The 111286-nt window shown below is 71.2% G+C and carries 117 protein-coding genes and 3 tRNA genes (2 of these 120 only partly in view); 42 read left to right on the top strand and 78 right to left on the bottom strand.

The window, feature by feature from the left end; translation table 11 throughout:
• Both ACO03V_RS14435 and ACO03V_RS14440 read left to right on the top strand, forming a co-directional pair.
• Positions 1–267: the 3' end of an IclR family transcriptional regulator gene (locus tag ACO03V_RS14435; protein WP_423138061.1), read on the top strand. Its footprint begins 486 nt before the window's first position; 267 of the gene's 753 nt are visible here — the last part of the coding sequence; the start codon falls outside the window, past its left edge; it ends in the stop codon at positions 265–267.
• A 92-nt stretch (positions 268–359) separates the two neighbouring features.
• Positions 360–599 carry a zf-TFIIB domain-containing protein gene (locus tag ACO03V_RS14440; RefSeq protein WP_423138062.1) on the top strand — a complete coding sequence of 80 codons (240 nt, stop codon included), beginning with the start codon at positions 360–362 and terminating at the stop codon, positions 597–599.
• Between the two features lie 92 nt (positions 600–691).
• On the opposite strand, the gene ACO03V_RS14445 is transcribed toward ACO03V_RS14440, so the two are convergent.
• Entirely contained in the window at positions 692–1378 is a 687-nt protein-coding gene (locus tag ACO03V_RS14445) for a hypothetical protein (protein WP_423138063.1), read from the bottom strand.
• A 470-nt stretch (positions 1379–1848) separates the two neighbouring features.
• Between ACO03V_RS14445 and ACO03V_RS14450 the strand changes: the two genes are divergently transcribed.
• The gene (locus tag ACO03V_RS14450; RefSeq protein ID WP_423138064.1) at positions 1849–2463 is read left to right on the top strand and encodes a hypothetical protein; all 615 of its coding nucleotides are present in this window, start codon (positions 1849–1851) and stop codon (positions 2461–2463) included.
• Between the two features lie 571 nt (positions 2464–3034).
• On the opposite strand, the gene ACO03V_RS14455 is transcribed toward ACO03V_RS14450, so the two are convergent.
• The gene (locus ACO03V_RS14455; RefSeq protein ID WP_423138065.1) at positions 3035–3637 is read right to left on the bottom strand and encodes a sigma-70 family RNA polymerase sigma factor; all 603 of its coding nucleotides are present in this window, start codon (positions 3635–3637) and stop codon (positions 3035–3037) included.
• A 655-nt stretch (positions 3638–4292) separates the two neighbouring features.
• Complete coding sequence (locus tag ACO03V_RS14460; RefSeq protein ID WP_423138066.1) at positions 4293–4466, bottom strand: hypothetical protein; 174 nt, start codon at positions 4464–4466, stop codon at positions 4293–4295.
• A 530-nt stretch (positions 4467–4996) separates the two neighbouring features.
• Here ACO03V_RS14460 and ACO03V_RS14465 point away from each other — a divergent pair.
• Entirely contained in the window at positions 4997–5161 is a 165-nt protein-coding gene (locus tag ACO03V_RS14465) for a hypothetical protein (protein WP_423138067.1), read from the top strand.
• 236 nt (positions 5162–5397) lie between these two features.
• Positions 5398–5700, top strand: coding sequence for a hypothetical protein (locus tag ACO03V_RS14470; protein ID WP_423138068.1), 303 nt, complete (start codon positions 5398–5400; stop codon positions 5698–5700).
• Between the two features lie 272 nt (positions 5701–5972).
• Here the strand turns inward: ACO03V_RS14470 and ACO03V_RS14475 are convergent, their stop codons facing one another.
• The 11 genes from ACO03V_RS14475 to ACO03V_RS14525 all read right to left on the bottom strand — a co-directional run bounded on the left by ACO03V_RS14475 (position 5973) and on the right by ACO03V_RS14525 (position 14234).
• On the bottom strand, positions 5973–7217 hold the full coding sequence (locus ACO03V_RS14475; RefSeq protein WP_423138069.1) for an SGNH/GDSL hydrolase family protein: 1245 nt from the start codon (positions 7215–7217) through the stop codon (positions 5973–5975).
• Positions 7214–7792 carry a hypothetical protein gene (locus ACO03V_RS14480; RefSeq protein WP_423138070.1) on the bottom strand — a complete coding sequence of 193 codons (579 nt, stop codon included), beginning with the start codon at positions 7790–7792 and terminating at the stop codon, positions 7214–7216. The genes ACO03V_RS14475 and ACO03V_RS14480 overlap by 4 nt, the downstream gene beginning before the upstream one ends.
• Before the next feature lie 11 nt (positions 7793–7803).
• Positions 7804–10557 (bottom strand): phage tail tape measure protein, encoded by a 2754-nt coding sequence (locus ACO03V_RS14485; RefSeq protein WP_423138071.1) that lies wholly within the window; start codon positions 10555–10557, stop codon positions 7804–7806.
• Positions 10558–10653: 96 nt separating this feature from the next.
• Positions 10654–11013, bottom strand: a complete 360-nt coding sequence (locus ACO03V_RS14490) for a hypothetical protein (protein ID WP_423138072.1) — start codon at positions 11011–11013, stop codon at positions 10654–10656.
• Between the two features lie 114 nt (positions 11014–11127).
• Positions 11128–11388, bottom strand: a complete 261-nt coding sequence (locus tag ACO03V_RS14495) for a hypothetical protein (RefSeq protein WP_423138073.1) — start codon at positions 11386–11388, stop codon at positions 11128–11130.
• The gene (locus tag ACO03V_RS14500) at positions 11385–11924 is read right to left on the bottom strand and encodes a hypothetical protein (RefSeq protein WP_423138074.1); all 540 of its coding nucleotides are present in this window, start codon (positions 11922–11924) and stop codon (positions 11385–11387) included. The genes ACO03V_RS14495 and ACO03V_RS14500 overlap by 4 nt, the downstream gene beginning before the upstream one ends.
• Positions 11925–11932: 8 nt before the next feature.
• Positions 11933–12316 (bottom strand): helix-turn-helix domain-containing protein, encoded by a 384-nt coding sequence (locus ACO03V_RS14505; RefSeq protein ID WP_423138075.1) that lies wholly within the window; start codon positions 12314–12316, stop codon positions 11933–11935.
• Positions 12313–12585 carry a hypothetical protein gene (locus ACO03V_RS14510; RefSeq protein WP_423138076.1) on the bottom strand — a complete coding sequence of 91 codons (273 nt, stop codon included), beginning with the start codon at positions 12583–12585 and terminating at the stop codon, positions 12313–12315. Before ACO03V_RS14510 ends, ACO03V_RS14505 begins: the two co-directional genes overlap by 4 nt.
• A gap of 151 nt (positions 12586–12736) precedes the next feature.
• The gene (locus ACO03V_RS14515) at positions 12737–13351 is read right to left on the bottom strand and encodes a hypothetical protein (RefSeq protein WP_423138077.1); all 615 of its coding nucleotides are present in this window, start codon (positions 13349–13351) and stop codon (positions 12737–12739) included.
• Positions 13352–13430: 79 nt separating this feature from the next.
• Complete coding sequence (locus tag ACO03V_RS14520; RefSeq protein ID WP_423138078.1) at positions 13431–13922, bottom strand: hypothetical protein; 492 nt, start codon at positions 13920–13922, stop codon at positions 13431–13433.
• A gap of 87 nt (positions 13923–14009) precedes the next feature.
• The gene (locus ACO03V_RS14525) at positions 14010–14234 is read right to left on the bottom strand and encodes a helix-turn-helix transcriptional regulator (RefSeq protein WP_423138079.1); all 225 of its coding nucleotides are present in this window, start codon (positions 14232–14234) and stop codon (positions 14010–14012) included.
• Positions 14235–14332: 98 nt separating this feature from the next.
• Between ACO03V_RS14525 and ACO03V_RS14530 the strand changes: the two genes are divergently transcribed.
• Positions 14333–15019 (top strand): helix-turn-helix domain-containing protein, encoded by a 687-nt coding sequence (locus ACO03V_RS14530; protein ID WP_423138080.1) that lies wholly within the window; start codon positions 14333–14335, stop codon positions 15017–15019.
• Positions 14991–16127, top strand: coding sequence for a site-specific integrase (locus ACO03V_RS14535; RefSeq protein ID WP_423138081.1), 1137 nt, complete (start codon positions 14991–14993; stop codon positions 16125–16127). The genes ACO03V_RS14530 and ACO03V_RS14535 overlap by 29 nt, the downstream gene beginning before the upstream one ends.
• A 55-nt stretch (positions 16128–16182) precedes the next feature.
• Here ACO03V_RS14535 and ACO03V_RS14540 read toward each other — a convergent pair whose 3' ends face one another.
• The 6 genes from ACO03V_RS14540 to ACO03V_RS14565 form a co-directional block, all read right to left on the bottom strand.
• On the bottom strand, positions 16183–16614 hold the full coding sequence (locus ACO03V_RS14540; protein WP_423138082.1) for a hypothetical protein: 432 nt from the start codon (positions 16612–16614) through the stop codon (positions 16183–16185).
• A complete protein-coding gene (locus tag ACO03V_RS14545; protein WP_423138083.1) occupies positions 16611–17045 on the bottom strand; it encodes a hypothetical protein in 435 nt (144 codons plus the stop codon). The genes ACO03V_RS14540 and ACO03V_RS14545 overlap by 4 nt, the downstream gene beginning before the upstream one ends.
• A gap of 137 nt (positions 17046–17182) precedes the next feature.
• Positions 17183–17256: transfer RNA gene (locus ACO03V_RS14550), tRNA-Met, on the bottom strand.
• Between the two features lie 27 nt (positions 17257–17283).
• Positions 17284–17355 (bottom strand) — tRNA-Thr (locus ACO03V_RS14555).
• Positions 17356–17419: 64 nt separating this feature from the next.
• Complete coding sequence (locus ACO03V_RS14560) at positions 17420–18973, bottom strand: M23 family metallopeptidase (protein ID WP_423138084.1); 1554 nt, start codon at positions 18971–18973, stop codon at positions 17420–17422.
• 279 nt (positions 18974–19252) lie between these two features.
• Entirely contained in the window at positions 19253–20044 is a 792-nt protein-coding gene (locus ACO03V_RS14565; RefSeq protein WP_423138085.1) for an inositol monophosphatase family protein, read from the bottom strand.
• A gap of 146 nt (positions 20045–20190) precedes the next feature.
• Between ACO03V_RS14565 and ACO03V_RS14570 the strand changes: the two genes are divergently transcribed.
• Both ACO03V_RS14570 and ACO03V_RS14575 read left to right on the top strand, forming a co-directional pair.
• Positions 20191–21765 (top strand): phytoene desaturase family protein, encoded by a 1575-nt coding sequence (locus ACO03V_RS14570; protein WP_423138086.1) that lies wholly within the window; start codon positions 20191–20193, stop codon positions 21763–21765.
• Positions 21766–21955: 190 nt separating this feature from the next.
• Positions 21956–23464: a DUF222 domain-containing protein gene (locus ACO03V_RS14575; protein WP_423138087.1), complete on the top strand. Its 1509-nt coding sequence runs from the start codon at positions 21956–21958 to the stop codon at positions 23462–23464.
• Between the two features lie 182 nt (positions 23465–23646).
• Here ACO03V_RS14575 and ACO03V_RS14580 read toward each other — a convergent pair whose 3' ends face one another.
• Complete coding sequence (locus tag ACO03V_RS14580; RefSeq protein WP_423138088.1) at positions 23647–25101, bottom strand: PLP-dependent aminotransferase family protein; 1455 nt, start codon at positions 25099–25101, stop codon at positions 23647–23649.
• An 82-nt stretch (positions 25102–25183) separates the two neighbouring features.
• Between ACO03V_RS14580 and ACO03V_RS14585 the strand changes: the two genes are divergently transcribed.
• Positions 25184–25858 (top strand): pyridoxamine 5'-phosphate oxidase family protein, encoded by a 675-nt coding sequence (locus ACO03V_RS14585; RefSeq protein WP_423138089.1) that lies wholly within the window; start codon positions 25184–25186, stop codon positions 25856–25858.
• Between the two features lie 109 nt (positions 25859–25967).
• Here the strand turns inward: ACO03V_RS14585 and ACO03V_RS14590 are convergent, their stop codons facing one another.
• Positions 25968–29447 (bottom strand): bifunctional proline dehydrogenase/L-glutamate gamma-semialdehyde dehydrogenase, encoded by a 3480-nt coding sequence (locus tag ACO03V_RS14590; RefSeq protein WP_423138090.1) that lies wholly within the window; start codon positions 29445–29447, stop codon positions 25968–25970.
• A 99-nt stretch (positions 29448–29546) separates the two neighbouring features.
• On the opposite strand from ACO03V_RS14590, the gene ACO03V_RS14595 reads away from it, so the two are divergent.
• Entirely contained in the window at positions 29547–30440 is an 894-nt protein-coding gene (locus tag ACO03V_RS14595) for a LysR family transcriptional regulator (RefSeq protein ID WP_423138091.1), read from the top strand.
• Between the two features lie 4 nt (positions 30441–30444).
• Here ACO03V_RS14595 and aztD read toward each other — a convergent pair whose 3' ends face one another.
• The 4 genes from aztD to aztB are packed head-to-tail and all read right to left on the bottom strand — an operon-like array spanning position 30445 to position 34822.
• Entirely contained in the window at positions 30445–31659 is a 1215-nt protein-coding gene (gene aztD, locus ACO03V_RS14600; RefSeq protein ID WP_423138092.1) for a zinc metallochaperone AztD, read from the bottom strand.
• A gap of 50 nt (positions 31660–31709) precedes the next feature.
• Positions 31710–32642 carry a zinc ABC transporter substrate-binding protein AztC gene (aztC, locus tag ACO03V_RS14605; RefSeq protein ID WP_423138093.1) on the bottom strand — a complete coding sequence of 311 codons (933 nt, stop codon included), beginning with the start codon at positions 32640–32642 and terminating at the stop codon, positions 31710–31712.
• A 1-nt stretch (position 32643) separates the two neighbouring features.
• Entirely contained in the window at positions 32644–33939 is a 1296-nt protein-coding gene (locus ACO03V_RS14610; protein WP_423138094.1) for an ABC transporter, read from the bottom strand.
• 13 nt (positions 33940–33952) lie between these two features.
• Positions 33953–34822 carry a zinc ABC transporter permease AztB gene (gene aztB / locus ACO03V_RS14615; protein ID WP_423138095.1) on the bottom strand — a complete coding sequence of 290 codons (870 nt, stop codon included), beginning with the start codon at positions 34820–34822 and terminating at the stop codon, positions 33953–33955.
• Positions 34823–34885: 63 nt separating this feature from the next.
• On the opposite strand from aztB, the gene aztA reads away from it, so the two are divergent.
• Positions 34886–35548, top strand: coding sequence for a zinc ABC transporter ATP-binding protein AztA (gene aztA, locus ACO03V_RS14620; RefSeq protein WP_423138096.1), 663 nt, complete (start codon positions 34886–34888; stop codon positions 35546–35548).
• A gap of 83 nt (positions 35549–35631) precedes the next feature.
• Here aztA and ACO03V_RS14625 read toward each other — a convergent pair whose 3' ends face one another.
• Entirely contained in the window at positions 35632–36066 is a 435-nt protein-coding gene (locus ACO03V_RS14625) for a MarR family winged helix-turn-helix transcriptional regulator (protein WP_423138097.1), read from the bottom strand.
• A 145-nt stretch (positions 36067–36211) separates the two neighbouring features.
• Here ACO03V_RS14625 and ACO03V_RS14630 point away from each other — a divergent pair, with 145 nt between their 5' ends.
• Positions 36212–36559, top strand: coding sequence for a hypothetical protein (locus tag ACO03V_RS14630; RefSeq protein WP_423138098.1), 348 nt, complete (start codon positions 36212–36214; stop codon positions 36557–36559).
• A gap of 121 nt (positions 36560–36680) precedes the next feature.
• Positions 36681–37013: a hypothetical protein gene (locus ACO03V_RS14635; protein ID WP_423138099.1), complete on the top strand. Its 333-nt coding sequence runs from the start codon at positions 36681–36683 to the stop codon at positions 37011–37013.
• A gap of 22 nt (positions 37014–37035) precedes the next feature.
• On the opposite strand, the gene ACO03V_RS14640 is transcribed toward ACO03V_RS14635, so the two are convergent.
• The 4 genes from ACO03V_RS14640 to ACO03V_RS14655 all read right to left on the bottom strand — a co-directional run bounded on the left by ACO03V_RS14640 (position 37036) and on the right by ACO03V_RS14655 (position 40627).
• The gene (locus ACO03V_RS14640) at positions 37036–38532 is read right to left on the bottom strand and encodes a helix-turn-helix transcriptional regulator (protein ID WP_423138100.1); all 1497 of its coding nucleotides are present in this window, start codon (positions 38530–38532) and stop codon (positions 37036–37038) included.
• A 522-nt stretch (positions 38533–39054) separates the two neighbouring features.
• Positions 39055–39139: transfer RNA gene (locus tag ACO03V_RS14645), tRNA-Tyr, on the bottom strand.
• Positions 39140–39248: 109 nt separating this feature from the next.
• Complete coding sequence (locus tag ACO03V_RS14650) at positions 39249–40130, bottom strand: PfkB family carbohydrate kinase (protein WP_423138101.1); 882 nt, start codon at positions 40128–40130, stop codon at positions 39249–39251.
• Positions 40127–40627: an FBP domain-containing protein gene (locus tag ACO03V_RS14655; protein WP_367733318.1), complete on the bottom strand. Its 501-nt coding sequence runs from the start codon at positions 40625–40627 to the stop codon at positions 40127–40129. The genes ACO03V_RS14650 and ACO03V_RS14655 overlap by 4 nt, the downstream gene beginning before the upstream one ends.
• Before the next feature lie 114 nt (positions 40628–40741).
• Here ACO03V_RS14655 and ACO03V_RS14660 point away from each other — a divergent pair, with 114 nt between their 5' ends.
• Genes ACO03V_RS14660 through ACO03V_RS14670 form a run of 3 tightly spaced genes read left to right on the top strand, consistent with a single transcriptional unit; the run spans position 40742 to position 42027 of the window.
• Positions 40742–41230, top strand: coding sequence for a YajQ family cyclic di-GMP-binding protein (locus ACO03V_RS14660; protein ID WP_387052527.1), 489 nt, complete (start codon positions 40742–40744; stop codon positions 41228–41230).
• A gap of 21 nt (positions 41231–41251) precedes the next feature.
• A complete protein-coding gene (locus ACO03V_RS14665) occupies positions 41252–41893 on the top strand; it encodes a dihydrofolate reductase family protein (RefSeq protein ID WP_423138102.1) in 642 nt (213 codons plus the stop codon).
• Complete coding sequence (locus ACO03V_RS14670; protein WP_167494239.1) at positions 41890–42027, top strand: hypothetical protein; 138 nt, start codon at positions 41890–41892, stop codon at positions 42025–42027. The genes ACO03V_RS14665 and ACO03V_RS14670 overlap by 4 nt, the downstream gene beginning before the upstream one ends.
• Positions 42028–42129: 102 nt before the next feature.
• On the opposite strand, the gene ACO03V_RS14675 is transcribed toward ACO03V_RS14670, so the two are convergent.
• Positions 42130–42507 (bottom strand): PH domain-containing protein, encoded by a 378-nt coding sequence (locus ACO03V_RS14675; protein WP_423138103.1) that lies wholly within the window; start codon positions 42505–42507, stop codon positions 42130–42132.
• A gap of 138 nt (positions 42508–42645) precedes the next feature.
• Between ACO03V_RS14675 and ACO03V_RS14680 the strand changes: the two genes are divergently transcribed.
• Entirely contained in the window at positions 42646–42897 is a 252-nt protein-coding gene (locus tag ACO03V_RS14680; RefSeq protein ID WP_367733313.1) for a type II toxin-antitoxin system Phd/YefM family antitoxin, read from the top strand.
• Positions 42894–43154 (top strand): Txe/YoeB family addiction module toxin, encoded by a 261-nt coding sequence (locus tag ACO03V_RS14685; protein WP_423138104.1) that lies wholly within the window; start codon positions 42894–42896, stop codon positions 43152–43154. Before ACO03V_RS14680 ends, ACO03V_RS14685 begins: the two co-directional genes overlap by 4 nt.
• A gap of 12 nt (positions 43155–43166) precedes the next feature.
• Here the strand turns inward: ACO03V_RS14685 and ACO03V_RS14690 are convergent, their stop codons facing one another.
• Complete coding sequence (locus ACO03V_RS14690) at positions 43167–43871, bottom strand: FadR/GntR family transcriptional regulator (RefSeq protein ID WP_423138105.1); 705 nt, start codon at positions 43869–43871, stop codon at positions 43167–43169.
• A 154-nt stretch (positions 43872–44025) separates the two neighbouring features.
• Here ACO03V_RS14690 and ACO03V_RS14695 point away from each other — a divergent pair, with 154 nt between their 5' ends.
• Positions 44026–45372, top strand: coding sequence for a dicarboxylate/amino acid:cation symporter (locus ACO03V_RS14695; RefSeq protein ID WP_367733305.1), 1347 nt, complete (start codon positions 44026–44028; stop codon positions 45370–45372).
• A 17-nt stretch (positions 45373–45389) separates the two neighbouring features.
• Here ACO03V_RS14695 and ACO03V_RS14700 read toward each other — a convergent pair whose 3' ends face one another.
• The 10 genes from ACO03V_RS14700 to ACO03V_RS14745 all read right to left on the bottom strand — a co-directional run bounded on the left by ACO03V_RS14700 (position 45390) and on the right by ACO03V_RS14745 (position 57333).
• Complete coding sequence (locus ACO03V_RS14700; RefSeq protein WP_423138106.1) at positions 45390–47087, bottom strand: AMP-binding protein; 1698 nt, start codon at positions 47085–47087, stop codon at positions 45390–45392.
• A gap of 44 nt (positions 47088–47131) precedes the next feature.
• Positions 47132–48085 (bottom strand): alpha/beta hydrolase, encoded by a 954-nt coding sequence (locus ACO03V_RS14705; RefSeq protein WP_423138107.1) that lies wholly within the window; start codon positions 48083–48085, stop codon positions 47132–47134.
• Positions 48086–48105: 20 nt separating this feature from the next.
• Entirely contained in the window at positions 48106–49380 is a 1275-nt protein-coding gene (locus ACO03V_RS14710; protein WP_423138108.1) for an ABC transporter ATP-binding protein, read from the bottom strand.
• 43 nt (positions 49381–49423) lie between these two features.
• Positions 49424–50272: a carbohydrate ABC transporter permease gene (locus tag ACO03V_RS14715; RefSeq protein ID WP_423138109.1), complete on the bottom strand. Its 849-nt coding sequence runs from the start codon at positions 50270–50272 to the stop codon at positions 49424–49426.
• Positions 50272–51222 carry a carbohydrate ABC transporter permease gene (locus ACO03V_RS14720; RefSeq protein WP_367733692.1) on the bottom strand — a complete coding sequence of 317 codons (951 nt, stop codon included), beginning with the start codon at positions 51220–51222 and terminating at the stop codon, positions 50272–50274. Before ACO03V_RS14720 ends, ACO03V_RS14715 begins: the two co-directional genes overlap by 1 nt.
• 26 nt (positions 51223–51248) lie before the next feature.
• Positions 51249–52514 carry a sugar ABC transporter substrate-binding protein gene (locus ACO03V_RS14725; protein ID WP_423138110.1) on the bottom strand — a complete coding sequence of 422 codons (1266 nt, stop codon included), beginning with the start codon at positions 52512–52514 and terminating at the stop codon, positions 51249–51251.
• A 953-nt stretch (positions 52515–53467) separates the two neighbouring features.
• Positions 53468–54841, bottom strand: coding sequence for an FAD-dependent oxidoreductase (locus ACO03V_RS14730; protein WP_367733293.1), 1374 nt, complete (start codon positions 54839–54841; stop codon positions 53468–53470).
• A 46-nt stretch (positions 54842–54887) separates the two neighbouring features.
• On the bottom strand, positions 54888–55949 hold the full coding sequence (locus tag ACO03V_RS14735; protein WP_367733291.1) for a polyprenyl synthetase family protein: 1062 nt from the start codon (positions 55947–55949) through the stop codon (positions 54888–54890).
• Between the two features lie 97 nt (positions 55950–56046).
• Complete coding sequence (locus tag ACO03V_RS14740) at positions 56047–56760, bottom strand: demethylmenaquinone methyltransferase (protein WP_423138111.1); 714 nt, start codon at positions 56758–56760, stop codon at positions 56047–56049.
• Positions 56761–56769: 9 nt separating this feature from the next.
• Positions 56770–57333, bottom strand: coding sequence for a DUF402 domain-containing protein (locus ACO03V_RS14745; protein WP_367733287.1), 564 nt, complete (start codon positions 57331–57333; stop codon positions 56770–56772).
• Positions 57334–57369: 36 nt separating this feature from the next.
• On the opposite strand from ACO03V_RS14745, the gene ACO03V_RS14750 reads away from it, so the two are divergent.
• Positions 57370–58647 carry an isochorismate synthase gene (locus tag ACO03V_RS14750; protein ID WP_423138112.1) on the top strand — a complete coding sequence of 426 codons (1278 nt, stop codon included), beginning with the start codon at positions 57370–57372 and terminating at the stop codon, positions 58645–58647.
• 19 nt (positions 58648–58666) lie between these two features.
• Here ACO03V_RS14750 and ACO03V_RS14755 read toward each other — a convergent pair whose 3' ends face one another.
• The 3 genes from ACO03V_RS14755 to ACO03V_RS14765 form a co-directional block, all read right to left on the bottom strand.
• The gene (locus tag ACO03V_RS14755) at positions 58667–59521 is read right to left on the bottom strand and encodes a PPK2 family polyphosphate kinase (RefSeq protein ID WP_423138113.1); all 855 of its coding nucleotides are present in this window, start codon (positions 59519–59521) and stop codon (positions 58667–58669) included.
• Positions 59522–59609: 88 nt separating this feature from the next.
• On the bottom strand, positions 59610–61400 hold the full coding sequence (gene menD / locus ACO03V_RS14760) for a 2-succinyl-5-enolpyruvyl-6-hydroxy-3-cyclohexene-1-carboxylic-acid synthase (RefSeq protein WP_423138114.1): 1791 nt from the start codon (positions 61398–61400) through the stop codon (positions 59610–59612).
• A gap of 3 nt (positions 61401–61403) precedes the next feature.
• Positions 61404–61844, bottom strand: coding sequence for a PLD nuclease N-terminal domain-containing protein (locus tag ACO03V_RS14765; protein ID WP_423138115.1), 441 nt, complete (start codon positions 61842–61844; stop codon positions 61404–61406).
• A 74-nt stretch (positions 61845–61918) separates the two neighbouring features.
• Between ACO03V_RS14765 and ACO03V_RS14770 the strand changes: the two genes are divergently transcribed.
• Positions 61919–62227 carry a DUF4229 domain-containing protein gene (locus ACO03V_RS14770; protein WP_423138116.1) on the top strand — a complete coding sequence of 103 codons (309 nt, stop codon included), beginning with the start codon at positions 61919–61921 and terminating at the stop codon, positions 62225–62227.
• A gap of 38 nt (positions 62228–62265) precedes the next feature.
• Here the strand turns inward: ACO03V_RS14770 and ACO03V_RS14775 are convergent, their stop codons facing one another.
• From ACO03V_RS14775 to ACO03V_RS14790, 4 genes are all read right to left on the bottom strand, one after another.
• Positions 62266–63240 (bottom strand): 1,4-dihydroxy-2-naphthoate polyprenyltransferase, encoded by a 975-nt coding sequence (locus tag ACO03V_RS14775; RefSeq protein WP_367733274.1) that lies wholly within the window; start codon positions 63238–63240, stop codon positions 62266–62268.
• A gap of 11 nt (positions 63241–63251) precedes the next feature.
• Complete coding sequence (locus tag ACO03V_RS14780) at positions 63252–64394, bottom strand: AMP-binding protein (RefSeq protein ID WP_423138117.1); 1143 nt, start codon at positions 64392–64394, stop codon at positions 63252–63254.
• Positions 64395–64458: 64 nt separating this feature from the next.
• The gene (locus ACO03V_RS14785; protein WP_423138118.1) at positions 64459–65361 is read right to left on the bottom strand and encodes a 1,4-dihydroxy-2-naphthoyl-CoA synthase; all 903 of its coding nucleotides are present in this window, start codon (positions 65359–65361) and stop codon (positions 64459–64461) included.
• Between the two features lie 4 nt (positions 65362–65365).
• Positions 65366–66163, bottom strand: a complete 798-nt coding sequence (locus ACO03V_RS14790) for an LLM class F420-dependent oxidoreductase (protein ID WP_423138119.1) — start codon at positions 66161–66163, stop codon at positions 65366–65368.
• Positions 66164–66236: 73 nt separating this feature from the next.
• On the opposite strand from ACO03V_RS14790, the gene ACO03V_RS14795 reads away from it, so the two are divergent.
• On the top strand, positions 66237–67235 hold the full coding sequence (locus tag ACO03V_RS14795) for an o-succinylbenzoate synthase (protein ID WP_423138120.1): 999 nt from the start codon (positions 66237–66239) through the stop codon (positions 67233–67235).
• Here the strand turns inward: ACO03V_RS14795 and ACO03V_RS14800 are convergent.
• Complete coding sequence (locus tag ACO03V_RS14800; protein WP_423138121.1) at positions 67232–67861, bottom strand: TetR family transcriptional regulator; 630 nt, start codon at positions 67859–67861, stop codon at positions 67232–67234. The two genes, ACO03V_RS14795 and ACO03V_RS14800, sit on opposite strands and share 4 nt — an antisense overlap.
• Before the next feature lie 116 nt (positions 67862–67977).
• On the opposite strand from ACO03V_RS14800, the gene ACO03V_RS14805 reads away from it, so the two are divergent.
• Both ACO03V_RS14805 and ACO03V_RS14810 read left to right on the top strand, forming a co-directional pair.
• Complete coding sequence (locus tag ACO03V_RS14805) at positions 67978–70803, top strand: MMPL family transporter (protein WP_423138122.1); 2826 nt, start codon at positions 67978–67980, stop codon at positions 70801–70803.
• Positions 70800–72890 carry a YhgE/Pip domain-containing protein gene (locus tag ACO03V_RS14810; protein ID WP_423138123.1) on the top strand — a complete coding sequence of 697 codons (2091 nt, stop codon included), beginning with the start codon at positions 70800–70802 and terminating at the stop codon, positions 72888–72890. Before ACO03V_RS14805 ends, ACO03V_RS14810 begins: the two co-directional genes overlap by 4 nt.
• 140 nt (positions 72891–73030) lie before the next feature.
• Here ACO03V_RS14810 and ccsB read toward each other — a convergent pair whose 3' ends face one another.
• The 7 genes from ccsB to ACO03V_RS14845 all read right to left on the bottom strand — a co-directional run bounded on the left by ccsB (position 73031) and on the right by ACO03V_RS14845 (position 79027).
• A complete protein-coding gene (ccsB, locus tag ACO03V_RS14815; protein ID WP_367733253.1) occupies positions 73031–74041 on the bottom strand; it encodes a c-type cytochrome biogenesis protein CcsB in 1011 nt (336 codons plus the stop codon).
• Between the two features lie 4 nt (positions 74042–74045).
• Positions 74046–75755, bottom strand: coding sequence for a cytochrome c biogenesis protein ResB (resB, locus tag ACO03V_RS14820; RefSeq protein WP_423138124.1), 1710 nt, complete (start codon positions 75753–75755; stop codon positions 74046–74048).
• Positions 75756–75768: 13 nt separating this feature from the next.
• On the bottom strand, positions 75769–76518 hold the full coding sequence (locus ACO03V_RS14825) for a cytochrome c biogenesis CcdA family protein (protein ID WP_423138125.1): 750 nt from the start codon (positions 76516–76518) through the stop codon (positions 75769–75771).
• Positions 76515–77120, bottom strand: a complete 606-nt coding sequence (locus ACO03V_RS14830) for a TlpA family protein disulfide reductase (protein WP_387052583.1) — start codon at positions 77118–77120, stop codon at positions 76515–76517. Before ACO03V_RS14830 ends, ACO03V_RS14825 begins: the two co-directional genes overlap by 4 nt.
• Positions 77120–77764, bottom strand: a complete 645-nt coding sequence (locus tag ACO03V_RS14835) for a histidine phosphatase family protein (protein ID WP_423138126.1) — start codon at positions 77762–77764, stop codon at positions 77120–77122. Before ACO03V_RS14835 ends, ACO03V_RS14830 begins: the two co-directional genes overlap by 1 nt.
• Before the next feature lie 83 nt (positions 77765–77847).
• Positions 77848–78531, bottom strand: coding sequence for a DedA family protein (locus tag ACO03V_RS14840; RefSeq protein ID WP_414685873.1), 684 nt, complete (start codon positions 78529–78531; stop codon positions 77848–77850).
• Positions 78532–78637: 106 nt separating this feature from the next.
• Complete coding sequence (locus ACO03V_RS14845) at positions 78638–79027, bottom strand: hypothetical protein (protein ID WP_423138127.1); 390 nt, start codon at positions 79025–79027, stop codon at positions 78638–78640.
• A 42-nt stretch (positions 79028–79069) separates the two neighbouring features.
• On the opposite strand from ACO03V_RS14845, the gene aspS reads away from it, so the two are divergent.
• The 3 genes from aspS (at position 79070) to ACO03V_RS14860 (ending at position 82869) form a co-directional block, all read left to right on the top strand.
• Positions 79070–80410: an aspartate--tRNA(Asn) ligase gene (aspS, locus tag ACO03V_RS14850; protein WP_423138128.1), complete on the top strand. Its 1341-nt coding sequence runs from the start codon at positions 79070–79072 to the stop codon at positions 80408–80410.
• A gap of 80 nt (positions 80411–80490) precedes the next feature.
• Positions 80491–81519, top strand: coding sequence for an ATP-binding cassette domain-containing protein (locus ACO03V_RS14855; RefSeq protein WP_423138129.1), 1029 nt, complete (start codon positions 80491–80493; stop codon positions 81517–81519).
• A 99-nt stretch (positions 81520–81618) separates the two neighbouring features.
• Positions 81619–82869 carry a mechanosensitive ion channel family protein gene (locus ACO03V_RS14860; RefSeq protein ID WP_423138130.1) on the top strand — a complete coding sequence of 417 codons (1251 nt, stop codon included), beginning with the start codon at positions 81619–81621 and terminating at the stop codon, positions 82867–82869.
• Positions 82870–82909: 40 nt separating this feature from the next.
• Here the strand turns inward: ACO03V_RS14860 and ACO03V_RS14865 are convergent, their stop codons facing one another.
• The 6 genes from ACO03V_RS14865 to ACO03V_RS14890 all read right to left on the bottom strand — a co-directional run bounded on the left by ACO03V_RS14865 (position 82910) and on the right by ACO03V_RS14890 (position 84769).
• Entirely contained in the window at positions 82910–83212 is a 303-nt protein-coding gene (locus ACO03V_RS14865; RefSeq protein ID WP_367733230.1) for a Dabb family protein, read from the bottom strand.
• Entirely contained in the window at positions 83209–83487 is a 279-nt protein-coding gene (locus ACO03V_RS14870; protein ID WP_367733228.1) for a glutaredoxin family protein, read from the bottom strand. Before ACO03V_RS14870 ends, ACO03V_RS14865 begins: the two co-directional genes overlap by 4 nt.
• A gap of 28 nt (positions 83488–83515) precedes the next feature.
• Complete coding sequence (locus ACO03V_RS14875) at positions 83516–83809, bottom strand: rhodanese-like domain-containing protein (RefSeq protein ID WP_367733226.1); 294 nt, start codon at positions 83807–83809, stop codon at positions 83516–83518.
• 87 nt (positions 83810–83896) lie between these two features.
• Entirely contained in the window at positions 83897–83995 is a 99-nt protein-coding gene (locus tag ACO03V_RS14880; RefSeq protein WP_003792170.1) for a 30S ribosomal protein bS22, read from the bottom strand.
• Between the two features lie 82 nt (positions 83996–84077).
• The gene (locus ACO03V_RS14885; protein ID WP_367733196.1) at positions 84078–84269 is read right to left on the bottom strand and encodes a helix-turn-helix domain-containing protein; all 192 of its coding nucleotides are present in this window, start codon (positions 84267–84269) and stop codon (positions 84078–84080) included.
• A gap of 104 nt (positions 84270–84373) precedes the next feature.
• Positions 84374–84769 (bottom strand): ArsR/SmtB family transcription factor, encoded by a 396-nt coding sequence (locus ACO03V_RS14890; protein WP_367733194.1) that lies wholly within the window; start codon positions 84767–84769, stop codon positions 84374–84376.
• Positions 84770–84835: 66 nt separating this feature from the next.
• Between ACO03V_RS14890 and ACO03V_RS14895 the strand changes: the two genes are divergently transcribed.
• On the top strand, positions 84836–86278 hold the full coding sequence (locus tag ACO03V_RS14895; protein WP_423138131.1) for a TrkH family potassium uptake protein: 1443 nt from the start codon (positions 84836–84838) through the stop codon (positions 86276–86278).
• Entirely contained in the window at positions 86271–86942 is a 672-nt protein-coding gene (locus ACO03V_RS14900) for a potassium channel family protein (RefSeq protein WP_367733190.1), read from the top strand. The genes ACO03V_RS14895 and ACO03V_RS14900 overlap by 8 nt, the downstream gene beginning before the upstream one ends.
• A 45-nt stretch (positions 86943–86987) precedes the next feature.
• On the opposite strand, the gene ACO03V_RS14905 is transcribed toward ACO03V_RS14900, so the two are convergent.
• Together ACO03V_RS14905 and proC are read right to left on the bottom strand one after the other, a co-directional pair.
• A complete protein-coding gene (locus tag ACO03V_RS14905; RefSeq protein WP_367733188.1) occupies positions 86988–87275 on the bottom strand; it encodes a DUF1905 domain-containing protein in 288 nt (95 codons plus the stop codon).
• A gap of 1 nt (position 87276) precedes the next feature.
• The gene (gene proC, locus ACO03V_RS14910; RefSeq protein WP_423138132.1) at positions 87277–88122 is read right to left on the bottom strand and encodes a pyrroline-5-carboxylate reductase; all 846 of its coding nucleotides are present in this window, start codon (positions 88120–88122) and stop codon (positions 87277–87279) included.
• A 126-nt stretch (positions 88123–88248) separates the two neighbouring features.
• On the opposite strand from proC, the gene ACO03V_RS14915 reads away from it, so the two are divergent.
• The gene (locus ACO03V_RS14915) at positions 88249–89361 is read left to right on the top strand and encodes an alpha/beta hydrolase (protein WP_423138133.1); all 1113 of its coding nucleotides are present in this window, start codon (positions 88249–88251) and stop codon (positions 89359–89361) included.
• Positions 89362–89385: 24 nt separating this feature from the next.
• Positions 89386–90315 (top strand): LLM class F420-dependent oxidoreductase, encoded by a 930-nt coding sequence (locus ACO03V_RS14920; RefSeq protein WP_423138134.1) that lies wholly within the window; start codon positions 89386–89388, stop codon positions 90313–90315.
• A gap of 19 nt (positions 90316–90334) precedes the next feature.
• Here the strand turns inward: ACO03V_RS14920 and tadA are convergent, their stop codons facing one another.
• Complete coding sequence (gene tadA, locus ACO03V_RS14925; RefSeq protein ID WP_423138167.1) at positions 90335–90772, bottom strand: tRNA adenosine(34) deaminase TadA; 438 nt, start codon at positions 90770–90772, stop codon at positions 90335–90337.
• Positions 90773–90869: 97 nt separating this feature from the next.
• Between tadA and upp the strand changes: the two genes are divergently transcribed.
• The gene (upp, locus tag ACO03V_RS14930) at positions 90870–91502 is read left to right on the top strand and encodes a uracil phosphoribosyltransferase (RefSeq protein ID WP_367733180.1); all 633 of its coding nucleotides are present in this window, start codon (positions 90870–90872) and stop codon (positions 91500–91502) included.
• Positions 91503–91580: 78 nt separating this feature from the next.
• On the opposite strand, the gene ACO03V_RS14935 is transcribed toward upp, so the two are convergent.
• Complete coding sequence (locus ACO03V_RS14935) at positions 91581–95186, bottom strand: TM0106 family RecB-like putative nuclease (RefSeq protein WP_423138135.1); 3606 nt, start codon at positions 95184–95186, stop codon at positions 91581–91583.
• A 107-nt stretch (positions 95187–95293) separates the two neighbouring features.
• Between ACO03V_RS14935 and ACO03V_RS14940 the strand changes: the two genes are divergently transcribed.
• Positions 95294–97351, top strand: coding sequence for an NAD(+) synthase (locus ACO03V_RS14940; protein ID WP_423138136.1), 2058 nt, complete (start codon positions 95294–95296; stop codon positions 97349–97351).
• A 131-nt stretch (positions 97352–97482) separates the two neighbouring features.
• Here the strand turns inward: ACO03V_RS14940 and ACO03V_RS14945 are convergent, their stop codons facing one another.
• Complete coding sequence (locus ACO03V_RS14945; protein ID WP_423138137.1) at positions 97483–97980, bottom strand: DUF427 domain-containing protein; 498 nt, start codon at positions 97978–97980, stop codon at positions 97483–97485.
• 263 nt (positions 97981–98243) lie between these two features.
• On the opposite strand from ACO03V_RS14945, the gene ACO03V_RS14950 reads away from it, so the two are divergent.
• The 4 genes from ACO03V_RS14950 (at position 98244) to ACO03V_RS14965 (ending at position 100225) form a co-directional block, all read left to right on the top strand.
• On the top strand, positions 98244–98441 hold the full coding sequence (locus tag ACO03V_RS14950; protein WP_423138138.1) for a hypothetical protein: 198 nt from the start codon (positions 98244–98246) through the stop codon (positions 98439–98441).
• The gene (locus ACO03V_RS14955) at positions 98438–98566 is read left to right on the top strand and encodes a hypothetical protein (RefSeq protein WP_367733166.1); all 129 of its coding nucleotides are present in this window, start codon (positions 98438–98440) and stop codon (positions 98564–98566) included. The genes ACO03V_RS14950 and ACO03V_RS14955 overlap by 4 nt, the downstream gene beginning before the upstream one ends.
• A gap of 115 nt (positions 98567–98681) precedes the next feature.
• Positions 98682–99626, top strand: a complete 945-nt coding sequence (locus tag ACO03V_RS14960; protein WP_423138139.1) for an aldo/keto reductase — start codon at positions 98682–98684, stop codon at positions 99624–99626.
• Between the two features lie 41 nt (positions 99627–99667).
• Positions 99668–100225, top strand: a complete 558-nt coding sequence (locus tag ACO03V_RS14965) for a nucleosidase (protein WP_423138140.1) — start codon at positions 99668–99670, stop codon at positions 100223–100225.
• 34 nt (positions 100226–100259) lie between these two features.
• Here the strand turns inward: ACO03V_RS14965 and ACO03V_RS14970 are convergent, their stop codons facing one another.
• From ACO03V_RS14970 to ACO03V_RS14985, 4 genes are all read right to left on the bottom strand, one after another.
• A complete protein-coding gene (locus tag ACO03V_RS14970; RefSeq protein WP_367733160.1) occupies positions 100260–101756 on the bottom strand; it encodes an MFS transporter in 1497 nt (498 codons plus the stop codon).
• Positions 101757–101842: 86 nt separating this feature from the next.
• Complete coding sequence (locus ACO03V_RS14975; RefSeq protein ID WP_367733158.1) at positions 101843–102025, bottom strand: hypothetical protein; 183 nt, start codon at positions 102023–102025, stop codon at positions 101843–101845.
• Between the two features lie 35 nt (positions 102026–102060).
• Positions 102061–105144 (bottom strand): AAA family ATPase, encoded by a 3084-nt coding sequence (locus tag ACO03V_RS14980; RefSeq protein ID WP_423138141.1) that lies wholly within the window; start codon positions 105142–105144, stop codon positions 102061–102063.
• Positions 105141–106295 (bottom strand): exonuclease SbcCD subunit D, encoded by a 1155-nt coding sequence (locus tag ACO03V_RS14985; protein WP_423138142.1) that lies wholly within the window; start codon positions 106293–106295, stop codon positions 105141–105143. The genes ACO03V_RS14980 and ACO03V_RS14985 overlap by 4 nt, the downstream gene beginning before the upstream one ends.
• 137 nt (positions 106296–106432) lie before the next feature.
• On the opposite strand from ACO03V_RS14985, the gene ACO03V_RS14990 reads away from it, so the two are divergent.
• Complete coding sequence (locus ACO03V_RS14990; protein ID WP_423138143.1) at positions 106433–106909, top strand: 8-oxo-dGTP diphosphatase; 477 nt, start codon at positions 106433–106435, stop codon at positions 106907–106909.
• Here the strand turns inward: ACO03V_RS14990 and ACO03V_RS14995 are convergent, their stop codons facing one another.
• The 3 genes from ACO03V_RS14995 to ACO03V_RS15005 all read right to left on the bottom strand — a co-directional run bounded on the left by ACO03V_RS14995 (position 106910) and on the right by ACO03V_RS15005 (position 107873).
• Positions 106910–107257: a hypothetical protein gene (locus ACO03V_RS14995; protein ID WP_387052629.1), complete on the bottom strand. Its 348-nt coding sequence runs from the start codon at positions 107255–107257 to the stop codon at positions 106910–106912. It lies immediately after the preceding gene.
• A gap of 2 nt (positions 107258–107259) precedes the next feature.
• On the bottom strand, positions 107260–107469 hold the full coding sequence (locus ACO03V_RS15000) for a hypothetical protein (protein ID WP_367733146.1): 210 nt from the start codon (positions 107467–107469) through the stop codon (positions 107260–107262).
• Between the two features lie 104 nt (positions 107470–107573).
• Entirely contained in the window at positions 107574–107873 is a 300-nt protein-coding gene (locus ACO03V_RS15005) for a GNAT family N-acetyltransferase (RefSeq protein ID WP_367733144.1), read from the bottom strand.
• Between the two features lie 433 nt (positions 107874–108306).
• Between ACO03V_RS15005 and ACO03V_RS15010 the strand changes: the two genes are divergently transcribed.
• The 3 genes from ACO03V_RS15010 (at position 108307) to ACO03V_RS15020 (ending at position 110448) form a co-directional block, all read left to right on the top strand.
• Positions 108307–109119 (top strand): winged helix-turn-helix domain-containing protein, encoded by an 813-nt coding sequence (locus ACO03V_RS15010; protein ID WP_423138144.1) that lies wholly within the window; start codon positions 108307–108309, stop codon positions 109117–109119.
• 66 nt (positions 109120–109185) lie between these two features.
• Positions 109186–110175: a DNA-3-methyladenine glycosylase family protein gene (locus ACO03V_RS15015; protein WP_423138145.1), complete on the top strand. Its 990-nt coding sequence runs from the start codon at positions 109186–109188 to the stop codon at positions 110173–110175.
• Positions 110176–110226: 51 nt separating this feature from the next.
• Positions 110227–110448 carry a hypothetical protein gene (locus ACO03V_RS15020; protein ID WP_423138146.1) on the top strand — a complete coding sequence of 74 codons (222 nt, stop codon included), beginning with the start codon at positions 110227–110229 and terminating at the stop codon, positions 110446–110448.
• A gap of 3 nt (positions 110449–110451) precedes the next feature.
• On the opposite strand, the gene ACO03V_RS15025 is transcribed toward ACO03V_RS15020, so the two are convergent.
• Complete coding sequence (locus tag ACO03V_RS15025; protein ID WP_367733133.1) at positions 110452–111210, bottom strand: ABC transporter ATP-binding protein; 759 nt, start codon at positions 111208–111210, stop codon at positions 110452–110454.
• Positions 111207–111286, bottom strand: partial view of an iron chelate uptake ABC transporter family permease subunit gene (locus ACO03V_RS15030; RefSeq protein WP_423138147.1) — the 3' portion only. The gene runs 931 nt beyond the window's last position; only the last 80 of its 1011 coding nucleotides appear in the window; its start codon lies beyond the right edge, outside the window; it ends in the stop codon at positions 111207–111209. Before ACO03V_RS15030 ends, ACO03V_RS15025 begins: the two co-directional genes overlap by 4 nt.

A 111286-nucleotide genomic window follows, 5' to 3' on the forward strand; every position in this document is an offset into this window, starting at 1 on the left:
CTGGTCCCCGTGACCCCGGAGACGATCGTCGACCCGACGGCGCTGCGTCGCGAGCTGGCGGAGATCCGGGCGCTGGGGCGCGCCGTCGCGCCCGGCTACGTCGACGCGGTGTCCACGGGGGTCGCCGTCCCGCTCCGCGACGAGACGGGGACCGTCATCGCGGCCCTCTCCGTCGTGCTTCCCCGCGACGCCGAGACGCAGTTCGCCCTGGTCGAGCTGCACCGTGCGGCGCGCGACACCGAGCGCGCCCTCGGCTATCGGCGGTGAGACCGGTGGCATCCCGTTCATCGAGATGGCCTCACGATCCCGCGCTGAACGGGCGGGGACCATCGAGCCCGACCACCCTCGCAGGAGGTTGAATGGAGATCTGCGATCCCGGCAGCAGAGGAGCGAACGACGACGCCATGGTCTACGGACAGTCCCCGGATGACGCCCAGCCCATCTGCCCGTCGTGCGGCATCACGATGCACCCGCTGCTCGACGAAGGCGTCGAGGCCGACGAGTGCCGGGACTGCGGCTTCCGGCTGAGCTGGTCCGAGGCGGCGGACTCCGACGAGGAGTCCGACGACGAGGAGGACATGCGCTCGCGCTGGTGGTGAGGGGTGTCGTCGTGCCCCTGCCGGCGCACACGGAATGGATCGGCGCACTCGGGCCTGATCCATCGTTGGAAGAGCGCTCCCTTCCGCCGGGGTCAGGAGAACAGCTGCCGAAGCGCGTCCGGGTCGCCGGAGTCGACAACCTCTTGGACCGCGTCGATGGTGCCCTGATTCGTGAACATGCCCTTCAGGGTGTCGTTCCAGATGGCTCGCACGGTGTCGACGTCACCAGCATCGACTGCTCTGCCTGCAGACTCGATCGCCTGCTGGTAGGGAATCTGCTCGAATCCCGCTGGCGCGTCAGAGGGGCTGAAGTACGGCACCCAGGGACTGTCGGGGTCGGGGGTGAGCCAGAGCACCTGCCCCGGCTGGATCGTGCGCACGTGATTCATCATGCCGAGGGTGGGGTACGCGCAGAGCCGTTCCGCGATCACAGCCTCGACGTCGCCCGGCTCGACGGTATAGGTCACGGGGGTGCCCTCCTCATCGAGTGCCACCTCGCCCTGTGCGAACTCCCGCGGGCCGAGATCCCGGAGTGTCCCTCGCCGTTCCATGTACAGGCCCCCGCCGGAGCCGTAGACCTCTGACATGCCGGAGCAGGTCTCCGATTCGGCCGATTGTGTCGTCGGGGTGGCACCGGTGACCGGCTCGGCGACAGCCGTGGGAGTGGATGCCTCGGACGTCTCGCCTTCCACCGTCGCTATAGCGGTGCACCCGGCCAACACTGCGGCCGTCACGGCGAGGACGGCGAGCAAAGAGGTGCGCTGGGGTCTGCCGGACATGACGCCATACTGACAGACCCGCAACTTCAGAACTGGGATCGCCCGTGCCTCCCGACGACCCGCGTCGCCAGATCGGCGGCGGCTCCGTGAGCGGGGTGCTGCGGACGTCGTGCGGGATCGCTCACCCTGGAAAGAGATCAGCCCCGGCGTGAACCGAGGCTGATCTGGGCTTCTTGTAGCGGGAGCGGGGCTTGAACCCGCGACCTCACGATTGTGTTTCGGCTCTGCTCAGGGGTTATCGCGGGGTTGCAGCAGATCTGCGTAGTCAGTCGCAGTCAGGCTTTAGGCGCCCACGTGCTATCACCTGTTTCTTCTGAATCTGCGGGGTAAATGCGGGATTTTCGCATGCACACGGCCGCCTTCCACTACCTAGGCAGCGGACTGGAGTCCGAAACACGTCACCCACGGGTTCCGGCTGACCCGTCGCGGCGTAGGTATGCTGCGGCCAAGATCCTTGGGGGGAACAAAACATGAGAAGCATGCGTGGCGCTGCCGCCGCTCTACTGGCCTCGACACTCGCGCTGTCGGCGTGTACCGGGACACCGGAACTTGAAGTGACAACTGCGACACCGCAGTCTGAGGAGAGCCCGACGTCAGCTCCGACTCCGACACCCACCCCTACCCCGGTCGTAGAAGCAGAGCGGGGCACGCGTGCAAACCCTCTCGCGGTCGGGGAGTCGAGGCAAATCGCCGAGAAGTCGATGTGGACGGTCGGCGCCACAGGCGCGACTGAGGTGCGTGAGGGGTTCCTGGTGCTGCCCGTTCGACTGCAGATGGATTGGGAGACCTCCCGCGCGAACACGGCAGAGAGCGGACAGGATCCGACTCTTGTGGACAATGAAGGTGTCGACCCGTCTGGCGCGATATTCATCAGCTTTGTATCGGCCAGCGGCCGTTCGTTCACGACATTCGACCAGTACGAGGCTGATGTGCCCGACCCTGAGTTGTGGCAGGTGGGGACGCTCTTCCCGCCAGCCGAGTTCGTGGATGTGTTTCACGTCGTCAGCGTTCCCCCGGAGGAGGTTGCCGGCGGGGTGTGGAAGGTCTCCAACATTGGAGGGGAGAGCGTTTACCTCGCACCGTGAGGACGCTGACCATAAAGGACCGTTGCTCGAGGCTGTGATTGATCAAGCCACTCGACCACGCGGCTCCAGTCATAGACCCCGTTGACGGTTGGCGGGCCGGCGCCGACCTCGGCCCAGTGTCGGAGCGTGCTGGGACGGACGCGCATTCGTCGTGCTGTGAGATGGAGTGAAACGAGCGCGCGGGCGTCGGTAATGATTCGCATGCGGTTGACCGTAGAGCGGTCACGCGGTGCCGACTGCTGCACGGGCGGAGACTTCACCCCTCTTGCCGCCAGAATTCACCCGGTGTCGGTGCTTGCCCGTATGGTGATGTTCTCTCGGCCGGAGGAAGGGTCGGGCGTACGTGGGATCGACGAAGGTCACTGACGAAAAGATGGCGCGGACCGTCGCATCCATGCCGCCAGTGACACTCCCTCAGCAGGCGTACGGGCCGCAGCCCATCGAGTGGTTTTCGAAGCGTCCGGTGTGGGCGTGGGTGCAGTGGCGCGACCAGGCGGCTACCCGGGAGGCGTGCTGGGCAGTTGGCGCGAAGGACCGCATCGTCATGCTCGAGCGGAAGGATCCGCCCGGTTTAGGCAACGAAAACCGGGTTGCGAGAAAGATGCCCTCGCAGCAGCGTCAGCGCCCTCCGCATCCGGGACTTGACCGTCCCAAGGGGTACCCCGGTGTGAGCTGCAATGTCTGCCTGACTCAGGCCGGCACCGTACGCGAGATCAAGATAGTGGCGCTGCTCATCCGTCAAGTGCGTAAGTGCCTCGGCAAGGTATCGACGTTCTTCCTGGTTGTCGACCGAGTCGTAGGAGTTGTCGGCAATGTCCTGAGCTAGGCGTGTCCCTTCGCGCCAGTCTCGCTCGCCAGACGATTGGTTTGCCCGGACTGCGTCCACTGCGCGTCGGTGGCCGATGATGCAGATCCAGGCGCCCACGGTCCCTCTTGTGGCCACATACTTTGATGCGTTTTGCCAGACGTAGAGGTAGACGTCCTGCAGCACTTCCTCTGACAGAACGCGGTTTCTCAGGACCCGGATGATGACCGCGAAAACTTGTGGGGCGGTGGAATCGTAGACCTGCGCGAAGGCGGCGGCGTCCCCCGCTGCCACTGTCAGCATCAACTCATCGAGGTGGGCGGAGCGGGCGTCGCGATACTGGTCGCCGCTTCGGGGTAATCCGCTCATGGGTTGATACTGTCAGAAGCGGCCACCTAGGACGTGCGCTCGCCCTCTGCGCTCTGAGTGTGGCCACCTGCATTCCTCACCGGTGTCGGCGCGGGTCCAATGTCGTGCGTGGAGTTATCTCGCCGTATTGACGACCCCTCCCACCCGGAACTATGGGTCAGCGGGCCAGGCTGCCTTGTCTATGGCATGACGCTGGAACGTGGCTTGATGCCCATCCGGAGGTGATACGCCCGCAGCCCACCTCTGTGTCACGGCGTGGTGCATGTGTCAGCATCTGTTCGACGTCGTCCATGACCCTCGGGCTCGCGTCACCCCCAGGTTGCCCCCTCGCCACTCCCAAAAACGAGGGGGCACCCGCCACAACGACGCGAACCCCCGGCCACCTCTCGTCGCCGCTGACCAGCCCGCAACAACGAAACGCCCCCGGCAACCCGCTCGAGGTGAGCGAGGCGCCGGGGGCGTCGTGGTGTGGTGTTTCGTCGGCCGGTCGGGGCGGCCCCCCGCCCCTATGGCCTGACACGCCGTCACGGGATGCCATCCGTCGCAGGCGTGCTGCGGGTCACTGTACGTGTCCTCCGTTCGGGGGACAACGGGGCCTGCCCCCTCGCCCCTCTTCCCTGGCAGGGGGCACCCACCTCCCGGGCCTGGTCGAAAATCAGTTCAGTCGCTTCACGGTCAGGATGATCCATTCGGGTCCCGCCTCCTGCAGCGCTGCGACCATCGCGCCGACCCGATCATCGGCGTTGACCACGACGAGATGGTCGAACTCTGCCACCGTGTCATCTGCCAACCCCAGCCCCACTGCCCATTCCATGCCGCGCAGGTTCACGTGCGGGCCCCCTCACCACCCACCCCCTTGACGCCAGCGACGATGAGTGGCGCATGCGTCCCGTCGCTGAACGACGAGAACCCCCTGCCGCCTCGATGTGAGGCAGCCGGGGGCTGTGTCGTCGACCCGCCCGAGTGCAAAGGGGGGCGCGGAACGAGCGGGTCTATCGCGAGCCTACGGTCCAGACTCGGCGGCAGGTCCGGGCTGCGTGAACCGGCTGATGCCCGGCCGCGGGGTTCAATCGGTGAAATGGCGTGGGTCGCTATGATGGCCGCGGCGGTGTTGGCCCCCTGTTTAGCCGCCACGTGCCCCACTCGCGGTCCCCCACACTGTCACCTCGAGTGGGGCGCCCTCACACCATCCCGCCCCGCGTTGCACACGTCAAACGGCGTGTCAGGAAACGCAGCCCCGATGGCCCGCGTACGCCGCCACGCAGACGTCCTCAGTTCTTGTCGAGGGCTCGCCCTCCGACTGCTCAGCGAGGAACACACCCCCTATCTATTTCGGAGGATGAGCGTAGGGTCCGGACTATGTGGACAACGCTTCTCATCCTGCTTGTCGCATGGGCGGTGCTCGCCATCGTGGGATTCGTCTTCGAGGGACTGCTTTGGCTCGCCATCGCCGGCATTGTCCTGTTTATAGCCACCCTCGTCCTCGGCCTGATCCAGAGCCGCAACGGTCGGCGAGCCTCTTAGCTTTCACCCCGCAACATCCCACGTCACCCCCGAAAGGGGTTTGAAGACTCATGGTCACCACAACCACCGCCGCTGATTCCCGATTAGGGGCCACGCCCACACCGTCGGCTTACCCAACCCCGCTCGGTCTCACGTCTGTGCTCCCCGGGTCGTTACCGCGCTCCCTCGGCACCCTCGACGCGCCCGACACCTACCAAGTCGAAGCCGTCTTCAACCGCCGCCCGCAACCTGCTGAAGTGGCTGCCATCCATTCCACCGAAACGCAGCAGGCACTCACCAACGCCGGCTACCCCGATGTCACCCTGCGCGTCTCAGACCGGCGTCTTGAAATCCGCAGCACCAGTCTCGCTGAACTTGGGGCTGGCCTCGCCACCTTCCTCGCAGACCATCTCGCCGCCATAACTGCGGAACTTCAGAAGGAACGAGCTTCCGCGCAACTGAGGCTCGCAGCCGCAGTCGAAGCCGAGAACTCCCGCGCCGAAACAATCGCGCGGGAGGCTCAGCGCATCAGCTTCACCCCGACGCCTGCGGCTTCGTAAAGCCGCGGCATGCCACCGCGGCCCCCGTCTTCAGTGACGCAGACAGGGGCCGTGTGTTTCCACCCGCTCCAGCACGTCGCGCCCCGGAACGCCGAACGCCCCCGACCGCCTCGAGGTGAGGCAGCCGGGGGCTGTGTCATGAGTGGTGCAATCTGCGCCAGGAAGATGCAGTCAGGGGCCGCGAATAAGCGCCAGCCGACGTCCTGTTCTGGTCGCCGCTCCTGGGCTGGCCCTGACGCCCATGCGGCGCCACCTCGCCACCTGGCCGAGTGTTACGACGTCAAGCTGACGCCCGCGGCATCGTAGATCTCCATCACCGCGGCGCCCACGTGAGCGCCAGCGACGAACGTCGCCGTGTACGACGAGTTGTTGACCTTGTGCGCCCAGGTGAGGCCGTACTGCTGGCCGGGCGTGAGTCCCGTGACGAGGATGTGACGACTCACCGAGAGGTACTGACCCCCCGGGCTTCCGGCCACTTCGACTTCGCCCGCGACGGCTGCGGCTGCGCTCGGGGCCATGAACCGCAGACCCCACCGCGCGGACCCGCCCGAGGTGACGAACGCGCATCCTGTCAGACGGACCAGAGTTGCCGAGGACTTCGCGGTGAAGACGACGCCGACCTTCTCAGGATTGGTGTCGTCGACGTTGACCAGGCCGGTCGAGGTCGTCGTGCGTGAGGTGACGCTGGCCGGCTTGTAGTGAGTCGCGCCGAGCAGCTCACCCATCCCTGCGGATGGTGACGACCCTCCCGCGGCGGTGGCAAAGCTGGGGAGGAGCAAGTCGTTGACGTGCTGGGCGATGATGGCGTGCCCGAGGTTGGAGGGGTGGGCGTCGTCTGCGGCGTAGAGTCCGAGCTTGTCGGGCGCACCCGGTCCCATCAGCGTCCCCAGGTCAAGGAGTGCGACGGTGGGGTCGCCGTCCGCGACCTCCCTGGCAGCCTTCACGTAGTCGGTCCAGGGGAACGCCGGGGAGGCGATGTCACCTCGCAGCCACTCGAGCAGGATGAGGAACGCCGGCACATCTGCGGACGCCGGCTGGATGGACTTCATCTTGGCGACGAGGGCGAGGAGGTTCGACTTCGTCGTGGCGGGGTCGACACCGTAGTAGTAGTCGTTCAGCAGACCCATGTAGATGGTCAGGCTCGTGAACGACGCCGAAGTCCCTGCACCCGCGACCTTCGCCAGCAACTGGGTGGAGGTGTAGCTTGAGTTGCCGTCGATGGTCACCGTGGCCGCAGCGTCTACGGCCTTGATGGCGGCGCTGACGATGTTCGCAAAGCGCCGGTCGGCGCTTCCTGCACCCGACCCGAAGACGACCGAGTGACCGAAGATGTAGGTCCGGCTGCTGCCTTCCTTCACCTTCGCGTAGAACGGCCGGAGTGCACGCGCGTTGCGAATCTGACGGGCATCCGCGACCGGGGCGGAAACATCACTAATCGTGGCGGTAAGCGCCTCTTCGGATAGACGGGTGTCCAGCACTTTGTGCGCGTCGAGGATGCCCTGATCCAGCTTGTTCATCGCCGTCTCGGACAGAGGGGTAGTGGTGGCGTTGCGCCAACCACTCGGGTAGGGACGGGTCTGGGCGCGAGTTCTTCATTCGGCGCGAGGTCTTCGGACGGTTGCAGGCGCCGCTCTCGGCGAAGCTTTTCCGCCCGCTGCTGGGGCTCGCCGATGTGGAGCCCCCACATGACGGCCTCGATGTTGGTCTGGTCTTCGGCGTCGAGCATGTCGAAGAGCTCACCCCAGGTGTCCTGGCTGATTCTCTCGTCGTTGACCCTGATGCGTTCGACGGGGAAGTCGCGAGCGACGGCGGCGCGGTCGTACTCGTAGGGGCGGTCTGCGTCAGTGCGCGCGGGCCGGTTGCCGAACAGCTCTTGCCAGGTACCACCGGGCACCTCACCGATGCTGACGTCGACCGTCTCGCCGCCAAGCGAGATGGGAAGGGTCTGCCAGTTCGCCTCCCGTCGCTCGTATTCGGCGTCCATGAGCTGGCGTAGCTCAGCAGTCGTGACCGGCTTGACGGCGGAGAAATCGTCGAGGATCGACTGGTCCATCCCGCGCTGAATCTCCATGAGGTGACTGATACTCGGCATTCGCTTCTCCTTCATCGGTTATTGCGTCCGCGACGGACTGTTTGGGTGGCCTTTTCGTCGGCTGCGTGGATCTGCTGATTGGCGATGGCTCGCGCGTGGGCGAGAATTGAACCGTCCTTATCGACGAGCGTGACGGTCTCGGGGAACGAGACCGCTGCTGCGCCCGCGTCGACACCCAGGCGACGACCCGTCTCCTGCCAGATCCCGATGTTCCGGTTCCGCTCATCCGGCTTCCCCGAGATGAACGCTTCCCACACCGTCTCCGGCTCAGCGAACTTGTGAATCGCGCCCTGACGGCCGTTATAGATGCCCGTGGCGACACCGCCGCCGTCCGCGAACGCGGCATAGTCGTAGAGGCCGCCACGAGCATTGAACGTCACGCCTGTGCCTGCGATCGTGTACTTCGCCCCACCGGTCACATCCACCCCGACATTGATGCGGCGCCCCGTCCACGCGTTGAAGAACGACTGCAGCTTGGTGCCGGCGGCGGCGGTCTCCGCGATGACGGCCCACTCAGTTTCGGAGGGGATGCGGAAGATCTGATCCGCCAGCGCGCCAGCTTCGTCGGCGTTCATTCCAAGCTGGGTCGCTCGGTCGATGAGTGCCTGGCGGCTGCCCTCGAGGGTGGCCCGGTACGCGTCCGTGTTGCCGTCGAGGTTGAACTGCTTCTCGGCCGCGTTCTGCGCCTGCTGTGCGAGGTCGACGAGCATGTCCTTGTTGTTGCGGCCCGCCTGCGTATTCGTGTCCAGAGTGGCGATGTAACCCTCAGCGCCGTCACGCGCCTTCGCGATCGTCTCGTCAACTTTCGCGAGGGCGTTCTGGTAGTCGATGTTCGCCGAGATCGCGTCCTGGCCAACCCCATTCGCCTCGTTCACCGTCTCGATCAGTCGCGACAGTTCATCTGCCACGCTCGATACTGCCTCCGCCTCCGCGTTGTACGACTCCGACAGGGTCATGGCCGCGCCGCTCGCTTCTTCGGACGACTCGGCTACCTCCTGCGTAGCGCGGGCCTTCTGCTCGTTGACGCGGATGGCGTCCTCGATCGACTGGTTCTCCCCGAGAACGGACTCCGTCAGCAGAGTCGACGCCGCGGAGACGTCGGTGAGAGACAGCCCGAGCTCGTCAGCGATGCGCTGCGCCGCCTCCTGTTCACCCGACCCTGCACGGATGACGTCTTCCAGCTCCTTCAGGGCTGCGACGTTGCCCGTTGCGGCGTCAGTGACCGTCTCGAGCGACAGACCCAGCTTCTCCGCGGCGTCATAGGCGGAACCGCGCGAGATGAACAGCCAGGACTGCTCCATCGCCAGGTTCTCCTCTGCGAGGTCGCGGCTTGCCGAGGTGACACGGTTAGTGCCCTCTTCCAACGTGTCCGCGTATGCCCGCGCGTTCGCCTGCGCCTCAGTGTGACGCCGCGCGAGCTCTCCGACGATGGCAAACAGGCCGCCGAGGGCAAGGCCAGCACCGCCCGCAGCGAGGCTCAGCCCACCCATGCTCAGGCCGGCCCCCCGAACCGTGGACTGCAGCTCCAGGAACTTCGGCACCACGTTCAGCGCTGTACCGCCAGCCAGAGCGACGGCCGCGGTGGCACCGCCGACAATCAGCGTCGCCTGCTGGACTGGCTCAGGGAGGTCGCCATAAGCCCCGACGAGACCGGTGACGGCCTGAGTGAGGTATCGAAGGCTGTCGTTTGCAGCGCTACCGGTCTGGATGAGTGCCGAGTCCATGGCGCCCTGCAGCGCCTCGATGTCGCCCTTGAGATTGTCCAGCCGCGTTCGTGCCTGCTCAGCGGCATAGCCCGAGTCATCAACCGCCTGCGTCCACTGATCCACGCCCTCAGCGCCCGCCTGGTACAGAGCAGTCGCCGCGGTGACCGTCTCTCGGCCGAAGATCGTTCCCAGCGACGCGTCACGGGAAGCGTCGTCCATATTCCGGTACGCGGTGGACAGCTGACCGGCAGCGTTCTCGAGGCCCAGGAACCGCCCCTGAGAGTCGTACAGGGTTATACCGAGACGCTCGATCTCGCCGCGAGCCTCCTTCGACGGAGACGTCAGCGACGACAGCACACCGCGTAGCGACGTACCCGCCTGCTCACCGATGATGCCCTGCTGGGCGAACAGAGCCAACGCACCGGTCGTCTCCTCAAGCGACACTCCCATCGCAGCGGCCACAGGACCCACGAACTTGAGGCCGTTCGCGAGATCGTCAACCGAACCCATGGCCTTGCCCGCGCCCGCAGCGAGAACGTCAGCCACATGACTCGCCTGGTCGCCAGACAGCCTGAACTGGTTCATCGCGGTAGACGTAATCTCCGCCGCCCGGGCCACGCCAAGCTGTCCGGCCGCAGCCAGGTCTAGCGACCCCGCCAGAGCACCGGAGAGGATGTCTGCCGTTGACACGCCGGCTTTCGACAGCTCCTCAATCGCGTTAGCAGCCTCGGTAGCCGAGAACACAGTTGAAGCGCCGGCATCGATAGCAGCCGTTCGCAACAGGTCCATGTTCGACGCGGTTTCCCCCGTCGCTGCCTGGACGTTCGACATCGCGGCATCGAACTCAGCGAACTTCGCTACCGCGACCGTCACACCCGCGCCAATCAGGCCGCCCATGACCATGGCGCCCCGACCGACCGCTTCGAATGCTTCCCGCGTCTGCTTGAGCTTGTCCCCCTCAGTGCCCACCGAGCGGGTTGCCTGAGCGGCCTCAAGCATCCCCTTCTTGTATTCCTCAACGGCCGCCGACAAGCGGACCTTCACAACTCTCTCGGCCACGCTGGGCCCTCCTCCGGATACGACAAAGGCCCCCACTCGATCTGAGTGAGGGCCTCTGTACTGGCTCTGCTGTCGGCGCAAACGCCTAACGGGTAATCACGTCGCGGGCCTCCAAGTGCGGCCTCGCGACATGGCACCCAGACGCTCCGCCTGCGCTGTCAGCGCCGCGTCATCTGCGCCCGTGAGGAACAGCACGGCATCTTCCTCGCTGATGTCGTGCCTCACCCGAAGGTTCGTGATCAGCGTTCGACGGTTCAGCTCAGCGATGCTTGCTTCCATCTCCGCTGCCTGCCGCTCCAGTCGGTCGACCTCTGCCGCCCGAATCTGCAAGTCCTCGGCATCCGCGTGCTCATAGCGCTGCTGCCGTAGCCGGTCCGCGACAACACGGTCAACCTCCCCCTGCGAGAAACGACGTGGCGCCGCAACGTCCGCCGGTGTCGCCTCAACGTCGCTCATCGGACGCCCCTTCCTGTGGAAAAAAACGCCGGGGAGAGGGCTCGGCATAACCCGGAGACCTGGGCTGGTGGGCGAGGGGCCTCCCCCTCCCACCCCTGTTGGCGCTGCGGTTGGTCATCGGAGGATCACCGCCTGCGGTTCTGGCTTTGTGTCGAGTGGTTCGGCGAGTAGTTGCGTGTACTCGTCTGCGTACTGTCCGGGTCGCGTCAGGCTGATGTTGGTGGAGGCGCTGACCCACACGCACGTGTCAGGTGAGATGGGTACGGGTCCTCCGCGTCGTGCGGTGACGACGGCTGTCCGGAAGACGGTGAGCGCGTCGGCGTACGGTAGCTCGAGGACCTGCGTTCCGATGCGGACGACGGTGTCTGCGGTCACCGGCTGAGTCCGTAGTGCATCGTGCGAGCGAAGCTGTTCTCCCGGAGCTTCTCGAGCTGGCGGAGTTCGCTGATGGTTTCCTTCATCTCGGGCCGCTTGGCGGTGAATGCGTCGACAACGTTGCGGTAGTTCTTGTCGAGGCCTACCCGGAGGATGGCGTGGGCGAGGATCTTGTCGTGCTGTCGCAGCGCTCGTTCAAGCAGTCGAACTGCTTCGTCGGCGTTCTCGATGCGTTCGGCTCGGTCCTGTGCGTCTCGGAAGGAGATGACTTCCCCGGTGGAGAGGCCGTTGGGGGATTCGATGAGGGAGAGGCGGCGTTCGATGGCCTGGTCGAGGTGCGTCTCTTCCTGGGTGCGAAGCTCTTTCAGGCGGGGCTTGTAGTCCTCGAAGAGGGCGCCGTGTGCTTCGCGCTTGCCTTCGTCGGTGAGCTTGGGGTCCTGGTCGATCTGGTCGCGGAGGGCGGTGTAGTTCTTGATTGCGGTGGTCGCTTCGGCGCGGACCATCTCGACCTGAGTCTCGAATGATTCAAGGGACATGGGGTTCCTCAGTTCTTCCGTCGTGCGGATATGTAGGTGTCCGCGTCGTCTTGGGTGATGATCCAGTGCCGGCCGCTTTTTGTTGCAGGGAGGATCTGTTGCTGTAGGTGTAGGCGCACGGTGCGTTCGGATATGCCCGCGTTGTGCGCCACTTGTACGACCGTGGTATATCCATTGTCTCGAATTGCCGTCGTTTGCCGCGGGGTTATGCCATTGTCGGCACTATTGGCGAACGTTGCCCTGCTGAGTTCGTGGATCAGCTTGTAAGCGGCGGTCCCGGTTCCTGAGTCGCGCAATTTCGCTCGTAAGTCTTTAAGGTTTGCGACCTGGTACAGCATGCGCACTTCTTCGCGGGAGAGGATGAGTCCGCCATTGGGGACTTCAACGCTCATCGGGTGTTCCTCTCAAGGTCGACGTTGCGTGCTGCGTGTGCGCCTGTGGGGTCCCTGTAGCCGCCGTGGGCATAGAGCTCGAAGCCGGCCCAGGAGCGGTCCTCGTGGGCGCGGTCGAGGTAGGTGTCGATGAGGTGTCGGGCGTTGATGGTGCTGGGCAGTGCGCGGATGATTCGTGACATGCGTCCGCCCTTGAAGGGGATGCCGGCTAGGTAGAACCGTTGTCCTGCGTATGCGATGAGATCTTCGACGGTGTGTGTCTGCGTCATTCGTTTCCCCTCTCGTGAATGGGGGCTGTGATGTCCCTGACCGGTTCGCGGAGGCTGGCGTAGTACGCGGCTCTCTCCATTGCGAAGGTCTCGGGGTCGTTCCATGCCCGAGACAGGGCTTCAAAGTTCGCGGGCTTGGGCGCCGAGGTCGTCATCGGTACATCCATTCGTCGTTCTTCGCGATCTGGCGTCGGTCGCAGGCTCGACATGTGCCGTCTGGCTGCAAGAGGTGTTTCCCTGCGCCACAGTCTGAACCCGGCTGGACGGTTTGCATTGTCTGCGCTGTCTCCGCGGTGAACTGATGTCGCTTCTTCGATCCGTTACCGGTCACGTGACCGGTTCTGTTACCGGGCATGTAGGCAGAGGATTGAGAATCAAAAGACTTAATGCCTTCGCCTACGTGACCGGTCACCGATTCGTCTTTGAGACGCTGTCTGTAGTCGGCTTGGTTCTTCCTCTTGCGCTGCCTGTAACCGTCCACAGTCGCCGCCAGGGACTGCCTGAGGCCGTGCGGGTCGTCCCATCGGAGGAACTGCAGGCCGTCAGGTGTGCGTTTGATCAGTTCGCACGTGACGAGGGTGTCAATGTCTGCGTCGCTGACGCCATCGGGGTGGACCGTGTTGACGTATCTGGTCGGCACGCGTCCGTCTGTCCCCTGTTCCACGGACCACATGAGGAGGTTCGTGAAGACCCGCCATTCGTGATCGCTGAGATCCATGAAGCGCATTTCGTTGAGCCAGTGGCCCGGGAGTCGTGCATCGGTCACCTGGCCCTCCTTTCGGGCAGGGCAGTGCCCCAGATGACGGCCGGGTCACCTGGGGCACTGGGTCTAAATTCAGCGATGCTCAAGCAGCATCTTCCGTTCCGATGAAGCTGGCGTAACCATCGGTTCCGGGAACTCCAACGAGTACCCAGGTGCCGCGATTGGTGTCCCATTCGCGATTCGGGCGTCGGCTGTAACGCTCCTGACGGGTCTCGCCGATCGACTGTTTGCACCAGGCGGTCGATGGGTGGTGGCTCTCACCGGCGGGGTGACCCTTGTAGGTCGGCTCGCCGGCTTCTTCCCCTTCCCAAACGCATTCGCCGATGTGAAACAGATCGCCGGGCTCGGCGCCACGGATGCCGCTGATCCAAGCCGCCTGGACGCGAAGGACAGGGATGTCCATGAACCGGGCGTCGGACAGGACGAGATCAGCAAGTGTTACAAGTGCCTCCTGCAGGCGCTTCACGTCGAGCTGGATTTCCTGCATGCGATCGAGACCCGGGACGCTTGCTCTGGGGCGAACGGCTTGGCAGTTGTCGCGAACGCTTCGCTTCTGTAAGCTGAGGTCAGTCATCTTGTCCTCCCTGGACATTCCGCCCTCGATCGGTTGCAGCCGATCGAGGGCATTTTTTGTTTGGATGAGGCATGAGCTACAGGAATTTCAGGCGGTGTTCGCCAGTCCCGCACTCCCGCCCATATCGAGAGATTCGAGCCAGGCGAGAACGTCTTCTCGCCGGTAGAGGACTCTTCCTCCGGCTTTTCGATATGTCGGCCCCTTGCCCTCCACGGCCCAACGAGCCAGCGTCGGCTTTGAGATTCGGGTGAAGCACGCGACCTCATCTCGCGTCGCTACCTCGGGAAGTTGCTGCACCGCTAGCTGAACCACTAGTCACCTCCATGTCACAAAACGGTTGATGCATGTACGGTATCAGACCATTGTCATAGATGGGTAGAACTATCAGTTGATTTCGTTACACTCGATGCGTGGATGCAAAGAACATGGACGAACGTTTCGCCGAGGCCTTCCGACTCGCGAGACAGGCCGTCGGTCTGAGCCAGGCAGATGTTGCGGCTCAGATGGCCACGTTCGGGTACGAGATGAGTCAGCCGGTTGTAGGGAAGATTGAGCGCGGCGAGCGGAAGGTCACCATCGGCGAAGGCGAGGCGCTAAGCGCTATCGTCAACCGCAGCACCCGGAGCCTGCTCGAGGGTGAGGGGACACTCCGCATCGAACTCGGCACTGAGCATCTCCGCGCGCGTCGCGCAGCAATAGCGGATGCCGTCGAGCGTTATCAGTCCGCACAACTAGCTCTCGCCCAGGCTCTCGACACCCTCGAGGCGACCGGCGACCACAGGTGGACGACATTCGCGCGAAACGTGGCCGAGTCGCTGCTCTCAGAGACACCGCGGGACGTCATCGAGGAATACGAGAAGGACACGCGTGCAGGCATGGCCGCGCACCGGATGCGTGACCAGCTTGACGACGGGGCGGAGGACTACGATCCCCGTGACCTTCTCACCGAGGAGAGATCTCCCCGCTTGTTCCGTTTGCAGCAGTCGCGAGGGGACACGATCGATACGAGAGTGTCTGCGCGAGGTTTGGTAGAGGCGTGGGGAGCGATGCGAGGGGAGTTGGATCAGCATGGCTCGGCCCCGCACACCACTGAGTAGCTATGGGACCATCCACGTCACGTTCATAGAGTCCGGCAAGTGGCGTGCCCGCACTCGGTACCGGTTCGACGACGGAAGGCTTCGCCAGGTGGAAAGGTTCGCTCCGAGCGAGGCGAAGGCGAAAGCGAAGTTGCGGGCGGCACTCGTGGACATACAGGCTTCGACGGCGACCGAAGTCAAGCGCGAGACACGCCTCCGCGACCTTGGAGAGCGGTTCCTCACCGCCAAAGCTGGGCGAGCTGCTCGGACAGTCGAGACTTACGAGCGCGCGGTTCGCAAGATCATCACACCCCGCATCGGCGACCTCGCGGTAAGCGAAGCAACTCCCGAACGGCTGCAGCGCTTCCTGGACACAATCACTGCAGAGGTGGGAGTGGGCACCGCAAAGACAGTTCGGTCGGTGTTGTCCGGGATGCTCGGTCTTGCGATTCGAGCCGACGCCGTTCGCACAAACCCCGTCCGGGAGCTTGCACGCCTGGAACAGAAGGCAAAGGGCGCCACGCCTATCCCGGTCGACGAACTCGCTGGGGTGCTAGCCAAGCTGCGCGGTGACAAGCGAGCTCGAGAGCTCGACCTGATCGACATGGTGGAGTTCATCGCTGGCACGGGCGTTCGCATCGGAGAAGCGTGCGCCGTTGCGTGGGAGGACGTGGACCTCGAGTCGGGAACGGTCACTATCCGCGCAACAGCCGTGCGAGCCACCGGACGAGGGCTGATTCGGCAGGCGCATACGAAGACAGACGCTGGCGCACGACGCATACGTGTGCCCGGAGGGGTGCTCGGGATACTCGGGGATCGCCGCCTGCGGGGCGGTCCGAACCGTGGACTGAATTTGGTGTTCCCGACGACGTTGGGCAATCTTCGCGATCCTAGGAACACGTCGCGGGATTGGGCCGAGGCGCGGGCGCGACTCGGCATCGGCAACTACTCGTTTCACAGCTTCCGCAAGACCGTCGCGACGGCACTCGATCAGGCGGGGCTCACGCCACGCGACATCGCCGAGTACTTGGGCCACGCTGACCCGTCGCTGACGATGGGCACGTACATGTCCAAGACCGTAGGGGGTAATCGCGCGGCGGAAGCCCTCGATCAGGTCATGAACGGATGAGGGGCCCTGAGCGCTTCCCAACGGATGCGCCCAAGGCCCCCCAGCGAGTGGTGCCTTACGCGAAGTGGACTTCTCGAGGGGCCAGGATGAACGGCCGATCCTCGATGAGACGAGCTGGCAACCGAACGCCGTTCGGCTTCAACGACAGGTACTCGATGAACATGCCGACTGTCGCGTCACTGCCGGGGCGCTGTCCATCCGATGCCAGATCTTCCGCGCTCTCGACATCGAGAGCGCCGGACGAGTCCAGGAACGCCAGCATGCAGACGCTGTCGCCGGCGTCCACGAAGACATTGGCATAGCCGCCAACATTCTCGATACGGCGCAGCAACACTGCCAGCCGCTCGCCCCCAAGGGCGGCGACGACTGGATGCCTCCCGTTGTTGTCCACCACCGGCAACTCTGTGTCGGCGAGTGAGCCAATCGCGAGGTTCGTATTGATCGAACGACGAAACTTGTCGAGTTCGGACTCGGCGTACATGTTCACGACCTCCCATCTCGAATCATAATCGCTACTGTCACTGCGATGGTGTTGGCGTGGCCGAACGCTTTCTCAACGTCGTCAATGGAGTCGAGGCGAAGGATCAACTCGTGCTCGTCCATGTCGTTGGGCGGGTGCAGATGGCATCGGCCGCCGGAGCAGTCGATCCGCGCAACTTCTTGCCAGGCATCGGCAACGGCCCAGTCTCCCGTCTCGACAAGCATGAGGAAATCGACGAGCCGGCCCTCGAAGCGCCACGTCCAGATCGAGATGCGCAGGTTCGCGCTGTCGTCGATCGACAAGTACCACTCCTTAGACGAGCAATCGTCTCGATCCGGAGGTCTGTAATCTCCCTGCTCGCGAGCAAGCTCGGCTTCCATCGCCTTGCGCGCTTCGTTCAAAGCTTTGCGGCGCTGCTTCGGCCCCTCGTGCCCCATATGCGCCACCCTAAGCCGAACGAAGCCTGAGGACGCGTTCGACCCACCGCCAACTCAATCTGCGGGGTTTGTGCGGGATACCCCGCCCCATAACGGAATCAGCCCCGGCGTGAACCGAGGCTGATCTGGGATTCTTGTAGCGGGAGCGGGGCTTGAACCCGCGACCTCACGATTATGAGTCGTGCGCTCTCACCAACTGAGCTACCCCGCCGCACGGCATCCAATACTGGATGCTTCGAGCCCCGAGTCAGGATTGAACTGACGACCCCTTCCTTACCATGGAAGTGCTCTGCCACTGAGCTATCGGGGCGTTACCGGATCGCTCCGGGCAACTAGAAGAGGCTATCAGAAACAGCCCCTTCGGACGAATCGGTTCAGCCTCCGGCGTGTGCGCGGAGCCACTCGATCGGGTCGACCGGCGTGGTGCCGTTCTGAAGGATCTCGAAGTGCGTGTGAGCGCCGAACGAGCGGCCGGTGTTGCCGGTGCGGCCGAGGAACTGGCCAACCGTGACCTTCTCGCCCGGGGAGACCTGCAGCGACCCGTAGAGCATGTGCCCGTAGCGGCTCGAGACGAGCTGCCCGTCGATCTCGTGGTCGATCAGGACGGTGACGCCGAAGGCGCCGCCCGACTCGGTCGCGATGCGCACGGTGCCGTCGGCGATCGCCTGGATCGGCGACCCCTCGCCGGGCACGAAGTCGGCTCCCTCGTGCATGCGGCCGTCGCGCATGCCGAAGCCGTAGGTGATGGGCACGCCGACCGCGAAGGGCCACTGGATGGCCGCGGTCGGGTCGTTGACGTAGAAGTTGGAGAAGTTGGTGATGCCCGACTCGGCCGCCATCTCTCGGTAGCTGGAGGCGGTGTAGCCGTCCGACCGCTCGACCGCGTCGATGTGGGCCTCGGCGGGGGCGACGTAGGCCTGGATGCCGCTGCCTCCCGCGACATCGCCGGCGGCGAGCGTCGTGGTGGCCGGGGCGACCGCGGCGACGTCGGCCACGCTCTCGGTGCCGCTCGCCGACGCGAGGGCGCTGACGGGCATCGTCATGCCGACGGTCAGGAGTCCGACGACGCCCATGACGCCGACGGAGAACGACGCGGCGGCGACGCGACGTGCGGCGCTGCGGCGACGGATGCCGTCGAAGGGAAGTCCCTCGGTGACCCGCCGCTCGGGCTCGGCCAGGGCCTGCGCGGCGACCTGGATGGGGGTCTCGCCGGTGAAGGCGAAGAGGCGGGCGGCCGCCTCGAACTCGTCCTCGACGGTCTCGTCGGCGTCGCGGGCGCTGTCGGCTGCCGCGCGAACGGGCTCGTCGGCCGACGCGATGGGCGTCGCGGCGAGGACGGGGGTCTCACGCTCCTCCCCCGCGGCGGGCGCCGCCGGAGCGATTGCGCGACGACGGCTGCGGCGCGTGACCGGCAGCGTGATCGGCGAGGTGGGGAGGGCGATCGGGGTGGTCGCGGTCGAGGCGTCCGCGCTCTGCATGATGACGGCGACGTCGCCGTCGATCGAGCGGCGCTCATCGATGACCGTCACGGCCAGGGCGTCCGCGGTGAGCTCCGGGAGGTCCGCGATCGCGGGGGTCTCGTCGTGGACCGGGCCGGCCTCGAGGGCCAGGGCCGGCGCGGCGCCGCTCTCGAGGGCGTGCGTCGTCGACGCGGCGGGCGCCGGCGTGGACGCAGCGGCCGACTTCGAGCGGCGCCGGCGGGCCGGAAGGGTCGGCTGGATCGTGGCGGCGAGGACGGTCTCGACGACCGCGGCGGCCACCTGCTCGACCATCGCGGGCTGCGCGGCGGCGTCGGCGTCGACCGGTGCCGGATCGAGGGGGGCGGCGTTGGCCGCCTCGTCCACGGCGACGGCCGAGGCCAGGACCGCGGTCGCAGCCGGGGTCTCGGAGGAGTCGGTGTCGACCGTGGGGGTCGCGCGGCGGCGCATCTCGGCCCGCGTGAGGTGCGGGTGGGACGCGGGCGCGGAAGTGGGTCGACTGGATCGCCGTGTACGGGCGGGCTCAGTCTCGGGGGCTTCTGACGGCAACGCGCGGGGGCTCTCGTGTCGTGTCGCAGCAGCGACGGCTTCGGGCTTTCGGGGCTTCTGGCCACCTTCGCCGTTCGGGCAGCGAAGATAACGATCGGGTAAACACATTACCCCGGACGGTCTGGGAAAGCCATGTGCGGCGGCGAATCCGTCCGCGGAGTCCGGGATCGGTGAGCGGTATCAGTAGTCCAGAACCGCCTCCAGCGCCGGGAAGAACTCCGCTCCTGCGGCGATCACCATGCCGCGTCCGGGCCGTCCGCCCGGCGCGCCGCCGAGGGTTCCGCCGGCCTCCGCGACCAGCAGGGCGCCCGCCGCGTGGTCCCACGGATGGGTGCCGCGCTCGTAATAGGCGTCCATCCTTCCGGCCGCGACGGAGGCGAGGTCGAGGGATGCTGCGCCGATGCGCCGGACGTCACGGGCGATCGGCATGACCCGCGACAGCTGCTCCAGGGCGGGCGCGTGGGTGGCCGGGTCGTAGCCGAAGCCGGTGGCGATGAGACCGCCGGCCGGACCGACCTCGGACACCGCGAGACGCTGGTCGCCCAGCCACGCGCCGCCGCCGCGCGACGCGCGGAAGAGCTCGCCGGTGACCGGGTTGAACACCACGCCGGCGAGGGCCGTCCACGAGGCGGTGTCCGGCGGACCCTCGACCGCCGCGATGCTCACGGCCCAGGCGGGGATGCCGTAGGCGTAGTTGACGGTGCCGTCGATCGGGTCGACGACCCACGTGATGCCGGTCTCGCCCTCCTCCGCGCCGGACTCCTCGCCGAAGAACCCGTCGCCCGGTCGCTCGCGGGCCAGCTCGGCGCGGATGTACGCCTCCACCTCGCGATCGGCGGCGGTGACGATGTCGGCCGCCGCGGACTTGGTCGCGGCGACGGTCACCCCCTCCTGCCGGCGTCGGTGGGCGAGCGCCCCGGCGTCGCGCGCGATGCGCGTGGCGATGTCGAGCAGGTCCGCAGCGAGGGTCATGGCATCCACGCTACTGCGCGCGAGCGGGACAGCCCGGGCCGGGAGAAGAACATGCAGCAGAGTCAGCCTGTGGAGGAGTGAACGTCCCGAGCGCAAGGGCGGTGGCATCCATTCGTCCGTCGACGGCGCTTCGCTAGCGTGGGCGCATGAGTCTCGCCGACACCACCCGCTACGACGTCGTCATCGTGGGAGGCGGGCACAACGCGCTCGTCGCCGCCGCCTATCTGGCCCGTGCGGGGCGGAGCGTGGTCGTCCTGGAACGCCTGGACGCCGTGGGCGGCGCGGCCGTCTCGGAACGACCCTGGCGCGGCGTCGACGCGCGCGTCTCGCGGTACTCCTACCTCGTGAGCCTCCTGCCGCCGCGGATCGTCGCCGATCTCGGGCTCCGGATCGACCTGCGCCGGCGGCGCTACTCGTCCTACACCCCCGACCCGGCGGACCCGTCGCGCGGTGTGCTCATCGACACGAGGGATGCCGCGGCGACCGAGGACTCGTTCACGCGGACGTTCGGCGACGCCGACGAGGCCGCGCGATACCGGGCCTTCAACGAACGTCTCGCGAAGCTGGCGCGGGCCGTGTTCCCCACGATGACCGAGCCGCTACCGACGGCGGACGAGCTGCGGGAGCGGGTCGGGGACGACGAGCTGTGGACGGCACTGACGGAGCGCCCGCTCGGCGATCTGCTGCGGTCGTCGCTCGAGACCGACCTCGTACGCGGCGTGGCTCTGACGGACGGGCTGATCGGCACCTTCGCGGCATCCGATGATCCGTCCCTCGCGCAGAACCGGTGCTTCCTCTATCACGTGGTCGGCGGGGACTGGAACGTTCCCGTCGGCGGCATGGGGGCCGTGACGGCCGAGCTCGAGCGCGCCGCACGGGAGGCGGGCGCGGAGATCCTCACGGGCGTCGACGTGATCTCGGTCACGCCGGACGGCGAGGTCCACGGGGTGACCGACCGGCCCGTCTCGTTCCGGGGAGCGCTGGTGCTCAGCGGCGTCGGACCGGCGGTGCTGGCCGACCTGCTCACGGCGGGCGGGACGTCGGTCGGCGCGCCCCCCGAGCCGGAGGGGTCGCAGATCAAGGTCAACATGCTCCTGTCGCGGCTGCCGCGCCTGAAGGACGCCGCGGTGTCGGCCGAGGCCGCGTTCTCGGGGACGCTGCACGTCAACGAGTCCCTCACGCAGCTGGACTCCGCCTTCATCGCCGCGACCGGCGGGATGCTGCCCGACCCGCTGCCGGTGGAGGTGTACTGCCATTCGCTGACCGACCCCTCCATCCTCGGACCGGAGCTGCGCGAGAGCGGCGCCCAGACGCTGACCCTGTTCGGGCTGCACGTGCCCCACCGGCTCATCGCGGACGAGGACCCGGTCGCGGCGGGCGCACGGCTGCTCGCGGCGGCGCAGCACTCGCTGGAGTCCGTGCTCGACGAGCCGCTGCGCGACTGCATCATGCGGACGCCCGAGGGCACTCTGTGCATCGAGGCGAAGACGACGAGCGACCTCGAGCGCGCGTTGAACCTGACCGGCGGCGACATCTTCCACGGCGGCCTGTCGTGGCCGTGGTCGGAGGGGCGGGCGACGCGTCCGGCGGCCCGGTGGGGCGTGGAGACGGCGCACGCCCGCATCCTCCTCTGCGGGTCGGGTGCGCGGCGCGGCGGCGCCGTGAGCGGCATCGGCGGGCAGAACGCCGCGATGGCGGCGCTGGAGATCCTCGGGGAGTAGGGCGCGGGATGTCCCGTTCGCGGGCTGTCGCGGGTTGTTCGGTTCGCGAGTTGTCGCGGATCGGATGCCGTCGGGGCGGGGCGCGAGGGGAGGGATGCCGATGGGGGCAGTTCCACCGCCGGGTGAATTCCTTCTCGGGGCCGGGTGAAGAGACTGTCAGACCCTCGAACATCCTTTCTACCGTTGACGCATGGCCGCATCTTCCTCTCCCCCGCCGCCGGCAGACGCCGACGCCTTCACCGACGACCGGTTCGCCGACGAGCAGGCGGAGCTGCGCGCGCTCGTCGCGGGCATCCGCGACGACACCATTGCCATCGCCCGGCTGTCCGCGTCGCTCATCCGAAGACGCGCCGCCGTCATGAGGATCGCCCTCGCCCGCATGGAGCGTTCGGGCTCACGTCTCTCTCGAGAGCGCGAGCTCCCGGTGCGGTCGGTCGCGCTCGAGATCGGCGTGGCCACGCGCACGCACGATCTCACCGTGCAGAAGGAGCTGTCCGACGCCCACACGCTGACCGAGAAGTTCGCCGCCACGGTAGGGGCTCTCGAGGACGGCCGGATCACTCCGCGACACGCCGCCGCGATCCTCGAGACCGGCATCGTGCTCGACGACCCGGCCGCACGTGCGGGGTGGGAGACGGTCGTCCTGGCCCGCGCCGAGCGCGACTCCCCCGGTCGTGTCCGGGCCTACGGCCGCGAACTGGCCGAGAGCGTGCAGCCGGAAGGCATGACGGCTCGACACCTGCGCGCCGCCGCGCAGCGCGGGGTGAGCGTGCGCGACCTCGCCGACGGGATGGCGAAGCTGAGCGTCATCCTGCCCGCGACCGTGGCCTACGGGATCCGGGATCGTCTGCGACGCCAGGCCGCGGCCATCCGGGCTGCCGTGACGGCCCCGGACACGAGCGGAGACTCGGCGACCGCCGGGGACGGCGGGTCGCCGAGTGCGGAGGACCCAGGATCGATGCCTGACGGGATCGACGGATCAGCGACCGCCGGGAACCGAGAACCGTCTCTCGCCTCGATGGGAGGGTCAGAGGCCGCCGGGACGGAAGGGACACCTGCCGGGAACGACGAGGGCAGCGTCGCGGACGAGCGGTCGCTCGCGCAGATCGGCGCGGACGTCCTCGCCGATCTGCTCCTGACCGCCGCTCCTTCCCACGACCCGACCACGGAGGACTCCTGTCCGGGCGGGCTCGGCGCCGTGCGCGCCCAGGTGCAGATCACGGTGCCCGTGCTCACGCTGCTGGGCCGCACGGACGGCGGCGCCATCGTCGACAACACCTGCCCGATCGACCCTGCGACGGCGCGACGGCTGGCGGCCGGGGCTCCCGGCTGGGACCGCGTGCTGTGCGATCCGGTGACGGGGACGGTGCTCGAGGTGGACCGATACACCCCGACCTCCGCCCAACGACGGTTCCTCGCCGCTCGCGACCGGCACTGCCGCGCGCCGGGATGCCGTGCGCCGATCGCGCGCTGCCAGCTGGACCACAACCGCGAGGCCCAGGACGGCGGCCCCACGCACCTGCGGAACCTCTGCCACCTCTGCGTCCGCCATCACGTCCTGAAGACCGAGGAGCCGTGGACGATCCAGCAGAACGCCGACGGCAGCCTGCTGTTCCACAGCCCGCTCGGCCAGCAGACCCGGGAGAGCCCTCCCCCGCGCGTCATGTTCCGTCCGACGGGCGATCCCCCGCCCTTCTGAGGCCCGAAGCCCGGGGCCCGAGGCCCGAAGCCCGGGGCCCGAAGCCCGAAGCCCGAGGCCCGAAGCCCGAAGCCCGAGGCCGCAGGCCCGATGCCCCAGGCCCGTCGCCCGAAACCCGAACCCGAACCCCCCGGCCCGAGCCCGCAGCCCGCCCCCCCCTCAACTTTCACGTCCCCGCTCGGTCAGCTGCGCGCCTGCGCCCGGCGCCGCACGACCTCGATGATCTCCGCGACACCTGCCGTCAGCTCCACCGTCGTGGGCGCCGCATAGCCGAAGACGAGACCGGCCGGAACATGCGTGGAGGAAGGCGAGACGGCGTACGACGACATCCCCGCGACCTGGATGCCGCGCTCGCCCAGCTCGGCCACGATCTCGCGTTCGTCGCGCGGCGTCGCCCAACGAAGGAGCGCGACGGCGTGGAGCCCGCCGTCCATCGCCGTGAGGCTGATCTCGGGCACATCCGCGAAAGCCTCGAGCAGCAGCGCTCGCCGGTGTCGGTAGTCCCGGCGACGGCCGGCGGTGTGCCGCGCGAGCGCGCCCGTGGCGAGGTATCGGGCCATGGCATCCATCTGCACGACGGACACGGGCAGGTCCAGATCCTCGCGCGCGGCCACCAGGCGATCACGGATGCCGCCCGACGCCACCAGCCACCCGCACCGCAGCGCCGGCGTGAGCACCTTCGACAGACTCCCGACCAGGACCACCCGGGCGGGGTCGATGAGATGCAGCGGCGGGAGGGGCGCACGTCCGTGCGGGAATTCGCTGTCGTAGTCGTCCTCGATCACGACGGCGCCCGACCGTTCCGCCCACGCCAGCAGACGGGCGCGCTCGGGGCCGCTCAGACGGCTCCCCAGCGGGTAGTGGTGCTGAGGAGTGACGACGACGGCATCCAGGTTCGCTTGTGCCTCGAGAGCGTCGAGGTCCAGGCCCGTCTCCGAACGGACCGGGATGCCGACGACCTCGGCCCCGAGACGGCGGAGAATCCTCGGCACCCTCCGATACCCGGGATCCTCCACGCCGACGCGCAGCCGAGCCCCGGCCCTCCGCGGCACGGCGGAGAACGTCAGCAGCAGCGCATCACTGGTGCCGGCGGTCACGATCACGTCGCCGGGCGCGACGTCTATTCCCCGGGTCCGCCCGAGATGCGCCGCGATCTCCTTACGGAGGTGCGGTGTCCCCAGAACCGAAGAGGGCGCAACGTCCGCGGGCACCGGAGCGGCCGCCGCCCGTCGCCACGCGGACCGCCATGACGCGTCGGGAAGACCGCGCGTGCTGGGCCGTCCCGGGCGGAGGTCGCGGGTGTCCGTCGGACCGAGGCCGTCCGCTCCCCCGTCCCCCGGCGTCGACCGCTCCCGTGGCACGCCGTCGGCGACGACCCCGCCGCCCCCGCGCGTCACATCCGCGACGACGGTGCCCCCGCCCGCTCGCGAGAGCAGATATCCCTCTCCGAGAAGGGTCTCGTAGGCGGCGACGACCGTGCCGCGCGCCACCCCCAGGTCCGCGGCGAGGGAGCGCGTCGACGGCACCGTCTCCCCACCGGCGACCCGCCCCGTGACGATGGCTGAACGAAGTCCGGCGGCGATCTGCTGGTGCAGAGGAGACGGGGAGGAGCGGTTCACCAGCCCGAGCGAGATCACGCTCCATCCTGACACAGTGGTCCATCCGAATGAGCCGAATCCGGACTACCCACTGGTCCACGCGGGCGGCTGTACTCGACGCATGACCGAACTCCCCCTCACCTCGCTCACTCGTGTCCGGCGGGGCGCCCGCCATCAGCGCACCGACCGCGCAGCGCTGTACGACGTCCTCGACGGGGCGCTCTCCGGAACGTTGGCGGTCGTCCGAGACGACCGTCCGATCGCCCTCCCGGTGGGCATCGCCCGCGACGACGACTCCGTGCTGTTCCACGGCTCGACGGGGAGCGACTTCTTCCGCCGAATCGCCGACGGGGCTCCCGTTTGCCTGACGGTCACCCACCTGCTCGGCCTCAAGTACGCCCGCTCCCTCTTCGACAGTTCCATGCGCTACCGCTGCGCCGTCGTCCACGGCACCGCCGCCGCGGTCGGAGCCGCGGAGAAGGAGGACGCCTTGTCCCGCCTGTCCGAACACCTCATGCCGGGACGCGAGGCCGACGTCCGTCCGATGACGGCTCGGGAGATCGCGGCGACGATGGTCCTCCGCCTCCCCCTGGACCAGGCGAGCGTGAAGGACAACGTCGGCTCCCTCGCCGAGGTGGACGGGGACGGCGAGGACCGGACCGTGTGGGCGGGCATGCTCCCCCTGCGGACGGTCGCCGGGGACCCCGTCACCGCGCCGCAGACGGTCTCCGGGACTCCCGTGCCGGAGTCGGTGCGCCGAGCCGCCGCCCGGATCGCAGCCCTCGGCACAGCCTGACAACCCCGCCCGAGGAGCGGGCGCCCGCCCGACACAGCGGAGCGGCCCCCCGGATCACCGAGGGGCCGCTCGCGCTCCCCCGTCGACGGGGGCAGACCGATGCCCGGGCTCAGCCGACGAGAGCCGGCACGACGTAGCGCCGCGGCGTCCCGAACCGGTGCGCGGTGACCGAGACCGCCTGCTCGTGCAGGAACGGGAGCAGCTCCACACGCCCGGCACGCGTGACATCGCCGGCGTAGACGGCGACCGACGGCGACCCGCCCGTCGCCTCGGCGAGAGCCGCGACCGACCCGCCCAGCAGACGCACACGGCCCCCGGTCCGCGCGAGACGCGCGGCGCGACGCGCCCAGCTCTCGCCGTCCTCGACCACTCCGCGGACGCCCGCGCCCTCGAGCCATGCCCGCACGGCCGCGGGGAGCTCGGTCGCCGCGCTCACGGTGACCTCCGACCCTGCGCGGACGCCCGCGGCGACGACGCGCACGACCGCGGACAGCGTCGCCTCCTCGACGCGGACCGTCACCGGCACCGCGGCGTAGCGCAGGACGTTCTGCTCCGACTCCAGACCGGTCACGTCGCGGGCGAGCGAGAACTCCGTCGTCCACGCGGCGGCGTCGGACGCGAGAGCCTGCGCCAGCCAGTCCCGCTCGTCGGCGGGCACGGCGGCCAGCGCCGGCGCGGCGAGCGCATCGGAACCGGACGCCCCGGCGGGAACGAGCGCGGGGGCGGCATCCGTCCACGAACCGAACCCGAAGAGGTAGTGCGGTCCGCCCGCCTTGGTGCCCGCGCCGACGGCGGACTTCTTCCAGCCGCCGAAGGGCTGCCGCTGCACGATGGCGCCGGTGGTCCCGCGGTTCACGTACAGGTTGCCGGCCTCGATGCGGGCGAGCCACTGCTGGATCTCGTCCTCGTCGAGCGAGTGCAGGCCGGTGGTGAGGCCGTACTCGATGGCGTTCACGATGTCGATCGCCTCGTCGAGGGTCTCCGCCGTCATGATGCCGAGCACGGGACCGAAGTACTCCGTGCGGTGGAACTCGCTGCCGGGGCGCACGCCCTCGCGGACGCCGGGACGCCACAGCCGACCCTCGTCGTCGAGCTTCTCGGGCAGGACGACCCAGCGCTGGCCGGGCTCGAGGGTGGTCAGCGCGCGCAGCAGCTTGCCCTGCGCGGGCTCGATGAGGGGTCCGATGCGGGACGCGGGCTCCCACGGCATCCCGACCTCCAGCGAAGTGACGGCGTCGACGAGCTGGTCCCGGAACCGGCGAGAGCGCCCCACCGAGCCGACGAGGACGACGAGGGATGCCGCCGAGCACTTCTGCCCCGCGTGACCGAACGCCGAGAGGGCGACGTCCTTCGCAGCGAGGTCGAGGTCGGCGGACGGCGTGACGATCACAGCGTTCTTGCCGCTGGTCTCGGCGAGCAGCGGGAGGTCGGGGCGGAAGGAACGGAACAGCTCGGCCGTCTCGTACGCACCGGTCAGCACGACCCGGTCGACGGCGTCGTGCGTGAGCAGCTGCCGGCCGAGGTCCTGCTCGGACAGCTGGACGAGCCGCAGCACGTCCCGGGGCACGCCCGCCTCCCACAGGGCCTCGACCATCACGGCGCCGGAACGCTCCGCGAGGGCCGCGGGCTTGATGACCACGGCGGAGCCCGCGGCGAGCGCGGCGAGGGTGGAGCCGGCGGGGATGGCGACGGGGAAGTTCCACGGCGGCGTGACCACCGTCAGGCCGACCGGGGCGAAGGTCGCCCCGTCCACGTCCTCCAGCGTCCGCGCCTGCTCGGCGTAGTAGTGCGCGAAGTCGATCGCCTCGGACACCTCGGGGTCGCTCTGCTCGATGACCTTGCCGCACTCGGCGCCCATGACCTCCAGCAGCTCGGCTCGTCGCGCCTCGAGCACGTCCCCGGCCCGGTGCAGGATCGCGGCCCGCTCGGCGGCACCGCGGTCGCGCCACCCGGCGGCGGCCGCCGCGGCGTCCCGCATCAGCTCGTCCAGGACGCCGGCGTCGGTGACCGTGTGCGTCCGGATGGTCTGCGCCCCCAGGCGGGAGTCCGCCATGCGCGCGACGATGCCCTCGGCCCATCCGCGGTTCGCGGCGATCGCGGGGTCCGAGTCGGGGGTGTTGCGGAACCCGGACGTCGGCGCCGGCGCGGCCGGCGCGGTGCGGTCCTGCACGCGGTTGGAGGCGGGCACTCCCGCGGGCATGTCGGCGAGGGATGCCAGGAAGCGGTCGCGCTCGCGGGCGAACAGCGCCTCCTGCGTGTCGAGGTCGAACACGGCGGACATGAAGTTCTCGCTCGAGGCGCCCTCCTCCAGCCGGCGGATGAGGTAGGCGATGGCGACGTCGAACTCGTCCGGGTGCACGACGGGGGTGTACAGCAGGATGGACCCGACCGTCCGCCGGACGACCGCCTGCTGCGCGGTCGCCATGCCGAGCAGCATCTCGACGTCGATGCCGCTGCGGCCGGTCGTGCTCGTGACGCCGCGGCGCTCGGCCAGCAGCCACGCGAGGGCGATGTCGAACAGGTTGTGACCGGCGACGCCGATCCGCACGTTCGCGGTGTGCTCGGGCCGCAGCGCGTAGTCCAGGACCGCCTTGTACGACGCGTCGGTCGCCTGCTTGCTCGGCCAGGTCGCGAGCGGCCAGTCGTGCACATCGGCATCCACGCGTTCCATGGGCAGGTTCGCCCCCTTCACGACGCGCACCTTGATGGGGGCGCCACCGGATGCCACCCGCGCGGCGGTCCACTCCTGGAGCCGCACCATGGCGGCCAGGGCGTCCGGAAGGTAGGCCTGCAGCACGATGCCGGCCTCGACGCCGTGGAATTCGGGCTCGCCCAGCAGCGTCTCGAACACGGCGAGGGTGAGGTCGAGGTCCTTGAACTCCTCCATGTCGAGGTTGAGGAACGTGCCGGTCTCCTTCGCCACGCGGTACAGCGGGCGCAGCGCGGTCACGGCGTCGTCGACGGCGGCCTCGAACGCCCACGGCGTGTGCGGCGCGACGGTGGAGGACACCTTGATGGAGACGTAGTCCACGTCGTCGCGGGCGAGGAGCTTGCGGGTCCCGGCCAGGCGGCGCGCGGCCTCCTTCTTGCCGAGGATGGCCTCGCCGAGCAGGTTGACGTTGAGCCGGATGCCGTCGCCCCGACCGCGGATCGCCGAGATCGCGTCGCCGAGCTTGCGGTCGCTGGCGTCGACGATGAGGTGCCGCACCATCGACCGCAGGGCCGTGCGCGCAGCCGGGACGACCACCTGCGGCAGCACCGGCGCCGTCAGGGCGCCCAGGCGGATCGCGGACTTCAGGTGCAGTGGGAGGAACGCCGGGACGAGCGGGGTCAGCGCGGCGAGGTTGCGCGCGGCGACCCGGAGGTCCTCGGGACGCACGACGCCGTCCACGAACCCGACGGTGAAGTCGAGCCCGTGCGGGTCGCGCAGCACGCCGGCCAGACGCTGAGCCGCAGCGTCGACGGGCTCGTCGCGGCTCTCCACCAGCCACCGGCGGACGAGCGCGATCGCCTCGTCGGCCAGCTCGGACGGCGAGACGAGCGCCGGCGCGGCGCTGGCGGTGGTGCGGGGGACGTCGGTGAGAGACATGGCGATCCTTCCTCGGTTGGGATCAGTGTGAGGCCCGGCATCCCTTCGAGAAAAGCGATCATTTACGATCGGTATTGTTCGCTGGGACGAAAGGATGCCGTGTTCGACCTGCGCCGCCTCCGCCTGCTCCACGAGCTGTCCGTGCGCGGGACGCTGTCCGCGGTCGCCGAGGCCCTCGCCTACAGCCCGTCGACCATCTCGCAGCAGCTCGCCCAGCTCGAACGCGACGCCGGCGTGCCCCTCCTCGAGCCCGACGGGCGGCGGGTCCGCCTCACCGCGCAGGGTGCGGCCCTGGCCGCCCATGCCGCCCGCATGCTCGCCGCCGACGAGGCCGCGCGCGCGGAGCTGGAGCGCATGCAGCCCTCGCTGGCCCCGGTGCGCCTCGCCGTCATGCAGTCCGCCGCCCACGGCCTGCTGCCCCGCGCACTGGACGCTCTCGCCGTCGCCGAGCCCGGACTCCGCGTGGAGGTCGCCGAGCTCGCGCCCGAGGAGGGGCTGTTCGAGGTCGCCGCCCGCGGGTTCGACCTCGTCGTCGCGGAGCAGTACCCGGGGCACACCCGCGAGCACCGCGACGGCCTGGAGCGCAGTCTGCTCGGGCGCGACGCGATCCGCCTCGCGGTGGGAGAGGCCACCTCCGCCGACGTCCGCCTCGAGGACCTGCGCGACCGCGCGTGGGTGATGGAGCCCGTCGGCACGGCCGCCCGCCAGTGGGCGACGCAGCAGTGCCGCGCGGCGGGGTTCGAGCCCGACGTCCGCTTCGAGCTCGCCGACCTCACGGCGCACGTGCGGCTGGTCGCGTCCGGGCACGCGGTGGGGATGATCCCCGACCTCGTCTTCGCCGGCGCGGAGCCTCCCGTCCGACTGATCGACCTCCCCGCCCGGCCGCGCCGCGACGTGTTCACCGCGGTGAGACGCGGAACGGCCGACCGCCCCGGTGTCCGCGCTGTGCGCCAGGCGCTGCAGATCGCGTACGACCGGGACGGCCGACCGTGAGCCCTCAGCGGGTGAGGGCGATCTCGTTGGGCGTGACCTCGAGGGTCGCGCTGGCCAGGACCTCACCGGTGGTGAGGTCCACCGAGTGGACCATGTTCTTCGCGGGCTCCGTCACGTAGGCGACGTCACCGCTGACCTTGATGGCCGGGTGGGCGTCCTGCCACTCGACGGGACCCTCCCACGCGTCGATGACCGGGAAGGAGTCCGTGAACTCCCCCGCCTCGAGGTCGAACACGTGGATCGCGCCGTCCGACGCCAGGATGTAGCCGAGGTCCTCCGGCCCGCGGGCGAGATCGCGGAACGTGTACTCCGCCCCCTCGGGCATGTCGACGACGGTCTGGGTCTTCGCGGCGGTGTCGAGGACGGCGACGCGGTGGAGGAGGTACCCCTCGGCGTCGCGGTCGTCCTTGTAGTCGCCGAGCACGAGCGGGCTCGTCTCGCTGACGAACAGGTTGCCCGTCCGGCCGTACGGCTGGTCGGGGGCGTCGAGCTTGGTGATCTCGCCGTCGGCGTACACCAGCGCGCCGTTCTCGCAGCCGAAGACGACGACCTCGTCCTGCGCGGTGCCCTCGCCGTGCACGCCCGGGCAGACCGCGTTCTCGGCGATCGTGTTCCCGGACGCGTCCGCGACGGTGATTCCGGTGCGGCCGTCGGCGTTGCCGACCGTCGTCACGAAGGACCCGTCCTCGAGCACGATCGACACCCCGTGGTGCGCCTCGACACCCGGGATGGTCTCGGTCTCGGGGAGCTCGTCGGTGGATGCCATCAGGGCATCGGTGTCGAAGACGGTGGTGTCGCTCGTCCCGTCGGCGTAGAGCACGGTCTTGCCGCCGTGGACGACGACGTGGCCGGCCTTCTCGGCCGCGAAGACCAGGTCGGTCAGCTCGGGGTCCTCCTCGGAGGTGCCCGCGTCGAGCACCTGGAAGCCGGCGCTGGTCGTCACCATGATGTGGCGGCCGTCTCCGGCCGCGTTCAGACGGGTGAACTCCTCCGAGTCGACGTCGCCGACGACCTCGAGCGTCTCGCCGTCCAGGACGACGATGCCGCCGGGGTAGGACAGGGCGACGCGCGTGCCGGTCTCGTCGCCGGTCGCGCCGGACGCGGCCGGGGCGGGAGCCGCGGATCCGCCGCCCGAGCCGCCCGAGCAGGCGGCCAGACCGACGGTCGCACCGACCGCGAGCGCGAGCAGGCCCGCGCGGCGGAGGGGGAAGGTGCGCATGTGATTCCTCTTTCTTCTCTGGGTGGGGAGCGTGGCGACGGCGACGGATGTCACCGCGGCGCCAGGCCCGTGGCGATGCGCTCCGTGTTCACGCGCATCATGGTCAGGTAGTCCGGCGCCCCGCCGGAGGGCTCGGTGAGGGACTCGGTGAACAGCTCCTCGACGGCGACGTCGACGTCGGCCTCCCGGGCGAGCGCCTGCACGAGACGGTCCGGCTGCGAGGACTCCGCGAAGATGGTGCGGACCCCCGCCTCCTCGATCGCCGACACCAGGTCGGCCAGATCGCTTGCGCTCGGCGCGGCGAGGGTCGTCCCGCCCGGGATCACCGCACCCACGACGCGGAAGTCGAAGCGGTCCGCGAGGTACCCGAACACGTGGTGGTTCGTCACCAGGGCCCGCTGCGCCGCAGGGATCGCCGCGAAGGCGTCCGACATCTCGGCGTCGAGCGCTTCGAGCTCGCCGCGGTAGGACGCGGACCGGGATGCCACCGTGGTGGCATCCACCCCGTCCATCCCCTCCAGGACCGGCACGAGCGCGTCGACCACCGCGATGGTCTGGGCGGGATCGGTCCAGAAGTGCGGATCGTCCGCCCCTCCGGCGTCGGTGGAGGTGTATGGGAGTACGTCGACCGCGTCCCCCGCGACGAAGGAGGGAACGCCCTCCTGCGCGGCCGCATCGAGGTGCTGCTGCAGCCCCTCCTCGAGGCCGATGCCGTTCGACACGATCAGGTCGGCCGATCGGAGACGGGCGGCCTCGGCCGCGGAGATCTCGAACGAATGCGGGTCGGCGCCCGGGCGCATGAGGGTCATGACCTCGACGTCGTCGCCGACGAGGTTCGTCACGACGTCGCCGAGGATGTTGGTCGAGACCGCGACGAGCGGGCGATCCTCGGACGAGCCGGCGCACCCGGTCAGGAGCGCGCCGACGACGGTCAGGGCGGCCGCGGTCGCGGCGAAACGGAAGCGGGGGCGGAAGCGGTTCATCTCAGCGTCCCGTCTGCGCGACGAACGCCGGCACGCGCTCGGGGGTGAACTCGCGGGCGATGCGCGCCGCGTCGGCGAAGTCGATCTCCCACAGCCGCTGCTCGGCCGGGCCGTTGAGGTAGGCGCGCTGCTGATCGGCGACGAGCGTCACGGCGTCGCCGGCGGTCAGGCTCGCCCCGACGAGAGGGAGGGATGCCGCCCGCGCGGCGCCGTTCTCACCGTCGATCACCAGCACCCGGCCGTCCGGCGTGAGGCCGAGCAGGTTCGCGTCGGCGTCGTCGACGGCGGTCACCTGGACCAGCGGCTCGGGGGCGGGGAGCAGCGTCCACGTCCGGTCGCGGGTGTCGAGCATCCAGATGCCGGACGTCCCGGCGAGCGCGGCGACGCGGGGCCGTCCCTCCCGGTTGGCGAACGCGGTGGCGCGGGGAGCGTCGACGCCGTCGGGGTAGGGGATGCGCTCGACCACGGGCTGCTCCTCCTCGACGTGGAGGAGGAGGGCGCCGTCCTCGCATCCGATCACGGCGCCGACGCGGGTCGTGATCGTGCCCTGGGGGGCGACGCACGCGACGCCCTCCCCCGCTTCCGCACCGTCGGCGGTGTGCACGGCGACCTCGTCGCCGTCGGCGGTGTGCACGGTGACCTCGTCGCCGGAGGCGACGGCGGCGAACGACCCGACCGGGACGACGAGACCCGCCCCGGGCGTGCGCTCCAGCCGGAACGACTCGACGAGCTCGCCCGTCGACATCGCCTCGGTGTCGAGCAGGACCGCCTCCCCGGAGGCGGGGAAGAACAGCCCGGTCCCGCCGGTGGTCGACGAGTTCGAGGTGGCGACGGTGGCCACCCCCTCCCCCGCGACGTCGCCCAGCAGCGCCGGCTGCGCCCGGTAGTAGTGGAAGTGGTCGACGTGGTCCCACGTCCAGACGCCGCTGTCGACGATGGACACTCCTGCCGCGTCGGCGGCGAAGAGGTAGCGCCCGTCGGTGTGGACGGCCGCGGGGGCGCGCACCGTGCCGAGGTCGACCGTGCTCTCGTCGAGGAGGTCGAGATGCGAGACCCGCCCGGCGGGATCGATCGACGTCAGTCCGACGGCCGGCTCCGCGAGCTCCTCGGCGCCGGCGATCTCACCGTGCGTGTCGACGGTCGGCTCGTCCGCGGCGGGAGCATCGGACACGGGTGCCGCGCACCCGGTCAGCACGGCCAGCACCGCCGCGGAGGACGGGACGAGCACCGGGAGACGGCGGCGCGCGGCGGGACGAGGCGGGCGGGAGGACTGCGAGGGGCGGGAGGGGTGGAGCATGAAGGCTTTCTTCTCAGACCGCGGCGCGCGGCGACGCCGCGGCGAGCGATCGGGACGGAGGGGAGGTGAGGCGGTCGCACAGCGACCGGAGCGCCCACGAGAGACCGGCCGCGGCGATCGCGGTGCCGGCGATGGTCGCCCCCGCGGCGGTCGCGGCGTGCCACGAGACCAGCAGCCCCACGGCCACGGCGGCCGCGCCGATGACCGCGGCGAGCGCCATGGTCGTGGGGATGCGCTCGGTCCACTGGCGCGCGGCGACGGCGGGAGCGACGAGCAGGCCGACGACGAGCAGCGACCCGACCGCCTGGTAGGAGGCGACGACGGCGAGGGTGACGAGGCCGACCAGCAGGACCTGCGCCGCGCGCGGGGCGAGGCCCGCCACACGGGCGACCCGTTCGTCGATCGCGAGGGCGACGAGGCTGCGGTGGCCGAGCGCGGCGGCCGCGACGCCGAGCACGACCGCGACGGCCAGCACGACCAGGTCGCCGACGCCGATGGCGAGGATCTCACCGAAGAGGATGGCCGTGGCATCGGTGGCGAAGCTCCCGGCGTGCGAGATGACGATGACGCCGAGCGCGAGCATCCCCACGAAGAGCAGTCCGATGCTCGTGTCGTACGACAGCTTCGCGCGTCGCTGCAGCACGCCGATCCCGGCGCTCATCGCGATCGCGCTGACGGCGGCGCCCAGGAGCACCGGCAGCCCGAGCACCGTCGCGACGGCCACGCCGGGCAGCATGCCGTGTGCCAGCGCTTCGCCGAGGAAGGCCATCCCGCGGACGATGACCCAGGTCCCCGCGACGGCGCACAGCACCGCCACGAGCACGCCGCCGAGCAGAGCCCGCTGGACGAACTCGAAGGCGAAGGGATCGGAGAACCAGGACACGATGCTCGACCGTAGCGATAACGAGAATGATTCTCAAACTCGCTTCTCGGGTACGCTGAGGCCGTGCCCCTCCGCTCCGCCCTCTCGACCGCCGCGGCACTCCGCGGCATCCGCGTCGACCACCCCGGCTGCACCGCCGTGGACGGCGTCGACCTCGACATCACCGCTGGCGCGCTGACCGTCATCGTCGGCCCCAACGGCGCCGGCAAGACGACGCTTCTGGAGGTGCTCGCGGGGGCGCGCACGCCGACGGCGGGCACGGTGGACGCCTCCCTCGCCACCCGCGCCTTCGTCCCGCAGCGCTCAGCGGTGTCCGACCGCCTGCCGCTCACGGTGCGCGACGTCGTGACCGTCGGCGCCTGGGGCCGCGTCGGACCGTTCCGCCGGCTGTCCGCCGATGCGCGCACCGCCGTCGACCGGTCCCTCGAGCGGCTCGACATCGCGGACCTGGCGCGGCGCCCGTTCGCGGCGCTCTCCGGCGGACAACGCCAGCGCGCCCTCCTCGCCCAGGGCCTCGCGCGTGAGGCGGACCTCCTCCTGCTCGACGAGCCGACGACCGGATTGGATGCCGCCAGCGCCGAGCTCATCCGGGCGGCGGTCACCGCGGAGCTGAGGCGCGACGCCACGGTGGTCTGCGTCAGTCACGACGATCGGCTCATCGCCGACGCGGACCGGGTGGTGGAGATGGCGGAAGGTCGCATCGTCGACCGGGCTCGCGCCGACTGAAGGGGAGGGTATTCAGCCGCGGTCGCGCGTGGCTGCCGTGATGCGGCGGAGCACCTTGGCGAAGGCGTCGGCGCAGGGACCGTTCAGCTGCGGTCGCGCGTGGCTGCCGTGATGCGGCGGAGCACTTTGGCGAAGGCGTCGGCGTCCGCGCGGGGCTCTTCACGGACGGCCGTCTCGACGTCGGACCCGAACCCCGTGAGGGCGGACCACGGCGCGGCGTCCAGGTCGATCTCGAGGTAGATGTGGTTGACGCGCCGGTCGTCGACGTCGAGCTCCCGGCGAAGCAGGCCACGCTCGACCAGACGATCGACGAGCGTCGTCACACCGGCGGACGTCACGTCGAGGTGCTCCCGCAGGCGGCTCGGACGGATCCCGGGCTCGGCGCCGATCGCCGCGAGCGCTCGAGCCTCGAGCTCGCTCACGCGCAGCTCCTTCCGCGCCGTGGCGACGGCGCGAGTGCGCGCCTGCACGAATTCCTCGAGAGCGAGGGAGAGGGCTGACAGAGTGCGCTGCGGCATCCACGTTCCTTTCTCTCGTTCGACGCGTATCCGCCCATCGTAGTCTTTATCGCGAACATTTCGTCTTGTTAATTAACTTCGTGAAATACGTGATACCTTAGTATTTCGTCGGGAGCCCGCCCGACGGATGACCGAAGGAGATCGCATGGCAAAGCTCTACTACGGCTCCGACACCACCCCCGTCGTCCTCCCCGATCGTCTGCTGAGCTACATCAAGGTCATCGCGGCCACCAAGCTGCGTCGCAATGAGTCCTTCACGCTGACCTGGACCGGCGACGACACCGGGGACGGCCGCCAGACCATCTGGCTGCAGCCCTCCATCGCCCTGCGCTTCGTGTTCGAGACGCCCGAGCCGGAACAGCTGGTGGGCGAGTATCTCCGCCAGCTCGCCGACCAGTCCAACTCGTCGGCCGGACTCATGATCGACGTCCGCACGTGGGAGCAGGCCGAGGCCGCTGCACGCCCCGCGTCGCGTCCCGTTCACGCCGCCTGATCGGCACCTCTTTAGCACATTCGCCCTCCCCGTCTGATTGCGGCCATACTGGACGCATTGCGCAAAATCTATTTGCGCGACTGGATCGGGGAGTGCGGTGCCGGTACGTGACCTTCTGAACATGGCGACCCTCGAGCTCTGGCTCGAGGAGTTCCGCGCGCTGGGCTACGTGACCGGTAGCGAGATGCGAGTCCTCGAACAGCAGGACGACACCGTCCCGGATGCCGGGCTCATCGTCGTCGACCTGTCGAAGGCGGCCACCATCAGCTACCTGCAGCCGGTCGACGGCAGCGGTGGCGCGTGGAAGGTCACCATGGAGGCCCGCGACACCACGATCGAGCTGGGCCCCGTGGAGCTCTTGAACCTCGGCAACGAGGTCAACGTGCTCTCGGCGCTCTGCGCCTTCCTCGAGGTCAAGTCGCGCGCACTCCTGGCCCTCAAGGCCGGCTGCTGAGGGCTTCGGGCCACGACCCGGCTCACTCCCCCGCGAGCCACAACGCCTCCTCCCGCGTGTGGGCGCCGAGCTTGCGATAAAGCGCCTTGAGGGATGCCGCGGCCGTGTCCTCGGAGACGAACAGGGCCGCGGCGATGTCGGACAGCGACGAATGCGCACGCAGCACCCGCAGCACCTGCTGCTCCCGGCGGGTCAGACGGACGCGTGCGGCGCACTCCCACAACTGCGGCACGACGGCCGCCTCCACGCCCACCCGGGGCAGGAGCAGTTCCCGCACGGGCGGCGTCGCCTCGGTGAGCGCGGCCGGCGCCCCGTGGGCGCGGACCACCGCCGCCGCGGCATCCAGGGTCTCCTCGCGTACCTCTCCCCCCACCTCCTGCTCGGCCGACGCGGCCAGCACGACACCGGACGGGAAGTGCGCGGGCGTGAACCCGTCGCGCATCGGTGAGCGCAGGATCGTCAGGGCGTCGTCGGGTCGTCCGCGCAGCAGAGCCTGACGCGCGCGACTGACGTCGATCGCGAGGTTGCCCTCGCGCATCCCGGGGGCGCGCAACACGCGTTCGGCCGATCTGAGGTCTCCGGCGATCTGCGTCAGCTGAGCGAGGTCCGCGCGCAGCAGGGAACCGGAGAAGGAGCCCGGCGGGAAGCGGTCGTACGAGGTGCTGAGCGTCGTCCGGATCGCGTGGATCGCCTCCCACGGCTCCTTCTCGAGCAAGGCCGCTCGCGACCGGGCGTGCAGGACGAGCCACTCCAGCTCACCCGTGACGGTCGGCTCGTCGACGCGAGCGATCCATCGGCGGGCGGAGCCCGGGTCGAGCTCCCCCACGGCGATCAAGGCGCGGACGACGAAGCCGACGCTCTGATACCGGTGAGCAAGGGTTCCCGCCGCGGGCGCGGGCGCCGGGTCTCCCAGCAGCCGTGCGGCCTCGACGAAACGCTCCTCCAGCACGTGCCAGAGCGCCAGGTGAGCGTGGACGGAGGCCAGAGCGGGATGCCCCTCGCCGACGGATGCCCAGTGCGCCGCCTCCCACAGCACCTCGACGGCGGCGGGCTCCTCGTGGGCGAGCATCCTGGCGACCGCGCAGAGGATGAACAGCACCGGCAGGATGTCCGTCAGACCCGCGCGGTCCTCGGCCGCCTCGACGGCGAGGTGGATCTCGTCGATGAGGGCGGAGGTCCGCTCCCCCCAGCCGTGGGAGATCAGCTCCCCCAGACGGACGTGCAGAAGGATCAGACCGTCCGCCGGCCGCGCGGATGCATCGTGGCGCACGAAGGCGGCGAAGCGCTCGAGCACGGGCGTCGGAATCTGCCGCCCCTCGCCGAGTGCCCCCGTCAGGGCGCGCCACATCTCGCGGCGCGGGTGCTCGGCCAGCCACTCCGATGGCAGGGATGCCATGGCTCGATCCACCAGAGCGGGATCCTGCAGAAGCAGTCGGTAGAAGTGCCGCTCCCAGAGAGCCTCGATCCGGTTGAGATCGGCGCGGTCGATCGCGCGCGCGAGCTCGCTGATGATGTCCATCGGTGTTCCCCCCACCGGCGCGCGCGATCGCGCGCCGAACGTCCTGTCATCCGTCGCAGGCCCGAGCTCGCGCTCGAGGGGAATGCCCACGACGGCGGTCGCCCGCGACCAACCGGGAACGCACTCGGGTGGCGTTCGCGGCGAGGCCACGGGTCCCGGACGACCGCGGAACGATCGCCCGGCACTGCGCGTCCATTGGCTCGGCAGGAGTCGATGGTCGCGTCCCGGCGGAGCCGGATGCGCGAACTGGATAAGTTTGCGCCCCGAGAGCCTAACTACCTGGACGTCGAACGCAGCACATGTACGCATTATCGAACGGCGTCCGCCAATGCGGAGTTAACCATCTGGTTAACCCACGTGGGACGCGCGCTTCGGTGTACGCGCCGAGGGCGGGTCGCAGGAACACCTGCGCCGGCGTCTTCTCAGAATGACGGCGATGGTGCCCACCGGGCACGAAGAAGGCCCCCAGGCTCACCGATTGCTCGGCGGCCTGGGGGCCTTACGTCCGCGTCGTCGTGCGGATGGTGGCGAGTGAGGGATTCGAACCCCCGAATGCAATGCAGTCTGATTTACAGTCAGATCCCTTTGGCCGCTTGGGTAACTCGCCAGGTGCGCACCCGCCCGGCTTAGTCAGTCGACCGGAGGCGCGATCCCCTACTCTACTATCCCCGAAGGGGTGCCTCAAACCACGCCCGCGGGACGTCGCAGGATGCCGCTCACTCGGGCACGCGCAGCAGTGCACCCTCTTCGCGGCAGGTCGCTGCGGCCACGTCCATGGCCCGCTGCATCACCGCCGCCCACGCGTCCTCGCCGGCCGGCAGCGCGTCCCGGACCAGCGAGACCGTCGTCGCCAGGACCGCGTCACCGCCGCCCATCGTGTCGACGATGCGCCCGGGCAGTTCGGAGATACCGCGTGCGACGGTGACGTCGCCGGCATCCACGGCCGCTCCCCCGGCCCCGTACGTGGCGAGCACCGCTCCCACGCCGAGGTCGCGCAGACGGGTCCGGAGCTCCTCGAGCGACGAGCCGTACAGCACCTCGGCGTCGTCCTCCCCGACCTTCACCAGCAGCGCCCCGGCCGCGGCCTTCTCGAAGCCGCGCACGAACGCCGCACGGTCGCGCATCATGCCGGTCCGCGGGTTCGGGTCGATCGCCAGCGGGGTCGACGGCGACGAAGCGGCATCCACGAGCTCGTCCGTCTGCGCCTCGTCGTCGAAGGGGAAGCAGCTGACGACGACCATCGCCGCGGCATCCATCGCCTCCCGCTCTGCGGCACCGAAGACGACGCGACGGTTCTGCGCCGCCTCGTTGAAGACGTACACCGGCTCTCCGCCGGCCGAACGCGTGCTCACCGCCCGGGACGTGCCGTGCGGTGCGGGACTCGCGAGGAGCTCCACATCGAACTCGTCGAGGTAGGCGCGGATCTGCGCGCCGGCCGCGTCGTCGCCCACCATCGCGACGAGCGTCGCCGGCACGCCCAGACGCGACAGGCCGACCGCGACGTTCAGCCCGGCGCCGCCGACGAACTCGCGCACGCCGTCGTCGTCGCGCAGCTCGTCGATCAGCGCGTCGCCGATCACGACGACGCGCGGGGTCACCGCTCCGCCCCGGCGGTCTCGAGCACGCGCTCGACGAACGCCTCCGTGCGGCGCTTCGTGCCGTCGATCTTCATGTCCACGCTCCCGCGGATCTCGCTCGGAGCGAGCGGCATCGCCAGACGCACGTTCTCGTGGCACGACAGGTCCGCGCACATGTATGTGCCGACCGTGTCACCGTGCGCCCCGGCATCCCCGGCCTTGCGGGCCGTGAACAGCGCGACCTGATCGCCCGGCTGCATCGTGTGGCACAGGTTGCACATCGCCGCCCGGGCCCGCGACTGCCCGTCCGCCGCGCGCAGCACCACGGCCGTCGGCTCGCCGTCGCGCTCGGTGACGAGATAGCCGCGCCCGCGGGTGCGCGGATCACGCCAGGCGAAGAAGTCCATGTGATCCCAGTCGGTGAGCAGGAAATCGTGCGGCATCGTGACGACCCGCAGCTCATCGGGTCCGGCGTTCACGAACGCGTCGCGGACCTCGTCTTCGGTGAGTGCTCGCATGGGATCCGAGTCTACGAGCGCGACGGGCGGCGGGGGGCGGTCTCTCAGCCTCGCCTCAGCGGCATCCCGCGGCCGATCCCGCCGTCTCCCGGCCGTCCCCGGTAGCCTGGACGCATGGCCGACAGCTCATTCGACATCGTCTCCAAGATCGACCGCCAGGAAGCCGACAACGCGCTGAACCAGGCCCGCAAGGAGGTCGAGCAGCGCTACGACTTCAAGGGCACGGACGCCTCCATCGACTGGAGCGGCGAAGCCATCCTCATCAAGGCGAACTCCGAGGAGCGCGCGAACGCCGTCCTCGACGTGTTCCAGACCAAGCTCATCAAGCGCGGCATCTCCCTCAAGAGCCTCGAGTCCGGCGAACCGACCGCGAGCGGCCGCGAGTACCGCATCACCTCCACGCTGAAGGAGGGCATCTCGCAGGAGAACGCGAAGAAGATCGGCAAGATCATCCGCGACGAGGGCCCCAAGGGCGTCAAGTCGCAGATCCAGGGCGACGAGCTGCGCGTGCAGTCGAAGTCCCGCGACGACCTGCAGGAGGTCCAGCGCCTCCTCAAGGCCGCCGACCTCGACGTCGACCTGCAGTTCACCAACTACCGCTGAGCGGTTCCCGGGAGGGATGCCATGGCCGTCCGCGTCGATCTGAACATCTCCCTCGACGGGGTGGCCATGCCCGCCGACCCGTCGCCGGAGAACCCGATGGGGGCCGACTGGGACCGCCTGGTCAGTGACTACGTCGCGACACGGACGTTCCGGCAGCGGGTCTTCGACGACACCTCGGGGGCCGGCACCACCGGGGTCGACGACCGATACGCCGCGGACTACTTCGAGGGCATCGGCGCCGAGGTCATGGGCGCGGCGATGTTCGGCCTGCACTCGTTCCCCGACGATCCGGACTGGCGCGGATGGTGGGGCGAGGACCCGCCGTTCCGCGTCCCGGTGCTCGTGCTCACACATCGGAAGCGCCCGCCCCTCGCCTTCGACAACGGCACGCGCTTCGAGTTCGTGTCCGCCGGCATCGAGGACGCCGTCGCCCGGGCGCAGGATCTCGCGGGCGGCGCGGACGTGCGCGTGGGAGGCGGCCTGTCCACGGTGCGCTCCGCCCTGGCGGCCGACCTCGTCGACCGCCTGCACGTCGCGGTCCGTCCGGTCGTCCTCGGCCGCGGCGGCCGCCTCTGGGACGACCTCCCCGGTCTCGACACCAGATTCACCGTCACATCGGAGGTCGCCGAGAGCGGCGTCGTCCACGTCACCTTCGCCCGGTGAGCAGACCTCTCGACCCGCTCACGTGCCCGACGTGCGGCGACCCGCTGCGCTTCGAGATCCTCGACGACGAACGCTTCCTCGTCGCGTGGTCGTGCGTGAACTGCGGCCTCATCCGCACCACCGAGCCGGTGTGAGATTCCCTCGATCGATGATCCCGCCGGGTCCGACCATCCCTGTCGAGCAGGGCGATGCATGCGTATTGCAACGGCGAGATGATCGCGATCGTCTGGGTCGCCTCAATGCTTGTGCAGCACCGCCCACGCGATCAGGCTGTCGAGGCGTCTGATGTCCGCGCCTTTGGTCACCTTGATCTTGATGTGGCCGACTTTCGTCCACAGCTCGATCTCGGCATCTCGATCAAGCAAGCCGCCGGCATTCTCCGAGGACCACATCTCGATGGCCGAGTAGGGCAGCGAGTAGATCTCCACCTTGCGCCCGGTCAGGCCCTGCGCGTCCCGCACGATGAGTCGTTTCGTCGTGAACGTCGCCGAATCACGGAAGGTCTGAAACGACGCGACGGCCTGCTCGCCTTCGACGAGAAGCGAGTGCACATCCTCCGGCGTCGCGATCTCCCGCTGCAGCGTCCAAGAAAGAATCTGGCTCGTTTCGACCATCAGAAGTCCCACCTGTCATGCGCGCCCCCACGACGCGACACGACTCACAGTAACGCGACCGACGGGCCACCCGCGGATCCGCGCGGCGCGCCCAACACCGCCGAGTGGTACCATATCCGGTACGCCCGAGGAGGTATCGTGTCCGCCATCACCGCGTCGGAAGCCCGCAAGACACTGTTCGGCCTCATTCAGCAGGTGAACGAGGATCACGCACCCGTCGAGGTCGTCTCGCGCCACGGTAACGCCGTGCTGCTGTCCAAGGACGATTACGACTCCCTCACCGAGACGGCCTACCTCCTTCGCAACTCGGCGAACGCGGAACGTCTGCTCGAGGCCATCGGACGAGCCCGGCGGGGCGAGTTCGAACAGCACGACCTTCTGGACGCGTGACCCGGTCGCTCGCCTTCGACCCCCACGGGTGGGAGGACTACGTGTGGTGGCAGGGGCAGGACCGGAAGACCTTGAAACGCATCAACACGCTGATCACCGAGGTCCTTCGTGATCCCTTCGCCGGCATCGGAAAGCCGGAGCCGCTCCGGCACGTCCTGAGCGGCGCGTGGTCCCGACGTATCGACGACGCCAATCGACTCGTCTACTACGTCACGGACGATCACATCGTCATCCTGCAGGCACGCGAGCACTACTGACGAAGAAGCGAGTCACTCGCGGAGGCGGGCCACGAGGTCGGCGATCTCGTCGAGGTGGACGCGCATGGCCGCCTCGGCGGCATCCGGATTCCCCGCCCGCAGGGCACGGAGGATGCGGGCGTGACCGTCGTGCGACAGTCGACGCCCCTCGTCGTCGAGGTGCGAGTACAGCCGACCCTCGACCGTCCACGAGACCGTCAGCTCGCTGAGCGACGCGAGCAGCGGGTTGCGCGTCGCCGCAGCCACGGCGACGTGGAAGGCGACGTCCAACCCCACCGACCGCTCCACGTCGTGCACGTGCGCCGACTCTTCGAGCAGCGCCTCCAGCGCGGCGAGCTCGTCCCGCTCGATCCGTCCGGCCGCGAGCCGCGCGATCTGCGGCTCCACCACGGTCCGGAACTCGCTCGAGGCGGCGATCGCCCCGTCGTCCGGGGTGTCGAACGATCCCAGCACGGCCGACAGCGGCAGCCGGGCGCTGACCCGCGTCCCACTCCCCTGCCGCCGCTCCACCAGACCGGCGGACTCCAGCCGCGACAGCGCCTCGCGCACGGCCGAGCGGGAGACGCCCATCTGCGCGGCCAGCTCCCGCTCCGTCGCCAGTCGGTCCCCGGGCTTCAGCACGCCCGCGACCATCAACGACCGCAGACGCGCGAGCACCTGGTCGCGCACCGAACCGGCACCCCGTTCGAGCGGCGCCAGCGCCACATGATCCGTCACAGTGATCCTCCCCTCGCTCATCCTCGCAGCCCGCGGGTGACTCAGGCGGCGGATTGGTCCGACCGTAATCGCGACGAAACAGAGGGAAACCGCCGAGGAAACAGGGACGTCCCATCATTGGACGGACCACTCAGAACCCGAACGAGGAGTACAGATGGCCAACGACACCGCACGCGGCGGCATCCGGAGTCCCCGGACCGTCGTCAGGGCCCTCCGCCACCCGGCCACGCTCATCGCACTGGCCGCGGTGCTCGGCGTCGTCTTCGGCCTCGTCGCCGGCGAGTGGGCCGGCAACCTCAAGTTCATCGGCGACCTGTTCATCCGCCTCATCCAGATGGCGATCGTGCCCCTCGTGATGGCCTCCGTCATCGTCGCGACGGGCTCCATGACCGGGACCGGGATGGGCCGCCTCGCCGGCCGCACCTTCTCGTGGATGATCGGCTTCTCGATCGTCGCCGCCCTCGTCGGCTGGGGCCTGGCGGCCCTCTTCCAGCCCGGGGTGGGCATCGACTACTCCGGACCCGTGGATGCCGCCCTACAGGAGTCCGCGCAACCGGCGACCGGCTGGCAGGAGACGGTCCTCGGCTTCGTCTCGACCAACATCGTCAACGCCATGTCGACGGCGAGCATGCTGCCCATCATCGTGTTCTCGCTCCTGTTCGGCCTCGCCCTCAACGGCTACATCCGCACGACCGGCAACCGCCTCATCGTGACGCTGCTCGAACAGCTGCAGCAGGTCGTCCTCGGCATGATCCGCCTCGTGATGCACATCGCCCCCATCGGCGTCTTCTGCCTCCTCGCAGCCCTCGCCGGCGACGTCGGCTTCGCCGTCGTCACCACCGCGCTGTCGTACCTCGGCCTCACCCTTCTCGGCGTCGTCATCGTCACCGTGCTGTTCGTCGTCGTCGTGATCGCCCGCACCCGCCTGAACCCCTGGGCCCTGCCCGGCAAGCTCGCCGAGCAGACCGTCATCGCCGTCACCACGACAAGCTCGGCCGTCACCTTCCCCACGGTGCTGAAGAACGCCGTCGAGAAGGTCGGCATCAGCCAGCGCGTCGCCGGCTTCACCCTCTCGGTCGGTCTGACGATGGGCTCCTACGGCGCGGTGCTCAACTACACCATCGTCATCCTGTTCCTCGCCCAGGCCGGACGCATGGAGCTCAGCCCCGGACAGGTCGTGCTCGGCATGGCCCTCGCGATCCTGCTCAACATGGGCACCATCACCGTGCCCGGGGGGTTCGCCGTCGCCGCGATGTTCCTCGCCACCTCGCTCGGGCTCCCCCTCGAAGCCGTCGGCCTCCTCATCGCCGTCGACTGGTTCACCGGCATCTTCCGCACGTTCCTCAACGTCAACGGCGACACCATGGTCGCCATGCTCGTCGCGGATGCCACCGACGAGATCGACCGCGACGTGTACGCCGGACGCACGACGGTCACCGCCGCCCCCGTCGACCAGGAGGGACTCGCCGACCGCTTCGCCGCCGCCGACCGCGCGGACTGACGGACGGGTCGAGAACCTCAGCTCCGCAGGCTGTCGTCCCGCCACTCCGTCACGACGATCTCGCCACGCGCGGCGCGCTCCTCCCGCTGACGCAGCTCGACCCGCCGGATCTTCCCCGAGATGGTCTTGGGCAGGTCGAAGAACTCGACGCGACGGACGCGCTGGAACGGCGCGAGCCGCTCGCGGGCGAACCGCAGGATGTCCAGCGCGACCTCCTCGCCCTCGACGTGCCCGGCCGCCAGCACGAGGTAGGCCTTCGGGACGGCGAGCCGCAGCTCGTCGGGGGCGGGGACGACCGCCGCCTCCACGACGGCGGGGTGCTCGATGAGCACGCTCTCCAGCTCGAACGGGCTGATCTTGTAGTCCGACGCCTTGAAGACGTCGTCCGTCCGCCCGATGTACGTGATGCTCCCGGTCTCATCTCGGCGCGCGACATCCCCGGTGTGGAAGAGCCCGTCGGCGAACGCCTCGGCGTTCCGTGCATCGTCGCCGACATACCCGCTCATGAGGTTCACCGGCCGCTCGCGCAGGTCGATGCAGATCTCGCCCTCGTCGGCCCGCTCGCCCGTCACCGGGTCCACGAGCACCACGGGACAGCCGGGGAGCGGTCGCCCCATCGACCCCGGCACGAGGCCGGCGCCCGGCGTGTTCGCCACGACCGCCGTCATCTCGGTCTGGCCGTACCCGTCGCGGATGTCGAGACCCCACGCGCGCTGCACCGCCGCGATCACCTCGGGGTTCAGCGGCTCCCCCGCCGACACGACCTCGCGCAGCGCTCCCCGCCGCCCGGTGAGATCGGCCTGGATGAGCATGCGCCAGACCGTCGGCGGCGCGCAGAACGTCGTCACCCGGTCGGCCTCCAGCTCGGCCAGTAGGCGGTCGGCCGAGAACCGCGAGTAGTTCAACGCCAGCACCGTGGCCTCCGCGATCCACGGCGCGAAGAAGCAGCTCCAGGCGTGCTTCGCCCAGCCCGGCGAACTGATGGCCAGGTGCACGTCGCCCGGTTGCAGGCCCAGCCAGTAGACGGTGCTGAGATGTCCGACCGGGTACGAGGCGTGCGTGTGCTCGACGAGCTTCGGCTTCGACGTCGTCCCCGAGGTGAAGTAGAGGAGCAGGCGGTCGTCGGCGGTGGTCTCCGGATGCCGTGCGGGAGCGGCATCCCTCAGAAAGGCGTCGCCGTAGTGCGCCCAGCCGTCGACCGCGGGCCCGACCGCGATCCGGCCGAGACCGGCGGGGAGGTCGTCGAACTTGGGCGCATCCGCGGCTCCGACGACGACGTGGCGGATCTCGGCGCGCTCGATGCGGTCGGCCAGGTCGCCCGGACCGAGAGCGGTCGTCGTCGGGGCGATCACCCCGCCCAGCTTCATGATCGCCAGCATCGACTCCCACAGCTCGACCTGGTTGCCCAGCATCAGCAGCACCGCGTCGCCGCGAGCGACGCCCCGGGACGCCAGCCACGCGGCGACCTGGTCGGAGCGGCGGGCGAGCTCGTCGAACGTCCGCTCGTGGTGGGTGCCGTCGTCGTCCACGACGATGAGCGCCGGGCGGTCGTTCCCCCGCGCCATCGGGTCGAACCAGTCGATCGCCCAGTTGAACGGACCCTCGAAGCGCGGCCAGGCGAAGGCGGCGGCGCGCGCGGGATCGGTGCGGGCGGCGAGCAGCTCGTCACGGGCGGCGCGGTAGCGCGCGGTCGCAGAGGCGGTGGTGGGGCTCATGGGACTCCTTCGAACCCGTCCTACGCTAGTCCCGCGTCCGGCCGTCACCGCAGGCCGGACGCCAGCGCCGCATAGGCGGCCTCCCGCGCGGCCGGGGCCGACAGGAACACGTCGTGCAGCGCCCCGTCGACCCGGGAGATCGTCACGGTCGCCGCGATGCGCGTCGCCGCACGGGCGATGTCGTCGACGACGAGGACCGAGTCGCTGGACAGCATCGCGTCGCTCCAGGTGAGCGCCGTCGTGGACCGGGCCGAGAGCAGCACGTGCACGGCGCAGCCGACGTCGAGACCGGATGCCACCCGCGCATGGCCCGCGATGACCGCCGCGAGCCAGCCGGGATGAGTGGGGAAGCCCTGCGGCGGCCGCCACCCGTCGGGACTCTCCGGGAGCGTCCCGACCTCGCGCTGCGCGCGGGTGTAGAACCCCAGGTCGACCACCGGGTGCGTGCCCAGCGGGTCGATCCGTGCCCGCGCGTTCACGAGCGGGGCGAGCGCCTGCCGACCGATCGGGCCGAGCTGCAGCTCCAGCCACGGACTGTTCAAGATGAGCGCATCCGCCGCACCGGGATGCCGCGCCGCCCACAGCGTCAGCGTCAGTCCGCCCGTGCTGTGACCGACCAGCATCAGTCGGCGCCCCTCGCGCGCCGTACCCATGGCATCCCGCGCCGCCGCGATGTCGGCGTCGTACACGTCGAGAGCCGCGACGTACCCCGGCGACTGCCCCGCGCGGAGGCTCCGCCCGTACTTCCGCAGGTCGAGGGCGTAGAAGCGTGCGCCCCGCTCGGTGAAGAAGCCGGCGAGCCCGGTCTGGAAGAAGTAGTCCGACCAGCCGTGCACGTACAGCACGTCGACGTCGCGCAGCTCGCCGAACAGTCGCGCACCCGGGTGCGGGCGCGAACGCACGAGCGTCGCGCACACCTCGCCCTCCGGGTCGCGGCCGAGCGGCAGCGTCTGCTGCTCGAACCCCTCCCCGAGGACGTCCGGACGCCACTCCCCCATCGACTCGCGGTCCCGCCGGATCAGGCGCGCTGTTCCTCGCGCGCCGCGCGCTCCTTCGCCCGCTCCAGCGCGCGCTTCCGGGCCGCGCGGGCGTCCTCCTCGAGCTTCTCCGCCTTCGCCTCGTCGCGCGTCAGGTTGACCCCCGTCTCGGGATCGAAGAGGTGCAGCGCATCCGGGGAGAACCACAGCCGCGCCGCATCGCCCGCGCGGACCGTGCTCATGGCATCCAGGGCGACGACGAGCTCGGTGCGCAGACTCTCGCCGTCCAGGTCGCGGTCCAGCTCCGACAGCTTCTCCTTCACCGTCGCATCCGTCTCGTACGGCACGTAGGCGTACAGGACCTCGCCCAGCCACTCCGTCATCTCGATGTCCAGCTCGGTCGTCACGCCGCCCGTGAGGTCCCGCTCCGTGGCGTCCGCGTCCTCGAACGCGTCCGGACGCACCCCGACGATGACCAGGTCGCGTCCCTCCACCGCCGCGCGCAGCCGGTCGTCGAGCGGGACGTCCGCGATGGGCAGGCGCAGCACATCGCCGTCGGACCCCCGCACCACCGTGCCGCTGAGGAAGTTCATCGGCGGCGAGCCGATGAAGCCCGCCACGAACAGGTTCACCGGCTGGTCGTACAGACCGCGGGGGCTCGCGACCTGCTGCAGCTCGCCGCGGCGGAGCACCGCCACCCGGTCGCCGAGGGTCATCGCCTCCGTCTGGTCGTGCGTGACGTAGACCGTCGTGATGCCGAGGGACCGCTGCAGACGCGCGATCTCCGTCCGCATCTGCCCACGCAGCTTCGCATCCAGATTCGACAGCGGCTCATCGAAGAGGAACGCGCTCGCGTTGCGCACGATCGCGCGCCCCATCGCCACGCGCTGCCGCTGACCGCCCGACAGGTTCGCGGGCTTGCGCTCCAGATGCTCGTCCAGCTCGAGCAGCTTCGACGCCCGCCGCACCCGCGTGTCGATCTCCTCGTCGCTGAGGTCGCTGGACTTCAGCCGCATCGGGAACGCGATGTTCTCGTACACCGTCAGATGCGGGTACAGCGCGTAGTTCTGGAACACCATCGCCAGGTTCCGGTCCTTCGGCGCCTTGTCGTTGACGACCTCGTCGGCGATGCGCAGCTCCCCGTCGGAGATGTCCTCGAGGCCCACGATCATGCGCAGCAGCGTCGACTTGCCGCATCCCGACGGCCCCACGAGAATCACGAACTCGCCGTCCGCGATGTCGAGGTCCACGCCCTTCACCGCGGTGAAGCCGTCGTCGTACGTCTTGACGATCTTGTTCAGAGTGATGGATGCCATGACTCGCTCCTTTAGCCCTTGACGGCGCCCTGCGTGCTGTTCCTCAGCCCTTGACGGCGCCCTGCGTGAGACCGGACACGATCCGGCGTTGGAAGATGACGACGACGATGACGATCGGGATCGTCACGACGATGGCGGCGGCGGAGATCGCCCCCGTCGGCGCCTCGAACTGCGACGCCCCGGTGAAGAACGACAGGGCTGCCGGCACCGGCCGGGCGGCATCCGTCGAGGTCAGCGAGATCCCGTAGACGAAGTCGTTCCAGGCGATGAAGAACGCGATGATCGCGGTGGTGAACACCCCGGGGGCCGCGAGCGGGACGACCGTCTTGCGGAACGCCTCGAACGGCGTCGCCCCGTCGACCTGGGCGGCCTGCTCCAGCTCCCAGGGGATCTGGCGGAAGAACGCCGCGAGGGTCCAGATCGAGATGGGCAGGGTCAGCGACAGGTACGGGATGATCAGGCCGAGCCACGTGTCGTACAGCCCGACCACGCGCCACAGGTTGAACAGCGGCGTGACGATCGACACGATCGGGAACACCGACACCGCCAGCGCCGTCGTCAGGATGATCCGCTTGCCGGGGAAGTCCAGCCGCGCGATCGCGTACGCGCACAGGGTGGCCAGCACGACCGCGATGAACGTCGCGATCAGCGAGATGCCGATTGAGTTGCGCAGCGCCGGCAGGAACAGGTCCTGGGCGCTCCCGCCCGGCGCGAGGATCGTGGCGTAGTTCTCCCACGTCCACTCCTCCGGCAGCAGCGTCCCGGAGAACAGCCCCGCCTGCGTCTTGAACGACGTCATCGCGATCGAGAAGACGGGGAACAGCGACCACACGAGCACGGCCGCGATGATCACGAGCCACATCATCCGCTGGGGCCAGGTCATCGCGCGCATCAGCTGTTCCTCCCCGCGGACAGGTCCACTTTGAACCCCTTGATGAAGATGCCCGCGATGATCAGCACGCTGAGGAACAGCAGCACCGAGATGGCGGAGCCGAGGCCGATCTCCAGTCGCCCGATCGAGGTGTTGTACGCCAGCAGCGACAGCGCCTCCGTGTCGTTCGCGCCGGCGGTCATGATGAAGATGTTGTCGAAGATGCGGAACGCCTCCAACGTGCGGAACAGCACCGCGACCATGATCGCGGCCTTCATGTTCGGCAGGATGACGCGGCGCAGCACCTCCCACGAGGTCGCTCCGTCGACCTTCGCGGCCTCTTCCAGGTCGCCGGGCACCTGCGCCAGGCCCGACAGCAGCAGGAGCGAGATGAAGGGCGTCGTCTTCCACACCTCGCTCAGGATGATGACGACGAGGGAGGTGCTCTGGGAGGCGAACCAGTTGAGGTCCTCGTCGAACCCGGGGATCCACGACAGCCAGTTGTTGACGTACCCGCCGGAGTTGATGTCGAAGGCGTAGAAGAACGCGAACGCCGAGACGACGGTGATGATGCCGTACGGCACGAGGATCGCCGTGCGCGCGAAGCCCCGCAGCTTCTTGATCGCGCGATGCATGACGAGCGCGAACGCGAAGCCGATGATCAGCTCCAGCAGCACCGTCACGACGGTGATGAAGAGCGTCACCCCCATCGACTGCCAGAACGCCGGGTCGCCGAGGATCACCTGGTAGTTGCGGAACCAGATGAACTCGCGGTCGTCCGGAGCGGTGAGCCGCAGGCTGAACAGCGAGTCCCACAGGGCCTGCACGATGGGGTACAGCGTCACCAGGAGCATGATCCCGAACGCCGGCCCGGCGAGCATCCAGCCGAGGCGGGCCTCGGCGCGGGCGCGGTCGGAGCGGCGCTTCTTGGGCCGGGTCGCGGTGTCCGGGCGTTCCCGGTCGGCCCGCAGCGTGCCGGTGGCGGCGATCTCGGCGGTCACAGCAGCCTCTCCCCTCGCAGCACCGCGAGGATGAAGTCCGTCGAGGTCTCCGGCGTCGCGTCCGGGTTCACCGCGGTCGGCGGATGCCAGGTGCGCTGCAGACCGATGGAGATCTCGTTGTAGTACGGCGTCTGCGGGCGCGGGGCGCCGAGGTCGAGCGACTCGCGGATCGTGTCGGCCATCGGGAACTGCTCCTGCACCTGCGGGTCGTCGTAGGCGGCGGTGTTCGACGGCGGGTTGCCGTTCGTCACGAAGTACTGCGCCTGGTTCTCGGGCTGCACGATGCACTCCACCGCCCGCCAGGCGAGATCGGTGTTCTCGCTGTAGGCGCCGACCCCGAGGTTGATGCCGCCGACGGGCGGAGCCGCCGGGGTGGCGGCATCCACGCGGGGGTAGACCGCCCACCCGAGGTCGTCGACGATCTCGGGATCCGAGGCCTGCATCGCCGGCCACACGAAGGGCCAGTTGACCATGAACGATCCGCTGTCGCCCTGGAAGAGGTTCATGCTGGCGTTCTCGTCCGCGGTGGGCAGTCCCGAACCGCCGAGCCCCTCGGACCCGATCCGTCCGATGATGTCCGCGGCGGCGCGACCCGCGTCGGTCTCCAGCCCCAGCTGCATCTCGTCCGGAGAGGCCTCCGGGTCGTCGAGGATCTGGCCGCCGGCGGAGGCGACGAGGGCGTTGATCCACACCGTCAGCGACTCGGCGAGAGCGCCCTGCACGCCGATCTGCTTGTCCTGGTCCTCGGCGACCTGGATGATCTGGTCCCAGGTCACCGGTTGCGACATGTCCAGACCCGCGGCCTCGGCCACCGACTCGCGGTACCAGAGCAGCTGCGTGTTGGCCCAGAACGGCACCGTCACCAGCTCGCCGTTCCAGCTCGCGGACTGCACCGCGCCCTGCACGATCCCGTCGGTGTCCTGCAGGGTGTCCGGCACGGGGGCGAGGAACCCGGGCTCGGCCAGCTCGGGGATGAACGGCGGGTCGAGGCTCATGATGTCGAGCGACCGGTCGCTGGCCGCGAGACGGCGGGCCAGCTGCTCGCGCTGCGAGGCGGCGTCGCGCGGAAGCAGCGACGTCTCGATGCGGTAGGCCCCGTTCGCGGCCTCGGTGCAGGAGGCCGCGATCTCGGCCTGCCCGCCGTCGTCCGGGTTGATGTACCAGGTGAGGGTGGGGACACCGTCATCCGCGGAGCAGGCCCCGAGGGTCGCCGCCAGTGCCACCGCCGACAGCCCGGCGACCGTCCGTCTCAGCGTGCGCATCCGGCCTCCTCGCCTCGGTGCGGGAACCGAACGGCCCCCTCGTCGTCATCCCCATACTGCCGACGCCACCCGATTCGATTCGCGAGGCTTGATCCCGGCGGCGACGCCTGATACTCGCATGCGGATTCTGCACGATGGATGAATTTGCTGGCCCGCAGGGTGAAATCAGAACCATGGACGTGCGTCGCAGGCAATAGTCGGAGTCTCGAGATCAGCCCCCAACGAAGGGAGTAGTCATCGTGACAATTGACGGAGTCCTCAGAGGGGACGCGCGACCAAAAACGGCGACTCGCCTAACGTGGACAACCTTCGCCGTGCTCATGCTCCTCACGCTCAGCTTCGGTGTCGCCCCGCAGAGCGCCAATGCAGCCACACGTGTATGCGCACCTAACGGACGGTGTGTCTCAGCAGCACAGACCTGCAACCCGGGCACGTCTTGCGCGCGCGAGCTGTTCCGTGAAGTTCCAGCGGGAGAGTATTGCGCGGCCTCGGTCGGTTGCTTCCCATGGAAAGGAAAGAACTATCGATACGTCGGCGGTCCCGCAACGACGCAGGCTCAACGAGAGTCGGCGATGAAGTGTGCGTCGTCGCTGGGTGTGACGTGGCTCGGCAGTGTCGCGGGGGGCCCGATCGGCATTACGATACTCGGCGTCGCCGTATCTCTTTGGGGGTGCTCATCATGACCGGGAATCCCGTGAACGAACGAGAACGGCGGGGTTCGAGTGCTGCCGTCTCTCTCGTGGTCGCCGCGCTGTTCCTCCTGCTCGCGCTCTGGTCGGGCATACAAGGCGAAGCGTGGGCTCTCGGGCTTGCTCTAGTCGGCGCGCTCTGGGTGATTCTTGGCATCCGCGCCCTCAGACGTCGCCGCCCATCCCACTGATCTGATGAACGAGTGAGCCGCCCCGTCAGCGACGGGGCGGCTCACTCGACTTTCGGACGACCCGGGTCCGCGGTCACTCGCCGCGCGAGATCGCGATCATCTCGTCGCGGGGCACGACCTTGACGCGGGCGCGCTCGTGCGGCTGCCCGAGGGCGACCTCGTGCTCGTCGAGGCGGTGCCACCCGTCCAGGTCGGTCCAGCGCACGCCCCGCTCGGCGAGGAGGGCGGGGATCGCCTCCTCCTCGGGGTGCTCCGGCTGCCACCACTGGCCCTGGTCGTTGATGAGGTGACGGACCGTCTCCATGGCATCCGACTTGGTGTGCCCGATCAGGCCCACCGGACCGCGCTTGATCCAACCGGTCGCGTAGACGCCGGGGACGCGCGCGTTCGAGCCGGCCTCGATGACCTGGCCCTCCTGGTTCGGGATGACGCCGTGACGCTCGTCGAACGGGACGTCCTTCAGCGGCGAGCCGAAGTAGCCGACGGCGCGGTAGATGGCCTGGATCGGCACCTCGCGGATCTCGCCGGTGCCGACGACACCGCCCTGGCCGTCCGACGCGGTCCGCTCGTACACGAGCGCGGCGACCCGGCCCTCGTCGTCCTTCTTCACCTCGAGCGGCTTCGCCCAGAAGTGCAGGTGCAGACGGCGGGACGCCTCGCCCCCGACGCCGTTCGCGCCCGGGCGCGTGCGCCACTGCTGGAGCACGCGGTCGATGACCTTGACCTGCTTGTTGGTCTGCACGGCGGCCAGCGACTGCTCGTCGTAGTCGAAGTCCTCGTCGTAGACCACCATGTCGACGTCGCGCAGCTCGCCCAGCTCGCGCAGCTCCAGCGGCGTGAACTTCACCTGCGCCGGCCCGCGGCGGCCGAACACGTGCACGTCCGTGACGGGTGAGGCTTTCAGCCCCTGGTACACGTTGTCGGGGATCTCGGTAGGCAGCAGGTCGTCCGCGTGCTTGGCGAGGATGCGGGTGATGTCGAGGGCGACGTTGCCGTTGCCGATGACGGCGACCGACTCGGCCTCCAGCGGCCACTCGCGCGGCACGTCGGGGTGACCGTCGAACCAGCTGACGAAGTCCGCGGCGCCGTAGGAGCCGTGCGCGTCGATGCCGGGGATGTCGAGGTCGGCGTCCCGAACCGCGCCCGTCGCGAAGATGACGGCGTTGTAGTGCTGCTTGAGGTCGTCGAGGGTGATGTCCCGGCCGAAGAGCACGTTGCCGAAGATGCGGATGTCGCCGCGGTCCAGCACCTCGCGCAGCGCCGTGACGACGCCCTTGATGCGGGGGTGGTCGGGCGCGACGCCGTAGCGCACGAGGCCGTACGGCGCGGGGAGGTGCTCGAACAGGTCGATCGACACGTCGAACTGACGCTCGGCCTTGAGGAGGATGTCGGCGGCGTAGATGCCGGCGGGTCCGGCACCGACGATGGCGAGACGCAGCTTGGTCATGGGTGTCCTCTCGATCGAGATCGGGGGGGGTGAGAAAAGGGGGGGGTCAGGCGGAGCGGTCGGCGACGGCGCGCGCGAACCGGGTCAGCGCCTCGCGCACCGCGCCGTCCGGCAGCGGTGCGAGGGCGTCGATCGCCTCCTGCGACCACTGGTGCGCCAGGCGCAGGGTCTCGTGCGTGGTCTCGTGATCGCGCAGCTCGGCGAGCGCGTCGTCGAGGATCGACGGGTCGGCGCCGGCGGCGATCCGCTCCTGGCCCTCGTCGATGCGCGCGCGCAGGTCGGCGGAGGCCTCGTCACGGCGGTGCCCCAGAAGCAGGTACGGCATGGTGGGCACACCCGCGCGCAGGTCGGTCCCGGGCACCTTGCCGGTCTCGGAGGCATCCGGCGACAAATCGATGACGTCGTCGAGAAGCTGGAACGCGACGCCCGCCTTCTCGCCGAACACGACCATCGGCTGCTCGTACTCCTCGGGCGCTCCCGAGTAGATGACGCCCGACTGGGCGGCGGCCGCGATCAGCGACCCCGTCTTGTCGGCGAGGACCTTCAGGTAGAACTCGACGGGCTCGTCGCCGTCCTGCGGACCCACCGTCTCGTGCATCTGGCCCAGGACCAGACGCTCGAACGTGTCGGCCTGCAGCTGGATCGCGCGTTCGCCACGGCGGGCCATGAGCTGGCTCGCGCGGGAGAAGAGCAGGTCGCCGGTGAGGATGGCGATGTTGTTGCCCCACACCGTCTGCGCGCTCGGCACCCCGCGGCGCTTGTCCGCGCCGTCCATGACGTCGTCGTGGTAGAGCGAGCCGAGGTGCGTCAGCTCCAAGGCGGTGGCCACCTCGACGACCTCGTTCGTCGTCCCGCGGCCGAGCTGGGCCGTCAGAATCGCGAGCATCGGACGCACGCGCTTGCCGCCCGCCTCGTAGAGGTAACGGGCGGTGACGTCGGCGAGCCGGTCGGCGCTGCGGACCTCCCCCTCGAGGGTGCTCTCGACGCGGGCCAGACCGGCCTCGACGGTGGAGAGCAGGGCGCGCGAACGGAGTCCGCCGAAGATACGGTCACTCAGTCCGAGCTTGCCCGCCAGGCGGGAACCGGCGGCGGGCGGGATCGGGGTCACGGTCCCAGCCTAGCCTGGCCAGGGTGACCTCACTCGCGGGCGCCGACCGGTTGACAGCGGTATCGAGCTATCGGACGGATCGCGCGCTCACCGGGAGTCAGGCCGGGTTGGTCCCGCGGTGCAGCGCGACGATGCCGAGGGTGAGGTTGCGGTAGGCGACGTCGACCCAGCCGGCGTCCCGCATCCAGCTCGCCAGCGTCCGCTGGTCGGGCCAGTCGCGGATCGACTCGTTGAGGTAGTCGTACGCGTCGGCGTTGGAGCTGACCGCCTTGGCCACGACCGGCAGCACGCGGTCGTTGTAGAAGCGGTAGACGCCGTTGAACACCGGGGACGGCGGATGCGAGAACTCGCACACCACGATCCGCCCTCCGGGGCGGGTGACCCGGCGCAGCTCCCGCAGCGCCCGGCGGGGGTCGTTGACGTTGCGCAGCCCGAACGACATCGTCACCGCGTCGAACTCGCCGTCCGCGAACGGGAGGTCGGTGGCATCCGCCTGCACGAACTCCAGGTTCGGCACCGTGCCGTGCCGACGGCGTCCCTCCGCGATCATGCCCGGGGAGAAGTCCGCGGCGACCACGTGCGCGCCGCTCGGGACGAACGCCATCGACGACGTCCCCGTGCCGGCGGCGAGGTCGAGGATGCGCTCGTGCCGCTGCGGGGCGACCGCGCGCAGCGTGGCCACGCGCCAGAAGCGGTCGTTGCCGAGGCTCAGGACCGTGTTCGTGCGGTCGTACGCGGCCGCGACCTTGTCGAACATGCCGCTGACCCGCTGCGGGTCCTTGCCGAGGTCGGCGCGGGGGGAATCGCTCACGCGACGAGTCTAGGCGCGAGGCGCGGTGCGGTCGTCGGGGGTTGCGAGCTCCGCCAGCCGCTGCAGCCACGGGCCGGTGGTCTCGTCCGAGAAGGGCGCCTCCCGGGCGACGACCCGGCGCTCGAGGTCGAGCGCCGTGGCCTCGAGATGCCGCACGACGTCGGCGGGGTAGCCGTAGCGGACCCGGTGGTCCTCCCACTCGTCGCGGTCGTCGATCCACGTGCCCCGGCCGTCCGTGCGGCGGACGACGTCGAGGTCCATGTCGATCCCGACCGGCACGCCCTCCTCGTTCCACGTCACGTCCCAGGCGAGGTCGATGTACACCGCGACCGGGTGGGGCGCGGCGTTGTGCGTGAACGCCCAGTCGCCGGACGGCGGCACGAGCGTCACGTTCGGCTCGCGGCAGACGAAGTGCCGACCCGGACGGTCGCTGCGCCAGCCCACCTGCTGGCCGAACCAGTCGCCCCACTCGTCCGACCCGAGGTAGACCGAGTCCTGCTCCCAGTGGGGCGAGCCGTCCCACTTCCGCCAGCGGAACAGGAGGCGGGTACCGGGTGCGGGACGGGAGGACATGATCGGGAGTCTAGATCGCGGGTCTAGGGTGAACGGGTGACCACCGCCGCGGATGACGCCGTGCCGCGCCTGCGCGTCGTGACGCGCGAACTTCCCCCCATGGAGGACGTGCTGGCGTACACGACGCCGTACGACCCCCTCTTCTGGAGCCGGCGCGGGGAGTCCCTCGCCGCCTTCGGCGACCTGCTGACGCTCCGCTTCCCCGGCTCCCGGATCGGGGACGTCTCCATCGCCGACCGCTGGCGGGCCATCGCCGCCGCGGCCGAGATCGACGACCCGGTGGGCCTGCCGGGGTCCGGACTGGTCGCTTTCGGCTCGTTCGTCTTCGACCCGCGCTCGGAGCGCGAGAGCGTGCTGCGCGTGCCCGGCATGATCGTCGGCCGTCACAGCGGACGCGCCTGGGTGACGCGCCTCGCCTTCGACGACACCCCCGACGAGCCCGAGCCCGAGCTCCCGCCGCGCTCCCCCTTCGGGCCCCACTGGGCCGCGTCCTTCGGTCCGGGGCACCTCACGGCGGGCGGATATCAGGATGCCGTCCAGAAGGCCATCGACCTCATCTCGGCGCGCGAGCTGGACAAGGTCGTCATCGCCCGCGACATCGCCGGGACGATCCCCGCGGGATCCGACCTGCGCCGCCTGGTCCGCTCCCTCCTGGAGGGCTACCCCGACTGCTGGATCTTCGCCGTCGACGGGCTCATCGGGGCGAGTCCCGAGACGCTGGTCACCGTCTCCCGGGGCACCGTCACCGCCCGCGTCCTCGCCGGGACGACCGCGCGCGGCGGCGACGCCGACACCGACGCGGCCGCCGCCCTCGCCCTCACCGAGAGCGCCAAGGACCAGGAGGAGCACCGCTTCGCCGTCCAGAGCGTCCTGGCGTCGCTGCGCCCGCACACGTCCGCCCTCGCCGCCGCCGAGCAGCCGTTCACCCTCAAGCTGCCGAACGTCTGGCACCTCGCCACCGACGTCGAGGGCGAGCTCTCCGCCCACGCCTCCTCGCTCGACCTCGTGTCGGTCCTGCACCCGACCGCCGCGGTCGCCGGCACGCCCACCGACCGCGCCATGGACGTCATCCGCGAGCTCGAGCCGTTCGACCGCGGACGCTACGCCGGCGCCGTGGGGTGGATCGGCGCGTCCGGAGACGGCGAATGGGCGATCGCCCTGCGGTGCGCCCAGGTCGACCGCGCCGCGCCGACATCGCCCACCGCCCCCATCACCGCCTACGCGGGCGCCGGGATCATCGCCGACAGCGACCCCGAATCCGAGCTGCTCGAGACGCGGGTCAAGTTCCGGCCCATCATCGAAGCGCTGGCCTGACGCGGCGGGAGGAGCGTCGTCAGGATACCGCGAGCCGCTTCTTCTCCTCCTCGACGTCGTACTCCGCCTCCGGCCAGCTCGGGCCGATGTCCTCCAGCGCGTCGATCAGCAGCTGCTGCACCGCGAGCCGGGCGTACCACTTCCGGTCCGCCGGGATGACGTGCCACGGAGCCACGGGAGTCGACGTCCGATCGATGGCCACCTGATAGGCATCCATGTACTCGTCCCAGAGCTGACGCTCGTCGACGTCCGCCGGGTTGTACTTCCAGTGCTTGTCGGGGCGGTCCAGCCGCCGGGCCAGACGGTCGCGCTGCTCGTCCTTCGAGATGTGCAGCATCACCTTGACGAGGCGGATCCCCATCGCGGCGGCCTCCGCCTCGAAGCCGACGATCGCGCTGTACCGGCGTTCGATCTCGTCCTCCGGTGCGAGCCGACGCACCCGGCCGATGAGCACGTCCTCGTAGTGGGAGCGATCGAACACCCCGATGCGTCCCGCATCGGGCAGGCGCTTCTCGATCCGCCAGAGGAAGTCGTGCTCCAGCTCCTCGGCGGTCGGCTTCTTGAACGAGGCCAGCTCGACGCCCTGCGGATCGACGGAGCCCACCACGTGCCGGACGATGCCGCCCTTGCCCGCGGTGTCCATCGCCTGCAGCACCAGCAGCACCGACCCGGTGGCGGTCCCCGCGACGCTCTGCGCGAAAAGGCGCTCCTGCAGATCCGACAACGGTGCCGCGCCGGCGGCCAGCGCCTCCGCGGCGTGCGACTTCGTGCCGTCGTACCCGGGCGTCGACCGCGTGTCGATGTCGGCGAGACGGAAGCCGGGCTCGATGCGCAGCGCGTCGGTGGCGGGGGTGGACCATCTGCTCTTGCTCATCGCCCCATGGTGGCCGGTGCGTCACTCGCCCACCACGCCCTTGACCCGCGGCGGGTCCGCGCGGCAAGGGCGCTGCGGGGAGCTCCGGCTAGCGCGGCAGCGGCACCTCGATCAGCTGGCGGCCGCCGACCGACGCGGTGAGCACCTGGTCCAGGGCCACGCGCGTCGTCACCCGGTGGTACTCCCAGCCGAAGGCCAGCGCGAGCTGCTCCAGGCGGACCGTCTGCGGGGTGTACTGCACGCGCCGCATCGCGTCCTCGCCCGCGACGCCGGCGACCTCGAGACCGTCGAAGATCGTCCCGCCCCCGTCGTTGCCGACGACGACCTGCAGCCGCGGCTCCTCCTCCCCCGGCGGGAGCAGCAGCGCACCGGCGTCGTGCAGGAACGCCAGGTCGCCGAGCAGCAGCCGCGTCACCCCCGGCCGGCCGCCGGCCTGACTGGCCAGCGCCACGCCGGTCGCGGTCGCGACGGTGCCGTCGATCCCCGCGAGCCCCCGGTTCGCATGCACCGCGACCTTCTTGCCGCCGAGCACCTCATCGGCCACGCGCACGAGACGCGACGAGCCGAACACGAGTCGGTCGTGCGGCCATGTCGCCCGCCACAGCGCGTCGACGAGCGTCGCCCGGTCCAGCGGGGCGCGCATGACCTCCACCTCGGCGTTGATCGCCCCGAGACGCTGCTGCGGAACCGCCGACGACAGGCCCTCGGCATCCGGCGCGCGCGGCGACAGGTCCACGGCAGCGGCGCGCGATGCGCGCATCCACGCCCCGAGCCACGACCGATCGGACTCCCCGAACCCGATCCGGACGGCATCCACCCCCACCGTCGCGCCGTTCAGGTTCACCGCCTCGCCGGGACCCCGCACGGCGAGGACCTCGACGTCGGGCTGCCCGAGCAGCCGGGCGACCTCGCGGCTCAGCGTCGGATGCCCGAAGACCACGACCCGCTCGATGCGTCCGCCCAGCTCCGGGTCGCGCAGCAGCGCGCGGTACCCGTGGACGACCTGACGCCCGAACCGTGCGCCGCTCACGATCTCCGCGATGAGGGGGAACCCGCCGCGGTGCGCGAGCTCCTCGGCGCCCGGCCCTGCATCGGCTCCGGCGACCACCACGGTGCGCGGACCGTGGTCGAGCACGTGCGCGTCCTCGAGCCCGGGAGCCGCGTCCGCGATCCCGATGCCCCCGCCGCCCTGATAGTGGGCCCCGGATGCCTCGGCATCGTCGCCGTCCTCGACGCTCTCGTCCGCGGGGGCGCTCCCCGCCGCGCGCACGGTCATCCATGCCGGGGCGGCCCCGGCCAGGGGCTCGCGCAGCGGGACGTTCAGATGCACCGGGCCCGCCGCCCGCGCCCCGGTCCCGAGGGCGGCGGCCAGCGCCGTCGCGGCGACGGCGTCCAGCTCGCGGGTCTGCGCCCCGTCGCCGTCGTCGTCCGTCGCGACCGGCACGGGGAGGTCCGCCTCCCACCGCACCGCCGTGTGGAACAGCCCCGGCTGACGCGTCGTCTGGTTCGCCCCGATGCCGCGCAGCTCGGGCGGTCGGTCGCCCGTCAGCAGCAGGAGCGGGATGCCGGAATGGTGCGCCTCGAGCGCGGCGGGCAGCAGATTGGCCACCGCGGTCCCGGACGTGCAGATGACAGCCGCCGGCATCCCGGTCTCCCGTCCGATCCCAAGCGCGGTGAACCCGGCCACCCGCTCGTCGATCCGGACGTGCAGCGACACGAGACCCGCGGCCTCGAGCTCCGCCGCGGCGAGGGCCAGGGCTTGCGAGCGCGAGCCCGGGCTGACGACGAGATGACGGATGCCGCGGGCCACCAGCCCCGACAGCAGCGCCGCCGTCGCATCGGTCGACGGGGCGGCGTCGCGAGGTGCGGGAGAACCCACGGCTCAGCCGACGGCGCCGCGCTGACCGCGGGAGTCGTCGTCGCCCTTGCCGGGGTCGTCGGGGTCGTCGGAGGACGCCGTCCCGGGTGCGGGCGGAGGCGTCTGCGGGCGCGGGTCGTCGGCCTCGGAGTCCAGCTGCGCGAGCTCCTCCTCGAGGCGGCGGATCCGCTCGTCCTGCTCGGCGCGGGCGCTCGCCGACATGCCCCGCAGGAACTCCGGGTCGTCGTCCGGCGCGCGGCGGGCCGCCGTGGGACGGCTCGCGCGACCACGACCGATGAGGAACCACAGGATGCCGCCGAGCACGGGCAGGACGATCACGATGACCATCCATGCCGCCTTGCTCACCCCGCGGTGACGCCCGGCCGGTTGCACGGCGCAGTCGACGATCGTGTAGACCCAGAAGGCGGTCGCCACGAGCGCCAGAATCAGCAACAGCCGTGCCATGCCCCAATCCTACGTGCGCCGGCTGGACAGGGGCCGGACGCCGACAGGTCCGCCGACCGCCGTAGAATGGTCGAATGCGTGCCCGCTCCGCCCTGGTCTACACCGTGCTGCGGCTGCTCGCGTTCCTGGTCCCGCTCGGCATCCTCCTGCTGTTCCCGGTGTTCCAGGAGCTGCCCTGGCTGGCCGCCGTCTTCGCGGCCCTCATCGGCCTGAGCCTTTCCCTGCTCCTCCTGCGTCGACCGCTCGACCAGGTCACCGGCGGGCTCGCCGAGCGCAACGCCGCCCGCAAGGCCGAGAACCGCGAGCGCCGGAGCGCCGCGGAGGCCGACGCCGACGTCGAGGACGCCGTGGTCGACCGCAGCCGCCCCGACGACCAGCGCTGAGCCTGCGCGGAGCCGGCCGGCGCTGAGCCTGCGCGAGCTCAGACCGCGAGGAACGCCCAGAACAGCAGGGCACCGTAGGCGACCGACGTGAGGCTCGTGACCTGCAGCGCCGTGATCAGCTCGCGCGGCACGCGGTAGGTCCACACGATGAGGATCGCCGACAGTCCCCCGAGCAGGGCGATGAGCGTCAGCCACGCGACCGGGAAGATCAGCGCCAGGAACGCGGAGATCGCGAACGGCACCAGCACGAACACCGTGAACAGCACCCGCGTCGCCGTGCGGCCGATGAGGACCGACAGGGTGCGCTTGCCCGCGAGGCGGTCCTGGTCAATGTCGCGCAGGTTGTTCACCAGCAGCACCGCGCAGGCCAGCAGGCCCGCGGCCACCGCTCCGAGCCAGGCCTCCTGCGGCAGCGCCCGCACCTGCAGCCACGTCGTCCCGAGGGTGGCGACCAGGCCGAAGAACACGAAGACGAACACCTCGCCGAGCGCGTTGTAGCCGTACGGCCGCTTGCCGCCGGTGTAGAAGTACGCCGCGACGATGCACGCGGCCCCGACCAGCAGCAGCCACCACTGCTGCGTCCGGATGACCAGCGCGAGACCGACGAGAGCCGCGAGGGCGAAGAACGAGAACGCGACGATGAGCACCGTGCGCGGGCGGGCCTTGCCGGCCCCCGTCAGACGGGCCGGACCCACGCGCACGTCATCCGTGCCGCGCACGCCGTCGCTGTAGTCGTTCGCATAGTTGACGCCGATCTGCAGCGACACGGCGACCGCGAGGCACGCGAGGGCGATCACCCAGTGCAGCGCGGGATCGACCAGCGTCGCCGCACCCGAGCCGATGAGCACGGGCGTGATGGCCAGCGGCAGCGTCCGCAGTCGGGCGGCGCCGATCCAGTCCCGGGCCGTCGCGGGAGCGACCGCCGCCGGCGACGCGACCTTCGGCTTCGACGGGTCACCGCCGACGCGACGACGCTTCACGGGCTGGGAACGCTTGCGAGACTGTGCTGCCACGAGGGGTCAGTTTATGCCGCCCCGGCCGCCAGACGACGACGCAGCAGCGCGCGGTCCGGCTTGCCCGACGACAGCACGGGCATCTCCTCGACCAGGACGACGCGCGACGGACGGGCCGGTCGCCCCACCTCGAGCCCGACGGCGTCCCGCACCCGCCGGAGGAGCGCGTCGGCCGGTCCCGCACCGACGGCGACCACGGCCGAGCCCTGCCCCCACGTCGCGTCCTCGACCGGGACGACCACGGCCGTCTCCAGACCCGGGATGCCGCGGACCACCGCCTCCACCCGGTCCAGCGACACGTTCACGCCGCCCGAGACGATGACGTTGTCGAGACGACCGGTGACCCGCAGCACCCCGTCCGTCAGCTCGCCGGCGTCACCGGTGCGATACCAGCGCACTCCGGCGGCATCCGTCGGGAAGATCTCCGCCGTCCGGGCCGGCTCGCCCAGGTACCCGTCGGCGAGAGTCGGACCGGTGAGCCGGACCTCCCCGTCGACGATCGCGACCTCGACGCCGTCGAGCGGGACCCCGTCGTAGACGCACCCGCCGCTCGTCTCGGTCGAGCCGTAGGTGCGGACGATCCGTGCGCCGAGACCCGCCGCCCGCTCCCGGGTCGCCGGGGGCAGCGCCTGGCCGCCGACGAGGATGCGCTCGAACGACCGCAGCGCCTCCGCGACCTGGGGATCCTCGTCCGCCGCGTCCAGCAGCCGCTGCAGCTGCGCCGGGACGAGCGAGGTGTACGTGGGCACGCGCGCGCCGTTCTCGTGCGACACCAGGCCGAGCGCGGCCGCCGCGAACGCGTCCGGACGGAACGACCCGGCCAGCACCCCCGGCTCCCGCTCCGCGGCGAGCGCCCGCACGAGCACCTGCACCCCCGCCACGTAGGTCGCCGGCACCGCGAGCAGCCACGCCCCCTCGCCGATCCGCGCGGAGGTCGCGAACGCGCTCGTCAGCAGGGCGTTCCGGCTGAGCGCCACCGACTTGGGCACCCCCGTCGAACCGGACGTCGTCACGACCACCGCCGTGCCGGGCGGCACCTCGTCCGGCAGGTCCGCGCCCCCCAGTGCCACCGCCGGCCCGGCGCCGAACACGGCCGCGCGCAACGCCCGCAGGACGTCGCGCGCGTCCGAGGACGACGGGGCCGCGAGTCTCACCGCGCTCCGCCGGGGCGGCATCCGACGGTCGTCAGCCGCGCCCCGGCCGAACCGGGTCCGGGGATCAGAAGTGCCACGGGACGCCGGACCAGTCGGGAGCCCGCTTCTCGAGGAAGGAGTCGCGCCCCTCCGCGGCCTCGTCGGTGCCGTACGCCAGTCGCGTGGCCTCGCCCGCGAAGAGCTGCTGGCCCACCAGACCGTCGTCGACCGCGTTGAACGCGTACTTGAGCATGCGGATGGCCGTCGGCGACTTCGTGAGGATGGTGCGGGCCATCCCGAGCGCCTCGCGCTCGAGCTCGGCGTGCGGGACGACGCGGTTGACCGCCCCCATCTCGTACGCGCGCTGCGCCGAGTACTCCTCCGCGAGGAAGAAGATCTCGCGGGCGAACTTCTGCCCGATCTGTCGGGCGAAGTAGGCGGAGCCGTAGCCGGCGTCGAACGAGCCGACATCGGCATCCGTCTGCTTGAACCGCCCGTGCTCGGCGCTCGCGATCGACAGGTCGCACACGACGTTGAGCGAGTGGCCGCCGCCCGCGGCCCAGCCCGGCACGACCGCGATGACGACCTTCGGCATGAAGCGGATGAGCCGCTGCACCTCGAGGATGTGCAGGCGCCCGGCGCGCGCGGGGTCGCCGACGGCGCCCTCCTCGTCGGAGTACTTGTAGCCGTCGCGTCCGCGGATGCGCTGGTCTCCGCCGGAGCAGAACGCCCATCCGCCGTCCTTCGGGCTCGGCCCGTTGCCCGTGAGCAGCACGACGCCGATCCGCGGGTCCTGCCGCGCGATGTCGAGCGCCGTGTACAGCTCGTCGACCGTGCGCGGACGGAACGCGTTGCGCACCTCCGGACGGTCGAACGCGATGCGGGCGACCCGGCCGTCGTGCGTGACGTGCGCGGTGATGTCGGTGTAGCGCTCCGCCCCGGGCGCCGGGACCCACTCGTCCGGGTCGAAGATGTCGGAGACGGTCACCGGCTCAGGCGTTCTTCGCGTCGCGCCAGGCGAGCCACCGCTCCACGATCGAGTAGTCCCAGTCCGGACCCGAGAAGCCGAGCGTGAACAGGCGGGTGCCGGCGTCGAACAGCGCGTCGGCGTCGGACTCGTCCCGGTCCTTCAGCTCGTTCGAGACGACGAGACCCGACAGGTCGCGCCCCTCCGTCTCGGCCCAGCGCTCGATGACGCCGAGCTTGTGCGGCAGCTCGTCGGGGGTGACGAAGCTGTGCCAGATGTCGGCGTGACGCGCCACGATGCGGAGCGTCTTCTGCTCGCCCTTGCCGCCGATCATGACCGGGATGCCACGCGTCGGCGCCGGGTTGAGCTTGCCCCACCGCGCGACGATGCGGTCGAGGTCCGTCGCGAGCGCGTTGAGGCGGGACCCGGCGGTGCCGAACTCGTAGCCGTACTCGTCGTAGTCGCGCTCGAACCAGCCGGAGCCGGTGCCGAAGATGAAGCGGCCGGTGTCGCCGCCCTTCTTGCTGATGTGGTCGATCGTGCGGGCCATGTCGGCCTGCAGGTCCGCGTTGCGGTAGCTGTTGCAGTTCACCAGGGCGCCGAACTCGACGCGCTCGGTCTGCTCGGCCCACGCGGCGAGCATGGTCCACGCCTCGAAGTGCTCGCCGTCCGGGTCGCCGTAGAGCGGGAAGAAGTGGTCCCAGTTGAACAGGATGTCGACGCCCATCTCCTCCAGGCGGAGGACGGCGTCGCGGATGTCGGAGTACTGGACGTGCTGCGGCTGGATCTGGACGCCGAGCCGGACCGGGGTGTCGAAGAGCATGCGGCCAGCCTATTCCCGTGTCCCCGAGTGCGGGCGGCTGACGCGGACGGCCTCCACGCGACAGGATGAGGGGATGAGCACCGCCGCCCTCCCCCCGCTGGACGCCCTCCTCGCGACCGCGCGGGTCGTGACCCTCCCCCTCGTGACGCGGTTCCGCGGCGTCGAGACGCGCGAGGCGGTCCTGCTGGAGGGCCCGGAGGGGTGGACGGAGTTCTCCCCCTTCGTCGAGTACGGCGACCGCGAGGCCGCCACCTGGCTCGCCGGTGCCCTCGACTTCGGCTGGACGCCCGCCCCGCCGCCCGTGCGCACGGCCGTGCCCGTCAACGCCACCGTGCCCGCGGTCGCCGCGGACCGGGTCGACGCCGTGCTCGACCGGTTCGACGGATGCCGCACCGCCAAGGTGAAGGTCGCCGAGCGCGGACAGGTGCTCGCAGACGACGTCGCCCGCGTGCGCGCCGTGCGCCGCCGACTGGGACCGGAGGGTCGCGTCCGCATCGACGCGAACGGCGGCTGGAACGTCGACGAGGCCGAGCGCGCCGTCCACGCGCTGGCCGAGTTCGACCTGGAGTACGTCGAGCAGCCGTGTGCGGAAATCGACGAGCTCGCACAGCTGCGGGAGCGCATCGACTACCTCGACATCCCCGTCGCCGCGGACGAGAGCGTCCGCAAGGCGGACGACCCGCTGCGGGTGGCCCGCGCCGGCGCCGCGGACCTCCTCGTCATCAAGGCCCAGCCGCTCGGCGGCATCCATCGGGCGCTGCGCGTCGTCGCCGAGGCCGGACTTCCGGCGGTCGTCTCCAGCGCCCTGGACACCTCGGTGGGTCTCGCGATGGGCGCCGCCCTCGCCGCGGCGTTGCCGACGCTCGCGCACGACTGCGGGCTGGGCACCGCCTCGCTGTTCACCGCGGACGTCGTGGCCGACCCCCTCGTCGCCCGGGACGGCCTGCTCCCCCTCGTGCGCCCGCGACCCACCGACGCCGAGCTGGACCGCGTCGCGGCGAGCGCGGACCGGCGCGACTGGTGGCTCGCGCGCCTCGAGCGGTGCCATGACCTCCTTCGGGCGGAGGGCTAGCCGAGGATCAGCCGGACGATCTGCGACAGCCGGTCGGCGAGCAGGGCACGGGATGCCGCGGCGTCGTGCCCCGTCATCAGGGCGTGCTCGCTCGCGGACACCCACGCGGCCAGCAGGAGCTCGGTCGCGGACTCGGCCGACACGCGCAGCTGCAGCCCCCGCGTCCGCGCGATATCGCGGACGAGCTCGAGGACGCTCTCGGACAGGGCGGCGTTCAACGCCAGGTAGGCCTCCGCGAAGTCGGGGTTCCGCAGCGCCTGCAGACGGGTCTCCGCCCCGAGCAGCACGTCGAGACGGTCGCTGCCCGACACCTCGAGCACTTCCTGGACCAGAAGGAGCGCGTCCTGCGGGGAGCCGACGCCGACGCCCTCCGCCGCCGTCACACGATCGCGGACGGCGGCGATCGTCGTCTCCGCAGAGCGCTCGCAGAGCGCGAGGAACAGCTCGTCCTTCGAGGCGAAGTTGGAGTAGAACGCCCCGCGGGTGAAGCCGGCGCGCTCGCACACGGCCTCGACGGAGGCGGCATCCATCCCGACCTCCGCGAAGACCTCGGCCGCCGCGTCCATGAGGCGGGTCCGGGTGTTCTCGCGCCGTCGCGTCGGCGCCGCCGCAGCCGTCTCGGTCATCGTCCGTCGTCCCCTCGCCGCGGGACCCGGTCGGGTGCCCGGCTCATACGATACAGTGTTGTATCCGATACGGTGATGTATCGAAGCTGTCCGCCTCGATCGTGGGAGCCGCCACCGTGTCCACCTTCCTCTTCACCCTCGGACGCTGGTCGTTCCGTCACCCGTGGCGCGTCCTCGTCGGCTGGCTCCTCGTGCTCGTCGTGGCCGGCGGCGGCGTCGCGCTGCTCGCCAAGGGCACGGACAACACCTTCGCCATCCCCGGGACCGAGTCGCAGGCCGGGCTCGAGATGCTCGAGCGGACGTTCCCGCAGGTCAGCGGCGCGAGCGCCGAGATCGTCGTCGTCGCGGCCGACGGCGCCACCGTCGAGGATCCGGCCTACCGGGACGCCCTCGGCACCGCCACCCAGGACATCGGCGCGCTCGACTTCGTCGCCGCCGTCACCGACCCCTACGACGACATGGTCTCGGGCGGCATCTCCGACGACGACCGCGCCGCGATCGTCCGGGTGCAGTTCGACGGCGAGGCCACCGAGGTCCCCGCCGACACGATCGCCGGACTCGAGCAGGCGCGCGACACCCTGGCATCCACCCTCCCCGCCGGCGCGCAGGCGGTGCTCGGCGGTCAGCTGTTCGCGACGGAGATCCCCGGCGTCTCGATCACCGAGGCCGTGGGCGTCGTCATCGCGGCCCTCGTCCTCATGGTGACGTTCCGCTCGTTCCTGGTGGCCGGGATGCCACTGGCCACCGCCCTGCTCGGCGTCGCCTTGTCGGTCGCCCTCATCTTCGTCGCCACGGGCTTCGCCACGGTCTCCTCCACCACGCCGCTGCTGGCCGTGATGCTGGGCCTCGCCGTCGGCATCGACTACTCCCTCTTCATCGTGTCGCGACATCAGGACCAGACCCGGCACGGCATGGACCCGGAGGAGTCGGCCGCGCGCGCGACCGGCACCGCGGGCTCGGCCGTCGTCTTCGCCGGCATCACGGTGCTGATCGCGCTCATCGGCCTCGGCTTCGCCGGCATCCCGTTCCTCACCACTATGGGGGTCGCGGCGTCCGTCGCCGTCGCGATCGCCGTCTGCGTGGGGCTCACGCTCACGCCCGCGCTTCTCGGCTTCGCAAAGGGGCGCGTCGTCGGCTGGGGCTTCGGGCCGAAGGGCCGTGCGCGTCGCAGCGCCCGAGCCGCCCGCCGCACCGAGCGACCCGGGACGGCGCGCCGCTGGGTGGGCCTGGTCACCCGGCATCCGATCGTCACCTCGGTCGCCGTGATCGGCGTGCTCGGCGTCGCCGCGATCCCCGCCGGCAGCCTCGCCCTGACGCTGCCGAACGCCGGTCAGCTGCCCGAGGGCGACGAGGCGCGGACGGCCTACGAGCTGACCGACGAGTACTTCGGTCCCGGTGCCAACGGCCCGCTCATCATGACCGGCACGATCGTCACCTCGAACGACCCGCTGACCCTCATGCAGGACATCGGCGACGAGATCGCGAAGGTCCCCGGCGTGGCCGAGGTCGCCCTCGCCACCCCCAACGAGACCGCCGACACCGGGATCGTCCAGATCGTCCCCGAGACCGCCCCGGACGACCCGGCCACCGCCGACCTCGTCCGCGAGCTGCGTGCGCAGGAGGACCGGCTCTTCGACCGGTTCGGCGTGCGCCTGCTCGTCACCGGCTACACCGCCGTCACCATCGACATCTCCGACCAGCTCGGCGCCGCGCTCGTGCCCTTCGGCATCTTCGTCGTCGGCCTCTCGCTCGTGCTGCTGATGATCGTCTTCCGCTCCATCTGGGTGCCCCTCACGGCCGCGGGCGGCTACCTGCTCTCCGTCGCGGCCTCCTTCGGCGTCGTGGCGGCGGTCTTCGAGTGGGGCTGGTTCGCCGACGCGCTGCACGTGGCGAAGGTCGGCCCGATCATCAGCTTCATGCCCATCGTCGTGATGGGCGTGCTGTTCGGCCTCGCGATGGACTACCAGGTCTTCCTCGTCTCGCGCATGCGCGAGGACTACGTGCACGCCGACCGCGAGGACCGGACGCCCCGCGAGGTGGCCGTGGGAGCCGTCCGCAGCGGGTTCCACGCCTCCGCGCGCGTCGTGGTCGCCGCCGCCGTCATCATGTTCGCCGTGTTCGTCGCGTTCGTCCCCGAGGGCGACTCCAGCCTCAAGCCCATCGCGCTCGGGCTCGCCGTCGGCATCGCCGTCGACGCGTTCCTCGTCCGCATGACGCTCGTGCCGGCAGTCCTGGCTCTCCTCGGCGCGAAGGCGTGGTGGATGCCCCGCTGGCTGGACCGCCTGCTGCCGCGTCTCGACGTCGAAGGCGAGGCGGTGGAACGCGAGATCGGCCTCGCCGACTGGCCGGGCGAGCCCGGGCTCGCCGTCGCCGCCGATGGGCTGCGCGCCCCCGCCGGCCGCGACGGGGAGCCGGCGTTCGCCGACGTGGCGCTGCGCGTGCCCGCCGGCGGGACGCTGCTCGTCACGGGCGCCACCGCGGTCACGCGGCCCCTGCTGCTCGCGCTCGCGGGCCGCCTCTCCGGCATCGACGGACGGCTCCGCGTCGACGGACTGCTGCTCCCCGAGCGCGCCGGCGCCGTGCGCGCCCGCGTCGGCCTCGCCCTCCTCGACGACCCCGACGACGTCGCTCCCGAGGTCCGGCGCGCCCTCGCCGGTGGGACGCGCCTCGTCGTCCTCGCCGACGTGGACCGTCTCGACGACGACGCCCGCGACGACGTCGCCCGCGCCCTGCGCCGGGCCGCGGGCGACCTGCGGGACCGCGACGACGCGACCGACGGCCTGACGGTCGTCGTCTCCGCCCGCGACGAGGGACGCGCCCTCGCCCTGCTGGCCGCCGCGGAACGCCCCGACATCGCCGCGGTCGCCCTCCCCTCCCGTCGCGCCCCGCGCGACGAGCCCTCCCCCGATTCCTCCTCTTCGATCCTCGAGGTGTTCGCATGACCCGTCTCGTCGAGCGCTCCCGCAGCCGCCGCCCCGTCACCTGGCTGACGCTCGTCGGCGTCCTCCTGCTGCCCGCCGTCATCGGCGGCATCCTCGTCGGCGCTCTCTACAACCCCACCGATCGCCTCGACAACATCACCGCGGCCATCGTGAACGACGACGAGCCGGTCACCCTCGACGGGCAGACGATCCCCCTCGGTCGCCAGCTCACCGGCGGTCTCGTCGCCGGCGCGGAGGACCAGCCCAGCAACATCGACTGGGTCATCTCGAACGACGACGACGCAGCGGCCGGGCTCGCCGACGGCACGTACACGGCCGTCGTCACGATCCCCGACAACTTCACCTCCGCCGCCCTGTCCACGCGGCCCGGCGAGACCCCCGAGCGCGCGACCATCGACGTCTCGACCGCCCCCGAGGCCCGCGTCGTCGACGGCGCCATCACCGCGCAGCTCGCATCCACCGCGTCGTCCGTATTCGGCAGCGAGCTCTCGTCCCAGTACCTGGAGAACGTCTTCCTCGGCTTCACCACCCTCGGCGACCAGCTCGGTCAGGCCGCGGGGGGCGCCCACCAGCTCGCCGACGGTGCAGCGCAGGCGACCGACGGCGCCACGAGCCTGCGCGACGGGCTCGGACAGCTCGCCGACGGCACCGCCGGTCTCGCCGACGGCGCCGGACAGCTCACCATCGGGGCCGACCAGCTCGCCGCCGGAGCGTCGCAGCTCGGCGGCGGCGCCGCCCAGCTCGCCGGCGGCACCCGTGAGGCGGCCGCGGGCATCGGCGACCTCGCCGCGGGGGCGGATCGCATCGCCGAGGGCAACCGCGCCCTGGCGACGCAGATCGGCGCCCTGGCGGACGCCGTCCCGCCGGAGTTCACGCAGACGGCGACCGGCATCGCCGACGCCGCCCCCCAGGTGGATGCCGCCCTCGTCACCGCCGCCGCCGACCTACGGCGCCTGGCCGACGCCTGCGACGCCGGCACCACCCCCGACCTGTGCGGGCAGCTCGCCCAGGCCGCCGACCGTGCGGACCAGGAGCTCCCGCGCGCCCAGCAGACCGTGGCGCAGATCGGCGCCCTCGCCGGACAGGCCGCCCAGCTGCCGGCCGGCATCCGCACGATCGCGGACGCCAACGCGCAGCTCGCCGACGGCGCCGCGGGCATCGCCGGCGGAGCGCGCGAGGCCCAGTCCGGTCTCGGCACGCTCGCCACCGGCATCGACGGCGTCGCCACCGGCGCGAACGGCCTCGCCGACGGCGCCCGTCAGCTCAGTGGCGGCGCATCCGCCCTGCAGTCGGGCGCCGACCAGCTGGCATCCGGCACCCGCGACGCGCAGGACGGAGCGGGCGCGCTCGCCGACGGCGTCGGGCAGGTGGCCTCCGGGACCGCCTCGCTCGCCGACGGTCTCGACCAGGCCGTCGCCGCCCTGCCGACCTACACCGACGCGCAGGCCGCGAGCCTCGCCGACGTCGTCGCCGACCCCGTCTCCGCGACCGGCGTCGAGGACTCGCTGTTCGGGCTCTCCGCCGTGCCGCTGCTCGCGATGGCGGTTCTCTGGTTCGGCGGTCTCGGGTCGTTCGTGGCGTTCCAGGCCGTATCCGCACGCGCCCTGACGACGCGGCGCCCCTCCGCCCTCGTCGCGCTGCGCTCCTTCGCCCCCGCCGGTCTCATCGGCGCCGCCCAGGGCCTCCTCGTCGCGGGCGTCGTCCAGATCGCCGGTCAGTACGGGTGGGGGGACTGGGCCCTGTTCGCCCTCGTCAGCATGCTCGCCGGCATCGCCTTCGCCGCCGTCCACCAGGCTCTCGTCGCCGTCTTCGGCGGCGCCGGGCGCTGGGTCGCCGCCGTCGTCGGAGCCCTGGCCGTCGGAGCGAGCATCGTCTCCACCGTGCCGCCGGCCTTCACCGCCGTGGCCGCGCTGCTGCCCACCTCCCCCGCCTACGACGCGATGCTCGGAGCGCTGTCCTCCTCCGGCGGCGTCGGAGCCGGGGTCGCCGCCCTCGTCGTCTGGGGCGCGCTGGCGCTGCTCGCGACGACCCTCGTGGTCGTCCGGAGACGGACCGCCTCCGCCCGCACCGCCCTCGCGACGGCCTGAACCGCCGGGGCGCGCGCAGGCGGGAGCCGCCCGCCGCTCGCGGGGCGGGGAGCCGCCCGCCGCTCGCAGAAACGCACGAACCTCGCAGTGATCCGGACGGATGCTGCGAGGTTCGCGTCGTTCTGCGGGGAGCGGGAGGGTTACTCCGTGAGGCCGCTGTAAGCGTGGAGCCCCTTGAAGAACACGTTGACGATCGTGAAGTTGAACAGCACCGCGGTGAAGCCGATGATCGACAGCCACGCCGAGCGCGTGCCGCGCCATCCTCGGGTCGCCCGCGCGTGGATGTACCCCGCGTAGAGCACCCAGATGACGAAGGTCCAGACCTCCTTGGTGTCGAAGCCCCAGAAGCGCCCCCACGCGTCGTTGGCCCAGATGGCCCCGGCGATGAGGGTGAAGGTCCAGAAGATGAAGCCCACGATGGCGAAGCGGTACGCGAGCGACTCCAGGTCGTCGGACGACGGGAGCGTCCGCAGGAAGCTGCGTCGCGGGGTCGCCTCGACCGGGGCGCCGACGAGCTTGCGCTCCCGACGCGACTGCAGCAGCTGCACCACCGACAGGCCGAAGGCGAGCGCGAACAGCGCGGTCGCGAGGATCGCGACGAAAACGTGGATGACGAGCCACACGGACTTCAGCGGATCCGCCAGCGGCACGACGTCCACGTGGTACGCCAGCGTCGCCCCGCCGAGCATGACGATCGCCATGCCGGTGATGAGCGAGCCGAGGAAGCGCAGGTCGAACTTCGGCAGCACGGCGAGGTAGACGCCGACGATGATCAGCAGGCCGGTCAGGGCGAACTCGTACATGTTCGACCACGGGACGCGCTCGGCGGCGATGCCGCGGAGCACCGTCGCGACGAGATGGAACGCGAAGCCCATCGCCGTCAGCGCGGTGCCGATGCGGGCCCACACGTAGCGCGGCTTCGCGACGGAGGATCCGGATGCCGCTCCCCCGCGGTCCGCTGTCAGCACCCCACCACCGCCGGCGGTGACGAGCTCGCGGGCGACGACGGCGTCCTTCGCCTTGACGGCGAGGTCGGAACGGCGTGCGAGGTCGATCGCGTAGGCGATGAACGCGAGGACGTAGATCGCGACCGCGGTCCACACCAGCAGGAGGGAGATCTCATCGAGGAGGATCGGGTCGGTTCCGGGCATGATGTCAGTCTACTTTTCCGGTGTCGGGGCGGCTCGGGCCGGCGTCGGCACGGCTCGGGAGGGTGGCGGCGTGCCGTTCGGCCATCTGGTCCACGGCGGCGGCGAGCGTGGGGTCCTCGCCGCGGGCGAGACCGGCGTACTCGACGGTGACGCGTCCGTCGCGCGCGGTGGCCTTGACCCACATGCGCCGACGGGGGACGAACAGGGCGGCGAGCAGGCCGAGGGTCGCCAGGACAGCGAACGCGAGGACCCAGGGACCCGCGAGGTCGCGGTGGATGGACAGCGACGCGAAGCGCTTGACGGACCCGTCGTACCCGGTGGCCCCGTCGGGCGCCTCGTTCTCGAACGTGATGGTGCCGAGGCCGTTCGGGAGGTCCTGCGTCTCGCCCGGCATGAGCTGCAGCGCCGGGGTGCCGCTGTCGCCGCCGGCGAGCTGCTCCATGCCCGTCGGGTCCAGCGTGTACACCGAGCGGGGGGTCCCGTCGTCGATGCCCAGGTCGCCGGCGTACACGCGCAGCGTGAGCACCGGGTACTCGAGATCGCCGTAGGTCGAGGTGAGGGCCCCGCTGTCGAGCACGTCCATGGTCGGGTAGAAGAACCCGACCAGGCCCAGCTGCTCGGGCAGACCATCGGCGACCTTGATGACGCCGAGCGAGGTCATGTTGGCATCCTGGGGCAGGAACGCGATCGAGTCGTGGAACACCTCGTCGCCCTGGGCGTCGCGGATGGTCACGGTCGGGGCGTAGCCGTTGCCGAGGAGGTAGACGCGATCACCGGCGACGTCGAGCGGGTGGTTCACGCGCACCTCGCCCTCCTGCGGCTCCTGCCCGGGAGCCCGCGTCGTCATGTGCGCGGCGAAGTCGCCGGCCTGACCCGACCCCGGCTGGCCCGGCGGCACGTACGTGACGTCGAACTGGTCGAGGGTGAGGGAGTACGGCGTGAGCGTGTCGCCGCCGACGAAACGCCCCGGGTTGAACGACGAGTAGTCGAGAAGGCTGTTCGCGAAGGCCTGGCCCTCGACGAGCACGCGCTGCCCCGTGTAGGTGAACCCGCCGCCGACGCCGACCGCGAGGAGCACGCCGACGAGAGCGGCGTGGAAGACGAGGTTGCCGGTCTCGCGGAGGTACCCCCGCTCCGCCGAGACGGAGAACGACCCGCGCCCGTCGTAGCGCGCCACCCGGTAGCCGCTCTTGCGCAGCTGGGTCGCCGCGCTGTCCACGGCGGCCGCGGCGGCGGCATCCGCGTCCCCCTCCGGGACGATCGTGAGCGAACGGTGGTCGTCCAGTCGCGAGAGGCGCGCGGGCGTGCGGGGCGGCTGCGACCGCAGGGCCTTCCAGTGGTGCTTCGTGCGCGGCAGCACGCAGCCGATCAGCGAGATGAACAGCAGGATGTAGATGGCCGAGAACCATGGCGACGTGTACACGTCGAAGAGGCTGAGCCGGTCGAGGATCGGCGCGAGGTCCGGGTTGTCGGTGAAGTACTGCGTGACGCCGTTCGGGTCGGCGCTGCGCTGCGGCACGAGGGACCCGGGGACGGCCGCGATCGCGAGCAGGAGCAGCAGCACGAGCGCGGTGCGCATGCTCGTCAGCTGACGCCAGCCCCAGCGCAGCCACCCGACGACGCCCAGACGCGGGGAGGTGACGTCGTCCCCGCCGCCCGGCTCGGACTCGGCGTGGTCGGACGGACGCAGCACGCCGTCGGTCGGGTCGGTCATCGTGGTCCCTCGATCAGAGCGGGAGCTGGACATTGCCCATCACCCCCTGCAGGGACGACATCCACGCGCCCCAGACGCCGGTCACCATCGCCAGGCCGAGCACCACGAGGAGCAGGCCGCCGATGATGTTCACGGCGCGGATGTGCGCGCGGATGAACGCGACGGACCGGGTGGCCCAGCCCAGGCCCAGCGCGAGGAGCAGGAACGGGATGCCGAGACCCAGCGAGTAGAAGAGGCCGAGGAGCGCGGCCCGGCCGGGATCGCCGAGGTTGTACGACACCGAGAGGATCGCCGCGAGCGTCGGCCCGATGCAGGGCGTCCAGCCGATGCCGAGCGCGACGCCCAGCAGGGGCGCCCCGACGAGGCCGAGACCGCTCTTCGACTGCATCCGGACGGAGCGCTGCGCGATCCCGAACAGGCCGATGAAGACGAGGCCCATGAGGATGATCACCACGCCCAGCACGCGCGTGATGACGTCGGAGTACCGGGTGAAGAAGGCGCCGGCCGTCCCGCCCAGGGCGTTGTACGCGACGAACACGAGCGTGAACCCGGCGATGAACAGGAGGGTGCCGCCGACGAGCCGCCCCCGACCGGGCGCGGACGCCGACCCGCCGCGGGGAGCGACCGCGCCGCCGATGTAGCCGAGGTACCCGGGCACCAGCGGCAGCACGCACGGCGACAGGAACGAGATCAGCCCCGCCGCGAGGGCGATCGGCAGCGCGAGCCAGAGGGCGCCGTCGAAGACGATCGCGCCGGGGTTCACGCCGTCTCCGCCACGAGCGTGCGCACGATGGCCTCGAGGATGGATGCCTCGGGCAGCTCGCCCACGATGCGGGCCGCGACGCGGCCCTCCCGGTCGAGCACGAGGGTGGTCGGCGTCGCGTTGATGGGCGTCTTGTCGGCGAAGGCGAGCTTGAGGTCCGCGTCGTTGACGGCCATCGCGCTGGGATAGGACACGTCGTTGTCGCGAGCGAACGAGAGAGCCGTCGCGGGCTGGTCGTACGTGTTGATGCCGAGGAACGACACGTCCTGTCCTTCGAAGCTCTGGTACGCCTGCTCCAGACGAGGCGCCTCGATGATGCACGGGCCGCACGTGGCGTACCAGAAGTTCACGACGAGGACGCGGCCGGCGAAGTCGCCGCTGGAGACGGGCGAGCCGTCGTCGAGCGAGCCGGAGAACTCCACGGGCTCGCCGCGCTGGTCGGCGGGGATCTCGACGGTCTGGAAGCCGTTGGCGGCGATGTAGCCCTTGTTGTCGCCCGCGCGGTACTGCTCGGCGAGCGGATCGGCCGAGCAGGCGGCGAGCCCGACGGCCAGCGTGGCGGTGGCCGCCGCGGCGACCACGGCGGAGAGGATTCGGCGCATCAGACGGCTCCTACGTCGACGGCTCCGGCGGTGGATGCCGGCTCGGCGTACGCCACCTCGACCCAGCGCGGCGCTCCGGCGGCGCCGTCTCGCCGCTCGAAGCTCGTCACGCTCGACAGCGCGCAGCGGCGCTTGCGGGGGTCGTGGCGGGTGGGACGGTGGGCGATCGCGAGGTGCGTCACCCAGATGGGGAGCTGATGCGACACGATGACGACGTCACCGTCGGGCACGCGCTCCCAGGCGTCGTTCATGGCCTCGACGACACGGCCGACGATGCTCGCGTAGGGCTCGCCCCAGCTGGGCAGGTCCGGCTGCCGCAGGTGCCGCCAGTTCAGCGGATTCGCCAGCGCCTGCTTCATCCGATGCCCTTCGAAGACGTTCGTCGGCTCGATGACGCGCTCGTCGATGACGGCCTCGAGACCGAAGATCTCGGTGAACGGCTCCGACGACTCGCGCGTGCGCTGGAGCGGGGAGGCCACGAGCGCCGACACCGGCCGCTCGAGCCTCTGGATGTGCTCCGCGGCCTGCCGCGCCATCCGCCGACCGTCGACACTCAACCCGAAACCGGGGAGCCGACCGTAGAGCACACGGCGAGGGTTGTGGACCTCTCCGTGGCGCACGAGATGAAGGCGTTCGGCGGGCACCTGGTCAGTCTACGTTCGAGGGCTGTGGGCGGACTGAGCGCCCGGCCCCGTTACTTCGACGGTGGGGGAACGCGGGGCGGACGTCAGGCGTCGCGCCGGGACGCCAGCAGCGCCCGCACGCGGGCGTACAGGAACCACGCCACGCCGATGGCGACGGCGGCGATCACGATGTACTGCAGGATGTCGGCGTACTGCTCGATGACGTGCCAGTTCTCGCCCAGCAGGTACCCCGCGAGCACGAAGATCGTGTTCCAGATGAGGCTGCCCGCGCCGGTGAGCAGGCCGAACCGGAGCGGGGACATCTTCGCCACGCCGGCCGGGATGGAGATGAGGCTGCGGAAGATCGGGATCATCCTCCCGAAGAACACGGCCTTGCCGCCGTGACGCTCGAACCAGGCGACCGTGCGGTCGACGTCCTCCGGGTGCAGCAGCGGCACCTTCGCGGCGATGGCCCGCAGGCGCTCCGCCCCCAGCCAGCGGCCGAGCCCGTACAGGACGTAGGCGCCGACGATCGAGCCGACGGTGGTCCAGATCAGCGCCTCGGCCAGAGTGAAGCTCCCGCGGCTGGCCGTGAGACCGGCCATCGGCAGCACGACCTCGCTGGGAAGCGGCGGGAAGAGGTTCTCCAGCGCGATGGCGACGCCCGCTCCGACCGGGCCGATGACCTCCATGAGCGAGACGGTCCAGTCGGCCAGGGAGGTCAGCCAGGACTGGTCCTGGGAGCCGGCCGCGGCGGACACCGCGGCGGGGAGGGTCATGACGGTCATCGGGTGCCTTCGCGCTCGGTGATCGGCAGCCCGGTCGGACGCCTCCTCCAGGCTAGGGCGGGAGCCGCCGGTCTGCCTGGGGATTGCCCCGGAGGGCGGGCAGGCCTCAGCGGGGTGAGACGCCCGCTCCCACGATGGCGGCGGCCACGAACCACAGCGCCACCATCCCGATCACGGTCAGCAGCGGCACCCAGAACGCGATGCGGTGCCGCACGAGCCGGACGATGGCCACGGCCACGCCGATGACGAGCGCCGCCCACGGCGCGATCACGGCGAACCACAAGCCGAAGTTCACCAGGCCCAGGTCGCAGGAGGCGAGGAAGCAGCTGTCCCCGGCGGCGGTGAACAGCAGGCCCGCGGAGGTCGCCGCGAGGGCCGCGAGCGGCAGCAGGACGAGCAGGACGACCGTCAGCGCGACGTCCCACACCCGCAGGCCACCGCGCCTCGGCTCGGGACGCAGCGTCCGGAACGCGTCGGGCGGCAGGGAGTAGGTCACGACGGACATCCTAGGGAGGCCCCCACCGTAGACTGTCCCCTCGTGAGCGAACGCGTCCTGATCACCCAGTTGAAATCCCTCCCCGCCGGCCCCGTCGAGGTGTCGGGATGGGTCGAGACCGTGCGCGATCAGAAGAAGGTGCAGTTCGTCGTTCTCCGCGACGAGACCGGCGCCGTCCAGCTGGTGAACCCGGCGACGCGTCCGAGCGAGGAGGCCGGGGACCAGGATGCCGCCGCCGTCGCGCTCACCGAGACGATCGGCGCCCTCGCCACCGGCACCTTCCTCACCGTCCGCGGCGAGCTGAAGCACGACGAGCGCGTGAAGCTCGGCGGCGTCGAGATCAAGGTCGGCGAGCTCGTGATCGCCGCCGCCGCGAACCCCGAAACGCCGATCGCCGCCGACAGCAGCCCCGACAAGCGCATGGACTGGCGCTTCATCGACCTGCGTCAGCGCCGCAACAACCTCATCTTCCGCGTGCAGACCACGCTCGAGCACGCGATGCGCACCTATTGGGTGGAGCGGGACTACATCGAGGTGCACTCGCCGAAGCTCATGGCATCCCCGTCCGAGTCGAACGCGGAGCTCTTCGAGGTGCCGTACTTCGAGGAGAAGACCGCCTACCTCGCGCAGAGCCCGCAGTTCTTCAAGCAGATGGCGCAGGTCGCCGGCTTCGGCAAGATCTTCGAGATCGCGCCGGCGTTCCGCGCCGACCCCTCGTTCACGAGCCGTCACGCGACCGAGTTCACCTCGATCGACGCGGAGATCAGCTGGATCGACTCGCACGAGGACGTCGCCCGCATGCAGGAGGAGCTCCTGCAGACGGCGATCCAGGCCGTCGCCGACAAGCACGGCGCCGAGATCCAGGAGCTGTTCGGCGTCGAGGTGCAGGTCCCGACCCTGCCGTTCCCGCGCATCCCCCTCGCCGAGGCGCGGGAGATCGTCGCGGCGCGCGGGTACGACATCCCCCGCACCGACGGCGACCTCGACCCCGAGGGCGAGCGTCAGATCGCCGCGCACGTCGCCGAGACGTTCGGTCACCAGTTCGTCTTCATCACCGACTACCACCCCGAGATCCGCGCGTTCTACCACATGCGCGACGAGGAGACCGGGCTGACGAAGTCCTACGACCTGCTGTTCAACGGCGTCGAGATCACCACCGGCGCCCAGCGCGAGCACCGCGTCGACGTCCTCGTCGAGCAGGCGAAGGAGAAGGGTCTCGACCCCGAGCACCTCGACTTCTACCTCGACTTCTTCCGCTTCGGCGCCCCGCCGCACGGCGGGTTCGGCATGGGTCTCGCGCGCGTGCTGATGCTGCTGCTGGGCGAGTCGTCGATCCGCGAGGTCACCTACCTCTTCCGCGGCCCCACGCGCCTGGCCCCCTGACCCGTATTCGTTCCCTGCGCGTCGGCGCCGATTCACCCACCGGGACCGTGCCGGTCGTCGCGGACGCCTAGCGTCGGGGGATGGCCGTCGTCCGTCCCCCCGAGTCCGAGGCCGTGTCCGCTCCCGACACCGAGGGAGCCGTCGCCCCGCGACGGGCGGCCGACGTCGTCCACCTGGATGCCGTCGGCGTCCGGCGCGGTCGCCGGTGGGTGCTCGCGGAGGTGGACCTCGCCGTCGGCCCGGGCGAGATCGTCGCGGTCACCGGCGCCTCCGGGTGCGGCGCCTCGACCCTGCTCGCCGTGGCGGCGGGGCTCCGACGCGCGACCGTCGGCCGCGCTCGTACCGCCGCACGGCACGAGGTCCGCGTGGTCGCCGGGGACGCTCCCCTCCCCCTCCTCCCCGGCGTCGACCCGGATGCCGCGGACCTGTCCGTCGTCGGACTCGCCCCCGGAGCCCCCCACCGCCCGCACCTGCTGAGCGGCGGCGACCGGCAGCGGCTCGCGCTCGCCCGGGCCCTCACCGCCGCCCCGCGCCTGCTCGTCCTCGACGACCCGCTCTCCCGCCTGCACAGCGTCGAGCGGGCCGAGCTGGTGTCGGCGCTCGCGCGGACGCTGCGCGCCCGCGGCGTCGCCGTCGTCTGGGCCACCCGCGACACGGCCGAGGCATTCGCGCTCGCCGACCGGGTCCTGGCGCTGTCGGCCGGACGGGTGGTCGCCACCGGCGCCCCGGAACAGGTGAGCGCGCGCGCCGCCGAACCGGAGCTCGCGCCCGTCCTCGGACCCGTCAGCGCCGTCCCCGGCATCGTCGACGGCGACATGGTCGACGTCTGGGGTCAGGAGATGCCGCTGGCCGCATCGGCCCACGACGGGCACTGCGAAGTGCTCGTGCGCCCCGAGGACGTGCTCCTCGTCGACGTCGACGGCGGACCGGGCGTCGACGCCGTCGTCGAGGAGACCACCTTCCTCGGCGGCACGCGCCGCACCATCGTCCGCGCGGCGGACGGCAGCCTGGTCCGCCTGCAACACTCCTCCGCGCGGGATCTCGCGCCGCGCGAACGCGTCCGGATCGCCCTCGCCGACGTCGCCGTGTCGACCCGCCCGCTCGCCTAGGCCCGTCAGTATCGCCCGACCCCCGTCGTCCTGTCGAGGCGCACGGGGTCCGGCCCCCCTCTCGGTAGCGTGGCCGCCGACCCCGACCCGAGGAGGCCCATGCTCGACCCCTGGCTGCAGTTCGCCGTCACCCTGACCGCGGCGATCGTCATCGCCGTCATCGTCTCGTTCATCGTGACCGGCATCGTCCGGCTGATCGCCCGGCGCCACGACTGGCCCGGAGACCTCGTGCGCCGCGCGCGTCGCCCTTTCCGGGCCGTGGTCCTCGTCGTGGCGGTCTGGGCCGGCATCGGGCTGGCCTTCCCCCGCGAGCTGCGGGACGAATGGATGCCACCCCTCACGCAGACGCTGACGATCGCGGTCATCCTCGCCTCGGCGTGGCTGCTGTCGGCCCTGGTGTCGTTCGCCACCGACCTCGCTCTGGGCCGCCATCGGATCGACGTCCCGGACAACCGGCACGCGCGCCGGATCCGCACGCAGACGCTCATCGTCCGCCGCCTCGCCCTCGTGCTCATCGTTGTCGTGGCCATCGGCGCGATCCTGCTGACCTTCCCCGCCGTCCGGACCGTCGGCGCGAGCCTGCTCGCCTCGGCCGGCATCGCCTCCATCGTCGCGGGCCTCGCGGCCCAGTCCGTGCTCGCGAACATCTTCGCGGGGGTGCAGCTGGTCTTCAGCGACGCCCTGCGCGTCGACGACGTCGTCGTGGTCGAGGGCGAGTGGGGGCGGATCGGCGAGATCACCCTCAGCTACGTCGTGGTGGACCTGTGGGACGAGCGCCGGCTCGTCCTGCCCTGCACGCACTTCACCACCCAGCCGTTCGAGAACTGGACGCGGCAGGGCAGCGAGCTGCTGGGCGCGGTGGAGATCGACGTCGACTGGCGGGTGTCGCCCGCCCGCATGCGCCGGCACCTCGACGAGATCCTCGCGGACACCGACCTGTGGGACGGACGCACCTCGGTCCTCCAGGTCACGGACGCCGTCGGCGGGCTCGTGCGCGTGCGCATCCTCGTGAGCGCCCGCGACGCCCCGACCCTGTTCGACCTGCGGTGCCGCGTCCGCGAGGACATGGTGGTGTGGGTCCAGCAGGCGATGCCCGCCGCGGTGCCCGCTCAGCGCCTCCTATGGGCGGACAGCGGGACGGATGCCACCCCCTCCGACGGGCGGGACGCGGCGCGGCACAACGGCGCAGACGCCTCCATCGGCGGACGCACCGACGACGCCGACGTCCTCGAGGACGATCACGGCTCCGGGCTGTTCACCGGGAGCGCCGAGGCGGAGCGCCGCGCCAGCACCTTCACCCAGGCGATCCCGATCGTGCACGTCGACGGTGCGGGAGACCCGCGCCGCTGACCACGGTGCTCCCGCGCGCGAGCGCGGGAGCAACCCGGTCTCAGCCGGGGAAGTCGATCGAGGCGCGCTCGGCCACCACGGAGCGGACGAACGCCGCCGCCTCCTGGTGAGCCGGGTGCACCTGGTAGCGCTCGAGCGCCTCGACGTCGGCGAACTCGCTCACCAGCGCGACATCCCAGTTGGCCTGGGGGTACGCCACGTTCCGGCCGATCTCGATGTGCTGGATGTCGTCGATGACCTCGCGCAGGGCGAGCAGCCGCTCCGCGATCTGCTCCGCGTGCAGGGCACGGGTGTCGGCGTCGTCCGCCGCGAGCTTCCAGAGGACGATGTGTCGGATGCTCACGCGGAGGCTCCTTCGGTGTCGGCGGCCAGGAGCGCCGCGCGCAGGCGGTCGGCCGACACGCGCCAGTGCGCGTGCAGACGGCCGTCAATCAGGACGACGGGGATCTTCTCCCACCACTGGTCGTACAGGGCGGGGTCGTCGGCGATGGACGAATGCTCGACGGCGATGCCGTCGGCGACGCCGTCGGGCAGATCAGAGACCACCGAGTCGACGATCTGCTCGGCGACCTCGCAGAGGTGGCAGTCGGGCTTGCCGATGAGCGTGAGGGTCGTCACGCTCCCATCCTAGGAGCCGGGGAGGCGCTCAGGACTGAACGTCGTACCCCGCGGCGATCCATTCCCCGGTGCCGCCCTCGACGTTGGTCGCGTCGTGCCCGCGGGCGGTGAGGGCCTCGACGACCCGCGCCGAACGGCCGCCGGCCTGGCAGATGACGTCGAACGCGCCCTCGGGCAGCTCGTCGAGGTGCTCGCCCAGGGTCGACATGGGCAGGTTCACGGCGCCCGGCACGTGGCCGGCGACGAACTCGTGCTCCTCCCGCACGTCGATGAGCGGGCGCTCGCGGCCCGCGTGCAGATCGTGGACGGTGATGGACTGCATGCTTCCTCCGAGGACGGACGACGGCCGGGCCAACGGATACACGAAGCGCCCGTCACAACAGGACAGGCGCTCGGTGTGGTGGCCGCGTTACTTCTTGTTGCGACGCTGGTGACGAGTCTTGCGAAGCAGCTTGCGGTGCTTCTTCTTCGCCATGCGCTTACGGCGCTTCTTGATGACAGAACCCACGGAAAACCTCACTAAGTCGGGGTCTGGGTGCCGATGTCGGCCCCCGGGAACACTAGGCGTTGGAAAAAAGCCTCGGATCAGTCTAGCCGACGTCGGACACCGGCCGCTGCACGGCATCCGCCACGGCGGATTCCGGCACCCGATAGCTGCGTCCGAAGCGGACGGCGGGCAGCTCGCCCGAGTGCACGAGACGGTAGACCGTCATCTTCGACACGCGCATCAGCTCGGCGACCTCGGCCACCGTCAGGAAACGCACGTCCGGCAACTCGGCCATCGACCACCCCTCGTCCGGGTGCTCTCACCCTCTGATGCTGGACACACTCTAGAGTCTGCGCGCGACGCGTGTAAACCGCTGTGACAGCCGTGACGGATGTGCGTTCAGCGGCCGGGCAGCTTGCGGAAAGCGCTCTCGATCGAGTGCTTCACGGACGCCGCCGCACGGCCGACGACTTCGGCCGCGTGGACGGCCGAATCCGGCAGCGCCGGCTCGTTCTCGGCATCCACCGAGAAGAACGGCACAAGCCAGTCGTCGACCTCGTCGAGAGGCGCGACCGTCAGGCTGTAGAAGCGGTGCTGCCCCACCTCGCGGACCGTGACCAGCTCGGCCTGGCGGAGCACCTTGAGGTGCTTCGACACTGTCGGCTGACTCACCCCGAGGGCCGTGACGATCTGCGAGACGCTCGTGCCCCGCTCCCCACCGGTGGCCCGATCGAGCAGCAGCTGAAGGATGTCGCGACGCGTCCCGTCAGCGATCACGTCGAAGATGTCCGCCATGGCATTAGATTAGCCGCGCCCTCGCACGAGTACCATGATCCGGGTTCCGGCAGAGAGGGAGTGGGCATGGCGGCGACGCCGAGCGACCGACGTGCCGGAGTGCGCGTACGGCGCATCGCATACGAGGCGTGGGACGCGCTCCGGACCCTCACGACCGCCTCCCCCGCCCGTTTCGCGGTGCTCGTCTTCGTGACGCTCATCCTGCTATTCACCGCGCTGTTCTCGCTCCCGGCGGCCGCCGCCGACGGGCAGCGCACCTCCCTCGCGGACGCGCTCTTCACGGCGGTCTCCACGATCTGCGTCACCGGCCTCTCGACGGTGAACATGTACACGCACTGGTCGCCGCTCGGGCACGTCATCACCTACATCGGCGTCAACGTGGGCGCGTTGGGCGTGCTGACCCTGGCATCCATCCTCGGTCTCGTCATCTCGAAGCGCCTCGGTCTGCGCGCCAAGCTCATCGCCGCGGGCGACAGCAACCCGCTCCGCGTCCACGGCGGGCCCGTCAACGAGGGGCAGACCGTCCGGCTCGGCGAGGTCGGTCAGCTGCTGCGGACCGTCGCCCTGTCGACGCTGGTCATCGAGGCGGCCCTCACCGTCCTCATCTACCCGGCGCTCCTGGTCGGCGGCATCGACCCCTTCGTGGCGCTGTGGGAGGCGCCCTACTACGCCGCCATGGCGTTCACGAACACCGGCTTCGTGCCCAACGCCGAGGGCCTCACCCCGTTCGCGCAGGACTATTACCTGCTCACCGTGCTCATGGTGGGCGTCTTCCTCGGGTCGATCGGCTTCCCGGTCATCTTCACCCTGTGGCGCCACTACTGGCATTTCCGGCGGTGGTCGCTGCACGCCAAGCTCACGATCATCACGACCGTGATCCTCTTCTTCGCCGGCGCCGCGGTCATTCTCCTGCTGGAATATGACAACCCGTCCACCTTCGGGAGCATGGACGCCTGGGACACGACGTTCCAGGCCCTCTTCCTCTCCGCGATGACCCGGTCGGGCGGCTTCTCCGTCATCGACATCGGCGACCTCAACGGCGCGACCCTCATCGTCGGGTCGATGCTCATGTTCGTCGGCGGCGGGTCCGCCTCGACGGCGGGCGGCATCAAGGTGACGACGCTCGCCGTGCTGGCGCTGGCCGTCTGGTCCGAGGCGAAGGGACGCCCCGCGGTGCAGGCGTTCGGCCGCCGGATCCCCAGCGACGTCCAGCGCGTCGCCCTGTCGGTCGTGGCCTGGGGCGCGACGATCGTGGCGCTGTCGACCGTCATCATCAGCCGGATCACGAACGCCCCGATCGAGTACGTCCTGTTCGACGTCATCTCCGGCTTCGCCACCGTGGGGCTGTCCACGGGCCTGACCGCCGAGCTCCCCGACTCCGCCGTCTACGTGCTGGCCGTGACCATGTTCATGGGGCGCATTGGTACTGTGACACTCGCCGCGGCCGTCGCCGCGTCCTCTCGTTCGCAGCTCTACGCGCTGCCCGTGGAAAGGCCGATCGTTGGTTGAACGGATTCGCAGCGACGCGCCCGTCCTCGTGATCGGACTGGGCCGCTTCGGCGCCGCCTGCGCCGGGGAACTGGACCGGCTGGACCGCGACGTGCTCGCCGTCGACGGCAACCTCGAGCTCGTGCAGAAGTGGTCCGAGCGCGTCACCCACGCCGTACAGGCCGACGCCCGCAACATCGACGCGCTGCGTCAGATCGGCGCCCAGGACTTCCAGGTGGCCGTCGTCGCCGTCGGGTCGCTCATCGAGGCGTCCGTCCTCATCACCGCCAACCTCGTCGACCTCAAGGTCCCCCAGATCTGGGCGAAGGCGGTCTCGCAGTCGCACGGCAAGATTCTGTCGCGCGTCGGGGCGAACCACGTCATCTACCCCGAGCGCGAGGCCGGCGAGCGCGTCGCGCACCTCGTGAGCGGTCGCATGCTGGACTTCATCCGCTTCGACGACGACTTCGTCCTCGCCAAGATGTACCCGCCCAAGCTGGTCCGCGGCGTGGGCCTGAACGAGTCGGGCGTGCGCTCGAAGTACAACGTCACGGTCGTCGGCGTGAAGAGCCCGGGCCGCCCGTTCCGCTACGCCGAGGCGAACACCGTGGTCACGAATCACGACCTCATCATCGTGTCGGGGACCAACAGCGACATCGAGCGGTTCGCGGCGCTCGACCGCTGATCGCGGGGCCCCGGCGGGCGCTACGGGTCGCGCCTTCGGCGACGCTCACGCGTCGATGTCGAGCTCGAGCTCGACCACATCGTCCACGGCGACGCCCTCGGCATCCTGCAGCGCCTTCTTGATCGGCACGACGTAGCCGCCGTCCTTCGGCCAGAGCGACGTCGTCACACGCGTGCGGCCGATCGTGACCGCCGCGGGGATCATCCCCCAGCCGTACGTCACGACGGGGGCGACCTCGGCGATCCTCGCGGCCTCCCGCTCCGGGACGGTGACGAAGTGGAACGGCGCGGGACCGCGCCAGAACCAGATCTCCCCCGAGAACCGCAGTCGCATGTCAGCTCCCGGCGGCGAGCTCCCGGGCCCGCGCCAGCGCGGCCTCGGCGGCCTCGGTGAACGTCCGGTCCAGGCGCGCCTCCTGCAGCACGGCGACCGCCCGTTCGGTGGTGCCCTTCGGGCTCGTCACGCGACGTCGGAGCTCGGCGGGGTCGTGCTCGGAGGCATCCATCAGCACCGTCGCCCCGATGAAGGTCTGCTCGGCGAGGAGGCGCGCGTCGGCCGTCGAGAAGCCCATCGCTTCAGCGGCCGCGGTGAACTGCTCGACCAGCAGGAACACGTAGGCGGGGCCCGACCCCGAGATGGTCGACAGCGCGTCGATCTGCGACTCCGGCACCTCCAGCACGGCGCCGACGGTCTCGAACAGGCGACGCACGACCGCGACCTGCTCCTCGGACGCGCTCGGACCCGCGGCGAGCCCCGTCACGCCCTTGCCGACGAGCGACGGCGTGTTGGGCATCGACCGCAGTGTCGCGACGTCCGCGCCCAGACGGTCGGCGAACGTGGCGAGGGTGACGCCGGCCGCCAGGCTCACGACGACCGCGCCGGGACGCAGGTGCGGGCGGATCTCGTCGAGGAGGTCGGGCACCATGGCCGGCTTGACCCCGATGAGGACGATGTCGGCGGATGCCACGGCCTCGGCGTTGCCGTCCGCGTTCGCCTCCAGGGCGATGCTCGTCACGCCCTCGAGATCCGCCAGCTCGGCGGCCTTCGCGATCGACCGGTTCGTCGCGACGATCCCCCCGCCGGAGAGCCCGGCCGTCACGAGGCCGCGCAGGATCGCACCGCCCATCGAGCCGGCGCCGAGAACGGCGATCGGAGGCAGGGACCCGGTGGCATCCGTCATGATCCCCAGTCTACGAACACCGCCTCGCCCGACGCGGGCAACCCTGAGTGCGGGCCGAAGGGGGGCGCGTTAGAGTCGGGAGCGCGCGGGGTACCGGGGCTCCGCGCTCGACCCGGAGGACCTCGCATGACTCTCTTCGACGGCATCGCCGCCCGCCTCGTCGACACCGGTCGGCTGAGCGTGAACGTGCTCGAGCGCGCCGGCGACGATCCCGCGACGGTGGCCGAGCAGACGGTCGTGCTCGTGCACGGCAGCGTCGCCTCGTCGCTGTTCTGGCAGGAGATCATGCAGGACCTGCCGAGCGACCTGCGCGTGCTCGCGGTCGACCTGCGCGGCTTCGGCGGCACCGAGCACTCCCCCATCGACGCCACCCGCGGCGTCCGCGACTTCAGCGACGACCTGCACGCGACCCTTCAGACCCTCGGCCTCGACGCGGTGCACCTCGTGGGGTGGGCCCTCGGCGGCGCCGTCGTCCTGCAGTACGCGCTCGACCACCCCGTGCTCTCCCTGACCCTCCAGGCGCCCCTGTCGCCGTACGGGTTCGGCGGTACGCGCCGGGACGGCTCCCTCGTGTCCGAGAACGGCGCGGGCACCGGTGCGGGGGCGGCCAACCCCGACTTCGTGCAGCGGCTCACCGCTCGCGACGCCACCGACGACGCCCCCACCTCCCCCCGCTCCGTGTTCCGCTCGAGCTACGTCTCGTCGGACTACCGTTCCGAGCACGAGGACGTGTGGGTGGAGGCCATGCTCAGCACCTCCACCGCCGGCGGCAACTACCCCGGCGACGCGCGAACCGTCGCGACCTGGCCGGGGTTCGCACCGGGCACGACCGGCGTGCTCAACGCGATCGCGCCCACCCACCTCGACCTCTCCGCGATCGTCGACATCGCCGACAAGCCGCCGGTGCTGTGGATCCACGGCACCGCCGACGCCGTCGTGTCGGACACCTCTTTCTCGGACGTGCACCACCTGGGCGCGCTCGGCGTTGTCCCCGGGTGGCCCGGCGCCGACGCCGCGCCCGCGCAGCCGATGGTCTCGCAGACCCGCGACGTGCTCGCCGACTACGCGGCGGCCGGGGGCGCGGTCACCGAGCTCGCCGTCGAGGACGCCGGGCACGCCGTGCACCTGGAACGGCCCGCGCAGTTCCGTCGGGCGCTGCTGGAGCACATCGGCTACGTCGGGCGCCCCGCCGACCCCGCGCCGCCGACCGAGGCGATCATCCTGCGCTCGGCCGATTGATCCGCCCACCCCGAGGAGCCCTTCGTGGAGTACTGCCTGTTCACCGAGCCCCAGGAGGGGTTCTCGTACGACGACCAGCTCGCGTTCGCCCGGTCCGCCGAGCAGCACGGACTGGACGGGTTCTTCCGCTCCGACCACTACCTGCGCATGGCCGACGGCGACCCGCTTCCCGGGCCCACCGACGCGTGGACCACCCTCGCCGGCCTCGCCCGCGAGACCTCGCGCATCCGCCTCGGCACCCTCGTGTCGTCGGTCACCTACCGGGTGCCCGCAATCCTCGCCATCCAGGTCGCCCAGGTCGACGCGATGTCCGGCGGACGCGTCGAGCTCGGGCTCGGCACCGGATGGTTCGCGCGCGAACATGCCGCCTACGGCATCCCGTTCCCCGACAAGCGTTTCGACCTCCTCGAGGAGCAGCTGCAGATCGTCACCGGACTGTGGTCCACACCGGTCGGCGAGACCTTCTCGTTCGACGGCGCGCATCATCGACTGGATGCCGCCCCCGCCCTGCCGAAGCCGGTGCAGACGCCCGTGCCGGTCATCGTCGGCGGCGGCGGACCGAAGCGCACCCCCGCGCTCGCGGCGCGCTACGCCACCGAGTTCAACATCGGCTTCGTGACCGAGGACGTCGTCGCGGAGAAGTTCGACGGGGTGCGCCGCGCCTGCGACACCATCGGCCGCGACCCCGGGTCGCTGAAGCTGTCGGTCGCGCTCCCGACGATCATCGGCGCGGACGACGCCGAGATCGAGCGCCGCGTCGCCGCGATCGGTCAGACCCGGGCGCAGTTCGACAACGGGGCCAACCTCATCGGCACCCCCGCGGAGGTCGCCGAGCGCGTGGAGCGGCTCGCGGCGCGGGGCGCACAGCGCGTCTACTTCCAGCTGCTCGACCTGCGCGACGTGGACCACGCCGACCAGGTGGGCGCGGAGCTGCTGCCGCTCCTCCCCCGCTGAGCCGGGCGCGTCCGGGCCGTCAGTCCCCGCGGCGGTCCTCGAAGAACGCCTGCAGCAGGGCCGACGCCTCCTCCTCGGCGACCCCGCCGACCACCTCGACCCGGTACGGCAGGCGCCGGTCGCGGAGCACGTCGTACATCGATCCGGCCGCGCCGGCCTTGGCATCCCAGGATCCGAAGACGACCCGCGGCACGCGCGCCTGCAGGACGGCGCCCGCGCACATGACGCACGGCTCCAGCGTGACGACGAGGGTGCAGTCCGCGAGATGCCACGAGCCGAGAGCGTCGGCGGCGCGGCGCAGCGCGACGACCTCCGCGTGCGCGGTCGGGTCGCCCGTCCGCTCGCGCAGGTTCCGCCCCTCGCCGAGGACCCGGCCGTCGGGCCCCAGGACCACCGCCCCCACCGGGACGTCGCCCTCCGCCGCGGCCTCCCCGGCCAGCACGAGGGCACGGCGCATCGCGTCGAGGTCGGCGGCGAGCGGGGTCACGGTCCTCCGGGACGGGAAGTGCGACGCCGGGGTCGGGCGCGCGGGCGGAACGGCTAGCCTTGAGCCTATGCGTGTCCACGTCGCCGATCACCCGCTCATCACCCACAAGCTCACGGTGCTGCGTGACGTGCAGACGTCGTCGCCGGTGTTCCGCCAGCTGACCGAGGAGCTCGTGACGCTCCTCGCGTACGAGGCGACCCGCAACGTCCGCGTCGACCCCGTCGAGATCCAGACCCCGGTCACCACCACCACCGGGGTGAAGATCAGCGAGCCCCGCCCGATCGTCGTCCCCATCCTGCGTGCCGGTCTCGGCATGCTCGAGGGCATGGTCAAGCTCCTCCCGACGGCCGAGGTCGGCTTCCTCGGCATGGTCCGCGACGAGGAGACCTTCGAGCCGACCACCTACGCCGAGCGGCTGCCGGACGACCTCAGCGACCGCCAGTGCTTCGTGCTCGACCCGATGCTCGCCACCGGCGGCTCGCTCGGCGCGGCCATCAACTTCCTGTTCGCCCGCGGCGCGCAGGACGTCACCGCGATCTGCCTGCTCGGGGCGCCCGAGGGCGTCGCGGCCATCGAGAAGCAGGTCGAGGGGCACGACGTCACGCTCGTGCTGGGCGCGGTCGACGAGCGCCTCAACGAGAAGGGCTACATCGTGCCCGGTCTCGGCGACGCGGGCGACCGCCTCTACGGCACGGCCTGAGGCGCGCCCCGCGGCTCAGACGACGGCGGGCCCGCACGTCGCCGGTGAGGGCGCCCGCCGATGTCGGCGGGGCCGCCCTCAGACGACGGCCGGCTCGCGCACATCGGCCTCGACGAGGCGCGCGAACGCGCTGAGGCGGGCGACTCCCTCCGGCGTGCGCGGGAGGTCGTCGAGCAGTGCGGGCGAGAAGACCACGTACGCCGCCTGCATCGCGCGCGAGATCGCGACGTTGATCCGGTTGCGCAGCAGGAGGAACTCGAGCCCGCGCGGAGCCTCCCGGCCGGAGGACGCGGCGAGGGTGAGGACCGCGACCACCGCCTCCTTGCCTTGGAACCGGTCCACCGTGCCGACCGGCACGTCGGCGAACCCGGCCGCGGCCAGTGCCTCCTCGACCGCCACCTGCTGGGCGTTGTAGGGCGTGATCACGATGATGTCGTCGGCCCGCAGGGGCCGGGGCTCGTGCCGGACCGCGGTGTCGCCGGCGCCGCCCTCCGCACCGGTCCACCGACGCCCCACGAGGTCTGCGACGATGCGCACGACCTCCGCCGCCTCCTCGGGCGAGCAGGTCGCGTTGCCGGTGTGACGCACCGGGCGCACGTGCACGCCCGGCTCGACCCCGTCCAGGGTGCGCAGCGCCGTGGAGGGGTGCGCGGCCAGGCGCCCCTCGTACGACAGGCGCGATACGGGCTCGGCGACGTCCGGGTGCATGCGCCGGGTGCGCGCGAGGAAGTAGCCGAGCTCCGCGGGCACGACCTCGGCACCGTCGATGATCCACCCCAGCGCGGACGTGTCGACGGGCTCCGGGTGGGTGCCCTGGCTGACCTGCGGCAGCTGCTGCGGGTCGCCGAGCAGCAGCAGGCGCTGGGCGACGAGGGAGACGGCGATCGTGGATGCCAGCGAGAACTGCCCCGCCTCGTCGATGACGAGCAGGTCGAGGCTGCCGCGCGGCAGGCGGCCCTCGTGACTGAAGTCCCAGGCCGTCCCGCCGACGACGAAGCCCGTCGCGGCGTTCTCGGCCGTGAAGGCGGCGATGCCGTTCTTCGGCAGCACCGTGAAGGCGTGCGCGGCCGCGGGATCCTTCGGCGCCTTGCCGACCCGCGACGCCGGGACGCCGGCATCGACCACCCGGTCGAGCATGTTCTCGACCGTCGCGTGCGATTGCGCGACCACGCCGACGCGGAACCCGCGCTCGGCGACGAGACGCGCGATGACGTGGGAGCCGACGTAGGTCTTGCCCGTGCCGGGAGGGCCCTGCACCGCGAGGTAGCTGTGGTCGAGGTCCGCCACGCTGCGCGTGATGGCCCCGACCTCGTCGAGAGGCTCGGCGGTGGCGGGGCCCCCGCCCGCGGTCCCGGCGACGGGGGCGGCGGTGACGCCGGTGACCGCGGCGAGCGCGCCGGACCGCGTGCGCGGCGGCACGCGACGCAGGATGTCGGCGGCCGGGCCCTGCGGGATCCGCGGCGCCGCCGCCAGCACGGCGTCGGCCCAGGCGTCGATCGCCTTCTGCTGGTTGCCGGCCCGAGGCGGTGCGGGCGGCGTCAGGGCCAGCGGCAGCTCGTCCCACGTCACGCCGTCGGCCGCGACCTCCTCGACGACGGCCCCGTCGTCGAGCACCTCGCGGACGGTGACCCGCCGCGCGCCGTGGATCCAGCGCGGCCGGGTCTCCATCGGGAACGGCGCCGGCAGGTCGTAGACGGCGAACGGCTCGCCGTCGACGCTGAGACGCGTACCAGGGGCGAGCTCGCCGCGCAGTTCGATGAGGCGGCGTTCCGCGCCGCGGCCGGACTCGGCGATGTGCCAGTCCGCCACCACGCGGGAGCGGGCGGCGTCGACGACGACCACGTCGCGGGTCTCCTCCCACACCGACACCGGCTCGCGCAGGCGCAGGAAGTGGGTGGCCCAGTACGTCTTCTCCTCGCGCGGGTAGTAGTCGATCGCGGCGGCCGCCAGACGCAGGGCGACCGCGTCCGCCTCGTCGGCGTCGGCCGCCCACCGCTGCAGCGCCGTCGCGCGGGGCGAGGGCTCGTAGGCCTGCTCGTCGGGCTCGGCGCCCCGGGCCGGGACGGCGCCCGACTCGCGGGCGCGCTCGACGAGCCAGTCGCGCAGGCGACGGGTCGAGACACAGTCGTAGCGGTTGTAGTCCGCGAGGTCGTCGAGCACGCGCCGCGCCCCGTCCGCGTCGCCGTCCGCCGCGAGCGCCCGCGCCTCCACGTACTTGACGATGGAGTCGTCACCGCGCTGCACGTCGCTCGTACGCACCTCGTCGCCCATGTACAACGGCTCGAGCTTCTTGATGGAGTACGACCGCGATCCGACGCGGAGCGCACGACGGACGACCGGGTACAGGTCGACGAAGACGCCGTCGCGCAGCAGCCGGTCGACGTCCGCCTCGCGCACCCCGTACCGTGCCGCCATCGTGAGCAGGTGCGTCGGCTCGTAGGGCGCGTAGTGGTAGATGTGCATGCCGGGGAACCGCTCGCGCCGCAGCGCCACCATGTCGAGGAAGCGCTCCAGCGCCGCCCGCTCCTCGTCGAACGTGTGCGCCCACAGCGCGCCGTACGTCTCGCGGCTGTCGACCCACCCGAACAGGTAGTCGATGCCCCAGTGCGCGCCGGCGCCCTCCGTGTAGAGCGGGTCGCCCTCGAAGTCGAAGAAGAGGTCGCCGTGGTCCGGACGGGGCAGCACGCCGAGCGACTTGGGGGCGACGACCTCGAAGGTGGGGACGGCGTGCGGGTCGGCGTCCGCCTCGTCCCCGGGCACGCCGGCCGGACTCGCGAGCTGCAGCCGGGCCTGCGTGCGCAGCGACTGGAACGTGTCGGCGCTCATCGCGCTCGGACCCGTCGCGGCGGCGGCGAGCGCGTCGATCGTCTCGAGCCCGCCGGCGCGCAGACGCTCGCGCTGGACGGGGCGCATGCCCGCCACGAGGAGCAGGTCGCGGTGGGCGACGACCTCGAGCTCGCACGTGGCGCACCGCCCGCACGCGATGACGGCGAGGTCGCCGCGCGGGTCGCCCCACGGGATGACGGGGCCGGCGGTGGCGAGACCGACGGCGCGGTCCGCGATGAGGGCGCGCAGCCGGGCCCGCCGCAGGCCGAACACCGGCAGGAGGTCGTCGACACGGTGCTCGCTGACCGACCCGTCGCCGAGGAGGAGCTGCACGTCGTCGGCGCGGGGGACGCCGAGGCGGTCCAGCTGGTCGACGTAGGCGGCGAGCTGCATGAGGGCGGTGACCCGGGCCCGGCGGGCGAGCTTGGTGTCCTGCACGACCCAGCGACGTGGCATCCCGTCGCCCCGATCCGGCTCGCGGACGAGGAAGTCGGCGAACCCGACGAACTCCTCGGTGGCGAACGCCGCCTGGTAGACGACCTCGACGCCCGGGTCGGTCAGGGCGTCGCCGGTGAGGCGGACCGCCTCGGCGAGCGCCGCCGCATCCGACGAGCGCGTCTCGGGGATCTCGCGCACGGCCGCGCCGAAACGGGCCCGGTAGTCGTCGAGCACGCGCAGCTCGTGCGCGGTGCCGAGGCGGGCCGCGCGCTCGAGCGTGGCGTCCTCGGGGTCGTCGACGGGCGCGATGCGGCCGACCTTCGCGTCGATGGCCCGCAGCCACGCGAACTCGCATTCGGCTGCCGCCTTGAGGTCGCTGGCGCTCCAGACGATCCGACCGTCGTGCTCGATGTACCGCATGATCCCCCACGGTAATCCGGGGCGCCGACATCGGCGGTCGCGGCGCCCGGACGGGGCCCTGCGCGATCCGGCCGCCCCCTGTCGGGAGCACCTGACAGACTGAACGGGTGAGCACCGACCTGCCGTTCGAGAGCGTCTACCGGCACGGGTTCGCGCGCGTCGCCGCGTGCACGATCCCCGTCGCGGTGGCGGACCCCGCCCGCAACGCCGACGCCGTCCTCGCCTCGGCGCGCGACTGCCACGACGAGGGCGTCGCCGTGGCCGTGTTCCCGGAGCTGTGCCTGTCCGGTTACGCCATCGACGACCTGGTCATGCAGGACCCTCTGCTCGACGCGGTCGAGGCGGCGGTGGGGCGCATTGTCGCGGCATCCGTCGACCTTCTGCCCGTGCTGCTGGTGGGTGCGCCGCTGCGCAGCGGCAACCGCCTCTACAACTGCGCGGTCGTGATCCACCGCGGCCGGGTGCTGGGCGTCGCACCGAAGTCGTACCTGCCGACCTACCGGGAGTTCTACGAGCACCGGTGGTTCGCCCGCGGTGACGACCGGTCGGACGAGCTCATCGTCGTGGCCGGGCAGACGGCGCCCTTCGGCCCCGACCTGCTCTTCGACGCGGTCGACGTCCCCGGGCTGACCGTGCACGCCGAGGTCTGCGAGGACGTGTGGGTGCCGATCCCGCCGTCGTCCGGGGCCGCGCTGGCCGGCGCCACCGTGCTCGCGAACCTCTCCGGCAGCCCCATCACGATCGGCCGCGCCGACGACCGGTCGCTGCTGTCGCAGTCCCAGTCGCTCCGCTGCCTCGCCGCGTACGTGTACGCCGCCGCGGGGCAGGGCGAGTCGACCAACGACGTCTCGTGGGACGGCCAGACCATGATCTACGAGGGCGGGCAGCTGCTCACGACCACCGAGAGGTTCCCCGACGGTCCGCGGCGGAGCGTCGCCGACGTCGACCTCGACCGCCTGCGGCAGGACCGCCTCCGCCAGGGCACCTTCGACGACAACCGGCGCACGACCCGGCCGCGGTTCCGCACCGTGACGTTCGAGCTGGCTCCCCCGGCGGCCGACATCGGCCTGCGCCGCGCCCTCGACCGCTTCCCGTTCGTCCCCGACGACCCGTCCCGCCTCGCGCAGGACTGCTACGAGGCGTTCAACATCCAGGTGTCGGGTCTCGTGCAGCGCCTGGAGGCCATCGGGAACCCCAAGCCGGTGCTCGGCGTCAGCGGCGGACTCGACTCCACGCACGCCCTCCTCGTCATCGCGCGGGCCATGGACCGTATGGGCCGGCCGCGCAGCGACATCCTCACCTACACCCTGCCCGGCTTCGCCACGAGCGAGCGGACCAAGCGCAACGCCATCGCCCTCGCCGAGGCCGTCGGGGCGTCCATCGAGGAGATCGACATCCGCCCGGCGGCATCCGAGATGCTGGCGCGCATGGGGCACCCGTTCGCCGCGGGCGAGCCCGTGCACGACGTCACGTTCGAGAACGTGCAGGCCGGTCTGCGCACCGACTACCTCTTCCGCCTGGCGAACCAGAACGGCGGCATCGTCGTGGGCACCGGCGACCTGTCCGAGATCGCGCTGGGCTGGTCGACGTACGGCGTCGGCGACCAGATGAGCCACTACTCCGTGAACCCGGGGGTGCCGAAGACCCTCATCCAGCACGTCATCCGGTGGGTCATCTCCGCCGGGGAGCTCAGCGCCGCCACCGTCGAGGTGCTGCAGGCCGTCCTCGACACCGAGATCAGCCCCGAGCTGGTGCCGGCCGGTCAGGACGGACGGATGCAGTCCACGGAGGACCGCATCGGCCCCTACAACCTCCACGACTTCACGCTGTACCACGTGCTGCGCTACGGCTTCCGGCCGTCGAAGATCGCGTTCCTCGCCGCCCGGGCCTGGGGGGATCCGGATGCCGGGACGTGGCCTCCGGGATACCCGGAAGGTCAGCGCCCGTCCTACGACCTGGTCACCGTCGCACGGTGGCTCGACGTGTTCCTGCAGCGGTTCTTCGGCTTCGCGCAGTTCAAGCGCACCGCCATCCCCAACGGCCCGAAGGTGTCCCCCGCAGGCTCGCTGTCGCCGCGCGGCGACTGGCGCGCCCCGTCGGACGGGAATGCGCGGGTGTGGCTCGCCGACCTGCACGCCGCAGTGCCCCAGGCGTTCGAGGACTGACCCGCGGCCGCGTCGGCGCGCTCGGGTCGTTCGACGCGCTCGGGTCGCCCGCCGCGGCCGCGTCGGCGCGCTCGGGTCGTTCGGCGCGCACGGGTCACCCGCCGTGGCCGCGTCGGGCCGCCCGCGCGGGGCTACCAGCCCATCGAGCCCGGGACGCCCTTGAACGGGCCGGCGAGGTCCGACGTCACCCATCCGCCGTAGAAGCCGCCCGGCTGCGGCTCGACGACTTCGCCGTTCACGATGCAGCGGTCCATCGGGCCGGCGTACACCGCCACGCGATCGGCGAGGACCTCGTAGCCGGGCATCGGCGACGGGTAGTTCCACGCCGCCCGTTCCGCGACCACGCCTCCGCCGCCATGGACGTCGAAGTACCGCGCCCCGCCCTTGAACTCGCAGAACGACGCCCCCTGGCCCAGGGTGAGCGCGTCGCCGAAGGCGTCGATCGGCAGGTAGTAGACCGGCGGGTGGCTCGTCTCGAGCACGCGCACGACGTCGTCGGTGTCGGCGATGCGCACACCGCCGAAGTCGATCTGCACGCGGCCGGGGACGCGCTCCACGCGCGGCGGCCGGGGGAAGTCCCACACCGAGAGCTGGCCGGGACGGATCGGGTGGGGTACGGGACGCGCCATCCCTCCACGCTACGCAGCGCCCGCCGGTGGTCAAGCCCTCGCGCCGGGACATGTTCACGGCATTCGCTACGCAGCGCCCGCCGGTGGTCACGCCCTCGCGCCGGGACATGTCCACGGCATTCGCTACGCAGCGCCCGCCGGTGGTCAAGCCCTCGCGCCGGGACATGTTCACGGCATTCGCTACGCAGCGCCCGCCGGTGGTCACGCCCTCGCGCCGGGACATGTCCACGGCATTCGCTACGCTGATCCCGGGAGGCGAACGGGTGAGCGGCGACAGAAGCATCGGCGGCAACGGCCGGTACCGGGTGTACCAGGTGATCGGTCTGATCCTGGGCGCCCTGTTCGTCGCGGTCGGCCTCGCCGCGATCCTCGGCGGCGGCGGACCGGTCATCGGGGTCATCGGCCTCGTCGGCGGCGCCGCCGTGATCGCCGTCTCGATCGTCATGATGGTGCGCTCGTGAGCGCCCCCGAGGGCGGCGGCGGCCGCAAGTACCCGCCGGGCACCATCGTCATCTGGGTCGCGGTCTCGGCCGTCGGCCTCTGGCTCATCGGCAGCGGCCTGGTCGGCATCCTGTCCGGCAGCTGACGCGCGCCCCCACCGATCCGCCCGGGGATGAGACGGTGCACGGCGGCGCGCCGCGGAATTCTTCACGCCGCAGGTCGTTGACCTTCTCCAGATCCACACGACCTGGAAGGGCATCATGACGCGCATCGGACAGAGCGACCTCGACATCCTCCCGCTCTCGCTCGGCGGGAACGTCTTCGGCTGGACGGCCGACCGCGACACCTCCTTCGCCGTGCTCGACGCGTTCCACGCCGGCGGCGGCGACTTCATCGACACCGCCGACGGCTACAGCGCCTGGGTCCCCGGCAACAGCGGCGGCGAGAGCGAGACCCTCATCGGCGAGTGGCTGGCCTCGCGCAAGCCCGCCGACGTCGTCATCGCGACCAAAGTCAGCACCCACCCCGACTTCCGCGGGCTGTCCGCGTCGAACGTCCGCGCCGCCGCCGAGGCATCCCTCTCCCGCCTCGGCGTCGAGGCGATCGACCTCTACTATGCGCACTTCGACGACCCCGAGACCCCGCTCGAGGAGACGGTCGGCGCCTTCGCCGACCTCGTCCGGGACGGCCTCGTCCGTCACGTCGCCGTGTCGAACTACACGGCGGAGCGCATCCGCGAGTGGATCTCGCTCGCGCAGTCCTCCGGCGCCGCCCTGCCCGTCGCCGTCCAGCCGCACTACAACCTCGTCCACCGCACCGAGGTGGAGAGCGAGATCGTCCCCGTCGCCGAGGAGTTCGGCCTCTCGCTCGTTCCGTACTACGCCCTCGCGAGCGGATTCCTCACCGGCAAGTACCGGACCCCGGATGCCGCCGGCTCCTCGCCCCGCGCCGGCACCGCCGCGAAGCTGGCCACTCCCGCCGGCCTCGCCCTGATCGACGCGCTCGAGGAGGTGGGCGCCGCCCACGACGCCTCGATCGCCTCCACGGCCCTGGCGTGGCTGCGCCGGCAGCCCACGGTGGCCGCGCCGATCGCGAGCGCGTCGAAGCCCGAGCAGGTCGCCGACCTGCTGGCGAGCGCGCGCCTGGAGCTGTCGGACGACGAGGTCGCGCGTCTGTCCGCCGCGTCCGCCGCCGCCCAGTCCTGAACGTGTGATGTCGGGCCCGGCGGACCGGCCATGATGGAGGGGTGAAGCTCCTCGTCGCCGCCCACGTGTCCGAGCTCGTCGCGTTCGAGGAGGACCTGCCCGGGTTCGACCGTCTGCTGACCGGTGTCGGCAAGATCCCCGCGGCCTACGCCCTCACCCGCGCACTGAGCGGCCGCACGTACGACGAGATCGTCGTCGTCGGCACGGCCGGCGCCATCGACCCCGAGGTGGAGGGCGGGGTGTACGACATCGCCGCCGCCATCCAGCACGACGTGAAGGACCTGGACGGCGTCTTCGGGCAGCACGTGTCCCTCCCCGCGCGCGTGGAGACCGGGGTCGACGGCCTGGTGATCGCCACGGGCGACCACTTCGTCGACGACGCCGAGACCGTCGCCCTCGTCCGCGCGCTCGACGCCCGTCTCGTCGACATGGAGTCCTACGCGCTGATCTGGGTCGCCCAGCAGTTCGGCGTCCCTATCCGCATCCTGCGGGCCGTGTCCGACCGCGCCCAGGACGGAGCGACGCAGGTCTGGGACGAGGTCGTGGAACGCTGCAGCCACCAGCTGCGCGCGGTCGTGCGCGAGCGCTACGGGGTCTGACCCGCGGCATCCATCCTCGACAACCCCGACGGCCTCAGGGCGTCTGCGATCCGCGGCGGGCGCGTCTCGTCAGGTCGACGACGCCGATGACGAGGGCGAGCCCCAGGAACACCCCGACGGCGATCATCCCGCTCGCGTAGGCGTCGTGGAAGACCGTGAGGGTCTCCTCGGTGTCCTGCTCCCGGTAGACCGTCGCGTAGAAGAGGGCGAGCGCGATCGCCGTGCCCACGGCCGTGCCGATGCGCTGACCGAGCTGGCCGACCGAGCCGGCGACGCCGCCGCTGGCGACCGGGATGTCCGCGAGCGTCAGCGTCTGGTTGGGCGAGATCACCAGGCCGCCGGCGAAGCCGCCGAGCACCATCACCCCGGCCATCACCCACGGCGTCCATTCCGGGGCGGTGAACACCGCCGCCAGGACCAGTCCCCCGGCCGTCGCGACCATGCCCACGATCCCCGCGACCACGAGGGGGCGCCCCAGGCGGATGACGAGGTTCCCGCCGATCCAGGAGCTCCACGCGGATGCCACGGCGAAGCCGATCGTCACCATCCCGGCGAACACCGGCTCGAGGCCGAGACCTCCCTGCAGGTAGAGCGTGCCGAGGAGGAACATCGCGGGGATCGCCGAGAAGTACGCGGTGGAGATCAGCACGCCGTTGCGGTACGACGACAGCCGGAAGATCGAGAACGGCATGAGGGGCGACCCGCCGCGGTCGGCGTAGCGGCGCTCCCAGAAGACGAAGACCGCCGCGAACAGCACGGACACCACCAGCAGCCACCAGCGGCGGGGGTCGTCGTCGGGTGATCCCGTCGTGAACAGGAACGGCCACATCAGCGCGATGATCGTCAGCCCGAAGAGCAGGACGCCGACCGGGTCGAGGTCGAGGCGGCGGTGGGACTTCTCCCGGGTGGCGGGGAGCAGCCAGGCGGCGAGGGCGATCACGATCGCGACGAGGGGGATGTTGATCCAGAAGATCAGGCGCCACCCGTCGGTGTCGCCGCCGAGGGCGATGAGGAGGCCGCCGAGGGTGGGGCCGAAGGCCGTCGCGATGCCGATCGTCGCGCCGAACAGCCCGAAGGCGCGGCCCCGCTCCTTGCCCTGGAACAGCTGCTGCACAAGCCCGAGGACCTGCGGCATCTGGATACCGGCGGCCACGCCCTGCAGCAGCCTCGCGGTCAGCAGGACCGCCGTGTTCGGCGCGAGGGCGCACGCGAGGCTCGTGACGAGGAACAACGACAGGCCTACAAGGAAGAGCACCCGGCGCGACCGCAGGTCGCCGAGTCGCCCGGCGGGCACGAGCACGAGGCCGAACGTGAGGATGTAGCCCGACACGACGAGCTGCAGCTCGGTGGGGCCCGCGCCGAGCGCCGCCTCGATCGAGGGCAGGGCGACATTGACCTTGGTCAGGTCGAGGATCGTCAGGGCGGCGACGGACACGGCGACCCAGTAGGCGCGCCAGCGGTGCTTCGGCGAGAGGACGATGTCGCGGGTGGGCGGGTGGGCGCCACCGGCGGGCGCGGACTGATCAGGCATCGCTCGCGACGCTACTCCCGCGCGGGAGGCGGCCGGTCGGGGTTGCGCGGAACGGGCGAGGGCACCAGCGGGTCCGCGCTGGCGGGTCAGTCGACGTCGCGGCGCGCGAAGACGGCGCGCAGCACGAAGAAGACGATGAGCGCGACGACGGCCACCGCGAGGAGACGGAAGACGAACGCGACGAGCGAGAAGAGGATGTTGACCAGGAACCACGCGATGACGATGGCCGCGATGACGCCGAGGACGGTCCACAGGGTGCTCTTGCGCATGGTGCCAGCCTACGGCGCGGATGCGAGGGCGCGGCTCACACGAGCGCGGCGGCGTCCTGCCGGATGATGCTCGGGCCCCGCGGCGTCGCCGAGACGCGCAGGTGCGCGGGGAGCTGGTCCTTCATCGCGGCGACGTGGCTGATGACGCCGACCGTCCGACCCCCCTGGCGCAGCTCGTCGAGCGTCCGCAGCGCCAGATCGAGCGTCTCGTCGTCGAGGGAGCCGAAGCCCTCGTCGATGAAGAGCGTGTCCAGACGGATGCCGCCCGCGCGCGCGGTCACGACCTCGGCGAGGCCCAGCGCGAGCGCCAGCGACGCGAGGAACGTCTCTCCCCCCGAGAGGGACTGCGGCGGTCGGCACTGCCCGGTGAAGGCGTCCATGACCTCCAGGCCGAGACCGCTCGCGGCGCCGCGCGCGGCGAGTGCATCCGTGTGCTGCAGCCGGTAGCGCCCGCCGGACATGTGCTCGAGGCGCAGGTTCGCGGCCACGACGATCTCCTCCAGCTCCGCGGCGAGCACGAAGGTCTCCAGCGTCATGCGGTGGGTGTTCGGGGCGCGTCCCGCGACCGTGTTCGCGAGTCGGGCGATGACGGCGTGCTCCTCCGAGAGCCGCGCGACCGCGTCGTGCCCCGCGTCGGCGCGCTGTGCCAGGTCGCGGAGGCGGGCGGCGGCGGACGCGGCCGCGGCGTGGGCGGCCGTGGCGGCGCTCGCCTCGGCACGGGCGGCGGCGACGGCGGCGACCACCGGGGTCAGGTCGACCGGCTCGTCCGGTTCGTCGACGAGGGCGAGCTCGAGCTCCAGCAGCCTCTGCCGGGCGGCGCGCTCCGCGCTCTCGTGGGTGCGCACGCGGGTGTCGAGCCGGCGGCGCTCCGCGGCGTCGCGCAGCGCCGCCGTCGCCTCCGACGCGTCGTCGAACGGGCTGCCGGCGAGACGTGCCGACAGGTCGTCGCCCGCCTCCGCCCGGGCCCGTACGCGCGTGCGGAGGTCCGTCCCGGCGTCCGCGAGCGCGCGCAGGCCGTCGCGCCGTGTCACGGCGTCGGCGCGGCGTGCCGCCACCGTGGGGAAGCCCCCGCGCGCCTCGTCGAGACCCGACCGTGCCGCCTCCGCCCGCTGGACCGCCAGCGCGAGCTCCTGCCGCTGGGCGACGAGCTCGGCGGCGAGCCGGTCGGACTCGGCCGCCGCGGCCGCGTCCAGCTCGGTCAGCGACCGGTGCTCGGCGCGGACGCGGCCCTCCTCGGCGACCTCGGCCGTCGCGGCGTCGACGAGCGCGGTCGCCTCGTCGAGACGCTCCACCAGGGCGGGCACGCTCTCTCCGCCCGCACGCGCGGCGGCGAGGGCGTGCGCGTCCCGGGCGACGCGGGCGGCGTCGGACGCCAGACGGTCGGCCTCCGCCGCGCTGTCCTTCCGCCGCTCGGCCGCCGCGATCTCCGCGTCGGTGACGGGGGCGGCCTCGTGGTCCGCCGGTTCCGGGTGCTCGCGCGAGCCGCAGACCGCGCAGGGCTCGCCCGGCACGAGGTCGCGCGCCAGCTCGCCCGCGGCTCCCGCGAGGCGACGGCGCAGGAGCGCCGCCCACGCCTGGACGGCCTGCTGCAGCTCGTCGGCACGGACGAGCGCGGTGAGCTCCGCCTGGTCGCGGTCGGCCGCGAGCCGCTCCGCCTCGCGTGCCGCCGCCAGACGTCCGGAGAGCTGCTGCGCCGCGGCGCGCGCGGCCTCCGCCCGGGCACCGGCACCCGCGAGGGTCTCCAGACGCGTCTCGAGCTGCCTCATCATCGTCGGGACGGCCGCACGTCGCTCGGCCAGGGCGGCGAGGGCTCCGTCCGCCTCCGCGACGGCCCGCTCGCGTGCACGGACGTCGGCCTCGGCCGCCGACGCGGACGCCTCGAGCCCGGAAGCCTCGTCGCAGCGCGCGACCGTCGCCGTCAGCGCGTCGATCCGCGCGCCGAGCTCCTCGCCCGGGATCGCGTCGTCGGCGTCGGCCGCTTCTTCCGCCGGGCCCGCGGCGCTCCCGGACGCCTCAGCGGCCGGGAGCTCGCCGAGCGCCCGGGCATCGGCGGCGGCCCGCTGCAACGCGGCGCGTGCCGCCGCCTCGTCCCGCCGGGCGCGCTCGACGGCCTCCAGGGGTGCGCGAAGGGCCTCCGCGGCGTTCGCCGCCTCCAGCTCGGCGCGCTGACGGACGATCTCCGGCGTCTCGGCATCGAGAGCGGCGAGCGCGGACCGTGCCCGCACCCGCTCGATCTGGCGTTCGCGGAGCGCCCGCGCCTCCCGCTCGCGATCGAGCGCGCGGTCCAGAAGTCGGCCGGCGTCGTCGCGTTCGCGCTCCAGCGTCTCGACGCGGTAGTCGGCGCGTTCGACCCCGCGCACCACCTGCGCCAGTCGCTCCACGACGGATGGGGCCGGGGCACCGTCGCCCGCCGGCCCGTCCGCCGTTCCCGACTCCTCGTCCGGCGTCAGCTCGTCCGCGAGCCGCCGAGCCTCGTCGAGCAGCGTGGAGACCTCGCCGCCCTCCGCGGCGAGCGCCTCGCCCGCGGCCTTGCGGCGGTCGTCGAGGGCGCGTTCGTACTGCTCGAACGTCCGCGTGCCGAACAGGGTGCGGAGCAGGCCCTGGCGCTCGTCGTTCTTGGCCAGGAGGAACCGGGCGAAGCGGTTCTGGGCGAGCAGGATGACCTGGAGGAACTGCTGCTGGGTCAGCCCCAGGATCTCGTCCAGGTGCGCGGCGACGTCGACGGGACGCGCCGCCACGCCGCTCCAGCCGTCCTCGCCGAGGACCTCGAGACCCGCGCGGTGGGCCTCCTTCGTCATGCCGCCGCCGCGCCGCTTGAGGCGCTCGTACTCCGGTGAGCGCGTGACCCGCCACCGTCGCCCCTCGGCGGTGAACTCCACGGCCACCCGGGTGGGGTCGTCCGGCCCGCAGTGGTCGCTGCGCACCCGCCGGTCCGCGCCGTCGTACCGCGGCACCCCGCCGTACAGCGCGAAGCAGATACCGTCGAGGACGCTCGACTTGCCCGCTCCGGTCCGGCCGGTGATGAGGAAGATCCCGTCGTCGGCGAACGCGTCGAGATCGACGACCTGCTTCTCCAGGAACGGCCCGAAGCCCTCGAGTTCGAGGCGGTGCAGCTTCATGCGCGCGCCTCCGCCGCGGTTCGGGCGTCGAGCACCTCGCGCAGCAGATCCCTCTCGGCGTCGGACGCGCCCTCGCCCTCGCGGACGTGGCCCAGGAACGCGTCGATGAGCTCGACCTCGTCGCGGGCGGCGCGCACGCGTCGCGCGTATCCGATCTCGTCGTCCTCGCGCGTGACGGCGGGGGTGTGCGCGACGGTGGCGCACCACGGGAACCGCGTCTGGAGACGACGCATGGGATCGGTCTGCGGTGTCGCGTCCGTGTACTCGGCCCGGACCCAGTGCTCGACGTGCTCGTCATGACGGGCGTCGGCGAGCAGGTCGTCGAGGGCACCGCGGAGGGTGACCAGCGGACGCGGAACGGGCAGCTCGAGCCACTCGACCGCCCCCAGCCCGTCGGCGTCGAGGTCGACGAGCCACGACCCGCGCGGCTTGCCGGCCTCGCCGAAGCTGTAGTGCAGCGGCGCACCGGCGTAGCGGACGTGGTCGGCGAGGCGCTGACGCCCGTGGATGTGCCCCAGGGCGACGTAGTCCAGGCCGTCGAACGTCGACAGCGGGACGACGTCGAGGCCGCCCTGACGGATCTCGCGCTCGACGCCCGGCGTCGCGTCGACCCCCGCCGCGAAGCAGTGCGCCGCGACGACCGCCCGGCCCCCGCGGCGCGCGTGATCGGCACGGACGAGCTCCATCGCGTGCCGCATCGTCTGCGCCTGCGTCCGCAGCTCGGCGTCGGGCCAGACGTTCCGCACGATGGCGGGCTCGAGGTACGGGATGCCGTACACGTGGACCGGCCCGTGGGCGTCGTCGAGCGTGACGGGCGTGCCCACGGAGGCGGGATCGGTCAGGACGGAGATCCCGTCGCGTAGCAGCCCCGACTGGAAGCCGAGGCGGGCGGCCGAGTCGTGGTTGCCGCTCGTGACGAGGACGCGGGCGCCCGCGTCCGTCAGCGCGGCCAGGGTGCGCGACAGCAGCGGATAACAGGCCGCCGACGGGGCCGCCGAGTCGAAGACGTCGCCGGCGACCACGACGAGGTCGACCGCGTGCGTCCGCACCTGCGCGACCAGCGCCTGCAGGACCCCGTCCAGCGCGTCGAGCGTGGAATGGCCGTGGAACGACCGCCCGATGTGCCAGTCCGACGTGTGGAGGATCCGCATGCAGAACACGGTACGTCGCCCCTCCGACATCGACGCGAGGGCACGCGCGGGTCCGGGAGGCCGACGCCGCGGCATCCCCCTCCCGGGTCCCGCAGGACGCCGCGCAGGCGCCCGGGACGCCCGGATAAGGTGTCGGGATGCTGCCCGAGGTCTCCGTCGTCTACCTGCGCCGCGGTGGCGCCCAGGGCGAGGTCCTGCTCGGCGAGAAGCTGACCGGTCTCGGGGCGGGCCGCCTCGTGGGGCCCGGCGGCAAGCTCGAGCCCGGAGAGACCCCCGTGGATGCCGCGGTGCGCGAGGTCCGCGAGGAGATCGGCGTCGAGGTGGCCCCGGCAGATCTCCGCCCCGTCGGCGCCCTGGACTACCACTTCCCGGATCGGCCCGCGTGGTCGCAGCGGTCGCACGTGTTCGTCGCCGACCGCTGGCGGGGCCGGCCGGTCGAGAGCGTCGAACTGCGCCCGGCGTGGTTCGCGCTCGACGCCGTCCCCTACGACCGGATGTGGGACGACGCACGACGGTGGCTCCCCGCCGTCCTGCGGGGAGCCACCGTCGATGCGTCCTGCGTCTTCGCCGCGGACCTGGCGACGGTCTCCCGATGGGAGCCGCGCCCGGCCTGATCAGCCGTTGGCGACCTCGGCGGCCAATGCCGCGATGCGGTCGTCGCCGAGGTCCAGGCCGATGTCGCTGAAGCGCTGGCGCAGCACCTCCGCGATGCGGTCCTCCGACTTGTCGCCCACGTCGGCGCGGGTCTGGACGACGACGCCGGCGATCCGCGCCTCGTCGTCGGTGTCGTGCGTGTCCATCATCGGGCCGGACTGCTCGCCGGGGCGCGACGGCGCGACCTGGGTGTCGGGCTCCGCGGGCATCTTGCGGTCCTCGTGGACCGCGCCGCCGACGGAATCGGCCGCGCCGGCACCGCCGTCGGGCTGCTCCGAGGGCTGGGGGGCGCGTGTGGCGTCGGACATCGTCATTCCTCCGTGCTCAGGTCGGGATCGATGCCCTGGCTCGCGGCATCGCCTTCGATCGGGTCCGAGGGCGCCGCGTCGTTCAGACGCGGCGAGCCCTTCGCGTTCTCGTTCTGCTCTCGCGTCTCACCGTCCGCGGTGGCGCCGCTCTCCCACCCTCCGGGCGGGTCGGCGTCGATGACACCCTCGGGCAAATCACGGTCGTCGCTCATGGCATCCCCTTTCGACGTCTCCAGCATCGTCGCCGCGGGCGTGCGCCTGAGAGGGGTTGACGCCTCGGACGGCCGGTGACTAGGCCCGCGCCGGGCCGCGACCGTCAGACGGCGGGACGTCGGTGCAGGAGACCGGCGCGCTCCGGGTGCGCCTCGAACCACTCGCCGACGTACCAGCACACGGGGAGGATCTCGCGATCCCCCGCCTCGGCGATGGCGTCCACCGCCCGCTCCGTGACGACGGCGGCGTAGCCGTGACCGCGGAACGTCGGGACCGTGAACGCGCGGGTCAGCGCGATGGTGCGGCCGTCGTCGCGGTAGTCCAGCACCGACACGAGGTCGTCGCCGCGGTGCAGCGTGAAGCGGGAGGCGTCCTTCTGGTCGGCGAAACGCAGATCGGTCATGCCGTCAGGCTACGCCGGATGGATGCCACGGGCTCCGAGCGGGCATTCTGCGCACTCCCCGCCTCTCGCGCCCCGGTGGGCCGTGCACTCTGCGCACTTCCGGCGACGGCCGGCGACTTGACGTTCTCGGACTCGGTACGACATAATCGGCCGCATGATTGTCAACGCGCTCTCTCTGTCCGCCGTGGAGGCGAACGGGACTGCCGGCATGATGATGCCCGGCCGCGTTGCCATGTGTTGTCGAATGTGCCGCTGACACAGCGACCTTCGTCCGACCGCTCGTGCTTCTGAACGCCGAGCCGTCCCCCGGCAGCAGGACTCCCGCGTCGATCACGCGTCCCCTGCGTCGAACCCCCGGCCTCCGGCCCTTCTCCTCCCGTCGAACCCGCTTCGCGACCGACGCCCGGGTTCCACCCCCAAGGACTGCATCATCATGTCGACCTCCGCTCTGCTCGACCGCCCCGTGACCTCCTCGACCGCCCGCCCCGCCGCTCCCGCGGCCGTCGCGCGCCCCGCCTCCCCCTCCGTGCGGTCCGCCGCCTCGCCGGCCCCCCGCACCGTGCAGTCCGCCGCCGCGCCGGCCGCCGCTGCACCCGCTGCTCCGGCCGCGGGCCCCGCCGCTCCGGCCCCGCGGCCCGCGCCCACCACCGCGCCCCGAGGGTTCGCCCTCTACGTCGGCATCGACGAGGCCAAGGCCGCCGCCGCCGGTGTGAGCCTGGGCACGCTCGTCGAGGCGCTGCGCCGCACCCTCGGCGAGCTCGCTCCCGCCGCCGAGACCTACGCGACCGTGGCGCTCGCCCCCGCCGGCGCCGGCGGCCGCGACGTCGACGTCGTCCGCCTCGCCCTGCACGAGCCCTCCGCCGTCGCCCGCACCAAGGACGAGCCGGCCGAGGAGGACCGCGCCCCCGGCGGCGTCGTGGTCGACATCTCCCGCAAGCGCGTGCTGATCGACGGCGAGTCCGCGGCGTTCACCTTCAAGGAGTTCGAGCTGCTGCAGTACCTCGTGCTGCGCGAGGGTCGGACGATCGAGCGGGCCGAGCTCGTGGCATCCCTCTGGGAGGCCTCGGCCGACGACGACGCCCCGGGCGAGCGCACGATCGACGTGCACGTCCGTCGCCTGCGGGCCAAGCTCGGCGTCTACGAGGACATCGTCCGCACGGTCCGCGGCGTCGGCTACCGGTTCGACCGCCACGCCGACGTCGCCATCCGCTACGGACACGGAACGCCGTCGCCTGACCGGTTCTGACCGGTTCTGACCGTTCCCGACCGCCCCGGATGCCGCGTTGTCGGCGCCCCGACGTAGGGTGTCGGCATGAGATCGACCGGGGTGCGCGCGCGGCAGCCGCAGCGCGAGCTCCCCGCCCCGGTCGAGAAGCCGCGCGAGTCGGAGTACCGCCCCGCGGTGCCGACCGACGTGGGTCGCGCCGTCCTCGCTCAGCGTCACGGCGGCAACGACCCGACCTTCACGGCCACCACCCCGCTCTCGGCGGGCGGCGTCGTGTGGCGGGCGAGCCGGACACCCCTGGGGGTCGCGACCCTCGCGCTCCGGCAGACCGCGGGCGGCGCCGTCCGCGCCGCCGCGTGGGGCCCGGGCGCGGAATGGGCCCTCGATCAGCTGCCCGCGCTGTGCGGACGCGACGACGAGCCCGACGGGTTCGACGCGTCACGGCATCCCTCCGTCGCCGAGTGGCACCGCCGCCATCCCGACCTGCGCATCGGACGCACCGACCTCGTCTTCGACGCTCTGGTCAGCGCGATCATGGAGCAGAAGGTCACGAGCATGCAGGCGTTCTCCGCGTGGCGCAGCATCGTCACCTGGTACGGGGAGCGCGCGCCGGGGCCGACGCCGCGACCGATGTTCGCCCCGCCCGACATCGACGGCTGGCGTCACGTCCCGTCCTGGGCGTGGCACCGCGCCGGCCTCGAGCCCCCGCAGTCCCGGACCATCGTCGAGACCGCGCGCCGGGGCCCCTCCGTCGTGCGCGCGGCCGAGGCGGCCACCGACGGCGAAGCCCGCGACCGGGTCTTCATCAGCCTCCGCGGAGTGGGCATCTGGACGAGCGCCGAGACGCGTATCCGGGCCTTCGGGGATCCGGATGCCGTGAGCGTGGGCGACTACCACCTCGCTCACCAGGTGGGCTTCGCCCTCACCGGCCACCGCACCGACGACGACGGCATGCTCGAGCTGCTCGAGCCGTTCGCAGGGCACCGGCAGCGCGTCATCCGGCTCATCTACGCCGGCTCGGCGCTGGAGCCCCGTCGCGGTCCGCGGCTGCACCCCGAGGATCACCGCGACCGCTGAGCGTCGGCGTTCCCCGGGCCCGTCGGTGTCCGGCATCCGTAGTCTGTGGGGATGAGCGAATCCGCAACCGGCTGGCCCCGTGGCCGCACCCACTGGATCCTCGGCTCCGTCGTCCTGCTCGGGCTGGGCGTCCTGGTCGGCCTCGTCCTCCAGAACGTGTGGCTGGGCGTCGTGCTCGCGGTCGTCGTGTCGATCGGGTGGCTCATCGCCTACGAGTCGAGCCGGGGGCGCAACGTCGGCGTCAACGACCCCGACAACGGCGTCGAGCTCTGACGGTCAGCGGTAGTAGACCGCCACGGGGTAGGCCCCGTCGCGGCGGATCTCGACGGCCGTCCCGAACACCTCCTCGAGCGTGTCCGGCGTCATGAGCTCGACGGGCGTCCCCTCGTGCACGACCCGCCCGTCGGAGAGGGCGATGATGCGGTCGGCGTACGCGGCCGCGAAGTTGATGTCGTGGATGACGATGACGATCGTCTTGCCCAGCTCGTCGGCCGCCCGCCGCAGCTGCTGCATCATGGCGACGGCGTGCTTCATGTCGAGGTTGTTCAGCGGCTCGTCGAGGAGGATGTAGTCCGTGTCCTGGGCGAGCACCATGGCGACGTAGGCGCGCTGCCGCTGCCCGCCCGACAGCTGATCGAGGTAGCGGCCGGCCAGGTCGGTGAGGTCGAGGAACGCGATGGCCTCGTCGATCTTCTCGTGGTCCTGCGCCGTCAGACGCCCCTGCGAATGGGGGAAGCGCCCGAACCCCACGAGCTCGCGCACCGTGAGCCTGGTGACGAAGTGGTTCTCCTGCCGCAGGATCGACACGATCTTCGCGAGAGTGCGACCGGGGGTGGTCGCCACGTCGTGCCCGGCGATCTCGGCGCGACCGGTCGAGGGGGTGGCGAGCCGCCCGATGACGGTGAGCATCGTGGACTTGCCCGCCCCGTTGGGGCCGACGAGCGCCGTGATGCCCCCGGCGGGGATGTCGAGGTCGACCGGCCCCAGCACGGTCAGGTCGCCGTAGGTCATGGAGACGTCGGTGAGGCGGATCACAGCGCGCCCTTTCGCAGGAGGTAGACGAGGAAGAACAGGCCGCCGGCGAACTCGATGATGATCGACAGCATCCCGG

Origin of the sequence: Microbacterium sp. HMH0099, from assembly GCF_049384025.1 — a bacterium.
Taxonomy (GTDB): Bacteria; Actinomycetota; Actinomycetes; order Actinomycetales; family Microbacteriaceae; genus Microbacterium.

Coding starts and splice junctions, on each gene's coding strand:
- ACO03V_RS15015 (WP_423138145.1), top strand. CDS start 109,186: ATGAGATCGACCGGGGTGCGCGCGCGGCAGCCGCAGCGCGAGCTCCCC.
- ACO03V_RS14630 (WP_423138098.1), top strand. CDS start 36,212: ATGGCAAAGCTCTACTACGGCTCCGACACCACCCCCGTCGTCCTCCCC.
- ACO03V_RS14770 (WP_423138116.1), top strand. CDS start 61,919: ATGCGTGCCCGCTCCGCCCTGGTCTACACCGTGCTGCGGCTGCTCGCG.
- aztC (WP_423138093.1), bottom strand. CDS start 32,642: ATGAACCGCTTCCGCCCCCGCTTCCGTTTCGCCGCGACCGCGGCCGCC.
- ACO03V_RS14510 (WP_423138076.1), bottom strand. CDS start 12,585: ATGACGCAGACACACACCGTCGAAGATCTCATCGCATACGCAGGACAA.
- ACO03V_RS14480 (WP_423138070.1), bottom strand. CDS start 7,792: ATGCCGAGTATCAGTCACCTCATGGAGATTCAGCGCGGGATGGACCAG.
- ACO03V_RS14915 (WP_423138133.1), top strand. CDS start 88,249: ATGACTCTCTTCGACGGCATCGCCGCCCGCCTCGTCGACACCGGTCGG.
- ACO03V_RS14665 (WP_423138102.1), top strand. CDS start 41,252: ATGGCCGTCCGCGTCGATCTGAACATCTCCCTCGACGGGGTGGCCATG.
- resB (WP_423138124.1), bottom strand. CDS start 75,755: ATGACCGACCCGACCGACGGCGTGCTGCGTCCGTCCGACCACGCCGAG.
- ACO03V_RS14895 (WP_423138131.1), top strand. CDS start 84,836: ATGGCGGCGACGCCGAGCGACCGACGTGCCGGAGTGCGCGTACGGCGC.
- aztD (WP_423138092.1), bottom strand. CDS start 31,659: ATGCGCACCTTCCCCCTCCGCCGCGCGGGCCTGCTCGCGCTCGCGGTC.
- ACO03V_RS14985 (WP_423138142.1), bottom strand. CDS start 106,295: ATGCGGATCCTCCACACGTCGGACTGGCACATCGGGCGGTCGTTCCAC.
- ACO03V_RS14440 (WP_423138062.1), top strand. CDS start 360: ATGGAGATCTGCGATCCCGGCAGCAGAGGAGCGAACGACGACGCCATG.
- ACO03V_RS14960 (WP_423138139.1), top strand. CDS start 98,682: ATGACGCGCATCGGACAGAGCGACCTCGACATCCTCCCGCTCTCGCTC.
- proC (WP_423138132.1), bottom strand. CDS start 88,122: ATGACGGATGCCACCGGGTCCCTGCCTCCGATCGCCGTTCTCGGCGCC.
- ACO03V_RS14660 (WP_387052527.1), top strand. CDS start 40,742: ATGGCCGACAGCTCATTCGACATCGTCTCCAAGATCGACCGCCAGGAA.
- ACO03V_RS14715 (WP_423138109.1), bottom strand. CDS start 50,272: ATGCGCGCGATGACCTGGCCCCAGCGGATGATGTGGCTCGTGATCATC.
- ACO03V_RS14755 (WP_423138113.1), bottom strand. CDS start 59,521: ATGAGCAAGAGCAGATGGTCCACCCCCGCCACCGACGCGCTGCGCATC.
- ACO03V_RS14795 (WP_423138120.1), top strand. CDS start 66,237: ATGAGCACCGCCGCCCTCCCCCCGCTGGACGCCCTCCTCGCGACCGCG.
- ACO03V_RS14570 (WP_423138086.1), top strand. CDS start 20,191: ATGAGTCTCGCCGACACCACCCGCTACGACGTCGTCATCGTGGGAGGC.
- ACO03V_RS14705 (WP_423138107.1), bottom strand. CDS start 48,085: ATGGGGGAGTGGCGTCCGGACGTCCTCGGGGAGGGGTTCGAGCAGCAG.
- ACO03V_RS14995 (WP_387052629.1), bottom strand. CDS start 107,257: ATGTCCGACGCCACACGCGCCCCCCAGCCCTCGGAGCAGCCCGACGGC.
- ACO03V_RS14860 (WP_423138130.1), top strand. CDS start 81,619: ATGCTCGACCCCTGGCTGCAGTTCGCCGTCACCCTGACCGCGGCGATC.
- ACO03V_RS14945 (WP_423138137.1), bottom strand. CDS start 97,980: ATGGCGCGTCCCGTACCCCACCCGATCCGTCCCGGCCAGCTCTCGGTG.
- ACO03V_RS14465 (WP_423138067.1), top strand. CDS start 4,997: ATGTGGACAACGCTTCTCATCCTGCTTGTCGCATGGGCGGTGCTCGCC.
- ACO03V_RS14590 (WP_423138090.1), bottom strand. CDS start 29,447: ATGTCTCTCACCGACGTCCCCCGCACCACCGCCAGCGCCGCGCCGGCG.
- ACO03V_RS14990 (WP_423138143.1), top strand. CDS start 106,433: ATGCTGCCCGAGGTCTCCGTCGTCTACCTGCGCCGCGGTGGCGCCCAG.
- ACO03V_RS14875 (WP_367733226.1), bottom strand. CDS start 83,809: ATGCAGTCCATCACCGTCCACGATCTGCACGCGGGCCGCGAGCGCCCG.
- ACO03V_RS14520 (WP_423138078.1), bottom strand. CDS start 13,922: ATGACTGACCTCAGCTTACAGAAGCGAAGCGTTCGCGACAACTGCCAA.
- ACO03V_RS14640 (WP_423138100.1), bottom strand. CDS start 38,532: ATGGACATCATCAGCGAGCTCGCGCGCGCGATCGACCGCGCCGATCTC.
- ACO03V_RS14625 (WP_423138097.1), bottom strand. CDS start 36,066: ATGCCGCAGCGCACTCTGTCAGCCCTCTCCCTCGCTCTCGAGGAATTC.
- ACO03V_RS14765 (WP_423138115.1), bottom strand. CDS start 61,844: ATGGCACGGCTGTTGCTGATTCTGGCGCTCGTGGCGACCGCCTTCTGG.
- ACO03V_RS14980 (WP_423138141.1), bottom strand. CDS start 105,144: ATGAAGCTGCACCGCCTCGAACTCGAGGGCTTCGGGCCGTTCCTGGAG.
- ACO03V_RS15020 (WP_423138146.1), top strand. CDS start 110,227: ATGAGCGAATCCGCAACCGGCTGGCCCCGTGGCCGCACCCACTGGATC.
- ACO03V_RS14975 (WP_367733158.1), bottom strand. CDS start 102,025: ATGCGCAAGAGCACCCTGTGGACCGTCCTCGGCGTCATCGCGGCCATC.
- ACO03V_RS14675 (WP_423138103.1), bottom strand. CDS start 42,507: ATGGTCGAAACGAGCCAGATTCTTTCTTGGACGCTGCAGCGGGAGATC.
- ACO03V_RS14445 (WP_423138063.1), bottom strand. CDS start 1,378: ATGTCCGGCAGACCCCAGCGCACCTCTTTGCTCGCCGTCCTCGCCGTG.
- ACO03V_RS14575 (WP_423138087.1), top strand. CDS start 21,956: ATGGCCGCATCTTCCTCTCCCCCGCCGCCGGCAGACGCCGACGCCTTC.
- ACO03V_RS14560 (WP_423138084.1), bottom strand. CDS start 18,973: ATGCGCCGCCGCGCGACCCCCACGGTCGACACCGACTCCTCCGAGACC.
- ccsB (WP_367733253.1), bottom strand. CDS start 74,041: ATGCCCGGAACCGACCCGATCCTCCTCGATGAGATCTCCCTCCTGCTG.
- ACO03V_RS14610 (WP_423138094.1), bottom strand. CDS start 33,939: ATGCTCCACCCCTCCCGCCCCTCGCAGTCCTCCCGCCCGCCTCGTCCC.
- ACO03V_RS14840 (WP_414685873.1), bottom strand. CDS start 78,531: ATGACCGTCATGACCCTCCCCGCCGCGGTGTCCGCCGCGGCCGGCTCC.
- ACO03V_RS14505 (WP_423138075.1), bottom strand. CDS start 12,316: ATGAGCGTTGAAGTCCCCAATGGCGGACTCATCCTCTCCCGCGAAGAA.
- ACO03V_RS14535 (WP_423138081.1), top strand. CDS start 14,991: ATGGCTCGGCCCCGCACACCACTGAGTAGCTATGGGACCATCCACGTC.
- ACO03V_RS14790 (WP_423138119.1), bottom strand. CDS start 66,163: ATGCTCTTCGACACCCCGGTCCGGCTCGGCGTCCAGATCCAGCCGCAG.
- ACO03V_RS14500 (WP_423138074.1), bottom strand. CDS start 11,924: ATGTCCCTTGAATCATTCGAGACTCAGGTCGAGATGGTCCGCGCCGAA.
- ACO03V_RS14830 (WP_387052583.1), bottom strand. CDS start 77,120: ATGCGCCGAATCCTCTCCGCCGTGGTCGCCGCGGCGGCCACCGCCACG.
- ACO03V_RS15000 (WP_367733146.1), bottom strand. CDS start 107,469: ATGAGCGACGACCGTGATTTGCCCGAGGGTGTCATCGACGCCGACCCG.
- ACO03V_RS14565 (WP_423138085.1), bottom strand. CDS start 20,044: ATGACCCTCGCTGCGGACCTGCTCGACATCGCCACGCGCATCGCGCGC.
- ACO03V_RS14455 (WP_423138065.1), bottom strand. CDS start 3,637: ATGAGCGGATTACCCCGAAGCGGCGACCAGTATCGCGACGCCCGCTCC.
- ACO03V_RS14450 (WP_423138064.1), top strand. CDS start 1,849: ATGAGAAGCATGCGTGGCGCTGCCGCCGCTCTACTGGCCTCGACACTC.
- ACO03V_RS14695 (WP_367733305.1), top strand. CDS start 44,026: ATGGCCAACGACACCGCACGCGGCGGCATCCGGAGTCCCCGGACCGTC.
- upp (WP_367733180.1), top strand. CDS start 90,870: ATGCGTGTCCACGTCGCCGATCACCCGCTCATCACCCACAAGCTCACG.
- ACO03V_RS14890 (WP_367733194.1), bottom strand. CDS start 84,769: ATGGCGGACATCTTCGACGTGATCGCTGACGGGACGCGTCGCGACATC.
- ACO03V_RS14800 (WP_423138121.1), bottom strand. CDS start 67,861: ATGACCGAGACGGCTGCGGCGGCGCCGACGCGACGGCGCGAGAACACC.
- ACO03V_RS14970 (WP_367733160.1), bottom strand. CDS start 101,756: ATGCCTGATCAGTCCGCGCCCGCCGGTGGCGCCCACCCGCCCACCCGC.
- ACO03V_RS14905 (WP_367733188.1), bottom strand. CDS start 87,275: ATGCGACTGCGGTTCTCGGGGGAGATCTGGTTCTGGCGCGGTCCCGCG.
- ACO03V_RS15010 (WP_423138144.1), top strand. CDS start 108,307: ATGTCGACCTCCGCTCTGCTCGACCGCCCCGTGACCTCCTCGACCGCC.
- ACO03V_RS14635 (WP_423138099.1), top strand. CDS start 36,681: ATGGCGACCCTCGAGCTCTGGCTCGAGGAGTTCCGCGCGCTGGGCTAC.
- ACO03V_RS14885 (WP_367733196.1), bottom strand. CDS start 84,269: ATGGCCGAGTTGCCGGACGTGCGTTTCCTGACGGTGGCCGAGGTCGCC.
- ACO03V_RS14655 (WP_367733318.1), bottom strand. CDS start 40,627: ATGCGAGCACTCACCGAAGACGAGGTCCGCGACGCGTTCGTGAACGCC.
- ACO03V_RS14935 (WP_423138135.1), bottom strand. CDS start 95,186: ATGCGGTACATCGAGCACGACGGTCGGATCGTCTGGAGCGCCAGCGAC.
- ACO03V_RS14545 (WP_423138083.1), bottom strand. CDS start 17,045: ATGGGGCACGAGGGGCCGAAGCAGCGCCGCAAAGCTTTGAACGAAGCG.
- ACO03V_RS14810 (WP_423138123.1), top strand. CDS start 70,800: ATGACCCGTCTCGTCGAGCGCTCCCGCAGCCGCCGCCCCGTCACCTGG.
- ACO03V_RS14725 (WP_423138110.1), bottom strand. CDS start 52,514: ATGCGCACGCTGAGACGGACGGTCGCCGGGCTGTCGGCGGTGGCACTG.
- ACO03V_RS14475 (WP_423138069.1), bottom strand. CDS start 7,217: ATGAACAAGCTGGATCAGGGCATCCTCGACGCGCACAAAGTGCTGGAC.
- ACO03V_RS14745 (WP_367733287.1), bottom strand. CDS start 57,333: ATGTCCTCCCGTCCCGCACCCGGTACCCGCCTCCTGTTCCGCTGGCGG.
- ACO03V_RS14710 (WP_423138108.1), bottom strand. CDS start 49,380: ATGGCATCCATCACTCTGAACAAGATCGTCAAGACGTACGACGACGGC.
- ACO03V_RS14730 (WP_367733293.1), bottom strand. CDS start 54,841: ATGACCAAGCTGCGTCTCGCCATCGTCGGTGCCGGACCCGCCGGCATC.
- ACO03V_RS14490 (WP_423138072.1), bottom strand. CDS start 11,013: ATGAGCGACGTTGAGGCGACACCGGCGGACGTTGCGGCGCCACGTCGT.
- ACO03V_RS15005 (WP_367733144.1), bottom strand. CDS start 107,873: ATGACCGATCTGCGTTTCGCCGACCAGAAGGACGCCTCCCGCTTCACG.
- ACO03V_RS14700 (WP_423138106.1), bottom strand. CDS start 47,087: ATGAGCCCCACCACCGCCTCTGCGACCGCGCGCTACCGCGCCGCCCGT.
- ACO03V_RS14585 (WP_423138089.1), top strand. CDS start 25,184: ATGACCGAACTCCCCCTCACCTCGCTCACTCGTGTCCGGCGGGGCGCC.
- ACO03V_RS14855 (WP_423138129.1), top strand. CDS start 80,491: ATGGCCGTCGTCCGTCCCCCCGAGTCCGAGGCCGTGTCCGCTCCCGAC.
- tadA (WP_423138167.1), bottom strand. CDS start 90,772: ATGCGCCGTGCCCTCGTGCTGGCCGGGGAGGCCGCGGCGGAGGGCGAC.